This is a genomic window from Maridesulfovibrio sp. (assembly GCF_963666665.1).
Classification (GTDB): domain Bacteria; phylum Desulfobacterota; class Desulfovibrionia; order Desulfovibrionales; family Desulfovibrionaceae; genus Maridesulfovibrio.
The window spans coordinates 3,550,687-3,666,029 of the sequence record NZ_OY762999.1 but is presented as its reverse complement, the minus strand read 5'-3'; the positions used below and the strand labels follow the sequence as shown (position 1 = coordinate 3,666,029).

Sequence of the window (115,343 nt, the reverse complement as noted above, 5' to 3'; positions counted from 1 at the left end):
CGCCTCAGGGCCTGCGATACCTTCCTGCTGCAGATTGAAAAAGAGAAGCTCGGAATCGGAAAGGGACTGAGCGGAAAAGCCCTCCCCTCCTATAAATGAAACCGGCCATGCCGGGCGAAATTCACGGTCTCCGTACCAGCGTTCGTATTTTGCAGCCACACCCTCAGCCTCGGCACAATCGCGGGCCGGAATCCTTCCCACCGGAAGCATATTCTCCGGAGCAGAGTCCGAGCCTCCGAAACCGTAATCGGAAAGATGAACTTTAGCCCCGTTACCGTCACTGAAACCGGCTGTCGGAACGATGTTCCGGTTACCGAGGATGAGCACGGACATAATCTTGCCGTCTTTATTTAACTGGGCCACCTGATCCTGAATACCGGAAACGACCTTATCCGCAGACTCGGCAGTTCCATTAGTCGAAGGCACCTTGACGATAACCGACTTCACCCCTTCAAATTCACGATGCAAATAGGAAAAATAACGGGCCGCACGCATGAAGTCAGCCGTGCAGACAATCACGTTCTGCTTTTCTTCAGTGTAAGGAGCAGAAGAAACCCTGATCGGATCGGGAGACGGCACGACCACAAGTTCTGGCGCATTACCCAAACCTTTAATCTTACACCCTGAAATCAGAACCATGCTCAGCAAAACCAGCAGGGGGATAAAAATTTTCTTCAGCTTATCCATTTTCCTTCTCCCTGCCTTTTGCGACTTTCCGTGAAATTTCATCCCAAACCATCTTAACCGTAATATCTGTCATACATTTATGATGCTTTTCCGGGCAGCTTTTACCGCCGTGAAGTCCGCAGGGCCTGCATTTCAAATTATCAGGACTTTCCAGCACAGTAGAGTCAACGCCGCGCGGAAAAAAACCAAACCTGCGCACGGTCGGCCCGAACATAGCCACGACCGGGACCTTCTGAATCCATGCAATATGCATGGGACCGGAATCGTTGCTCAGGTAGACATCCAACTGCCGAATATGCGCAGCCAACTGCTGCAAGCTAAGTTTACCGGACAGATCTATAACCTTCCCGGTCTGCTCAACATGCGCAAGAACTGAACGACAGAGTTCCTTTTCGTCAGGGCCGCCAAAAAGAATTACTTTGAAACCTTCATGAATACACTTATCGATCACCCGGGCAAAATTCTGCTCCGGCCACTTCTTGGTTTCCCAAGTTGAACCTGGGTGAACGCCGACTACCGGACCATCTCCCAAACCCCTGAAAAATTCTTCGGCTTCACTGATCTTGGCAGCGGGGAGCTCAAGCATTACATCGGGGGCAGCACCTGAAATCCCCAAAGGCTCACCTAGAGCGAGCAATCTTTCCACCTCTGCCAACTCATCAAAACGCCTCTTCACAGTCTTGGAATAAACAAAACGGTTATACCAAGGAGCATCATATCCGATACGATCCTTGATCCCGGTGGACATGGAAACCACAGCAGAGCGCATACTGGTGTGTGCGGAAATCAAGAGGTCAAAGCCCTGTTCTCCAAGATCTGCACCAAAAGAACGGGCCGCATCCATGCCCTTCTGTGCACCGCGTTTATCAAAACCGTACACCCCGGTAAGTTCCGGCTGGCCTTCAAATAATGGTTCAACACCCTTACGCACAAAAAGATGAATTTCAGCGTCAGGAAAACGCAAGGCAAGAGCCTTGATAAAGGGCAGGGTCAGCACTGCATCGCCAAGGAAAGCAGTCTGCCAAAGGGCTATTTTTTTATAGTTATTTTTCATGGTTGATGCGCTTCGCGCTTTAATTATCTTATTTTGCCTCCGGCGGCTTAAGACCTTTTTGAAAATGTCTTAAGAATCCCAAAAACTTTTATCGTGGCTTCTCCGCCTAGGCATAAAATTTTATGTAATTAGAAAAATATCTTTCCAGCTATGGAGCTGACAATCAGGATTACTCCCACTGCCACGGTGACCAGCATTTCAGGATACGGAGTAGTCCAACGGACTCTGGCTCCGAGAGTCTTTTCAAAGCGGTAAAACCGGAAGGCTGCACTGGTTAGAATCACCATTCCCGAAATAATGATAAAAATGCCGAGGAAGTTCATTTCCTTGAGCATTATCTCCGGAGTTCCGGGCAACATTTTCGCCATATACAATCTGGCCTTCTCAATCACAAAACCGAATCCGAACAACCCCAACGCGGTCCGGCACCAAGCCAGAAAAGTCCGTTCATTAGCCAGCAATGTGCGCATTCTGGCTAGTTCGTTGTTGTCCAGCAATTCCCTGTCATGTCCAGCCATTTGCCAACTCCGGATTTTCTGGTCTACACTTCTTGATCTTGAATATATATGCCTATAATCTGTAATGAGAATGCGGGCAACATTGTTCGCGAACTGGAACAACTTCCGGCCCCCAGCCGATTTCGGCAGGCCGCATCATAAAGGATCGAAAATGAAATACATCATGTTTGAGGATTTTTCAGGCGACCCGCTGCCCATACTCATCCCCAACCGTATCGGATACCTCGAATTCAGGGAACAGATCCCCTACACTAAAGTACTTTCCGCCGGATATGTGCAACTGCGCCCCACCGGAATTACCTGTCACGGCGAAGCCAAAGAACTCAACGCAGCAGCCCGCGAAGAAGATGCAAAAATCATCTCGGATAAGCTGGAGGCACCGGAGTATTAATCTACTCCCAATACGCAGACTAAAAATGGGCGGTTCCAACTTGATTGTCGGAACCGCCCATTTTTTTGATTCTTCTAGTATTCGTACTAGTCGTACTTAACCGCACTGATCTTCATCAGCTTGTCCCATGTGTGGACTGCTTCGATGTGACGTACGGTCCCGGTCTTGCCGCGCATGACCAGAGAGGTGGTTTCTGCGCCGTAGCCGAGGTAGCGTACACCGCGCAGAAAAGTACCGCCGGAAATACCGGTGGCTGAGAAGAAAATATCATCACTCTTGACCAAATCATTAACGGTCATGACATTACGCAGATCGTAGCCCTGTTCTTCCAGCGCATTCTTTTCAGATTCGGACTGGGGATCAAATCTGGCGAACATTTCACCGCCCATGATGCGGATGGCGCAAGCGGAGAGAACACCTTCAGGAGTTCCGCCGGTACCGATCATAACATCGACCGGGCTGCGCGGATCTACAACCATGAGTGCACCGGCAACGTCACCGTCAGTGTGCAGCTGGATACGTGCCCCTGCATCACGAATTTCCTGAATCAGGCCGTGGTGACGGGGTTTTTCCAGAACAAATACAACGAGGTCGTCAACGTCCTTATTCAGGGCCTTGGCGATTTTGACCAGGTTGTCTTTAACCGGAGCGTTGATGTCGACCATATTCCTTGCGGCAGTGGGAACAACCAGCTTCTGCATGTAATAGCTGGGGCCCGGATCAAGCATCATTCCGGTAGGAGCAACGCCGACAACAGAGATAGCGTTAGGGCGTCCGTATGCCAGCAGGTTGGTGCCTTCAACGGGGTCAACGGCAACATCCATACCGGAACCTTCGCCAACGCCAAGCTTCTCGCCGTTGTAGAGCATGGGTGCATGGTCTTTCTCGCCTTCACCGATAACAACTGTACCGCTGATTTCAAGGCTGTTAAAACTCAAACGCATAGCATCGACTGCTGCCTGATCACCTGCGTTTTTATCACCCCGGCCCAGCCATCTGGCGGAAGCCAGTGCTGCTGCCTCGGTTACCCTGACAAGGTCAAGAGCCAAATTTCTCTGGGGAGCTTCCATTTATCTGTCTCCAAATGAGTGAAGTAAATTGTTTAAATTCCGAGTAACAATGCATATGCCCATTACATAAAAAGGAGCGCCAGTCCAGCTTTCATATACTGATCCAGCGCCCAAGAATACCAGACGGACGACAAAGTTCCAACTGCAAGATACAGAAAAAACACTGTCGCAATGCATAGTTAGAAGAGAGATGATTTCAATGTTTTCCGCAATGATGTAACAGATGGAGCTTTCGAGACAGTCTAGAGTTGATTTTTTGGGCATGCGAGCTTATTAAAGAAAACATCTAAACTTTTTTTAGAGCAATTGCCTGTATCTTTACTGCTATCACTTTGGGCAAAAACATTAAATATAAAGAACTTCGACCTGAAAAAATGCGCAAATTTTTTATTCCAAACCTGATTATGGCACTATTCCTTGCAGGACTGCTTGTTTCTGTTATCCCTGCCAGTGCATTCGGAGCCAGCATCAAGGATGATTTCACCATTGCCTGGAAGCAGTTCCATGCTCTTTCAAAAAACCAGAAAAAAGCCCAATACCGCTCTGAGTGGGAAAAAGTCGGCAAAAATTTTCGCAATGTATTCAAACGGTCCACCCGCGGCCAATACGCTCCCAAATCGCTCTATTACCTCGGCCGCACATACGAAGAGCTTGGCAACCGCAGCGGTATAAAAAAAGATTTCCGCACTGCTGTTGATTACTACGGCCGCATGATTTCAAATTTTCCTTCCCACCAGTGGACGGATGACAGTATTTTCCGCAGGGCTGAAATCAGGCTGCGAAAACTGAATGAAAAAGATCTCGCCTACTCAGACTACCTGACCATCGTACACAGATACGCCAAGTCAGACATGTATTCCATGGCCCGCAAGCGTCTGGACTCCATGGACCGTAAAGGTGTTACAGGTAAAAAGACCACGCACAAGAAGCCCTCGGGAACCATCATCCCGGCTAAAAGCGATTCTCCAAAAAGCGATACAAAATCTACAAGTAAGGCCAAGCTGCTTTCCGTTCGTTACACCAGCAGTGAAAGCTACACCCGCGTGGTTCTCGATCTCGATGAAGAGGTCCGCTACCGTTATCAGATCCTGAATCCGAACCAGAGCGTGAATCGCCCGCACAGGCTGTACATCGACCTTGAAAACACCGTTCTGGGCAACGGAGTGCACAAGGCGACACACGTTGCCGACGGAATCCTTAAGGATATCCGCTCCGGCCAGCGCGACCCGCGGACTACACGCGTAGTTCTGGATTTCAATTCCATGCAGGATTACAAAATCTTTCCGCTGGAGAACCCTTTCCGACTGGTCGTCGACGTTCAGGCACCGGAAGAAGGAAAGGTCGTGGAGAACAAGAGTCCGGTTCATTCTTCCGCACCCAAAGAATCCAAGCCCCAAAAATACACCCCTCCGGCAAACAGCAAAAAAATGGCCGGAGATCTACTGGAACAACTGGGGCTGACCTTCAAGACAATCATGCTTGATGCCGGTCACGGCGGTAAGGACCCCGGTGCATCCGCCAACGGACTCAAAGAAAAGGATATCAACCTGCGTTTTGCCAAGATTCTGGCTGCCAAACTTAAAAAAGCCGGATTTTCGGTGCTGTACACCAGAAGTACAGATGTATTCATCCCTCTTGAAGAACGGACCGCCATGGCCAACATCAAGAAGGCTGACATGTTTATTTCCATCCACTGCAACGCGCACCGCAGCGCCAAGATCAACGGTATTGAAACATACACCTTGAACCTTGCCCGCAACCGCAATGCAGTCCGTGTTGCTGCACGGGAAAACGCCGTTTCCGCCAAGAGGATCAGCGACCTGCAGGTTATCCTGACCGACCTGATGCTCAATTCAAAAATGAAGGAAAGCAAGGATCTGGCGAATAACATTCACTCCGGATCACTCCAAAGCATTCGCAAGAAATGGTCGGTACACGATCAAGGTGTGCGCGAAGCACCATTCTACGTACTCATGGGTGCGAAGATGCCCTCAGTGCTTATTGAACTGGGTTATCTGACCAACCGCACCGAAGCCAAGCGACTTAAAACTGACAGCTACCTTTCTTATATTGCCGACGGCATCGTAAAAGGTGTATTAGAATACAAAAAGCAGATTGAAAGGTATGCCAGCCTTTAGCATGACCAACCGCTAATACCAGTTGCAGGAAGAATCATGATAAATCTTGATATCCCGGGATTTGCAAAGCTCGAGATTGAGCACATTGTTCTGGACTACAACGGCACCCTCGCCCTTGACGGCAACCTGCTCCCCGGAGTCGGCAAGCTGATCATGGAATTATCCGAGGATGTGCAGGTGCATGTGCTCACAGCAGACACCCTCGGACAGTGTGAAGAGGAACTTTCCGGCCTGCCTGTAAAAATCCACATCATCAACGGCAGCCCAGAAGACCAAGCCAAACTTGACTATGTAAACACCCTTGATCCGGCCAAATGCGCCTGCATCGGCAATGGAAGGAACGATATGCTCATGCTCAAGGAAGCAGCCCTGAGCATCATCATCTCCGGGGCCGAATGCATGTCCATGAAAGCCGCCCGCGCCGCCGATCTCGTAGCAACAGACATCTCCAACGCACTGGGCGTTTTTACCCACCCTGTGCGCTTGCTGACTACTTTAAGAAATTAAGAAAGCCTCCGGCGGCTAAAACCCTTTGAAAAGGGTTTAGAATCCCAAACTTTTTTAATATGGCTTCGCCGCTTCGTTCTGAAATTAGTATTAAATAAAGCCCGCAATCTCTTGAGAGGTTGCGGGCTTTTGATTTTTAATCTCAGCAAATTGACCATACAACCTCTCACTGATAAGCATTAGCGGCCAAATAAGGTTAGGGGGTCTAAATTTGTGAAGAATGAGGTTTGTATGACAAAATGGATATTGAAAGTGATGATGTTGGTGATGATGGTGTGTATGTTACCGTCTTGTATGAAATATAAGCCCTGCCCGGACCCATTACCACTAGACATTCAAAAGCACAGCCGTAAAATGAACGGCGCGATACGGCATGTCATAGCAGCTTACGCTCCGGAAGAAGCTCAGGTAGGGAATAAAGTTGAGTTCAAATATGAAGACCCGAAAAATTATAGAGACAGGGTGTCTTACGGGATAACTTTCAAAAAGACATGGGAGAATCTGGCCATTCATGCTGTTATAAAGTCCGGGGCATTTGATCAGTCCTCAGATAATGACCTTATGCTGGAGATTGAAATTAAAGAATTATACGCCCCTGAAGTTAACGACTACATACTATATAATACAGCAAATTATGACGCCCACGTCACCGCACGCTATACAGTAAAAAACGAAATCAATGGTGAAGTAATTTTTAGTAAGGATTATTCGGCAATAGGGTCATGCGACAAATATGACTCTGGAGACCTATGGGAGTGTGCAGCCAATCCCAACATTATGGTAGCTCTGGATAGAGCCATCGTAAAAGTGAACAACCAATTTGCCAGTGATATGCTGAATGTCAAAGTTCCTGCAACTCAGCAAGCCAAATCCGTAGAAGGTAAAGCACGCTTTCTGGCCGGAACCAGTGCTATCTCCGCAGAATTCTCCAAACGCATAGCCGAAGCGAGGTATTCAAGGTATTATACTGATAATTTTGACCGTTCCCTTGCTTTGTCAGAATTCGAAAAAATGCTGAAGCTTCGGGTAGTCGGTTCCGGGTTGTACATGGACAAAGAACCACAAGGACACAAGATTTCAGCAGTTATCATGGATAAAGGCTTCCAGGAAAAAACACTGTTCGGAGATGATCCATATACTGAAATAACAGTAAAATACACTGTTATTTCTTCAAAGAAGAAACAAGATGAAAAGATAGTATACAATAAAACAATTACCAAAAGAATTGAGAAAACCATTGGCGACACCGACAATGAAATCCCAAGTTTATGCCACTGTTTTGGGCTGAGCTTAGATGAGTTCATGGAAGACATGCGCGAATTAGCCAAGAAAAATCCGGGAATATAATGTCCAATCTTTTCGCAAGAAAAGCTTTAAAATAAAGCCCGTAATCTTTCACAGATTACGGGCTCTTAAATTTCACATACGCAACTTAATCACTTATTCGTCTTCGTCCCCGAATAAGTAAAAGCTTTCTTATCCATGGTCCAGTAAGTCCCACGGTCAATTCCGAACGCGTTACCGCAGGGGCAGTAGACCTTACCGTCACGCTCTTCAGCATTCCAGATCTTCTTAATCCGTTCCTTATGGCAGCGATGGACCTCGCCCTGACCTATCTTATAGTATTTCCAGAGCTTACGCCTGCAGGATGCACATTTCATAACTAACATGAAAAAAGCATAGCGGATGAACTGCAGCGAGTAAACAAGCAACAAAAAGCCTGCAATATCGCGATCGATACTGCAGGCCTAATTTCAATATACTTTTAAAGACTAAGCAAAACTAAAAGCGTTCACACCCTTGGACTGAATATCCTTCAAGACAATTGCCGCCTTTGACAGCACATCATCAAAAGATCCGTTCTCACCATTACTGATGGTAAAAGAAGCACTGACCATGAACCTGTTCCCAGCTGAAACAATCTCCGAGCTGGCAAGGGCAGCCTTAACCGAACTCAGATCGCGCTTTAAGGCATCAAGGTCATCGGCGAGAATATAAAACCCGTTATCACTGCGAGAAGTCAGCAACCAGCCGAGAGACTGCTGATCAAGCAGGGAAGAAGCCTTTTTCATGGCTGCAAAACCGCCATCCCAGCCGAACTGGCTATTGATAGCCAACATGTTGTCAACGTTGAAAGCAGCCACAACCGGGATTTTACCCTCTTTCTTTGCGCCTTCAAAAATGTCACGTCCCTTATCAATGAAAAAGCTGAGATTGAAAAATCCGGTCAGGGGATCGCGGCTGTAAGCATCCTTAATGGAACGAATACGCTCAAGTTCATTGAGATTGTTGGTTACACGCCATGAGAACTCTTCCACTTCAAAAGGCTTCTTGAGAAAGTCATTTGCCCCGCGCTTAAGAAATTTAGCGGTGATTGCCCCGGAATCATGGGCAGAGACACCAAGGATTGCCATCTGGTCACGGCTATGGGTCTTACGTACTTCGCTGACCAGTTCAAAACCGTCCAGATTTGGCATTTCGTAATCAGTGAGCAGCAGCTGCACATCAGGGTTGTTCCTGATCAATTCAAGGGCCTCAGCTCCATCTTCTCCGGCCAGTACGGTAAAATTAAGGCGCTCCAGCAGACGCTGCATGATTTTACGGGCAGTGGAGTTGTCTTCGGCAATAACAACCTTGATCTCATGGTTGGAATGAATACGGCGGATGAGGTCGACCATTTCTTCCAGATCTTCACGTCTGGATTTATTAAAGTAGTCCAGCACGCTCTTCTCAATAAAGCGGTTACGAATTTCCTCATCAAAAGTAGAAGTAAGAACAATGCAGGGGATCTTGCGGGAAAGGACGTAATCCACCGCCTCACCGTCGGGAGCACCTTTAATATTCAAGTTCAACACCGCGATGAATACATCATCACCATTATCAGCGAGCCTGCTTTCAAGCTCGTCCATGGAATTGACAACAATGGTGTCAAAAGGTGTTATGGATTCTATATGTTCAGTAATAATTCTTGCCTGAGTGTTGCTGTTTTCAACAACAAGAACACTATTCTTCACTGTCTGGCCGGACATGCTGCCCCCTTTAATTTCATTTTATAGATAGACGAATAGAAGAAAGATACACTTTGGTAAAAGATTTAGGCAAGTCAAATCATTGAGAGTGCATTATAAAAATGTAAAATCATGTCACATTCAGAGAACTACTTCTCCATAATCGGAGTTGAGTAAGATTCAATAAGTTCATCAGTGTCAATTGGCTCAGGCGGGAATTCACTGCTACGAGATATGGCTTCATCCTCTTTCCGCTTCTGCTCAAGATGCTCATCAAGATCCCTGGTTGCATTGCGGGGGACTTGAGATTCTTGATATTCGTTCACATTTGCCCCTAGGACAGCCACCCCGACCACAGCCGCAGTTCCCCAAATGCACCCGGAACAGAGCAAGGGTAAAAATAATAAATAAATAAAAGCGAGCCTGATTCTAAGCAAAATATTTATCTCTTTATCTCCGAAAAAACAGTCAGGTAAATCAAGGAGAATTCTTAATATTAATTAATCTCCGTACAGCGGTACACCTGCAATGCAAAGACCGCAAACATTTAAATTCATCATGTGTGTAAGTGCTTATGGGTAATTCTGCGCATTACTGGAAACAATATTATAAATAAAAATTTTTGCAAAATAACGTTCGGTATTTTTTTCATTTTTCGAAATTTATCTGTTTTGAACATGCTTTTTCAATGTAAAATACTCAACCGGATAATAATTTAATACTACCACTCATGTATCTTTCATTATTATATAAAAATCCTCATAAGATTCTCTTTAATGTATTTGACAGCTACTACAAAGTACTTTATCCCTATTTCTTCCAACGCCAAGTTAGTTAAAAAATAATCCTCAAAGGAGATTCCAAGTGGAAGATTATCTGAAAGAAGCTTTGGAAATAGTCAAAGCACAAGCAAGCGTAAGAACCATGAGTGAAGAAGAGATGACTTCCATGGTCCGCAAACTCTCTGCCGGCATTCAGGCCATTGCTGAAAACACCATCCCCGCGCAGGAAGAAGCTCCCGCATGCGAGCCCAAAAAATCCATTAAGGAAAAATCCATTGTTTGCTGTGAATGCGGAAAATCCTTTAAGATCATTACCAAGAAGCACCTTGCTTCCCACGGTCTTACCTCTGATGAATACCGTGAAAAATACGGCCTCAAGAAAAAAACTCCTCTGGTCTGCAAATCTCTGCAGCGTGAACGCCGTAAAAAGATGAAGGAAATGAAACTCTGGACCAAACGCGGTAAATAGAGTTTTTAAAGCACATTTCCATTGGTAGAAAAGCGCGGTAAGTCTTAAGGCTTTCCGCGCTTTATTTATACATCCCGCAACCCTTCATCCATCCCTTTTCACAACTTGATTTCTGTTTTATATAAAAAGACGAACCTGATGTTATCAACATGATCCGGGCAGACACATCCATATGAACAGAAGAACATTCCTGAAATCCATATTCTCGATATCCGCCGGCGCAGGGCTGTGCGGATTTTCCAGCTTTGCCGGAGCGCAGGAAATAACCCGCGCAGTGGAAGAAAAAGACCTGAAGGATTACCTGCACCGCATGGCCAACTTCGATACCCCCCAGCCCGGTGACATCATCCTCAAGGATAAAGACTTGAAGCTGCTTAAATCTTCCTTGAGCAGGCTGCGGAAAGTGCAACGCACTGTCGGATTCGGTAATTTTTGTGTACTGGACTTTGATGACACATTGAAATTAGGTCGTGACTATTCTTCTATCGGTTCATTCAACAAGAAGGAACTGGAATTCCTAGATAAGACATTTCATTTCGACGCTCATAATTACGGATTTTTCGGCGAAAAGCCTGTGGATAAACTGACTGCATCCATCTCCCGCAAGGAGTTGGTTAAAGTTCCACGCACCGGTAATTTTCTCTACCGTGGTGAACCGTACAATAAATATCTCAAAATCCGTAAGGAACTGGGCAACAATGTGTACCTTACTTCCGGGGTACGCGGAGTGGCCAAACAGTTCATTCTCTTTCTTGCCAAAGCCGAAGCAAACGGGGGCAACCTTTCACTGGCATCCCGTTCACTGGCTCCTCCGGGCTACTCCTACCATGGAGTGGGTGATTTTGATGTCGGGGAAAAAGGACTTGGAGCAGCCAACTTCAGTGCGCTTTTTGCTGAGACAGGAACCTGCATCAAACTGCGTGAACACGGCTATCTGCAACTGCGCTACCCCGAAAACAACCTGCTCGGAGTGCGCTTTGAACCATGGCATATTAAGGTTTAACTAAAGGTTTTTATTTTTTAGGACGATACAGAAAATACATGTATAGCTGGCGCGTTTACTTTGTGCTCAAAAATGGCTAATTGTAATTCATTGATGGGTCACATGAACGATAACTGAGACGGGTTTAATCAGCATGAGTAAAATTCTGCAGCAGGACGAGGTTGATGCTCTATTAAGGGGCCTTTCCGGTGGAGAGGTTGAAGCGGAGCAGGACATACCGGATGATGATTCCGGTGTTGTCTCCTTTGACCTTGCCAACCAGGACCGCATTATCCGCGGTCGTATGCCTGTTCTTGAAATCGTTAACGACCGTTTCGCACGTCTGGCAACCAACAACCTTGCCAACACCATGCGCAAAAGGGTCGACATCAACCCTATTTCCATCGACATGTCCAAGTTCGGGGACTTCATGCGTTCCCTGCCCGTTCCGACATCTCTTTCAATCTTCAAGATGGATCCCCTGCGCGGTAATGCCATCCTCGTTGTTGACTCCCGTCTGGTATTCGCGCTGGTGGAAAGCTTTTTCGGCGGTTCCGGTTCTCAACCCAAGGTAGAAGGTCGCGACTTTACGCCTATTGAGCAGGCCATTGTAGACCGGGTGGTAAAAATCGCCCTGTCCAACCTTGAAGACTCATGGCGTCCAGTACATGAAGTTCACCTCGAACTGGTTCGTTCCGAGGTCAACCCGCAGTTTGCGGCTATTGTTCCTCCTTCGGACGTTGTTGTGGTCATCACCTTTGAAGTTGAACTGGAAAACGCCATCGGTTCACTCATCGTCTGCCTGCCTTACTCCACTCTGGAACCCATCCGTTCCAAACTGCACGCATCATTCCAGTCCGAACGTCTGGAAATCGACCATGTCTGGGTCAGCCGTTTCAAAGAAAGACTTCTGGAAACACCGGTAGATCTGCTGGTCCGCCTCGGCAAGACCAAAATAACCGGTCGCCAGTTGCTCAACCTTGAAGAAGGCGACCTTTTGCTGCTCGATACTGACGAAGAAGACCTTCTCGAATGTGAAGTGGGCGGAGTCCTCAAATATCTCGGTTCCCCCGGACGGGTTAAGGCCAACCGCGCCTTCCAGATTGCCCAAGCCATCGAACCGAAGATGACATAGGCGCACAGCGCATCAACAAATCTGAACTTTCTTGACTCACGCCGTGGGCCTGCCTACAATCCATAGGTTGACCTGATGTATTTCTTTATTCTCTTGAAAATAAAAGGCGCCAATGACCCAAATAACCGGACTAGTACTTACATATAACGGCGAAAGGCTGCTGGATGAATGTCTACAAAGCCTCTCTTTCTGTGATGAAATACTGATCATCGACTCCGGATCAACGGACTCAACCCTTGAAATCGGGCACAAACACAATGCCCGCATTGTCCACAACGACTGGAACGGAGCTATTGAACAGCATAAATTCGCACTTACCCAAATCACGACACCGTGGGTAGTGACCATAGATCAGGACGAAATAATATCACCGGAACTGCGCGACTCCATAACCGCCAAGCTGCAGAATCCTGATGATGTGGACGGCTATTACTGCCCGCGCCGCTCATGGTATCTGGACCGTTTCATCATGCACAGCGGCTGGTACCCGGATAAACTTTTCCGTCTCTACAAAAAAGACTGCATCACCATCGGCGGCATCAGGCCCCACGAAGAATTACGCCCCAAGAACAGGTCCGGTGAAATTACAGGGGACATCATCCACTACCCGTATGATAATTTTTTCCAGCATCTGGACAAAATCAACAGCTACACTCAGGATGCTGCAGAAGACCTTTATTCACGGGGCAAACGCAGCTCCCTCGGATCAGCACTGGGGCACGGATTTGGCAAATTTTTCAAACAGTATATACTCAAGGCAGGCTTCCTTGACGGACGGGCCGGATTCATAGTCGCACTGCACGGCTTTTTCTATACTTTTCAGAAGTATATCCGACTGGTTGAACTGGAAATGAAGGACAAGAAATGATTAAAGAAGACAAACCGCAAATTATTGAACTGCCCAAGATTCTGGATAACAGAGGCAACCTTACTTTTATTGAAAACAGCCGCCATATTCCTTTTGATATCAAAAGGGTGTACTATCTATACGACGTTCCCGGCGGTGAAACCCGCGGAGGTCACGCCCACAAGCAGCTCAGGCAGTATATTATCGCTGCTTCCGGCAGCTTTGACGTGGTTCTGGATGATGGCAAAACCAAGACCAAGTTCTCCTTGAACAGATCATACTACGGCCTGTACATCCCGACCATGACCTGGCGTGAACTCGAAAACTTCTCCTCCGGTTCCGTATGTCTGGTGCTGGCCTCGGAATACTACGATCCGAGCGACTATTACTACAGCTATGATGAATTCATAAAGGCGGTTAAAGAAAATGAAGCAAATCAGATTTCTTGATGTAGGCTGGACTTACCAGGCACTGGCCCCGAAAATGGACGCTGCAGCAAAGCGGGTTCTTGAATCGGGCTGGTTTATTCATGGCGACGAAGTAAAAGCTTTTGAAAAGGAATTCGCCCTCTACACCGGAGCAAAGCACTGCATCGGCTGCGGTAATGGCCTTGAGGCAATTGAACTGGTCCTGCGCGCTGCCGGAGTAGGTCCCGGCGACGATGTTCTGGTGCCTTCCAACACCTTTATCGCCACATGGCTGGCGGTAACCCGTACCGGAGCCAACATTGTTCCGGTTGAACCATTGGAAGCAACATACAACATGGACCCGGCCAAGCTCGAAGAAGCTTTGACTCCGGCAACCAAAGCCATAATCCCGGTCCACCTCTACGGCCAACCAGCAGACATGGACCCGATCATGGAATTTGCGGAAAAGCACAGCCTGTTTGTAGTCACTGACGCAGCACAGGCCCATGGCGCGGTTTACAAAGGCCGTATGTCCGGCACACTGGGCCACGCAGCGGCATTCAGCTTCTACCCCGGTAAGAACCTCGGTGCTTTCGGTGACGGCGGGGCCGTTACCACCATGGACGACAAGATTGCCGAACGGGTACGTAAGCTTGCCAACTACGGCTCAACTGAAAAATATGTCCATGAATGCAAGGGCTTCAACAGTAGACTCGATGAAATGCAGGCCGCGTTCCTGCGCGTCAAGCTTGATAAGCTGGACAACTGGAACTGGACCCGCAAGACTGTAGCCAGCATATACCTTGAAGGACTCAAGGACACCCCGCTTATGCTCCCGGTCGTCGGAGAACAAATCCAGTCTGTCTGGCATCTCTTTGTAGTTCGCTGCAAGGACCGCGACGGACTGATCAAGCATCTTGCTGAAAACAAGATTGAAGCCTCCATTCATTACCCTACTCCCCCTCACAAGCAGGGAGCTTACAAGGAAATGGAGAATCTTTCCCTGCCCATCAGTGAGGCAATCCACAGCGAAGTGCTTTCCCTGCCCATGGGACCGCACATGACTGAGGAAGACGCCCAAAGGGTTGTGGAAGTTGTGAAGGCCTTTTTTTAGCAGCCCCAATTATTAAAAATTAAAGGCGGAGAACCATGACCGGTCCTCCGCCTTTTTCTTTCATAGCTTAAGAGTCTTACATATCAAGAATCTTTTTGGCTGTTTCATCCATAACGTCGATGATAAACTTGATCCCGGTTACCGCACTTTCGGAGTAAAGGACGCCCTCAATGCTTGCACCAAGGTAGCCGAGGATCATCATAGCTCGCCCCGTGAAGATCCTCTTGGCGTATGGAGTGCCGATAGCAAGGGCCTTGAAGATATTGCTGCCCGTGGCGAATCCGCCGGCAAACGAAAGATCAGTAAATTCAAGGCGGCTGTGACGGGCGAAGCTGTGAACAGCTCCGCGTTTGAAACCTTCCTGAACTTCCGGCTTTTCAGAATCAGGGTCAACAATCACAAATCTGGTAATATTTAAATCTTAGTCACAAACAACATGCGTATGGGATAACCGGGCTTGTTTATCATTTCGCTCTGGATAACCCGATAGGCGTGATAATCAAGTGCGTTACAGTACTCCCGCACAGCTATGTCTTCCTCATCTCCGCCGGGGTGTCCGGCATAAATAGCAATACAGAGCATACCGCCCTTGGCAAGAAGCTCTAAAGAGGATTTAATTGCCGCCAGTGTAGTCTCGGACTTGGTGATTACGGTCTTGTCACTACCGGGCAGAAAACCGAGATTAAACATTACAGCATTTATACGGCCGTGAAACTCTGCAGGAATAAGCTCAAGCATATGCTCATGACCGGAATGAAAAATAGTCCAGTTTTCGGGAAGACACTCTTCATTTAAACGCTGTTCGGTTTGCTTAACCGCATCTTCCTGAATATCAAATCCGAATACATAACCATTCGGACCTGCTTTTTCTGACAAAAAAACAGTATCATAACCGTTGCCCACAGTAGCATCGACTACTATACACCCCGGCTGCAGCACTTCACACAGTACTGATTTAGCAAAAGATAGAATATTATTGGAAATCATTTAGCTTCAACCCGCACAAAAGAATTACGGTCCATCCCGCAACAAGAATAACCGAACACATGTTGAAAATCACGCAGTAAAACTAGAACTTGAGATACTTATCAAGCTTACCGGACTTAGAGAACTGCCGTTCGGTGGTCCCGAAGGTAGTGGTACCGCTTATAGCGTATGATGAATTTGGAAGCCTTTTCCAATCCAAAGTAGCACTACCCTTTGCTGTTACCGGGATAGGCTGTCCGCAACTGAAAGAATTGAGCTGAAGCTGCTTTCCGGCCAGGACTGCGTTCACGTTGACATCCTCGGCAACAAGTCCGCCAGGAATCTCAACCGCATCGGAACGAACCACAAGGCTGCCGGTATGTGGCGGAGCACCCCATTCAGGAAAGCCGACATCGGAAGTAATACGCACCTTACCACCCAAACCATCCATCTGGATGAGTTTAGCCAAATCAACCCCGCCGCCAATGGTCAAAGACTTGGTTTGAAATAATCTTGCAGTCAAAGTCGGCCCGGTCTTTACCCGAACCTCCAAAAGAGGAGAGAAGCCTAAGGACACGCCAAGTTGCGGCACGGTAACGGTCAGACCTTTATTCGTGGTCACGTACACATCAGTCACTTCGAAAGATAACGGCCCGGCACTGACAAAATCACCCCACTGAATTGTAGCTTTGGAAATTTTTGCATCTGCCAGCTTGAAGACCTGAGACCATGCAACTTCCCAAGGCATAAACAGGAAAGCACCTAGAAGTAGCCCAGCCAGAAAAAGGAAAAACTTTTTGAAAATCTTCCTGAAAGAAAAATTAAAAGAAATATTTGGAATGAATTTCATCCGGCCGACCTACCTGAAAAGAATAATTTGCACATCTGCCAGCTCAGGAGAGTCCAGCCTGTGGTTAATATTAAAATTTGTAACCTTCAAAGCTCCGCGCACATTAAAATCGCGCATCAGAGCGATCAGTTCAGGTAAATTCAAAGATTCGAGCAAAACCTGGACACCCTGTCCGGAATCTCCCCCGCCCTGCAATGGACGAAGAGAAGTCAGCCTTGTGTCCAGACCAAGGTCACGGATAACCTGCTGAGCGGCAGTCATGGGTTCCCGGTCAACCAGCGCACCACGGGAAGATTCACCGGCCTTGAGCTGTTCAACCAATGGTACTATCTTGGCGTATTGCTGCTTACTGGCAAGAGTGACTCTCTCAGCCTTGGACTGGGACTCAGCAAGTCCGGACCAGACCAGAAAAAGAACCAGCGCCCAACCAGCAACAAGCGCAGTAAAAAAAAGCTTCTGTTTATCTGCAGGCCAGTCCTGCCAAATGTAAAATCTTTCCAGATCCATCACACTACCTGACATTAGCGGTTATACTCAGCACGCAGGCTGATACTTATGCCGCCTTCAATGTTGGTGGCCTGTTCAAGAACAAAATTAAACTGGCTATTGGCGGACAGCTTTTCCATCATACCGTCAAGATCTTCATAGCTGCTGACCTTGCCCCGGATGTTTCCGGAATCAGCACCAAGGGAAAATCCTTCAATCTCAATACCCACCGGAGCGCTGTCACTTAACACGGCAAGCAGTCCAAGCACATCAACCCCGCCGCTCTCACCACCGCTTTTAAGCTGATCCAGCTTATAAAGAATCTTTCCATAAGGGTCAGAACCCGGATTAGGTCCGAGAGCGCTCACATAAACTTCCTTAAGCTTAGTGCGCCACTCCTTAGCCTGTACCTGACTTTGCTGCCACCGGTAATATTGCCCCGAAATAAAAAGTAACCCGATCAACGAAACCAATACAGCTGCAACAGCATAAGGCTTATAGTCAATGGTCACGGACTTGTCGGAACCGGAACGCTTACCGGTAACCAGATTCAGTCTGGCCCAACGAATCTTCTTTTTAGCAAAAACATCACATGCTTTGCCCAGATCCATGAGTTCAGGCTCACCATCCAGACCCAGACGCTCAAACCGACTATTGAACTCCTCGTCACGACCACGGAAATAGGTCAATTCATCCGCGCAGGCGAGAATGCGCATTCCCTGACCTTTCCAACTCCAGACAGACAGTCCCTCAGCAACCGCAGCCCTCCAACAAACAGCAAAAGCCGTAGTCAGAACAGTAGCTTTGGCAAGCACCTCACGATGCCGTTCCAGAAAACGATCAAGCAGATCATGCCCGGTATAACCCAGCACAGCATCTCCGGATGGACGCAGAACCTTGAATTCTCCACCCTGCACCGGGAAGGAGTAATTCATCTGCATCATAGTCGCGGACTTTGCATGACGGGGCTTAATTGCCCCGCGGGGTTTGAAAAAAAAGAAGAGGGGATCAGGCAAAAGGGCAACGACCGGATGTTTGTTTTTATCAGCAGGACCGTCCGATTCGATAAGGTCACGTCCGTCAAACACCATCCACTCGTATTCATTCCCCTTGAATGAAAGAATATATACTAATTTTTTAAAGGCCATCTATGGCTTTGTCCTATACCTGTTAGCAGTGTGTTTGTCCATTTACTGATCATTTTGCAAAGGTAACCGAAATATCGTTCTGGAAAACCAATTCCGGATCTCCTATTTCGAGAGCACTCTGCCTGCGAATGATGTATCTTTTCACCACCGTACACCCACCCACAGACGCAGTGACCCGAGCTTCATAATAGTCTGACTTAACGACCAATTCATTAGTCATATTTTTATATAGGGAAGAATCAGACTGTATACCGATAACCGAAAGCACCTGACTTAAGTCTGTAAAACCCCTCGTTCTGGCCCAATGCATAATTCTGTCAACGCCTTTCCCCAGTTCAGGAAAATATGCCAGCAATACATCACGTGAAATAAAATTTATATTGAGACGGCCCGCTCCCCAGACAGTAAGCATTTCATCCACCCAGCCTTGATCTAACTCTTCCCATCCCCGAACGAGTAAAATTTCTTCCGGGATTTTCAATTCCCCTCCACGCGGAGTATACGAAGGAGAATGTGAGGAATAAAAGAAATTATCTATTTTTTCCAGCTTAGGATCCGCGTTAATTCCTGTCCAGACTCCAAGACTTCCCGCCATAGTTCTAACATCTCCCCCCGTAGGAAGAAGGCTGCTAAATATTTGGAGTGTCCTTTTTCTGTCGCGACCTTTAATCAACTGGTTGATATTAATTTTGGCGTTACAGGGAGTAATTACAATTTCAAGTCCATCATCACTCCACTTCTTGGCCCATTCTTCACGCGCTGTGTCAGAAAATGGCGTTTTGTCATCTTTAAGTAAATCATAGATCATATAGAGAGCTTCTTCAGCCATAAATCCGGCTTCATACTCACTACGCATCCGGCTGGCTTCCACCGCTCCACGTGAACTGATTTCAATGGTCATAAGAGTTAAACCAGACAAAGCCATAAATAACACCAGTACAATGACCAACACCACCCCACGTGAATATCTGTCTGGATTATCCCCTAACATATGGAATCCTCTCGACAATCATCACATCTTGGCCGTCTTCAAATTTCAACGTCAGCCTGAATGCCTTAATCACGGATTTACCGCTCATAGCTCTAGCAGCCAACTGGGAACGCGAAATCCAGGCATTTTTATTTGCATCAAGAAATTCAATCCCCCATGACTTAAGGCCACGCATCAGAAAAAAAGAATTCTCAAATTCAAGACTGGAAGATTTCTCACTCCTACGAACCATATTCGAAGAAAAGTCCCAATTAATAAGAATTGGCCCCGCCCCCTTCAACATGACGTTGTGTGTAGATTCAAGACTGAATCCATTACCCTCAACACCTAAAGGTCTTCCGGGGATTATATTCTGCAGATCGCGATGCAAAATGCGACGCAAAGTAAACATGCGTGAAGAAAGTCCGGCACTAGATCGGACAACCTCGTTATTGGTGACCGACTGTCCCAGAACCATAGCAACCATACTCATCAATAAACCAGACAAAACCAATCCGATAAGTACTTCAATAAGCGAAAAACCCTTCTGGGATTCAGGAGAGGTATGATTACGTTGAAAATATATCATTAAAACAGCTTCTTCTTGTGGGATACCCGATAAATCTTCCACTCAAGAGTATAGTCATCACTGCGGGTTTCAAGAGTATAAAACCCTTTTCCGGTAGATGAAACGGTCTCAAGTCCAACCCTGAAACTGCCTTCAGGAGGTCCCGGCCATGAAACCCAACCGGTGGATACAACATTCAACCTGTCCGGATACTTATGCCCCAAAACATCCTGTGATAAATTCAGAACATTCCATGAATCTTTTGATGACTGGGCCATAAGTGCGCTCTGCCTCTGCACTCCCAAAAAGCTCATAGACAACGTAGCGGCAATGGTCAAAGCCACAATGATCTCAATAAGTGAAAAACCGTTCTTGCACGCCACAGCTAGATCTCCACAAAACGAACCGACAGTGGGTCCAGAGCAACGGTCAAACCATCCACAAAGACCAAACGCACCTCGTCACTAAAACCTTCAGGGTAAATAACAAACTCAATCCCACTGTCATCAACTGGATATTCATTAAAATGTCCGCTGGACACCTCTGAAGGCAGAGCAACCTCCTCGCCATTCCATTTGAGCAATCCATTTTCAAAATCGATATACACGTACTGCCGGGAGTCTTTTTCCACTGCTTCCGTCTTTGCCTCATAAATCAAAGCATTAATAGAGCTCAAGCTGTCATCGCCCCGGTCTCCTGCAAGATCAAGATTGGGCATGAGCGTAAACCAGCCCATGCCCACTATAAATAGAACTATTAAGAGTTCTATGAAAGTCAGTCCGCCTGAGAAACGACGGGCAGCATGCATATCCATAAGACTTCTATTATACCTGTTTATTCCCAGCTCTTAATATCGGCGTCGTAATCTTCTCCGCCTTCCATACCGTCAGCACCAAGCGAAATCAGCTCATAAGGACGTCCTTCCTCTCCGGGACTTCTATATATATAATCATAACCCCAAGGATCAACAGGAGCAGTGGTAGAATCCAGATACCCACCTTTACGATAGTTACGTGGAACAGGACGAGTTTCCGGCTTGGTAATCAAAGCCTGCAGTCCCTGCTCAGTAGTCGGATAACGTCCGGTATCCAACTTATATAGCTTCAAAGCCGAATCAAGGGCTTTCATATCCATCTTAGCCTTAGTCACTCTTGCTTCGTTGGGGCGGTCCATAATTTTAGGAACCAACATTGAAGCCAACAGACCGAGGATAACAATTACAATCATCAACTCGATAAGACTGAAACCACGCTGCCCCTTTTTAAGGGCTGCAATACGAACTCTTTTTTCCTGCATAATATCCTCTACTTAATTATTATCATTTCAGGGATTAATCCCTGATATCAATACGTTTTCTCTCCAACGGTTCCCACTCAAGCGGAGTTTCAACAGAAATTCCCGAGCGACGAGGAAGCATTCCGCGTGACTTAAAATAGTCGTCCGGACGGGCCACTTTTTTCCACCAGAGGTAATACCCTTTACTTGGTATATACCTGCAATACAACCTTTGAAATTCTCGCTGTGCAATGGGAACTGCTAGCGAGAACTCTCGGCCTCGCTCGGCAAAACAATAATCGCGTTCTATCTTAACTTCCTTCCAGTCGGCAAAATCATACTCCCCCTTGAGAGGACTGCCATCCAGCGAAGAGTAGTATCTTATCGCTCCATCCACATCGCTGACCCGGTAGACCTTGCCTGACGGAGAGCGTTCCACGCTAAAAGAAACCGGCTTAAATTGAATTTTTCTGGAAAAGCGTTTGCGCGGGGACTTGTAAAACAAAACCCCGTTCTTGAGAAAAAAACCATCTTCCTGCTCAAAGAAAGGAGACTTTACCCTCTTACTGACATCCCACTGAAAACGCTGATCCTTCTCTGTAACAATATTGAGATGGGGGCCATAAGCTTTAACCGATTTAAAAGGCCCGCCTTTAATCTTCTGATCAAAAATTCGAGTCAATTTAAGCGGACTCCACATGACCATTTTCCCGGTAGTATCCACACCCATGAGGATACCTTCTTCATTGGAAAAGGTCAGGGAAAGAGGCTGATAGGTAAAACGATCGATCTTGCGCAATTTTCCATTAGGCGGGCCGACCCATAACCTGCGGGCCTCATCAATCAAAGCCAGCCAGCTTCCCCGGGGAGAAACAGCGAACATATCTACAGTGCTGTTCACGTCATGAATACGCACCCGTGCACATTCCTTAACATTAAATATTTCGACAACCTTACCCTGACCGGATGAAACAGCCAAATAGGGAGAATCAGGAAACCATGCTACGGAATTAACCGGATTTGAAGCGGCCTGGACAGCAGCACACCCCTGCCCCCCGTACAAACGGACAACTCCATTTTTGCCGCCTGAAGCAAGAACACTGCCTTCATGTATAAAGGTAGAAACATCCTCATCCAGATTCACAATTTCGTTGCTTTTGCTGAGTTGCACAATATAATTTCCGGCCATATCTTCCGGGGGACGATTGTAAATGCTGTCCAACGAAGAATATTGCTGAGAAGCTGCATACTCAACATAACCGGCAAGACTGAGTGGAGTTTTACCCACAAGCTTCGACACATCAAAGCTGCCATCAGTAACAATCGTAGGTTCATCCGTCTCCGGAGAAGGCTGCTTTGCACATCCGGAAACAATCACGATAAGAGCTGTCAGGGCTATAATGATTGATTTTTTATTCATAGTTCCTTCATCTTCAGGAAGAAGTTTTGAAAAGACCTTAAAACAGGGTTATGGGCAATGCAATCGCACTTTATAACAGGTTGTGTTAAAGCAGAGCGTGTAAAAGTCAAGCACAGCCACAAATCTATCCTTGCCCAGAACCTAGTATTGCGGCACAAGAAGCCAACAGCGACCAACCTTTCAAGGGCAAACCGAAATGAAAAAGAAAGATAAAAGCATAGTGGATTACTTGTCAGGATATAACGGGAAAAAATCAAGGTCCAAATTAAATAATACAAGCTGGCGGCTTCCCATACTGGCAAGCTTCTATGTACTCGCCTACGTTCTCTTCGACCTTATAACTGACAGCATTGCAAGACATTATATTTTTTGCATTTTTTTGGTAGTTTCCAGTCTTTATTTTTCCTGGAGGATCGGGGGGCGTGAAACCATGACCTATGTCGGATTCTTCAATATTTTCTTTGCCTTCATTTTTTCAAGATTGCTGCATATGACCGGTAACTTCTCTTCCAAGCTTTTCCTAAGCCGGTCATTTATGACCCTCTATGTGGTTGCAATCGTTTTTATGTTTATAATGACCAAACGCAAATCTCCAGCAGACCGGGAAAAAGTGGAACGGGAAAAATCCATCCGCGATGAACGCCAAAGACGCAGACAACTGGAACTCATGGTCGCCACGGAAAAACTTACTGACGACATGATTACTCAGGCAAATATGGTTAAGGATGAACTTATGGTGCTCCAAAATTCTTGGAAATCCCAGATTCATACCATTGTCAACGATCTGCCCAAGGTTAAAGAAAGGGAATTGTACAACCAGATAGTAACCCCTTTTGAAGAAAGTATTATCGAACACCTCCGCGATTTGGAGAAAAGACTTTCTTTTAAACCGCAGTTGATAGGTCTTGACGAACTGGCAGCAAAACTTACAGATAGGCTCGAAAAAGACCGGAAATACTCTCGGGCAAGGTTGGACCTGCAATTTGATTTTAAAAAATGGATGATCAGGGAAGAAGAAGTTCTGGTTGACCAATACAAAACATGGGAAATCCTGCTCAACTTGATAAGAAACAGCCAGACCGCCATGGAGCTCAGGCAAATAGAACTGCTCCGCCAAGGCAGCGCTGAATTCAAAATATTCAAACCCCGCCTGTCTATAACAGCCGATGTAAAAGGTAATTACGCTCGCTTGCTAGTAACTGATACGGGCGGTGGAGTCTCTGAGGACAAATTACAGGACCTTTTCAAAAGAGCCGTACCTTCCGCCAAACGCAATGGCAATGCAATGGGACAGGGAACTGTCTTTGTAAAATTTTTCGGAGACAATATGGGCTTTGACATATCAGCAGAAAACACTGAAACTTTAGGTTCCAAAGGCCTTGAAGTGACCATACTCATACCCTTGGGGACATTCGGTCCCGCAGGGGCTATTCCAGCAGCAGGAGATAAATAATGACCCCGGAACAGGACCCGTATTTTTTTGTTTTGGCAGACGATGACCCGCGTTTGCACGAATACACTGTTTCCATCCTCCGCGATGCGGGAATCCTTGAGAAACATGAATCTTTCTACGACCCTGTCTCTTTTCTGGCATTCCTGAAGGAATCCGAGGAAGAACCGGATGTTATCCTGCTTGATGTACACTTCGAAGGCTCCGGACTTAGTGGCGTTGATATCCTTCCTTATATTCGTGAAGAATATCCATATATTCCTGTCATCCTGCTGACAGGAATGGATGCTGAGGCCACAGACGAAGCCCAATCCGATGTATTTACCTACTTCATCCCCAAGCCGGTAACCGAAGACCACCTACTGCGTATGCTCCATTTCTATCTTGGGAAAAGCAAGAAAACTGCTGAGCAGGTCAATACTCTTATGGCCCAAATGGAAGAGGTTAAGGGTTACCACCAGTTGCTGGAAGAAGAAGTGGAACAGCTTCAGGATGAACAACGAAGACTGGAAGAACAAAGCAGAACCGAGAAGGGTACCGGATCCGAGAAAGGATTTGAAAAAGTAACTGAAATACTTGAATCCCTGCTCACAAAAAGTGAAGCCCTGCCTAGCTTCATTGCTGATCTTGAAAAAGTCTACTCCACCCAGTTCAAGCTGTTTAAAAAGGTCATTGAAACCCTGATCCGCTTTGACGTGCAGGATACCGGAACACCGGGCATGAACATCCACAAGGTTAAAGGAACCCAGAACGTTTTCAGCGCCCGACTATCCAGAAAGGTAAGGCTCTTTTATTACAGCTCAGCTAAGACTGTCAGAAAAAGGCTTCTAAGATTGGACATTTACCACGACACCAAGGGTATGGACAAGTGGATTAAAAACAACTACCATTCTTACGCTGAAATAGAAGAATAGTAATTTTAAATTTTCCAACGCTGTGATGCCTCTGGAAAACTTTTTAGGATATATTTTTATATGGAGTTGAAAGCCACCAAATTTCCGGCATGGCTGTGGCCGCTCGCTTTCGGGCTGGCTACGGCTTACCTTGTGTCGTCCTTTATCCCGCTGCCCAAACCGACGGCCCCTATCCTCGGACAATCATTTTCCTCTGACGCAGCCAGTAAGATTGAAAAAGATTCCAAGTTGATTCTGGAAAAAAATATCCTTGGACTCGACAACCCTGCCGAAATCCAGAAAAAAGCCACGGTAACCCCATCTACATGGATATTGGTCGGCATTCTCACTGGAGAGACAGATATGGCCGTTTTCAGAATCAAAAATGAAACCGTCATCTTGCGCGAAGGAGAGGAACACGAAGGCTGGACTCTTGCTGAAATCAAACCCCAGTATGTTATCTGGAAATATGGCCGCGAGCAGAAAAAAGTAGCTATGTGGGATCAGGTCCAGAGCCTGAAGCTTGTACGCGGCAAAACCAACAAAATTTCTGTCAACAAAGCTGAGACCAAAGAAATTCTTGACGACCCCAATGCGTTCCTCAAACAAGCCTTATTCAAGCCCAACTCAAAAGGTGGCAAAACTCAGGGATTCAGAGTCACCAACATAAGAACTAACTCCCTGCTCAAAAAGCTTGGTCTTGAAAATGGTGACGTACTCATGCGTATTAACGGAGAAATGATCACCGGACCGACCAAGTTGCTGCAGGTATACAGTTCTCTCGGTGGTGCTTCCGCTATATCCATTGATGTTGAACGCAATGGACAGATGCTCTCCCTTATCGTTGAGCTTAAGTAGGAATGTGATTAGAAATGCCCACCTATCAGTATCGCGCCGTCACCAAGGAAGGAAAAAAGAAAAAAGGTTTTGTTGAAGCCTCTTCCCAGTCCAAAGCTTTTGCCACTCTTCAAAGCAAAGGCCTCATGCCCTTGCGCCTTGAGCAGGTAAAGTCAGGACAAAAAGAAAAGAGTTCCACCAAAAACCTGACTTCTTCCATCTCCATGAGCGGAAAGATCAGGCTGGGAGAATCCTTCTACTATCTCGGCATCCTGCTCCAAAGCGGAACCGCACTGGCCCAGTCTCTGGATATGATGGCCCGCATGAGCGGCGGTAAAGCAAGTCATACATGGATGGAAATCCGCGATGCAGTCCAGTCAGGTGAAAGCTTTTCATCATGCCTTGCCAAATATCCTAAAATTTTCCCGCAGGTTTACGTCGGTATGGTTCAGGTTGCTGAATCAGTGGGTAAGCTTGGAGACGTACTTGAAAACATTGCAAAATACGAAGAAGAACGCGCAGAAGTAAGTGGACGCCTCATGACCGCCATGGTTTATCCTGTGGTTATCCTGCTCATCGGTATGGGCGCGGTCTACTTCCTGCTTTCTGAAGTTCTGCCCAAGATTACCGGCATATTCAAAGCCGCTAAAGGAGAACTTCCCACTTCCACAAAAATTGTTGTGGCACTAGGAAATACTCTGGAAAACCTTGGTCCCTTGGCCCTGATCATCCCCTTGTGCTTGATTTTCGCCTTTGTCAGCGCCTACAAATCCGTGCCTAAATTCCGGGAAAAGATCGACGGCCTGCTTTGGAAACTGCCGCTGGTCCAGAAATCCACCCTTGCCCGCTTTTCGGGCATTCTCGGTTTCCAGATTGACGCCGGTATTCCCCTTGTGCAGGGCATGGAAAGCTCCGCCAACGCGGTCAACTCAACATTTTTCAAAAAGAAAATGGCCGAAGCCCGTGAAGAGGTTGCCACCGGTCGATCCCTAAGCACAGTGCTTGCCGAGCAAAAAATTTATCCTGACATCTACATCCTAACCCTCACCGCCGGACAGAAATCCGGGGAACTGGGCAAATTTCTACAACGAATGGGCACCATCTTCGAAAGGGATGTGGACAACTTCATGAAACGTGTGGTCGCACTTGCTGAACCCATGCTGCTGCTTTTCATCGGCATGCTCATTGCTTTTATTGTTGTCGCCATCATGGGCCCGATATTCGACCTCACCTCGCTCGTAAAATAGGTAACAAATGACCGATAAACAACTTTCCGACTTCATTAAACGGGGCAAGGAAGTTCTTCAGATTGAAGAAAACGGCCTCGCCTCCATCCGCGAATCACTCGATTTGAACTTTGCCAAGGCAGTTGAAATGCTGGCCGGCTGCAAAGGAAGGGTAATTATCACCGGACTGGGCAAGTCCGGGCTGGTGGGACGCAAAATAGCCGCCACCATGTCCTCTACCGGAACGCCGTCCTTTTTCCTGCATCCTGTTGAAGGCGCGCACGGAGATCTCGGCATGGTCCGTGCTGAAGACGTTGTCATTTCCATCTCCAACAGCGGAGAAACTGATGAACTCAACGCCCTGCTTCCGGCAATCCGTTCTTTCGGCACCAAAATCATTTCCATTACTTCGGAAATTGAATCCACCATGGGACGCCTCTCGGACATCGTAATCAGGACCAAAGTCCCCTGCGAAGCCTGCTCCTACGGACTGGCACCAACTTCATCCACCACCGCAGCCCTTGCTATGGGTGATGCTCTGGCCGTCTGCCTCATGGACCACAAGGCCTTTGACAGTCAGGATTTCAAGAAATTTCATCCCGGAGGATCGCTGGGCCGCAGATTGACCCTGTGTATCAGTGAACTTATGCACACCGACAACATCCCCGCCGCTCCGCAGGACGGTCCCCTTTCCGAAGCACTGTCCGTGCTCGACAAAGGACGACTGGGACTGGTTGCCTTGACTGATGGAGAAAAACTTTCCGGTGTTATCACCGATGGAGATGTGCGCAGACTGGTCTGTTCCGGTAATTTCAATACGCAAATTTCCGCCCGCCAAGTCATGATTGAAAATCCCCTGCGTATCACGCCGGACATGTCCGCAGCGCAGGCGCTCGACATCATGGAATCCAAAGAGATCACCGTACTGCCCGTTGTAGATGAACAAGGCTCGATAACAGGTATGATCCATCTGCATGACTTGCTGGGCAAAGGCAGACTTAAGTTCGCGGATAACACACGCAATTAACAGTTTTTATATTCACGCGGCGAAACCTAACAAAAGGTTTTGGGATTCTTAAACCATTTTGCAAAAGGGTTTAAGCCGCCGGAGGCAAGTATGTGTGGAATCGCTGGTTTTATTGATCTTAGCCGTTCATCTGATGCAACTCGTCTGGAACGCATTGCCCGTAAAATGGGCGACGCCCAGAACATGCGCGGTCCGGACGGTTCCGGTCAATGGTCCGACCCTGAATGGGGTGTAGGACTTGATCACCGCCGCCTTGCCATTATTGACCTGACCGAAGAAGGGGTGCAGCCCATGCATTCCAAATCTGGACGCTACGTCACGGTCTACAACGGCGAAATCTACAATTACCGCGATTTGCGTGCCGAACTTGAACAAGTGGAAGGTTTTCCGGGCTGGCGCGGCCATTCCGATACCGAAGTAATGCTTGAGGCTGTTGAGCAATGGGGCTTTGAAGAAGCCTTGAAACGTTTCAGCGGTATGTTTGCCATTGCCATCTGGGACCGCAAAGAACACTGCCTGCTGCTTGCCCGTGACCGCATGGGCGAAAAACCACTCTACTACTCACTGCAGGGCGGAAATTTCCTTTTCGGCTCGGAGCTGAAAGCGCTCATGGGCTACAAAAAATATTTCAACCGCGAAGTAGACCGCGACTCGCTGGCCGCTTATCTGCGCTATTGTTATGTTCCCGGGCCGCGCACTATTTTCAAAGACACCTTTTCTCTGATGCCCGGTACATGGACCTGTTTACGTCCAGACGGGGAACTTATGGAACCCCGGCCTTACTGGTCCCTACTGAACTGCGCCCGCGAAGCTGAAAACAAAATTTTCACCGCCCCGGACGAAACGATCGTCGATACACTTGAAGACCTGCTGCTCAAGATAATTGAACGGGAAATGATTTCAGACGTGCCGCTAGGAGCATTCCTTTCAGGCGGTGTGGACTCGTCACTTATCGTATCCCTGATGCAGCAATGCGCACTGGCTCCGGTTAAGACTTTCACCATAGGCTTTGATGATGAAGCATACAACGAAGCAAACGACGCCAAGGCCGTAGCCAAGCATATCGGCACCGAACACACTGAGCTGTACGTTTCACCACAGGACGCTCTGGACATCATTCCCCAGATTCCGCAAATCTGGGACCAACCTTTTTCAGATTCTTCACAGATTCCTACCCACCTTGTCTCGCGGATGACCCGTGAACACGTAACCGTGGCCCTTTCCGGCGATGGTGGTGATGAACTTTTTGCGGGCTACAACCGTCATTTCAAAGGCTGCTCACTGTGGCGCAAGCTGGCAAATATTCCCGCTCCCCTGCGTAAAATGGGTGCAAGGATGATTTCCAACATTTCCCCGCAAAGCTGGAACAAAGTATTCAAGATGTACGGTCCGTTTCTGCCGCCCGCCTTGCAGATGCGCCTTCCCGGCCAGAAACTGCACAAGCTTGCCGATGTTATGGGCGCTGCATCCGCATCTGAATACTACCGTGACCTGACCTCCATCTGGCTCAATCCCGAGGCCGTAGTTCGCAATGCAACAGAATTCCGGGGCCCTTTCCAGCAGCCCAACTTACAGCCCCCGCAGGATAATCTAACTGCGTGGATGCAATTCATGGATGCAGCCAACTACATGGTCGATGACATCCTGACCAAAGTTGACCGGGCAGCCATGGGCATCAGCCTTGAAACCCGCGCACCGTTCCTCGATCATGAAATCGTGGAGTTTTCCCAGCGTCTGCCCATGCACCTGCGTATCAACAACGGACAGGGCAAACATATTTTACGCGAAATTTTATACAAGTACGTGCCACAAGAAATGATCGAACGCCCGAAAATGGGCTTCGGCGTCCCCATAGACAGCTGGTTGCGCGGACCGTTGCGCGGTTGGGCTGAAGAATTACTGGCTCCCGACAGATTGGACCGGGAAGGATATTTCAATACAAGTCAAGTGCGCCTTGCTTGGAATGAACACCTAACCGGCATTAAAGACAACCAGTACAAAATCTGGAGTGTGCTCATGTTTCAGAGTTGGTACGAGCATTGGGAGATTGGGCAGTGAAGATTGCTGTCATCGGCGGATACGGTCCGTCATTGATCAACTTTCGTGGCTCCATGTTGTGCGCCATGAAAGCTGCAGGGCACGAAGTCTATGGCATTGCACCTATGGACTCTCCCGAAGTGCCAGAAAAACTGGCTGCCATGGGAATTAAATATATTGAAGTTCCCATCCAACGCAAGGGCATGAATCCCATAAAAGATTTGACTGCTCTACTCTCTCTGATCAGAATCTTAAAAAAGATCAAACCGGACGCAATCCTTTCTTATACAATCAAGCCGGTAATATACGGTTCCGTTGCAGCAAAACTGGCCGGAATTAAAAATATTTACTCCATGATCACCGGGCTTGGTTATGCCTTCGGGCAGACTTCCGGCAAACGGGGACTACTCTTCAAACTGGTCAAAAACATGTATCGCGCCGGGCTGGCTTGTAACGACACCGTCATGTTCCAGAACCCGGATGACCGGGATTTGTTCAAAAAATTTAGCATCATCCCGCAAAGCAAGCCGACAGTCGTCACCAACGGTTCCGGCGTAGACTTAGAACACTATACCAGTTCGCTAGTTCCTGCCGGTAGTCCCGTATTTCTTTGCGTCTCCCGTTTGCTAAAAGAAAAAGGCGTGCGTGAATTCGGAGAATCTTCCCTGCTGCTCAAAAAGAAATACCCGCAGTGCCAATTCAGACTGGTAGGCCCACATGACCACGGCCCGGATTCAATCAGTGACGATTTAATCACAAAATGGCAGGATAGCGGAGTTGAGTGTGCAGGTCCGGTTGACGATGTGCGTGCGGAACTAAAGAATTGTTCTGTCTACGTACTGCCATCCTATCGCGAAGGAACTCCACGCTCGGTACTGGAAGCCATGGCTACAGGGCGGCCCATCGTGACCACCGATACCACCGGATGCCGGGAGACTGTGCGCGAAGGACAAAACGGTTTCATGGTCCCGGTCAAAGATATCTCCGCACTGGAAAAGGCCATGGAAAAATTCATTCTCCAGCCTGAACTTTTGCAAAAAATGGGTGATGCTTCGCTGGAATATGTTGCTGAAAAATTCGATGTTAACAAGGTCAATGCGACCATTCTGAAAGCCATGAGACTTTAATTATGACCGTGAAAAGATGTTTTGACCTTGTTGTATCCATCAGCGCACTGATCATTTTTTTTCCCGTATTGCTCGGAGTAGCCATTGCCATTCATAAAAAAATGGGCGGTGGTATATTCTTTATCCAACGCAGACCTGGACTGCGCGGCAAGCCTTTTAATATTATTAAATTTAAGACCATGACCGATGCCAGAGACGAACTCGGCAATCTACTCCCTGACTCAGAAAGGCTAAGCAGGTTCGGAAAAATTCTACGTTCCTCATCCCTTGACGAACTGCCGGAACTGGTCAATGTCATTTTTGGAGACATGTCTCTGGTGGGTCCGCGCCCCTTACTCATGCAATACCTCGAACGCTACAGCCCGGAACAGGCTCGCCGCCATGACGTACTGCCCGGTATCACCGGATGGGCACAGGTCAACGGACGCAACGCAATTTCATGGGAAGACAAATTTAAGCTTGATGTCTGGTATGTGGATAACCATAACCTGCTGCTGGATGTTAAAATTCTTTACCTTACTGTTGCCCGAGTTTTCAAACGTGAAGGAATCTCCCAACCAGGGCAGGCCACTGCTCAAGAATTTATGGGTAGTAAAGAAGGAAAAATAAGATGAAAAAAATCATCGTAATGGGAGCTGGGGGCCATGGACAGGTAGTTGCCGATGCTCTTTTACAAATGCAGGAAGCTGAACCTGTTGCTTTCGTGGATGAAAACCATGAAATACACGGTAAAAACATTATGGGCATTCCTGTTGCCGGGGGCAATACCGCAATTTGTCAGCTTGAACATGACGGTATCGTTATCGCCGTTGGCAACAATAGCCTCCGCAAGCGCATTTTCAATGACCTAATCGAATCCGGGGAACATCTTTTCTCAGTAATCCATCCCTCAGCCATAATCGCACCCAATGTTGAAATTGGCGACGGTTGCATGATTATGGCAGGGGCGGTCATCAACACTGGTGCCAGAATTAAGGATAACACCATAATAAACACCAACTCAACAGTTGAACATCATAACGAAATCGGCCCCCATGCGCATATTGCGCCCGGCTCAACTTTAGGCGGTGAAGTCCTTGTCGGAGAAGAGGCGATGGTCGGCATTGGAGCCACCGTTTTGCCCCGGATAAAAATCGGCAATAGAGCCATTCTTGGTGGCGGTTCAACAGCGATTAAAAATATTCCGAGCGGATCTACGGCAGCAGGAATACCTGCCAGCATTAAATCCTGACCTCGCGCTCATTGCTATAAAAACAATCATTACAACCGCTTTTGTATGAATTAGTTCAGAACTGTACTAAAATCTCAAAATATAATATCAGACCCGTTGTTGCTAATAATACAAGCCTTAAAGGAAATCCTGCAAGTGTCCGCAAACAAAAATAACCGAATCTATCTTTCCCCTCCGCATATGGGAGGCAATGAACAGGAATATGTCCGTCAGGCTTTTGAAAGCAATTTCATTGCTCCTTTGGGCCCTATGGTTAACGGATTCGAACAGGATTTCTCAAAGCTTACCGGCTTTGCTCACTGTGCTGCTCTTTCCAGCGGAACTGCGGCTCTGCACCTTGCCCTGCGCATAATCGGTGTCGAACCGGGAGATGTGGTAATCGCATCCTCGCTCACCTTTATCGGCAGCGTCAGCGCTGTAACATTTCTTGGCGCCGAACCGGTATTCATCGACAGCGACTACAAATCATGGAACATGGACCCGGACCTGCTGGCCGAAGCCATAGACCACTATATTTCTATTGGGCGCAAACCCAAAGCGGTTGTTCCCACGGACCTTTACGGACAGTGTGCTGATTATGACCGTATACTTGAAATTCTCAAACCGCACGGAATCCCCTTAATTGTTGACTCTGCTGAATCCGTAGGCGCCACATACAAAGGACGTCATGCAGGCAAAGGGGCGCTTATGGCTGCCTATTCATTTAACGGCAACAAAATAATCACCACCTCCGGCGGCGGGCTTCTGGCCTCTGATAACGAAGACATGATCAGCAGGGCCCGCTGGCTCTCCCAGCAGGCCAAGGAACCGGAACCGTATTATGAGCACAAGGAAATCGGCTACAACTATCGCATGTCCAACCTTGTGGCAGCTGTAGGCCGAGGACAGGTTGAAGTCATCCCCGACAGAGTTAAGCGCAAAAGAGAAATTTTTGATTATTACGAGCAGGAGCTCGGCGCATGCCCCGGCATATCTTTTATGCCTGAAGCAGATTATGGAAAGTGTAACCGCTGGCTTTCTGTGATGTTGGTAGATAAGGAAAAATTCGGAGCTTCACCGGATGAAATCCGGATTGCACTGGAAGAAAAAAACATCGAATCCCGTCCAGTCTGGAAACCCATGCATCAGCAGCCTGTGTTCAAAGATAATATGGTTTTCGGAGGAAAGGTCAGTGACGACCTTTTTGCACGCGGACTATGCCTGCCCTCCGGCACAGCCATGGCAGCTGAAGATATGAAAAGAATTGTAGACCTGATTAAAAGCTGCGGAAAATAGGATATGATCAACAACCTGCGCAACGCAAATTTCTACCTTATGGTCCTGCTGGATCTACTCATCTTCGCCGGGGCTTTCTATGGAGCATACCTGTTCCGTTTTGATTTCAGCCTACCCGAATTTGCGTCCGTCCAATGTATTGAACTGCTAAAATACACTATTATTATCAAATTTTCAGTTTTCCTCGGGCTGGGACTTTATCGCGGTATGTGGCGCTATACCAGCCTGAGAGATCTCTGGCATATACTTGAAGCCACCTTCCTGCAGTCTCTGATTCTGGTTACTGTAGTTCTTTATAAATTCGGCTTCGGTGGTTTTTCCCGCGGGGTATTCATCATCGACTGGATGCTGACCGTATTCATGTGCGGCGGTATTCGGATTATGATCCGTTCCTTTTACGCCTTCAAGGACGGGAATTCTATTCAATTTTCACCGGAAGCATGTCCTGTTGACGGCAACAATGCCTTGATTATCGGAGCTGGGCGGGCTGGAGAAAAAGTTGTCCGTGAAATCAGAAGCAGCGGGCAACTTAAATATTTACCCGTAGGCTTTCTTGATAATGACAAAAGCAAACGGGGAAGAACAATCCATGGTGTTCCCGTACTCGGCCCTCTCTCTGATATACAAGAATTAGTTAAAAACAAGTGTGTTAATGAAATACTCATCGCCGTAGCTGAAGCTTCGGGAGCACAGATGCGCGAAATCATCGACGCTTGTAAAGAAACCGGACTGCCATATAAAATACTGCCCGGAATGGATGAAATCATCAACGGTAAGGTTGGGATCAAGGCATTACGAGATGTCAGCTATCAGGATTTGCTGGGCCGTGCACCAGTCCAGCTGGATACAACTGCCATCAGCGACTATCTCTCCGGAAAAATTGTACTGGTGACCGGATGCGGAGGTTCCATCGGTTCCGAACTGGTCCGGCAGGTAGTTCGCTTCAATCCGGTAAAAATCATCCTTGTAGACGCCAGTGAAGCCAACCTTTACGGCATTCAGATGGAATTGCACCATGAGTTAAAATACCATGATTATGTCACCGTTCTAGGTTGTGTACAGGATGTACAGCTCATGGATGAAACATTCGGTAAATACAAACCGCATACCGTATTCCACGCCGCAGCTTACAAGCACGTTCCCATGATGGAACGCAACCCCTGGCAGGCTGTGCACAACAACATCTGTGGAACCAAGAATGTTATGACCGCTGCGGATAAGCACGGAGTTTCCCGTTTTGTCACTGTATCCACAGATAAAGCCGTGCGCCCCACCAACATCATGGGCGCCTCAAAACGCGTCACCGAACTGCTCATGAGGCTGTTCCATAATTCCGAAACAACTTTCATGGCAGTACGTTTCGGAAACGTGGTCGGCTCGTCTGGGTCTGTTGTTCCCCTGTTCCGACGCCAGATCGAAAAAGGCGGTCCGGTCACCGTCACCCATAAAGACGTGACGCGCTACTTCATGTCCATATCCGAGGCTGCCCAGCTCATCCTGCAAGCCGGGGTAATGGCTGACGGCGGTGAAATTTTCATCCTCGAAATGGGTGAACCCGTTAAAATCGCCGACATGGCCCGCGACTTGATCAGACTCTCCGGCAAGGAACCGGACAAAGATATCGAAATAATCTTCACCGGTTTACGCGAAGGTGAAAAACTCTATGAAGAGCTCATCACCGAAGGGGAAGGCATAGTCCGCACCGAACATGACAAAATCATGGTTCTCAAAGGAATTGAAAACGACCTCGACGCCTACTGCACCCAATTCAAAAAACAACTTGCTGAAATGAAAGATGCGGCTGACAAATTTCATGCGGACGGAGTCAGAGCTAAGCTGCATGACGTGGTCCCTGAGTTTGATGAGGAAGGGTAAAAAAAACTTCTCAACAAAAACTCTACCCCCCTCAATGGATATTATCATTATTAGGCACCTTCCGGTTTGACAGTTTGTTCAGAATAACCTAACAAACTCACATCATGCTCAAAGAATTATTCACATCCAAGACCAGAATAAAACTACTTCTGAAGCTTTTTCTTAACCCTGATGTTTCTTCATACCTCAGGGAACTAGCTGCAGAATTCGATGTTTCACCAAACGCCATGAAAGAAGAATTGGATGGCTTGAGTGAGGCAGGATACCTGAACAAAAAAAAGGAAGGGCGTTACATTTTCTACAACGCCAATTCCTCTCACCCCTTTTTTCCCGAAATCAGTTCCATTGTCCGTAAATACATCGGAATCGACCAGATCCTCGAATACATCCTATCCACCATCGGTGATGTGGACTCTGTCTACATTCTTGATGATTATGCCAAGGGAATAGATTCAGGAATAATTGACGTTCTCATCATAGGCGATGAAACTAACTCTGAACGTATCGGCGACCTTTGCACAAAAGCCGAAGAGGCTATCAAACGCAAAATAAGACTTATGGTCCTCAATACTGAAGAATTTGACAAAACAAGTGAAATTTATTTGAGGCGACCCAATTGGAAGGTTGTCTAATCAATATAAAAACGCATTAAGCATGGAGAAATAATCTCATGGGTATACCTTTTATCGATCTTAAAAAACAGTTTTCTCTTATTGAAGAGCAGGTTCGTTCCAATATGGATGCGGTACTCAATCACGGTGCCTACATCATGGGTCCTGAAATAACAGCCCTTGAAGAGCGTCTTGCCGAATACTGCGGCACCAAGCACGCCCTGGGCTGCGCATCCGGAACTGATGCTCTGACCCTTGCTCTCATGGCACTAGACATTAAGCCCGGAGATGCGGTTTTCACCACTCCGTTTACCTTTTTCGCTACCGCTGAAGCTGTCGCTGTTTTAGGTGCAGTTCCGGTCTACGTGGATATTGACCCAGTGACCTTCAACATTGATCCTGATAAACTCGAAAAGACCATAGAAGCACTTAAGGGTGCTGATAACGGTATGCCCCTGCCTAAGGTAGAAGGCCTTACCCCCAAAGGAATCATCACCGTAGATATCTTCGGCCAGCCCGCAGACTACGATTCAATCAAGGCTATTGCCGACAAACACGACCTGTTCATCATTGAAGATGCTGCACAGGGCTTCGGCGGTGAATATAAAGGCAAGCGCGCCTGTTCCCTCGGCGATATTACCTGCACCTCTTTCTTCCCTGCAAAGCCCCTTGGCTGCTACGGCGATGGCGGCATGTGCTTCACCGACGACGACGATCTGATCGAACGTTTGCGTTCCCACCGCGTGCATGGACAGGGTCCTGACAAATACGACAACGTGCGCCTCGGTATCAATGGCCGACTCGACACCCTGCAGGCAGCTATCTTGCAGGCAAAATTTGACATTTTCCCCAAAGAAGTAGATCTGCGCGACAAAGTTGCAGACACCTATGCGGAACTCCTCGCTGACGCTGAAGGACTGACTGTCCCCAGCGTTCCCGAAGGGTACCGTTCCGTATGGGCTCAGTACTGCCCGCTGGCCAAAGATGGCGACCACCGCGATCGTATTCAGGCTGCACTGAAAGAAAAAGGCGTACCTTCCCCCATCTACTATCCCATCCCTCTGCACCTGCAGACCGCATTTAAGGATCTCGGATACAAAGAAGGAGACTGCCCGATCAGTGAAGACGCAGCGAAACGCATTTTCGCAATTCCCATGCATCCCTACCTTGAAAGGGAACAGCAGGAACTGATCGCTGACGCAATCAAAAACGCATAAGGGAGATTCCCATGAGCGAGCTTAAAGTTGCTGTAGTCGGTTCCGGTTACTGGGGCAAAAACCTTGTCCGTAACTATGACCGTACCGGTGCGCTGAAAATGATCTGCGACACTAACGCAGAAACACTGGCCAGCTTCAAGGAGCAATACCCTGAAGTTGAAACTGTGCTTTCCTATGCAGATGTGCTTTCCAACGACGAAATCGGCGGAATCATCATCGCTACCCCAGCGGAAACCCACTTCAACCTTGCCAAGGAAGCCCTGCTTTCCGGCAAGCATGTTTATGTGGAAAAACCGCTGGTGCTTGATGAAAAAGAAGCTGAAGATCTGATCAAGATAGCCAAGGATAAAGACCTTATCCTCATGGTAGGTCATTTGCTGCAGTACCACCCCATCTTCGTGAAATTGCGCGAACTGGTGGAATCCGGCGAACTAGGCCGCATCAACTACATATACTCCAACAGGCTGAACCTAGGTAAAATTCGCCGCGAAGAAAACATCCTCTGGTCATTCGCACCCCATGACATTTCCATGATTCTCTCCCTTACCGGAGAAGAGCCTGAAAAAGTCATTGCCACAGGCGGAAACTACTTGCATCAGCACATTGCTGACGTCACCACGACCCACCTTGAGTTCCCCAGTGGAACCAAGGCTCACATTTTTGTTTCCTGGCTGCACCCCTTCAAAGAACAGAAGCTGGTTGTGGTCGGTGATGAAAAGATGGCGGTGTTTGACGACACCCAGCCTTGGGAAGACAAGCTCCTGCTCTACCCCCACAAAGTGGAATGGGAAAACAACATTCCCGTACCCAATAAAGCAGACGCTGAACGGGTTGAAGTCCCTCAGGATGAGCCCCTGTTCCTCGAATGCAAACATTTCCTCGATTGCATTGAATCAAAAGTTCTCCCCAGAACCGATGCAGAGGAAGGATTGAGAGTCCTTAAAGTACTCAATGCTGCTCAGAAATCCATGAACAACAAGGGCTGCGAAGTCCTGATGGATTGTGAAGATAAAGCAGCTTCTGCGCAGGTACACGAGACCGCTGTGGTTGATGCTGGCGCGGTTATCGGTGCAGGAACCAAAATCTGGCATTTCTCCCATGTGATGAAGAACACCACCATCGGTGAGAACTGCAACCTAGGTCAGAACGTTGTTGCAGGACCGGATGTAACCATCGGCAACGGCTGCAAAATCCAGAATAACGTTTCCGTCTACAAGGGCGTAACCCTTGAAGATGACGTATTCTGCGGACCTTCCATGGTCTTCACCAACGTGTTCAACCCCCGCGCTCATGTGAACCGCATGAATGAAGTGCGCGAAACCCTGATTAAAAAGGGTGCCTCCCTTGGTGCAAACAGCACCATCGTCTGCGGCAACACTGTAGGCAGCTATGCCTTCATCGGAGCTGGAGCGGTTGTGACCAGAGATGTACCTGATTACGCACTCATGGTCGGCACCCCCGCCAAAAGAATCGGCTGGGTTTGCGAATGCGGTGAAATACTTCCGCAATCCCTTGAATGCGTAAGTTGTAATAATAAATACGAAGAAGAAGGCTCAAACAGCCTGACTCTTAAGAAATAAAGAGCTGACAGAATGGGCAAAACCCTCCTGAATATCATCACTGACCCCCTTTCACACCTTGAAGAAAAGGGGGAGATAACCTCTCGCTATTACAATCCGGGGGAGGTCTTCGATGATGTACACATCCTGATGACCAACGGAGACAAGCCCAATGCTGAAGCTCTGCAGAAAATGGCCGGGAAGGCAAGATTGCACTTCCACAACCTTCCGGCCGACAAAACACTGCTACTTAAATCCCTCTTCTGGCGGCCCGCCCTGCTCAAAGGGTGGGCTGCCGAAGGGGTTAAGCTCGCGAAAGAAATAAAACCGGACCTTATTCGCAGCTACGGCAACTACATTAACGGCTTTGTTGCCTCTGAAATCAAAAAAGAATTGGGAATTCCCTATGTGGTTTCCCTGCATACTCATCCGGATGAAAACCGCCGTGATATCAGCTTCGGCTGGAAAAATTTCCTTTACTACCACTTCTCTGCAGCAGTGGAGAACGTGACTCTGAAAAACGCCGATTCCGTAGTAGTCGTTTACCGCTCTATTCTTTCTTACGTAGAAAAAAGAAAGACCGGCAAAATCAGAACCATATACAATGCGGTAAACCCTGACAAAATCATAGCCAAAGAGAGTTATGATGCTGACGGACCTCTAAAAATTTTCTCTGTTGGACGGCTCATTCCCGGTAAAAACCCAGACAAACTCATCGAAGCCGCCATAAAAACCGGTGCCCGGCTTACTGTTGTGGGAGACGGCCCATTACGCACCGGACTGATGGAGCAGGCAAAGGGAATTGAAGGCCCCGGTCAGGTTGATTTCATCAGACGCATGGCTAATGACGAAGTCTGTGAGCAAAGCAGCTCATACGATGTTTTTGCCATTCACAGCGACTACGATGGAATACCGAAAACCATACTCGAAGCTTCCTTGAGCGGCTTACCAATCATTGTAAACAAACGGGACAACAAAAATCAGGTCCCGGAATTCGAAGACGGCTGGATGGAGCTTGTTGAAAATTCCGCATCAGGATATTCCGATGCACTGCAGAGAATGGCTGCTACCGACCACCGTGAACAAATGGGTAGAAAAGCCCGGGAATATGCTGAAAGCCATTGGCATCCCCAGCAGACAGAAGCCCGCTATGCGGACCTTTACAGAGAATTTTTATAAACTCAGCGTAGCAAGATGAAAAAATCAATCCTGTTCATAACATACGATTTTCCACCGATCCTCTCGCCGGAATCCATTCAGGTCCAGCGACGCGCCCTGACTCTGGCCCAGAACGGGCACCGGGTTCATGTGCTGACCTGCTGTGATAATCCCGACTTTGAATTTCTGGACCAGAAACTGCTCCGAGATCATGAAAATCTAACCATTCACCGAGTGAACAGACTTCCCGGTGAAAAATGGCTGCATTACCTTTGCGGCGGACTGGAAATTACCGACCGCAAATTCTGGTGGAAATTTCCTGCAGCCAAAGCAGCTATCAAGCTGATCAAAGAATTTCAGATTGATGGTCTATATACCCACTCAACCCCGCTGGTGAACCACCTTGCCGGGCTGGCTGTAAAGGAAACCGACCGCAACCTGCATTGGACCGCTCACTTTTCCGATCCGTGGACCCTGAATCCGTACCTTTCATACCGCACAGGAATCCAACGCAAGATTAACGAATTATACGAAAAAACAGTGATATCAAGAGCGGACACAATCACTGTAACCTCAGAAAAGACCAAAGATCTATTCGTAAAAGGACTTAATGCTGACATCAACAAGATCAAAGTCCTGCCTCATGTATTTGATCCGGACCTATACTCACGCCGACAAACAGAACCATCCAAGAAGATCATTGCCCATACAGGTAATATCTACGGCTTACGTTCAGCTGCGCCGCTCATTGATGCTGTTCACAAAGTCAAGCCACAAAATCTCGAATTTCACTTCTACGGACGGATGAAGGAAGAAGAGCGTCAGTTGGCAGAAAAAAAATGCCCGGAGCTGATCAGATTCTTTGATCCGGTTCCCTATCTGGATTCAATAGAAATCCTTTCCGAAGCGGATATCCTGCTGGTCATCGATGCCCCGCTTAAGGATTCCCCGTTCTTTCCTTCCAAGCTCGCCGACTACATCGGTGCGGGCAAACCCGTGGTGGCCCTGAGCCCTCTCTCATCCACCACCACCCAAATAGTGCGTGACATCCAGAAAGAGCTGCTGGTGGCTGACAGTGCCGATGTTCCTTCTATTGCCGCACTTGTGCGCAGACTGGATTCAACTGATCTGGCTGAATTGCACAAAGAAGGAAAAGACCACTACGACATGAACAACAGCTACGAAAACATTCGTGAGGCCCTTTTTGATGAATAATGCCAAAGTACTTGTAACCGGCGGCGCCGGTGCCATCGGACTGAATCTTATTGAAAGACTGCTTAAAGCCGGAGCCGGATCGGTGATGGTTCTTGATGACCTGTCCTCTGGATATAAGAATTACCTTCCGGAAGATGAGCGGATCACTTTCATTAAAGCCGATATCGGGCAGATCGACTCCTACCGCGAGCAAATGGATGCGTTCAAGCCAAACTATGTTTTCCATCTGGCAGCTCATTTCGCCAACCAGAACTCCGTTGATCATCCTTTCAAGGATGTGCAGGCCAACATCATCGGCACCATGAACCTGCTTGAGATCTGCAAAGAAAATACAGAGCTTAAGAAATTTGTCTACACTTCTTCTTCATGCGTTTACGGCAACGCTGCCATGATGAACGAGAGAGACTATATTTATCCCCACGAAACCCCGTATGCCATCAACAAATATACAGCTGAACTGTATGTGAAATACTACGCTTCCATGTTTAAAATCCCGGCGGTTTCTATCAGGGTTTTCAATACCTACGGCCCTTATGAACCGCACGGTGCATACCGCAATGTCATCCCCAACTTTATTGTACGTGCCATCAAGGGCGACCCGCTTTTCATCACCGGCGACGGCACCGAGACCCGCGATTTCACTTTTGTGGGTAACACCGCCCAGTTATTGACTCTCGCCGCCCTTTCCGAAGTAAAAGATGGTGATATCTTCAACGGCGGCACCGGAAAACCGACCCAGATCATTGATCTTGCCAAAATGATCATTGAATACACCGGCTCATCCTCTAAAATCGTATTCAAAGAGAGACGTAACTGGGATGCGGTAAAAGACCGCCTTTCCGACATTTCCAAATCATGGAAAGTGCTCGGTTACGAACCGGAAGTTCCTCTTGAGGTAGGTCTGAAAAAGACTGTGGACTGGTACATGAATGACTATGAGATTGAAGATTAAGGAAAGGATTTAACCTCTATCATGATCAAAAAGATCTCCGGACTCTTAAATACAACCCAGAAACAAAGTATTTTCGGGTTAGTCGTGCTGTCCATCCTTATCTCTGGAATCGAGACTGTAGGCATTTCGGCTATTTTACCATTTATTTCCGTTGCAAGTGACTTTTCGCTGGTTACGAATAATAAGTATTACAATTTTGCCTACAGCCTGCTCGGATTCAGTGATGTTCAATCATTTGTCGTGACCTTCGGATTCGTGCTCATTGGCTTTTATGTATCCAGAGGTATATTCAATCTCTGTTACATGTATTTAATTCAGAAATATTCACAGGGAATTTTTCTTTCTCTGGCCACTAGAATATTCTCCAACTACGTTCATATCAAATATCAAGATATGACCACCCGGAACAGTTCCGATCTCTCGAAAAAACTCATTACCGAGACAACTAACGCAGCCATGTTTTTTTATTCCTTGCTACTGTTAATCTCGGAGCTTTTCGTTTCTTCCTTTCTTTATACCGCCCTTCTGGTGGTCAATTGGAAGGTTACACTGATCCTAACTGGATTTCTCGGCTTGATGGTCTTATTACTTGTCAACGTCATTTCCCGATTGATTAAAAAGGAAGGGCTCAAACGTAATCACTTTCAGGAAATATATTATCGTACGATAAGCGAAACACTGAACAACCTTAAATTTATCAAACTAATGGCTGGCGAAGAAACAGCGGTCAAAGCCCTGTACAAATCCGGACAGGGATACGTTAACGCCATGGTTATGAACAACACATATAACACCGTGCCGCGACTTTCGCTGGAGAGTATCGGTTTCTCCCTGCTCATCGCTGCACTTATATACGCACTTATGCATGGTCACAATGTGACAACTATCATCCCGATTGTTTCACTATTTGCATTGGCCATGTACCGCATGCTGCCCTCAGTAAACAGAATATTAAGTAGTTACAATAACATGCTCTACTACACCAAGAGCATCGAACTTCTCCATGATGATCTAAACATTGAGACCCACAAACTGGGCAATGCCCCACTTGAATTTAATGAACAGATCGATATTAGGAAAATGAGCTTTGGTTACACTGAAGATCTGGTGCTGGAAAACATTTCCATGAATATTAAAAAGGGCGAAAAAATTGCCCTGATCGGAGAGAGCGGAGCGGGGAAAAGTACCCTTGCGGACATTATAATTGGAATGTACACCTCCTTCTCCGGTAAGATCACCGTTGACGGCAAAATACTTACCGAAAAAAACATGCTCACATGGCGTGAAAAAATTGGCTATATTCCGCAATCAATATACCTTTTCGACTCAACAGTGGCCGAAAATGTCACTTTTGGGCGAAAACGGGATGAACAGCAAATAAAAAAGGCTCTAGATAAAGCTGAACTAACCCCTTTCCTTGAACAGAATGAAGGGATTGAAACACCGGTAGGTGAAGACGGTTCTCAACTGTCCGGGGGACAGAAGCAGCGAATAGCCATTGCCAGAGCGTTGTACGGTAATCCGGACCTTCTGGTTCTTGATGAAGCAACCTCGGCTCTGGACAGCCAGACTGAAAAACGGATTATGGATCACATTTTTAAAGTCAGCGAAGGCAAGACACTGATTATTATCGCGCACAGACTCTCAACCATTGAGCAGTGCGACAAAGTATACAGAATTGAAGACAAAGGCATCCGCCTTATTGAAGATAAAAACACCCTCAAGGGTTAAGAGGAGAATATAATGTTTAACGGAAAAAGTATTCTGATCACCGGCGGAACAGGCTCTTTCGGGCATAAATGTGTTAAAATGATCTTGGAAAAATACTCTCCCAAAAGATTAATCATATACAGCCGTGACGAATTCAAACAGTACGAAATGTCGCGTAAATTCTCCGACACAGAATTTCCCTGCATGCGTTACTTCATCGGCGACGTCCGTGATAAAGAAAGGCTCTACCGTGCTTTCAGAGGAGTAGACTACGTAATCCATGCAGCTGCCATGAAACAGGTTCCCGCTTCTGAGTACAATCCCTTTGAAGCAATTAAGACCAACATCATCGGTGCCCAGAATATCATCAACACCGCCATTGATCTGGGTGTAGAAAAAGTGGTTGCCTTGAGCACAGACAAGGCAGTAAGCCCGGTCAACCTATACGGTGCCACCAAACTTTGCTCCGACAAACTTTTTGTGGCCGGCAACCTCTATGCTGCATCGGGAGATACTAAATTCAGTGTTGTCCGCTACGGTAACGTTGTGGGAAGCCGAGGCAGTGTCATTCCCCTTTTTCAGAAACAGAAAGAAACCGGGATCCTGACCATCACTGATCCGCGCATGACCAGATTCTGGACCACTCTCGAAGACGCAGTCCAATTTGTTCTGGACGGTTTTGAAAAAATGGTCGGCGGTGAAATTTTCGTCCAGAAAATTCCTAGTATGAAAATTACCGATCTGGCTAAAGCCATGGGCCCGGACTGCGAACAGAAGATCATCGGCATCCGCCCCGGCGAAAAACTGCATGAAATGATGATTTCTGTAGATGATGCCCGCAACACTGCTGAATTTGATGAATACTACGTAATCAAGCCCGACTCCCAGTTCATGGCTAAACATGCTGAAATGATCGGTGGCGCACCTGTTGCTGAAGGATTTGAATACACATCCGACAGCAACGTGGACTGGGTTGATGAGGAAGGTCTCATCAAAATGGTTTCAACCCTGAAAATCGACAAGTAGGCATCCTCAGATGGGCATATCCAAGAATATTCCTTACGGTCGACAGTCAATAGACGAACAGGACCTCAAGGCCGTCACAGACGCCCTGACTTCCGGCTGGTTGACCACCGGACCAAAAGTTGCGGAATTCGAACAAGCTGTGGCGGAGATATCCGGTGTAGCCCATGGCGTTGCAGTTAACAGCGGAACAGCTGCTCTGCACGCCGCAATGTATGCTTTTGACGTTAAAGAAGGCGACGAGGTCATTGTTCCGCCAATGACCTTTGCCGCTTCTGCCAACTGCGTAGCATACATGAAGGCAATTCCGGTTTTTGCCGACGTTGACCCGAAAACATTGCTTATTGATCCTGCTGAAGTGGAGAAAAAGATTACTCCCAAAACCAAGGGAATCATTGCCGTCGATTATACTGGCCAGCCCTGCGACTATGAAGCTCTGCGCAAGATCGCTGACAAACACGGCCTTTTCCTTGCCGCAGATGGCTGCCACTCCATCGGCGGCAGCCTTAACGGGAAAAAAGTCGGATCTCTGGCAGACATAACCCTGTACAGCTTTCATCCGGTCAAGCACATGACCACCGGAGAAGGCGGTATGGCTGTGACTGACAATGCCGAATACGACAAACGCATGCGCATTTTCAGAAACCACGGTATTACCGCTGATTTCAGACAACGAGACGGTTGGTTCTACGAAATGCAGGACCTCGGCTTCAACTACCGAATCACCGATTTTCAGTGTGCGCTCGGCTTAAGCCAGCTCTCCAGACTCCCAGAGTGGATTAAGAGAAGACGCGAAATTGCAGCAATGTATGACGAAAAATTTGCTGCTATGGATGGACTGACTCCGCTTGGTAAGCTGGAAGGGTCCGAACATGCCTACCATCTTTACGTGATCAATCTGGAAGGAAAAAACCGCAGCGAAAAACGAAAAGAAGTTTTCGACTACCTGCGCGCACACGGTCTTGGTGTGCAGGTTCATTACATCCCGGTTCATCTGCATCCATACTACAAAGACAACTTCGGCACCCATGAAGGTATGTGCCCGGTTGCCGAAGAAGCATATGATGGTTTGATTTCCCTGCCTATGTTCCCATTGATGGAAGATGAAGATGTAAATCATGTTGTGGTAACTGTTAAAGCAGCCTTGGCAGAAGTGAGCGATAAGTAGATGCCCGAGATAGATATGTCCCGGCTAGTGTTGGGAACAGCCCAGCTCGGCATGAGCTACGGCATAGCCAATCAAGCCGGGCAACCGGATCAACAACTTGCCGACGAAATTGTAGCTGCGTCATGGGAAAACGGAGGTCGTGAATTCGATACCGCCCAAGCTTATGGCGAAAGCGAGAACGTCCTCGGAAAAAGCCTGCGTAATCTGGACCTTGAGAACAAGGCCAAAATTATCAGCAAACCACACCCACAACTTGATCTGCTACACCCCGGAAGCATGGGAAAAGCAATCCGCAAGTCGCTGGACAATCTGGGCATTGAAAAATTCTACGGCTACATGATCCACAAAGAAGATTTCCTGCCTATGTGGGACAAGGGAATCAAAGAGCAGACCAAGGAAATACGTAAGCAGGGACTGGCGGATAAAATCGGCATTTCGGTTTATACACCGGAAATGGCCGTCCGCGCCGTTGAGACAGACGGAATTGACCTTATTCAACTGCCCTCAAATCTTTTTGACCGCCGTTTTGAAGACTCCGGTGTCTTTGAGAAAGCAATTGAGTCCGGCAAGACCATTTACGTGCGCAGCGTTTTCTTGCAAGGGCTGATGTTCATGGATTCCACAAATCTCCCGGAACACATGAAATTCGCAGCTCCTTTCATTAAAAGATTGAATGCGTTAGTTAAAGCATCCGGTCTTTCCATTCAAAATCTGGCCTTGGGATATGCAGCAAAGGCTTATCCACAAGCAAAGATTCTGGTGGGAGCCGAACTGCCGGAGCAGATGCTGGAAAACATCGAATCATTCAGCTGCAAACTGCCCAATGGTCTTGTCGAGGAAGTCAAAACAATTTTTAACAAGGTACCGGAGAAATTACTTAATCCGGTATTGTGGAAATAGCCATGGACGGCTTGGATAAACCTGAAAATCTGATTGTAAACGGTAAAAATGTTTACTTGCGCCCGATCAGCTTGGACGATGTCTCGGAGAGCTACGTCAACTGGATGAATGATCCGCAGATTAATCAATATCTGGAATCACGGTTTACCACCCAGACTTTGAATTCGGTAAAAGACTTCGTAAAAGCGATGATTGAGTCCCCGGACAATATCCTTTTTGCCATCTGCGAAAAGGACAGTGGCCGCCATGTGGGTAATATAAAAATGGGGCCTCTGAACACCGCACACTCCCATGCCGAGATAGGACTACTGATTGGAGAAAAGGAATGCTGGGGTAAAGGATACGGTTCCGAGGCCATCGGGCTGGTGATCGAGTACGCTTTTAAGACCCTGAATATCCACCGCTTAACAGCCGGGGCCTATGCAAACAACATCGGCTCTGTAAAAGCCTTTGAAAAAAACGGTTTTACCGTCGAAGGCATATATAAAAAACATTTCTTACATAACGGCGTTTTCATTGACGCCACAAGAATGGGTATTATCAACCCGGACTATAGACATGAACAGTAAATTTTCTAAATCACTCTCAGCTCAGGAAGAAGCCAAAAAACGCATTCCCGGAATGTGCCAACTGCTTTCCAAACGCCCGGATATGTTTTCCCAAGGCGTCTGGCCTGCATATTACAGCAAGGCTTCCGGTTCCAAAGTTTGGGACCTCGACGGCAACGAATACACCGACATGAGCATCTCCGGCATCGGGGCCTGCGTTCTCGGCTACAATGATCCCGATGTTGACGGGGCGGTAATCAATGCTATCAAAAACGGTGTTGCATCTTCTCTTAACTGCTATGAAGAGATAGAGTTGGCCGAACTGTTCTGCGAAATCCACCCTTGGGCGGATATGGTCCGTTACGCTCGCACAGGCGGTGAATCCATGACTGTTGCAGTGCGAATCGCAAGAGCTGCGACAGGACGCGATAAGATTGCCTTCTGCGGCTACCACGGCTGGCATGACTGGTATCTGGCTGCAAACGTCGGAACCGACAATGCCTTGGGCGAACACCTTATCCCCGGCCTTGAGCCTGCAGGTGTGCCCAGTCAGCTTTCTGGAACAGCACTGCCCTTCGGCTACAACAAGCCAGAAGAACTTGAAAAGATCTTAGCTGAAAACAAAGGCGAAATTGCCGCAATCGTCATGGAACCCATCCGCAACATCGACCCGGAACCGGGTTTCCTTGAAAAAGTAAAGCAGATGGCCCACGAAGCAGGTGCTGTTCTCGTTTATGATGAAATTTCAGCAGGCTTCAGAATTTGTGTTGGCGGTAGCCACCTTAAACTCGGCTGTGAACCGGATATCGCTGTTTTCTCTAAAGCCATTGGTAACGGCTACCCCATCGGGGTGATCATGGGACGTCAGTCCGTAATGGAAGCTGCGCAGAAAACCTTTATCAGCAGCACCAACTGGACAGAAAGGTCCGGCCCCACGGCTGCGCTGGCAACCATTAAAAAATATCGGGACAACAATGTCCATGAACACCTGCTATCCATGGGTAAAGCAGTTCAGCAAGGCTGGGAAAAGGCAGCAGAAAATCAGGGCCTCAAGGTTCACTCAGGAGGAATCTATCCTCTGAGCCACTTTGCATTTGAAATGGATGAACCGCTCGCACTCAAGGCTCTTTTTGTCCAGTTCATGCGTGATCGCGGTTTTCTGGCCTCCAATATATACTACCCCATGTTTGCCCACACAGAAGATGACGTAGAGCGTTATCTGGCTGCAACAGAAGAATGCTTCGGACTGATCGCTGAAGCCATCAAAGCCGGTAAGGTCCATGATCTCATGGAAGGAAAGGCTTCCGGTTCCGGCTTCAAAAGAATCACATAGGACTGCGGCAATGAAAGTTACAGCTATTATTCAAGCCCGCATGACTTCATCGCGTTTGCCGGGAAAAATCCTGATGGAGGTTCTCGGCAAACCTCTTCTGCAACTCATGATTGAAAGAGTGCAGCAAGCCAAGAGCATCGATTCCGTTGTGCTGGCAACAACAACCAATAAAGAGGACGATCCCACAGTAAAGCTGGGAGAATCTCTTGGCATAGAGGTTTTCAGGGGCTCTGAAGACGATGTACTTGATCGGTTCTACAATGCTGCGGATAAATTCGGTGGCGAGCACATAATGCGTCTCACCGGGGACTGCCCACTGATCGACCCGGAGTTTCTGGATAAGCTGGCCTCCTTCTATTTTGAAGGTGGATATGATTACGCAGCAAACTGCGTTGACCCAACCCTCCCAGACGGTCTTGATGCTGAAATCATCAGCATGGAATCGTTGGTGGAAACTCACCAAAAGGCAACCCGTGATCCCCATAGAGAACACGTAACTCTTTATGTGCGCGATAACGCTGAGGACTTCAAAATAGGCTCATGGAAACATGATACGGACTACTCTCAGCTGCGCTGGACCGTTGATAGCCGGGAAGATTTCGAGTTGGTCAAAGATATTATTGAAGGTGTGGCACCGGAAAAACAGAATTTCAGGATGAAGGACATCATTGAATTTCTGAAAACACATCCCGAAATAGCCGAAATCAACTCTCACATAAAACGCAACGAAGGGCTTGATAAGTCACTGGCCGAAGAGGCTGAAAATGAACATGAAAAGTCTTCTGACCAAGGGTAAGACCCTCATCATAAGAGCTGACGCCAATTCCAGAATTGGAATTGGACATGTTATGCGGTGCATAGCCCTAGCCCAAGAATGGACAAAAAGGAACGGACAGACTGTTCTTGTTGGCAATATAACAGCTGAGGCTATGCGCGTCACCCTCAAACGTTTCGAAATCAGCCATGTACCCTTGGAGCAATCTTATCCTAACTCCGCTGAGGACATGAAAATTCTGCTCGCCGAAGCCCACAAGGCTTCAGCGGGCAGCTGGATTGCTTTAGACGGATATTTTTTAGACACAGCGTACCAGAAAGCAATCAGATCAGAATTTAAAAATACACTTGTGGTAGATGACTATCACCACCTTTATAGCTATGAATGCTCTGTACTGCTTAATCAAAATCTTGATGCAGAAAACATCTCCTACCGAATAAACAGTGACGCCACAATTCTGGCCGGCGCAAAATATGCGATGCTCAGGAATGAATTCAGAACCGCCCGTGCAACAACTAGAAAACGGAACAGTAAAGGCAAAACCAAAATCTTGCTCAGCATGGGTGGAGCTGACCCGCACAATACTTCACTGAAAGTTCTTGAAGCATTAGTTCCTCTTTCAGATCAAATCAGCTGCACACTGGTTGTCGGACCTGCAAATCCCTACATGGATCAACTCGATAATTTTCGCCAAAGATCAAACATGGATCTGGAGATACTTACCAACGTGGAAAAAATGTCCGATTTGATCGCCGGACATGATCTGCTTCTGGGCGCAGGCGGGTCATCATGCTGGGAATCCTGCTGTATCGGAACGCCGCTGGCTATAATTACCACTGCTGAAAACCAGCTTGAAATTGCCCGGGCACTCGACAGAAAAGGAGCAGCTCTTTATTTGGGAGATGCCGCAACCATCGAGAACAACGAAATCTTAACTGCCATCCAAGAATTAATTTCCAACCGAACTCTCCTCGACTCACTGGCGGAGAAAGCGGCTGAAACTATTGATGGGAAAGGGGTTTCCAAAATTGTGGATACTCTTATGGGCATTGAATAGGGTTGCTTTCAGTGAAAAATTACGAAAAAAAAATACTATTCCTCGGCTATAACGAGGAGGTAACTTCCCTCATCAAAATACTCAAAGAGTATGGCTGTCATGTGGAGCAACGATCAGAAAAGCTTGAATGGGATAATGATTTCAACGAATTCGACCTGATCGTTTCATTTGGCTATCGCCACATCATCCCCGGAAGATTTCTGGAACGCCACCAAGGCAAGGTAATCAACCTCCATATTTCATACCTACCCTATAACAAAGGTGCGCACCCGAATTTCTGGGCTTTCTACGATGGGACACCCCACGGTGTGACCATACATTTCATTGATGAAGGACTGGATACAGGAGACATCCTCTTTCAGAAAGAGATTAGTTTTAAGAACACCAACACATTTGCACAAACATATTCAATTCTTATATCTGAAATTGAACATTTGTTCGTCGAAAATATTGAGAAAATACTTAACAGGGATTTCAAACCGGAAAAGCAGCAAGGAAAAGGCACTTGCCACAAATCCTCCGACTTGCCATACTTCCCCGGCGGCTGGGATGCGGAGATAATTCCGACCATTTCTGCCCTCAAAAAACAAACAACGTAAAAGAAATAAAACAGGACCACCATGTCGGAAATGCTAATTAACAGTCGCCCAGTAGGTGACGGTCATCCTGCATATATAATCGCTGAAATGTCAGCAAACCATAATCAGAGCTTTGACGCTGCTGTTGAATTGATTCATATAGCTAAGGACTGTGGTGTTGATGCTATTAAAATTCAAACTTACACTCCGGACACCATCACCCTTAACTGTGACAATGAACATTTTAAAATAGGTAAAGGAACTGTCTGGGAGGGCAAGACCTTATATTCCCTTTACGGGGAAGCATACACACCATGGGAATGGCAGCCGAAGCTGAAAGAAATAGCCAATGATTTAGGTTTGGATCTGTTTTCAACTCCATTTGATTTTACTGCTGTGGACTTTCTGGAAGATATGGATGTTCCGGTGCACAAAATCGCTTCTTTTGAACTTGTGGATATCCCACTGATCAAAAAAGTAGCTGCAACAAGAAAACCGGTCATCATGTCCACAGGCATGGGAACTCTTTCTGAAATAGATGAGGCTGTAACAGCATTCAAAGAGGCAGGCGGCAAGGATCTGATCCTCTTGAAATGCACCAGCGCCTACCCTGCCCCCCCTGAATCAATGAATCTCAGGACAATAATAAATATGCGCGAGACCTTTGGTGTCCCATGCGGGCTTTCCGACCATTCTCTCGGCATAGAAATCCCCATTGCAGCAGTTGCACTGGGGGCTTGTGTTATTGAAAAACATTTCACCAAATCGCGTGCGGATGGCGGCCCGGACAGCTCCTTCTCCCTTGAAGCCCATGAACTTAAGGAAATGGTGAAGGCAGTACGAAATGCTGAGAAAGCTCTCGGCAAAGTACAGTATGCAATTACTGAAAAAGAACAGGCCGGAAGAATCTTTCGGAAATCAATTTTCGTAAGTGAAGACATTCCAGCCGGAGCAACTTTTACAAAGGAAAACGTAAGATGCGTTCGTCCCGGAAACGGAATGCATACCCGCCACTACGAAGAAATTTTAGGCAAAAAATCAACCGAAGAGATTAAAGCCGGAACCCCGCTGGGCTGGCAGCATATTTCTTAGCGATTCACTGTCACTAATTATCGGAGAAAGAAAATGAGCGAACTTAAACGCTGTTCCCAATGCGTACTTCCTGAAACACACGAAACCATCCACTTTGATGACGAAGGTGTGTGTAATATCTGCCGCCAGCAGGAATTCAAAGCAGACAAAATTGACTGGGAAGCCAGAAAAAAAGATTTAGATGAGCTGATAGCCAAATACAAAGGACAGGGAGACTATGACTGTCTAGTTCCTTTCAGCGGCGGAAAAGACTCAACTTATACCCTTTACTACCTTGTTAAGGAATACGGACTCAAGCCGCTGGTCGTGCGTTTTGACCATGGCTTCCTTCGTCCCAACCTGCATAACAACGTTATGAAAACTGCCCGTGAGCTTGGAGTTGATGTTTTAAGTTTCACTCCGAACTGGCGGGTCGTACAAAAACTGATGCTCCAGACCTTTTTCGATAAGGGTGACTTTTGCTGGCACTGCCACACAGGAATCTTTGCCTACCCTATGCATATCGCCATTGAGAAAAAAATCCCTCTAATCTTCTGGGGTGAGCCTTCTGCTGAATACACTGCCTATTATAGCTATGATCAAGCAGAAGAAGTGGACGAAAAAAGATTCAACCGCTTTGTTAACCTAGGGATTTCAGCAGACGATATGTATGTGCGCTTGAACGGGGCAGTAAATAAACGGGACCTTAAACCCTTCACCTATCCTGCATTAAAGGACCTCCGTAAACTGAAATACCGTTCCGTTTGCCTCGGTTCCTATATTCCTTGGGATGTAAAGGCCAACTCCAAACTCATTACTGAAAAATTGGGATGGCAGGGGGATGAAGTTGAAAACGTACCTCCGGGATACGGATATGAAAAAATCGAATGCTACCTGCAGGGTGTGCGCGATTACATCAAATACATCAAACGCGGCTATACCCGCCCCTCCCACCTTGCTACTTTGGATATTCGCAACAACCGGATTTCAAGAGAAGAGGCCATGGAGATTGTGCGTAAATACGAGGGTTACAAACCGCCGAGTCTCGAACTCTTTCTCAAACACATCGGCTTAACCGAAGAAGAATTCTATGAAGTAGCACTCAGCCATGGAGTTTCGCCGTATAAACACGATCCGGCAAATGATAAACCCGGCAAGAAAACCGATGATTTTGAGACATGGTCACCTGCCGGAGAAATGGACCGCGAATACGCAGAAGAACAGATGAAACTCTGGCGATCGCGCCATACTCAGGATTAACAATGATCGGAATCGTAGACTACAGAATGGGCAACCTGCTCTCTGTGTTCAACGCAGTCGAGATGTGCGGAGAGGATGCAATTATCTGCGAATCCCCGGACATGCTCGCCGATGTAGACAGAGTGATCCTGCCCGGTGTGGGAGCCTTCGGGGACATGATGGACAACCTTAAAAAATATGGTTTTCTGTCTGTCCTTGAAGAGGCTGTCTTCAATGACCATAAGCCCTTTCTGGGCATATGCCTCGGCATGCAGGCTTTAGCCCGTTCCAGCGAAGAACATGGCTATCACAAGGGGCTGGGTTGGATCGATGCGGACATTGTACGCCTTAACCCTGAAGACAAAAGTTTGCGTATTCCGCATGTGGGTTGGAACAATCTCATATACCGCAAAGAAAGCCCCCTGTTTGAGGGTCTTCCTGAAAACCCGGACTTCTACTTCGTGCATTCATTTTTCATGAAATGTGACAATGAAGCGGACATGGATGCTTATTGCGAATATGGCGGAAAAGTTACTGCAGCTGTAAGAAAGGACAATATATTCGCCACCCAGTTCCATCCGGAAAAAAGTCAGGAATACGGGCTGCGGATACTGGAAAACTTTCTTGAATGGGATCCGGAAATATAATGCTTAAAAAAAGACTGATTCCCAAACTGCAAATGATGCCCGGATCTTTTGACCCGGAACAGATGGTGTTGGTAATAACATCCGGTTTCGGCAAAACAACCGAGATCGGCGATCCTGTTTCGCAGGCCAAAATTTACGAAGCTCAGGCTGCCGACGAACTCATCTTCATGGACATCAGGGCAGGCAAGAATGGCATCAAACGGCTGGCCGATGTGGCCTGTAGAGCTGCAGAGGAAATCTTCATGCCCTTCACCCTTGGCGGCGGAGTAACAACTCTTGAAGATTTTCGGATATTACTGTCAAACGGTGCGGATAAAATTTCAATTAATACTGCGGCAGTTGAGCATCCTAAACTTATCGAGGAAGCAGCTTCGATGTTTGGGGATCAGTGTGTAGTTCTTAGTATTGACGCCAAACTCAATACGGAAGGTAAATATACTGTCTGGACACGTAGCGGTAGCAAGGACACCGGTCTCGACCCGGTAGAATGGGCACGACAAGGCCAAGAACAGGGGGCAGGAGAAATCCTGATTACCTCCATTGACCGTGATGGAACCCGCAAAGGTCTCGATATTGCGCTAACCAAAGCAGTGTCAGACGCCGTATCCATTCCAGTTATTACGGCCGGAGGTTGCGGCCTTGCCGAACACTTTGTGGATGGATTCATCGAAGGTGGAGCTTCTGCTGTGTCTGCCGGAACATACTTCTGTATGAAAGATGAAAACCCCATGCAGACAAGATCACAAATAAAAAATGCCGGATTGCCGATCCGGATTTTGACATAAATACTAGGACAAATTGGATGGATAAGCCGACTATTCTTTTTCTTGGACGTGGACGCCGCGATGTTATGTTTATCGAAACTATCGAGGGTCTTAAAGACAAATACAATATTGTGGTTCTCGCTCCAGATGAATCCCGGGAAAAATATAAATCTGTTTCCGGGATTACTGTTGAAGAATACCTGAGCCAGCAGGAACTTGAAGAGGCCTGTGCGAATGTAACCGACGCCCAACTCGAATCCGTCTATAAAATCGAAAAAGAGCTTGGGGTTAACTGTTACGAATTTAACATCAACTACATGCTCTACAGGAAATTCGTCAGTAGATATGGCGCCCCCAATCTGCACCATTTTTTGAATAACAGCGTTCCCCAGCGGCTTGTCCTTTTTTATGACCGACTCACAGAGATTATAGATAAGTATGGAGTCAGTTACGTTTTCTATGAAACCATCGACATGGTCGACTCCATGATTCTCAACGCTATGGCCAGCAAAGGACGGATCAAAGCCGCTTTTGAACATAGTGTGGAATCATTGGGAGGAGAACTTCGTCTCAGACTTGCAACAGGGCAGCACCGCAGAAGTAAAAAAATAGACTATGTTTTTAACTCCTGCGAAATCAGCGAAGGATCCGAAAGCTGGGCACGCCAAGCAACGGCTCTCTATGATAAACAGAAACCGGACACAAAATATGATGCCTACCACGCCAAAATGGGCAGCATCATACCCAAATTTTCTTTTCAACAACTGTTAGACAAGGGAAAAAGAGTATTAAACGGCGAAACATTTCTTCCTGCGTTACTCAAAACATATAATAGAATCTGCTCAAATAAATACTTTTCACGTTCACTGCCGGAAGAAAAGATTTTATCATACTTTCTCCAACTAACCCCTGAAGCCAGCATGTGCTCTCAGGTGCCTGAATTCGCTGATCAAGAATATCTTATCGAACAGATCGCGATTCACGGTAAATATGGCTATACCATCGCAGTTAAGGAACACCCTGCATGCTTTGGAAACAGGCTTCCGCGTTTCTACCAAGAACTCAGCCTGCTGCCCAATGTTGTGCTGCTTCCTCCGTCCTTTCCTACCAGAGATTTAATACTGAAAAGCGAGGCAATCATAGTCGCATCCGGAACGACTCCGGGACTGGAAAGCATCGCAACCGGTGTTCCTGTTATTTGTTTAGGAAACCCCTATTTTAATATTAGTAAGAATACCGTCAGTTGTGAAAAGCCAGAAGAAGTATGGAAGGCTCTGGAAACTATAGAATATCGCGAAGAAGAGCGGCACAAATTTATTGCCGCAATGCATCAGGCCACATATGAACACCCCCAATTTGATACTCCCGAAGATTTTGAACTGGGACTAGGTATCGGAAAAGTCATGAGCAAAGCTTTGGATGACGAAATAACCCTCTACGAATCAGGAGTTCTGAAGTGATCTTGAATCCCCTGCTTCAACCTGTCAAAAACAGGTACATGGCCTACTTTGCCCGCAAGGTGATTCATGCAACATGTCCTGAAAGATATTTCATCCAGTACATGCAAAAACAACAGAATCCTTTTGGGAAAGCGACCTATTCGCTGACCTTTGATTTTGATTTTGAAAAGGATATTGAGGCTTTTCCATACGTACTGGATTTGCTTAAAAAGCATGATATCAAAGCGGGCTTTGCAGTAATCGGAAAGTTTGTTGAAGAATATCCGGATATACATTTACGGGCTGTGGATGAGGGACATGAAATTATAAACCATACCTACACCCATCCAGATAATCCCCACTGGGCCCCGGACAGATATTTCAATAAGCTTACATATAACGAGCAGAAAGAAGAAATTGAACGGGCGCATGAAGTATTCAAAAAAAATCTGGGGATAGAGTGTATTGGTTTTAGAACTCCCCACTATGGCAATCTGCACACCGAAAGTGTTTACCCGATTCTTGCCGAATTGGGCTATAAATACAGCAGCTCTACTGCAGCCTGCGGTTACAAAGGATATGGAGCCCCTTCCGAGCACTCACACGGAATCATCGAAATTCCAACTGGCTGCAGCGTCCACTTTCCTTTTGCAATCTTTGATTCGTGGAATATGTTGCGCAAAAAGACCCCCTTTCTCGGCGACGACAAACTGTTTGTCAAAGAGTTTGCAGATACGATGAAAATCATTGCTGAGCACAATCTTTTTTTGACTCACTACTTTGATCCCTACGACATAACAGAGAATGGTAAACTCTCTAATATCCTGGATATTATCAAAAAAAACAAAATCAACACAGCCCTATACAGAGATTTACACTTCTAAAATCAGGCTATTTTCGTTGACACTTTGTTCAGTTTTTCCTAACAAACAATGAAACAAAGGGGAAAATATGACCAGATTTGCTAGAGAACTGCCGGCCTCAGGAATTCGCAAATTTTTTGACCTTGCAAATGTAATCCAATCACAGGGGCACACTGTTCACCGTCTTGATATTGGGCGCCCGGTCTGGAACGTTCCGAAAGGAGCGATACAACTTCTTTCTGAAGCCATGCAAAACGGTCACTACCACTACATTGCAAATCGGGGTAATAGTCACCTGCGTACAGTTCTTTCCGAAGACCTGTTCAAAAAAACAGGCAAAAAATTCGACACTGAAAACGAATTCATAATCACCACTGGAGCCAGCGAAGGCTTGGCCATGTGCTCTTTGGCTCTGCTCAAGGAAGGGGATGAAATGATTATCCCTGAACCTGCATGGCCGCATTATAAAGCAACAGCAATTCTTGCGGGAGCCACCCCAGTCACCATCGACCTTTCCCCTGCAAATGATTTTCAACTGAACCCTGAGCTTGTTGAAAAACACATAACTCCCAAAACTAAAATTTTAGTCCTCACCAACCCCAGTAACCCCACCGGTGCTGTTCAGAAACGATCAGTATTGGAAGCACTTGCTGCCTTGGCTGAAAAACACGGTTTCTACATTCTCGCAGACGAGGTGTACGATCACTTTGTGTATGATGAAACTGAATTCTCCTCCATGGCTGAAATTATGAAAGACAGCGACAAGCTTATTTATTTAAACAGCTTGTCCAAGACCTACAGCATGACCGGCTGGAGAATCGGATACATATGCTCCGATGCTCAGGTTTCAGATGCCATGAACCGGGTTCACCAGTATCTAACCGTTTGCGGTGTTTCCACAGTTCAGTTCGCCGCAGCACATCTGCTGGAAAATATTGATGAATCAAATTACGTTGCAGACATGTTAGGTGAATTCTCCAAACGCAGGGCAGTCTGGATATCAGACAGCGATAAATCAAACAATTTTGCCTATTCAAGCCCGCAAGGGGCATTTTATTTTTTCCCAGAGTTTGATTTTAAGGGTATGGATTCACACAAATTTTGTGAATATATGCTGAAAGAATACCATGTCTCCATGGTTCCCGGAGAAGTTTTCGGTGAAAGTTTCAAAAACCATGTACGAATTTCATTCAGCGGAAGTGTTGATACACAGGAACAAGCAAAGTCGATAATCATGTCTACTCTTGCCAAAAGTGAGGTGTCATAATGAGCAAATCTAAAGATGTTGAAATTTTGGAATGTACGCTTCGTGACGGAAGCTATGCTATTGATTTTAAATTCACCTCCTCCGATACCGCGCTTTTAACTAAGCAAATATCAAAAGCGGGATTCAACTGGATTGAAATCGGGCATGGGCTGGGCATCGGTGCTGCTGAATCAGGTAAAGGCAAAATGCCTCACAATGATTTGCAACTTCTCAGAGCCGCCAAAGAATCAACTGACGCAAAAATCGGGATGTTTTATATTCCAACGATATCATCGCGCGATAACCTGAAGGAAGCAGTCGATAACGGTCTTGATTTTGTACGTATCGGCGCAAATGCCACCGAAGCATCAGAAGCATTTCCTGAAATTGAATACGCCAAGAGCCTCGGGCTTACAGCCGGCATGAACTTCATGAAGAGCTACTCTGTTTCTGCCGATGAATTCGGCAACCTTGGCAAAGGCGCGGTAGAACACGGCGCGGACATGGTTTATCTGGTTGATTCCGTTGGTGGGATGAATCCTCAGGAAGTTGAAAGCTACCTGAACGCTGTAAGGAAAAAATGTGATTGCGACCTTGGCTATCACGGTCACGACAACCTGAAAATGGCCGTAGCCAATACCTTGAAAGCATACGAATGCGGAGCCAGATTCCTCGATGCAACCATCATGGGTATCGGTCGCGGAGCTGGTAACGCCGCTTCTGAAGCTCTGGTCTGCCTACTTGAGGATCTCGGGGTTAAGACCGGCATTGATATCGGTTTACTGCTCAATATCGCCGACACATACGTCTGGCCCCTCATCAGAAACCTTTCTATGTACGACACCAAAGAAGTCGCCATGGGCTTCGGTAAAATGCATTCCAGCCATATGCCTAAAATTAGAGCGGCGAGCCAGAAATACCGGGTTGATGAAAAAGAACTCATCATGCGTATGGGGAGAATTGACCCCGTGCATATTGATGACAAAACCCTTGAAGATGTTTCCAAAGAGTTGCGCGACACCGTAAACAATGAGGAATCGCTTGAACTTATTTCGTATCCGGGCTTGGACGACAACCAGGATTCGATTGAGCTCAGTCCTGACAATCTGGATGAGTTCATCAAAGGCGTGTCAGTCACTGTCGCTAAACGCACGGCAGCAATTCCGGTTATCGAGATCATCTACACAGGCAATGAACAACAGGATTTCATTTCCGCTGAATGTTTGTGGTCTAGTGACAGGATTGTTTTTAGTCGCCTTTTTGCCGGCAACTACCAACTTCTCATGGAAACAGTAGAAAAGTTCAAAGATGTTAATTTCAAGTTTCTCATTGATCCCAAAAAACTTGATCTGGATGAGCAGACTCTCCTGCAACTGATCAACGCTCTGGGCATAGAAAGAACTTACACGATAGATTCCAAACGATTGAAAGCTGCTTTCGCGTCCAATCTTTTAAGTCATCTCGGCATCTATTCCAAAAACAAATCTCTTTTGATCTTTGGTGACGATAAAGAACTCAGCGAACACATTCTCTCATACTCTTCCTTTGATCAAATTTTTATTGTCGACCCGGAAATGCAGAAACGGGAAGGGGCTATTTTTATCCGAGACATCAACGACTGGACCCAACTCAACATAAAGGTAGACCTGATTTATCTGGCATACTCTCCCAATATCCAGACAATGGAAAAGCTGACAAAAATAATCTCTGAAGAGGGATTCATCCTTACGCCCCATAAACAATATTCCTTGAGTGGTTCAAAGCTCAAGCCTCTAAACCTTAACGCTGCATATGAGGGCGTCATTCACCAGATTCAGTTTCTGGAATCAACTTTTTAGGAGTACGGAAAATATGAATGCAATACAAACTTTACTCCAGACCTGTGCCGGGATCAAAGAAGGTGAACGGCTACTTTTAATTACCGATCCTTCTACAAAAAAAGTAGGTCAACTGATTTCCGCAGAAGCATCAAAAACCGCGCAAGCTCAATGCATCTGTATTGACGCACTGGAGGTTCATGGACAAGAACCTTCTCCAGAAGCAGCGGCCTTGATGCTGGAAAACGATGTTGTCTTCGGACTGACAAAGAAATCCCTTGCCCACACCCAGGCAAGATTTAATTTCTCTCAACAGGGTGGCCGCTACTTAAGCCTTCCAGACTATTCTCTGGAACTTCTGGAACATAAATCCCTTTGCTTTGACTTCGGCAGTCTGGCTAACGAATCCCAAAAAATTGCGGATGCTTTAGACCAAGGCTCCTATGTATCGATCAAAACCCCGTTGGGCACAGATTTCACCTGCAGCCTCAAAGGCAGGGCTGCAACTGCCTGCCCCGGAACAGCATTAGCGAAAGGAGAACTGGCTTCCCCTCCGGACGCAGAAACAAATATTGCACCTATTGAACACGAATCCCGTGGAGTCATCGTTGTTGATGCCAGTATCCCATGTGATGAACTTGGAGTACTGAAATCACCGATCACCCTGACCGTAACCGACGGTGCAATTGTTGACATTAAGGGAGAACAAGCTGAGATTCTGGAAAATCTCCTTGCGACAAAAGGCAATGCCAAATCCAGAATACTTGGAGAACTGGGCATTGGACTAAATCCTGAAGCTGAAATTTGCGGAATAATGCTTGTTGATGAAGGATGCCGGGGAACAGTCCATTTTGGATTCGGTTCAAACTCGACAATCGGCGGAACCAATGCCGCACCAACCCACATTGATATGATCGTAACTAACCCCACTGTTACAGTGGACGGTAAAAATATTATCCTCGACGGACAAATTACTATTTAAAGGAGAGTCGGAGCATGAACGCCATTTCCAAAATTAAAAATATTATTAAAAAAAACTCAGATAAGACTTTCCTGATTGATGTTTCTTCCGGTGAAGAATTCACTTATGGGGATATTCATAAGCGGGCCATATCGTTAGCTGCCGCCCTTGAAAAATCCGGACTGCAAAAGGGCTGTCCTGTTGCAGTAATGCTCCCCAACTCAATAGAACATGCTGTGCTGCTCTTTGCCTGTTTATACAAGGGCATCACTACTGTTCCCATTAACCAGACCCTGACAGCCAAAGAAATTGACACCATCCTCGCTGAGGGCAAAATCTCCGAATTTATCTATGATGCAAGTACAAATGATAAAGTAGCATCCCTTTCAGCACCGATTGAAAGGCATATACTTTTCAAAGAGCTCCTGCAGATGAATGCAGACAACTTTTCTGAAAAGGAACTTAGTTGGCTTGATGATGTTAGTGAGGATGACATCCTGACCATTATTTTCACTTCCGGAACAACAGGGACCCCTAAGGGGGTAGTTCACCGCATCAGAAACCTGATCAACAATGCGGATCTTTTTTGCAAATCTGTCGGCATTAATGGCGAAAACAGATTCTATAACAACTTGGCCATGTCTTACCTTGGCGGATATTACAACCTGCTCCTGCTTCCTTTTGTAGCCGGGTCTTCAGTTGTAGTAACAGCTCCATTTGATGCTGCCGCAGCCATGGATTTCTGGACCCCGGTTATTAAGAACAAGGTCAACACCCTCTGGCTTGTTCCTTCCATCATATCCATCATCCTTGAATTTGACAGGGCTGAGGCAGGTGCCGCTTACGCCAAAGAGAATATCATCCTCACCCTTGCAGGCACAGCTCCGCTGCTTGAAACTGTCAAGGAATCATTTGAACGCAAGTACTCCGTGGAACTTGTCCAGAACTATGGTCTTTCCGAAACCCTTTTTATCACCACCCAACTTCCCGGTGAAGCAGGAAAAAATGGTGTAGGAAAGACACTTAATGGAATTGAAATTTCCATCGAATCAGACCTCGGGGATCGCAACGGCGGCGAAATACTGGTCAGCACCCCGTACAGAATGGTTGAGTACATTAACTACAAAGAAGAAAAATCCTATGACTCCTTCTTCAGAACAGGCGATCTTGGCTATGTCAAAAACGGGGAACTGTTTATCACCGGGCGTAAGAAAGATCTGATCATCAGGTCTGGACTTAACATCAGCCCTCTGGCAATCGAAAACATCATACAACAACATGAAAAAGTTACTAAATGCGCGGTTGTCGGTATCCCGCACAGGATTAACGGCGAAGAAATAGTTGCCGTTGTCTCCTTAGAACAGGGAGCCCAGCTTAAAGATGTTGAAGCAGAATTATCCGCACTTTGCTCAGAGAATTTATCTTCTTCCAAGATTCCTTCATTTTTCTTCCAGATAGACACTTTCCCCATGAGTTCCAGCGGAAAGATAAAGAAAAATGTTTTGAAAGAAGTCGTAAACATGAAACTTAATGACTCCACTCCGACCCGTTTCATTGAAATGAAACAAAAAGAAAAGAAATATTCCTTAGGTTGCCGAGTCAGAAAGAATATTATAAGGCCTAAAAAAAAGCTCATTGATGAATTTTCAAAAATTCCGACAACAATTATCTCCGATGCCCTTAACAGACTCGGATCGGTTGAAAATTCAATTAAACCAATATCCAAAAAATCTTCATTTTGCGGACCGGCAGTAACTGCAGAGGAAGCAGAAGGAAGCAACCTGATGAACCACATCGCCCTTGACCTGCTCAAAGAAGGCGATGTTCTGGCCATCAATGGCAAGAGCGTGCAGACAAGATCATGCTGGGGCGGTTTGCAGACTCTCCGGGCAAAAGCAACTGGAGCGGCGGCTGTAATCATTGACGGCCTTGTGCGTGATGCTGAAGAGATTCAAGACTCCGAAGTTGCAATTTTTGCAAAAGGAGTTTGTCCCGGAGGCCCCACCAAAGAGCCGTTCGGACGTATTAATTACCCCATCGCATTTGGTGGCGTGGTTATCTCTCCCGGAGATATTGTACGTGGTGATTTGGACGGCATTGTCGTTATTCCCGCAAACCTTGCGGAAGAGATACTCCCGCTCTGCAAAAATATTCTTGAGCGGGAAGAAGGCTGGTTCAAGGAAGTAGCCGCAGGAAAATCCACTCTGGATGTTGTTGGAATGCGTAGCTATACCAGCAAACTGGAATTTGAATAAGATGCTATTGTCAGTATACAAAAAATATCGCGCCTACCGCTTAAAAAAAGAAGAGGTCAGGCTTAACAATAAAGCAGAAAGGTTTTCAGGCCTATTCGACCCCACGGCTCCATTCTCTTTTGCGGAATTTGCCGAATGTATCGAATCCATGGGTGTTCAGCCGTCTGATAACATTCTGCTCAGGCTTTCATCTCAGGCTATCCCATACCTGAGTGAGGGACTGATAGATTTCTACAAAAAAAGCTTCGACTATGTAGATGCCGGAGGTGGGCATATAATGAGTCTTTCGTACTCATTTGACCGCAGCCCGCTTATGTATCTTGCTCTGGACAAGGTTTTCGACCCGAAAAGTACCCCGACAACTGTCGGCCTCTGCAATGAGATTTTCAGAAGAATGGATGGGACGACGCGAAGTGCCCATCCCACTCATTCAGTTTCGGTATACGGCAAAAGAAGTAAGGAAATCACTGCAGAACACCACCTAAACCCGCATACGTATTCACTACAATCTCCTTTTTCACACCTATATAAATATGGAAAAGGGAAAGAAATAATTATCGGGCTGAACCATTCATCCACGGCACAGCACTTTATTGAAGATAAGTTCTCAATAACAGGCAAAATATCACGTCCCATAATCAACAGGATGAAAATAGACGGCAACACCGAAAATCATCTTTTTTATGCGGACAACCCTTTTGTCAAATATACAGGGTATTATAAAACAGATGATTTCCGCTCCCTGCTCATGGAAAGGGGAATGCTGAAGCAATCAGTCCTCAACGGTATTTCTGTCTATGTTTACGATTGCCCCAAACAGCACACTGATCTGCCTTCTATTTACCAGTCAGACCAGGCTCCTTTTAAACGGAAATACGCTAAAACATTTCTGCTAAACCAAATTGCAAGACCAATTGTCTTAAACATGTTTTTCAAAAATGAATCCGGACACCTAGTTCCCAAAGGCAACGTTCCGGAAAAATAAAGGTGAATATCATGGAAAAAAAGATCATGGACATTCTTAAAAAATATGGAACCGTAGGCAGCGACCATACAATAACTACTCCCTACACAGAGGTGCAGGGCTGGGATTCGATGAAACATGTCCAGTTCATTCTTGACGTTGAAGCTGAATTCAACATTAAGATGAAGCCGGAACAGCTTGTATTGGCTACCAATATCGAAAGAACAATTCGCGCAATTGAAGAATGTTAAAGGAACTGAGGCCGCCCTCAATATCCTTGATATTATTTTAGACTCCTTATACATTCTTTTTTTTAACACATTCCGGCTGCGAACTATCTTAATAAACATAAGTGAATTCGATTCAACCGCCATGTTAAAACAAATTACCCTCACAAATAATGAGTAATAACAACCAAAACACAAACGGTTTCTTCCCTGCTAAAATTTCCACCAAGGAAGCATCCGATACCGGCATGGCTATGACCCTCATCGCGCTGATTGCCGGTCTGATCATTTCTGATAGAATTTATTTTCAGGGGGCAGTTGTATTACTGCTGATAACCATGACAGTTCCCAAGATTTATAAACCAATCGCATTTTTATGGCTTGGTTTTTCAAATCTTCTAGGAACCGTGATGTCCAAGATCATACTTACTGCTACTTTTTTTCTAGTGGTAACCCCGCTTGCGTTATTCAGAAGACTCTTCAGACATGATCCAATGGCATCCCGCAAATGGAAAAAAGGTTCTGAATCAGTTTTTGTTGAACGTAACCACAAATATTCTGCTGCTGAACTTGAGCAGCCTTTTTAGGAGATATAAATGGATTTCTTAAAAGACCTCTGGGGCTTCCTTAGCGTGCGTAAAAAATTCTGGCTGCTTCCTGTTATAATCGTACTTCTCTTTTTCGGTATATTGATTGTCCTGACCAGCGGCACAGCTATTTCACCTTTTATTTACACTATCTTCTAATTAATTATGCCTGAAGCAATACTCGGAATATCAGCTTTCTACCATGACTCTGCTGCGGTACTGATCATGGATGGAGAAATCGTCGCGGCAGCACAGGAAGAGCGTTTTACCAGAATCAAGCACGACTCTGCTTTTCCGGTAAACGCAGCTAAATACGTTCTCGCTGAAGCAGGACTTACCCTGAAAGACATCACAGCTATTTCTTTCTATGATAAGCCCTATCTCAAATTTGAGCGTTTGCTTGAAACCTACAACGGTTTCGCTCCCAGCGGCGTTCAGAGCTTCCTTTCCTCCATTCCGGTCTGGATCAAGGAAAAGCTGTTTATGAGGAGAATGCTTAAAGATGAATTGGCTAAAATTGGTAAAGGAACTCCGCAGATTCTTTTCCCGGAGCACCACCTTTCCCATGCCGCCAGCGCTTTTTATCCCTCGCCTTTTGAAGATGCCGCAATCCTGACCGTTGACGGTGTCGGTGAATGGGCAACCACCACCATCTGCAAAGGAAAAGGAAAGGACATCACTGTTCTTAAAGAACTTCACTTTCCTCACTCGGTCGGGCTGCTTTACTCCGCATTTACAGCTTTCTGCGGCTTCCGGGTCAACTCCGGTGAATACAAACTCATGGGGCTAGCTCCTTACGGCAACCCTTCTGCAAAGCGTATTCAGAAGTGGAAAGAAAAGATTTACGATCAACTGATCGATGTCCGTGAAGACGGTTCCCTGCTGCTGAACATGGATTACTTCAACTATGCCACCGGCATGACCATGTTCAAAAAGGCACCATGGGAAAAACTATTCGAAATCCCGGCCAGAGAGCCTGAATCAGATATTCGTCAGGAATACATGGATCTTGCTTACACTATTCAGCAAGTCACTGAAGAACTCGTGTTCAAACTTGCAGAAACAGCTCGTGAGCTTACTGGATGCAAGAATCTGGTAATGGCCGGCGGGGTTGCACTGAACTGTGTTGCAAACGGTAAACTGCTCAGAAAGGCCACTTTTGACAACATCTGGATTCAGCCCGCTGCCGGTGACGCAGGCGGAGCTCTTGGAGCAGCTTTGGCGGCCCACCACATATGGAAAGGGCACGAACGCACTACGCACACCACAGACGCAATGAAAGGTGCATATCTTGGCCCTGAATTTTCCCGCAACGACACCCTGCGAACTGCGCGCAAGTACAATGCACCCTTCAAAGAATTTGATTCTTCCGAAGAGATGTATGCCCACGTTGCTGATCTTCTTGCTGAAGGAAATGTCGTGGGCTGGTTTCAAGGACGCATGGAATACGGTCCGCGCGCTCTGGGCGGACGTTCCATCCTAGGCGATCCACGCAATCCTGAGATGCAGAAAAAGCTCAATCTCAAGATTAAATACCGCGAAGGGTTCCGGCCTTTTGCTCCCTCGGTCAAAGAAGAAAAAATTGACAGCTGGTTTCAGCTGGACCGTCCCTCTCCATACATGCTGATTGTTGCTCCTGTAGCTAAACAGACACAGCACCCTCTGCCCGAGGGCTATGACCAGATGGAAATGTACGACCGTCTTTACGTGCAGCGTTCCACCATCCCGGCAATCACCCACGTGGACTATTCTGCGCGTATCCAGTCAGTCAGCAAAAGCACCAACCCCCGCTACTGGGGACTTATCGATACTTTCGGTAAGAATCACGGCTGTGACCTGGTTGTTAACACCAGCTTCAATGTTCGCGGAGAGCCAATTGTCTGTACACCTGAAGATGCATACACATGCTTCATGCGCACAGAGATGGACTATCTTGTCGTCGGCGACATTCTTTTCTGCAAAACAGAGCAGCCTAAATGGGATGATGACCGCGAATGGTTGAATCAGTTTGAACTTGATTAATCTCACTGCTACCAAGACAAGTTAACTTAATACGAGACGGCCGATGAAATCTTTCTTTAAGGCGCTTAAGTACCTGTTCATTTTTACTTTGATCATGGCAGTTTGCCTTGAATTGGCAAGCTATGCCTACATTCATATCCTCTCACCGAGAACCCAATTGCCTTCATATTCATGGGACAATGTAAAGGGGGCCTTCTGGCAGGATATAAACCATGAAATCGGTGTATGGCACAAGCCCAACTCAAAGTATGTACACAAAAAAACGTGCTCGGAAGTGCTGAATTCAGCCAACTCCTTTGGCATGCGCGACAAGGAAAGAAGCCTCTCTTCAAACTCAACCAGAGTGGCTGTTCTCGGCGACTCCTATATGGAAGGTTTCTATATTCCCGCCTCAAAACGGGTTTCAGATCTCCTGGAAAACAATCTTGGAATTGAATTTCTCAATTTCTCAGTAGCAGGGATAGGAACTCTTCAGGAATATCTGCTCTACAAATCCATGGTGACTAAGTTTGACCATAATGCCGTTCTGATTGGTATACTGCCGCAGAATGACCTTACGGACAATCTCAGCTCCAGCTACAGCCGTCCCTGCAGACGTCCATATCTTTCCGGGGAATATCCCAATTTTACCATTGAATATACCCAGGAGCAGCTCGGCAGCAAGGAACGCGATCCGAACAAGGAATTTTTATATGGTTTCCTGCGAGAATTCAGCTACACATATGTTGCCGCACGCAATTTTTACCATCTCTTAAAGCAAAAAAATGCAGTTCCTCAGACAGCAGCTTCGGACTTCACGCAGTCATTTTACTATGATTTTACCCAGAGACAATGGGACGGCCTGAAATTCAGTATTGAAAAACTCGCAGCTGCCGCAGACGGCAAGCCGGTACTTCTGTTCACTATCCCGAGCTACAACGACTTTCAGGCATACAAAGACGCCACTCCGCCCTTGTCTGAAAAGCTCAACAAGCTCGCCAAACAGCTTAATGTCGGATATGTGGATTTATTGCCGGAAATGGCTAACTCTGTTGAAGATCCCAGAAAGCTTTACCTTGAATGCGACTGGCACTTCAGCGAATACGGCAACTACGTGAGCACAACCATACTTGAGCCTGCAGTTCAAAACATGCTCAACAAGCTTTAAACACCCCTCAAATCATTTTTCCAACTTGAATTGGCCCGTTCTCTAGAAAACAGACGATTCGTTCTTAGAACCCTATTTCCCAATACAATTCTGATCGATGAATGATCTGAGACGTGCACCCCATTTCTTTGCAGCTTCCGGGGTCGGGTGGGCTGAATCAACGTAGTCAGCCTTGTCGGTCAGATCCTGCATATTCAAATAGCTAGTTCCGGGCAGTGAAAGAATCAGATTTATCCACTTCTTCTTTCTTTCCTGATAATCAACCCAGAAAGGTGATTTTTCGCTATGCCATTTAGGCAGGGGTAAATCAACCAGCACAAATTGCGCCCCATCTGCAGACGCCTTGTTTGCAATCCCGTAAAGCTTCTCAAACTGTTCTTCTGCTAGATCACCACCATCACGCCCAATAATTTTGGTCCAATACTCCATGGCGGCTTTCTGATACTTCTCGTTGATTAGGCCCGGCTTTAATTTCATGCCCTTGATTTTAAAATAGACCGTCTGCATCAAGGTAGAAACGTGAGATTTGAATGTATCAATCCCGGTACTGATCATGAAAAAAGGGCGCAGCATAGTTATAAGCAATTTACGAGTCGAAGCGGAATATTTTGAAATAGCAACGTCGTTTACAATCTCATAAAAGCCGAAACGCACTAGCTCATTATCAACATGAGTTAACCCTTCACCCCATGCCATTTTATCTTCGGCAAAGTTGGGGTAAACAACAGCCGTGGCAATAATAGAATTATCCAAAGACTGAGCATCCATTGCTTCTTTAGCAAGATCATATGTCCGAGACATTGCGGATATATTTGAGCCGCCCAGGCAAAGGCTGTGAACAATAATCCCATCATCCTTCGTCATCATTGCCGGCCGAAAACCGTCGCGGGCACTTGAAGAACCGATCAGCACAATATACTTTCCCGGCTGGGAAAGAGGAGCACGCCCCCAGCAGAGATTGGCCCTTGAGTTTCCGAACATGGAGTGACTGCTAACATCAAGATATGAACTGGTCGGATAGATGAAATACGACAGGCAGAATAAAAAAAGATAAATACCCGCACCGAAAAAGGCACTGATAAGAAATGCACGCAACACCCTGAACATATTAAAATGCCTCATAAACAAAAGTCGGAGCATTGTTACACTGGCTGATCACTGAATATACGAAAAAGAAAAACAATACCCCGGAGCCCAAATGCTTGAGAACAGACATGGAACAGCGTTCATTCAACATCAACTTACCAGCCACACGCATGCAAATATCCTCAGCGAGAGCATAGAAAGAAAAGCCCACTGCGATCAACACAAACGAAGCCGCAAATGCAAGCATAAAGAACTTACCGAAAATCAGAGGAGTAGCACTGCTGGGTACCCAGAGGAAAAATCCGGTCAAAGTAAAACTGGCAATAGTCAACCCGCGACACAAAGCAACATAAAACTGATTGGCCTTTAACTTTTTAACACGCTTTTTACCCAGTTTTTTGCGGGACAAATCCTGATAAAGCTTATTGATGCTGACTCCCAGACCGAGATATAAACCACAGTAGACAAAGATAATCGTGGAGCCATGCCACAGCCCAAGAACTACAAATGTTATGAAATAGGCCAGAATCCCCATCAGAATGGTGGTGCTAGGAGAACCGTATCGTGAGATCAGAAAATGCAGCAGGGGGTTAAAAATATACCTTTTAAGCCACAGTCCTAGGGTTATGTGCCATCTGGTCCAGAAGTCGATAAAATTAGTGGCCTTAAATGGCTTATTAAAGTTTTCCGGCATGCGGATGCCGCAAAGTCTGGCAAATGCGCAGACAATATCCATATACCCAGAAAAATTAAGATAAAGGTATACGATATAGACAAAAGAGGTAACCGAAAAAATAGCCACAAAAACAATAAAATTGTACCCATGCACACCCATCAATGAATTCAGGTTAAGATACCTTGATACACTGTCATAAAGTATGGGGGCAATGCCGTAGACCTTGATAAACCCTACAAATAAACGATTGAATGTGTCCCGAAGTTCCTCATCATCCAACCTGTAATTGCCTAGGTCACTAAAATCACGCTCGAAATCGGAATAATATTGAATCGGTCCGGAGACAAGCGCGGTAAAATTGGTCGTGTAGTTAAAATACGAACTAAGGGGAAGTGGCCGCTCTATTGTTCCATAATACCTTTCCATACAAAGATGCAGTATGCGCAGAACAACATAAGAAAGCCCCACGGCAGCATAGACAAAAGGAAGGGCTGGAATAAAGCTGACAAAAACGTATTTCTTAACATAACAGAAAAAAGTCAATATCGCTGCGATGGCAAATAAATACAGAGAATAGGACTTTCCTGATATGCATCTTTGGACAAAAAAACCACCAGCAAAAAGCATTGTCCAGGGGACAATGCTTTCGAATGAATCAAAAAAACTGGCTAAAAACAAGATGTTTGCAGATGTCCACAGAAGTTGTCTGTAATAATTACTCTTTGAAGCATGGAACAGCAGAATAAAAACAGTAATAAAACAGAGAAACCCAAGTGACAAAAATTGCAAAACTCGGACCCCCGTTAAGCTTCAATCTTTTCCATGATAATGCCGACCATCTCGCCTACGTTGGCCAGCTTCTCAATTTCAGAAGATTTCCATTTAAATGCAAATTCCTTCTCAATGGAAACAAGCAGGGTAATGTGCATCAGAGAATCCCACTCATCGATGTCATCAGCAACAGTTTCGGGGGTAACAGTGATCTCGTCATCATCGAAAACCTGCTGGAAGATATCATTAATTTTCTGATAAATTTCTTGTTCAGTCATTTTAAAAAAAACTCCGTTTTTAATATTCAGCTACACTTTGAATAAAAGTATCAAATGGCTTTGCAGCTTCAGCATCAAGATTGAAGCGAACTTCCTCATCTGAATCACTTAACAATTCAAATCCCAATTTAGGATACAGATCCTTGACGATTATATTTTTCCGTGTGGGCCTGTAACAGCCTATAATATTGGGACGGGAAAACTTCTTACAAGTCTCAAGCATGTCATTAAAAACAAACTGCTCCATTCCCCGCGAAAGCACTCTACAACTCATAACAAAAGTGTCAACAATAAATGATTTCTCCCCGTCTTTCTTAAGTATGTAGAAAGAGATCAAACCATTATCGCTGAACTTATCCCTCATCTTAAAGCAACGGCAGACATAATCATCGCTCTCGGACATTGAGGTAACTTCCGGCTCTGAATAGCGGGTTGTCGTCAGGTGAAACTGGTTACTCTTATTCACGAGCTGTGAAATTCGAGGGATAGTAAATTTATCGAAATCACTTGAGACAGCTTGCATCTCCAATGACTTCAAAAAATCATCCACATTGGAAGGAGAGGTTTTCTCAATAGTTTTCAACTGAGCATTTGCTTTATACTGATTGGCTCTGTTGACATCTTCATTGGAAAACAAGGTTGTTTCAAACAAAGACATTTCGTCCAGAGTCCGGATATACAGGGAGGGGTCTTCAGGCAATTCAGGCACAGTAACTTCAGGAATGCGCTGGCGAACGATTTCCCGCTCCGCGGGGTTGTCGTCAACAAATACCATTGAATCAAGACCGATGTTCAAGACATCTGCAATTGCCTCAATATTGCTGGCCTTATTCTCCCAATTGGCAACAAATACTGCAATATCATTCAACTTCAGCTGCATATCAGGGTGTTTCTCAAACGGAAGCTTAGCGGCAGTCTCTTCGTTTTTACTACAAACAGCCAGTATTATTCCCCGCTCTTTAAGGGAAAGAATGTACTTCTGAAAATCAACATAAGCTTCACCTTCATTGCCCATACCCAGGCGGATTCCGGAAACTCCATCGTCACCGATAACTCCGCCCCACAAGGTATTGTCCAAATCCAGCACAACACACTTCTTCGCAGCACCCCTAAGGCTGGCAATCAACTTTGCGCCTTTATCGGCAACATGGGGCAACAGTTCGAAAGAAAAAGGAAACTTTGAATGATACCACAACCTTTCGTCAAACCATTCTCGCTTGCCAAAATATGAAGAGAGATAGTCTAAATCAAAAAGAGTCATACCATCTTGCAATGCCTCAGCAAGTGCGACGTTGAAAGCCCGGAGAAAATTCTGATCCGACCACTCAACACAACCTTCGTAGTTTCCGAAAGTTCTCGGAAGCGGGGTATCAGCGTTGTTCTGGATGATATAAGCGCTGGAATTTGCCTTGATTGCCGCCCAAAGGTCTGAATACCTTGCAACAGCATTTTCAACCCTACCGACAGCACAAGCTTTGTCACTGCAAACGCTATCATAGAAAAACGCATCTTTATAATTGGAAAAAATCCAAACGATATCAGGATTGAACTTATAAAGCTCATCTTCTGGATTAAGCAGGGTCTGCTGTACGGTATTGAATTCCGCAAGATAAATCTCGGAATTAAAGCCATTCAAACCGAGCTGAAATTTTAAATGGTCAGTGAAAAAATCAATTGTGGAAGTCGAAACCAACGCAATCTTGATCTTCGGGAGTTCTTGATTTGCAGAGTATAACGAGTTGCCCAATTTGGTCAGGCGATTTATCTGCACAAAACTGAGCTTCTGGTCAGCAATTTTCTTCATCTCTGCATGTGCCAGATTAAAATCATCTGCACTAACAGCGTTTTTAATGATTTTAAAAGATTCCTTAAAATCAATAGATCCCATTTTCACTCCCGCGCTTCATCTTCAAAAGATGCGACAAAACAGCCCTCATAGGGCGAACTAATTAACCTTATAGACGATGCAGATATAGTAAAATTTCATCTGCAAAGCAAGAATTCACGCCCGTGTACGCGTAAGTAAAAACAGTAAGCTATTTAGTAAGTAAAGCCGCGTAATTGACCAGTTCTTTTCTGGACTTCCACTCTTCTTCAGGCCTGTCGCTCAAAGCAAGAGCCAAATCATCCACAATGCGAAAACCGCAGCTCTCAAGCTGATCCCTGATAGCGGCAACTCCATCATAAAGATACACATGATCAATTGCCGGACAGTTGGCACAGGTAGTCACAAACAAATAGCCGTCATCAATTAGTACTGAATGCAATTTTTTTAAAATATGACTTGGATCATCTACATGCTCAAGCACTTCGCCCATAACAATAAAATCATAGGAACTATCTGCCATTTCATGAACATCTTTACACTCAAGCCTATACTTTGCCTGATCACCGTAAAATGAGTCTAAGACATCGCGAGTAATTTTAATTGAGGCAGGGCTTATATCAACTGCAGTAATATCTGCATTGGGCATTTTCTCAATACTGTGCGCTAAATACAAACCATGCCCTGGACCGATCTCCAAGTATCTGGATATTGAATTTTTAATTTTATCACATTGCTTGAGATAAAAGGAAAACATCTCATAATGGTTTGGCCAAAGAAACTGAGACAAAGCCAACCCATAGATATAACCGGCCATCTTTTGATCTTGGCTGTATACATTTTTAAAAGCCTCGGCAGAGCTGTATGAGCTGTATGAGCCTGTCCTTATAAAATTGATTGTCTCCATTCGGATATCGTCACAGACAGACAGGTACGAATCAACAGCGTGCCCAATATCCTTGTTTTCTTTGCGCAATGCATTCTGCAAGGCAGAAAGAAATGTTTCAGCCCTTTCCCAATATTGGTCGTCCTGCTCATCAAGAAATTTGAGAGCCTTGCTCTGAAAGGGACTTTTTTCCCTAACCTGATCAACTACCGTGCAAAAAAGAGACATAATGACTCCAATGGACCATATATTTAAATCATGAACAGCAACACTTATGCATCAAAGACAAAATCAACTTTTAGATAACTTTGAGGTAAAACCAACCTGAATCAAAGCCCTGCAATAAATATTGCTCTCGGAGTCCTGCGCCGTGCCTTTCAAAACAATCGTTTTAGTTGCAGCAGAAACAGTCGTTACTACAATATTAAAATTTATATCTGCAGGAGGATACACTGGAGACAGAAAACTTAACTTGACAGATTGCAAAAGAGCATTTTCTCCGGGAATCAGCATACCTACCGCTCTAGAAAAAAAGAGCATGAAAATACCGCCATGGGCTACCCTGCCCTCAAATCCCCTTTCTTGCGCGAACTCAGAACTCATATGCAATGGAGAAAAATCTCCGCTATACTCTGCGAAAAAATCCACCAACTGCTCAGTTATACATGCGCTGAAATTAAACTCATCGTCTTCAGAAATATCGTCCACAGTCAGTTTTGCTGCATAAATATCAGACATGCTGCCTCTCTTGTATTAATCAAGTATGCCTACTGAGCACTCATACCGCCATCAATGACCAAATCTGTTCCCGTAATTTTAGATGCTGCATCGGAAAGCAGAAAAGCACACCCCGAAGAAATATCATCGGCTGAAAGCATGCCAAGAGGATAAGCGGCCTCATTTTCAGTAATCCAAGCCTCAGGCATAGCTTTAAGCATTTCCTGAGTCATAGGTGTATCCTTAACCATGCCCGGAGAAATGGTATTAACCCTTATTTTATTCGGAGCAAGTTCCATGGCAAGGGACTTTGCACCGGAATGAACCGCGCCCTTTGAAGCTGCATAAGCGACCTGACCACGGACTCCGCAATGACTAACTACAGATGAAATAAAAACAAAGCTCGCACTTGCCTTATTGATATACTTTTTCTTTGAAATGACTCTCGCAGCTTCAAACCCATACAATGCGTTTACTTCAAAATTCTCTTTGAAAAAATCGGCATCGCTCATGCGAAAAGCTAGCAGTTTACTGATTCCAGCGGAATGGATAAATCCGTCAATACGACCTGAACTCTCAACGGCAGCTTTCACAGCCTCTTCGAGCTTTTCCACCTCTTCATTGCTGTGGTCAAAACAAAGATGCCCCTCACCTGCAAGGCTAGATGCTGTTACTTCCAGCTCATATCTATTCCGGCCAAAAAGAGTAAGTGTTGCCCCAAGATTGGCACACATGACGGCACAAGATCTTCCAATCCCTGAAGAAGCACCAGTTATAACTACATGCTTACCACCTAAAGAATAAAGGCTCTCAATGTCATGACGCATGATTAAATCCTGCACATTTGTAAAAAGTTCAAACAGCTATATACAAATTAGTCTCATGGTCACCCGTGGCAAAATTCCCAATGCCTTGAAGGGTGTCCACAAGACTGATATTTTGACTTACTTATGTAAGAATTTCTTAGATCTTTGCACACCTGCAACCATGCTTGCCTTCGACAATTTCAAGAGCAAGTCGCAGTGATTCGAGACCATCTTCGCCAGTAACAAGCGGAGTTGAGTTATCTTCACAACATTTTATGAAAGACTCAATTTCAACGCGCAGAGGCTCTCTCTTTTCAACACGGAATCGAGTAAAATCACCTTCTGCAACTCCGAATTTAGCCTTGAACCAATCACTTTGGTTCTCATTCTGCTCAGCTGCATAGTTAGAGTTAAAAGTCAGGTTCTGGTTCAGATAATCAACGGTAAACATACCGTTTTCACCAGTGACTGAAATTTCACGAATTTTGGTCGGGGTAACCCAGTTTACATCAAGGATACCAAGAATCTCATTATCAAACCTCAAAAGACCGAATACGATATCTTCGTTAGCAGTATTCATAACTCTTGAAATCTCGGCTGTCATAGAGTGAACTTCTGCCTGAGCAATATAGCGCATCATATCAAGTTCGTGGGTGGCGAGATCACTTGCCACACCTACATCTGTGATACGTCCTGGATAAGGAGACTGGCGTCTTGAATGGATAGTAAAAATGCGTCCCAGTTGACCATCAGCAAGTCTCTGTTTTAGCTGAGTCACAGCAGGGTTAAAACGTTCGATGTGTCCTACTTTCAGAACACAGCCGACTTCCTTGGCCTTAGCAATCATCTCTCTAGCCTGTTCTACAGTCTTTGCGATCGGTTTCTCGACCATAACGTGAATACCGGCATCAAGACAATCCATGGTTGCCTGATGGTGAAAAGAAGTAGGAAGAGCGATTGTTACAGCCTCAGGCTTTTCTTTTTCAATCATTTCTCTGTAGTCAGTATATGCACGGCCTCCGTAAAGAGCACAGAGACGATCAGTCTGAGCGGTATCATGGTCAACCACTCCTACAAGTTCAGAATTATTGATATCTGAATAAAGCCTAACGTGATGCTGACCCATTGCGCCAGTACCGATAACTGCTGTTTTCATTTGTATTTCCTTATTTTCAAATTTAAATTAGATCTTTGTTTAATTTGGTTGATCTGTAAAATATCATTTCAGTAAGTATTTATATACAAAAGAGACTTACCAAGTGACATAAATTCGAACAATACAATTGCTTGTAAATGTCAACCTTGCCTTCGAAGGCAGGAATTCGGTAAACTTTTCAAAAGTCCATAAATCAGAAATTTAAGATGAGCAACTTTAATTAATACTCCAAACTTCGCAGCAGTCATACGTTTTAAATTCAGCAAAAATACAGTCGTAAATAAAAAAGGGAGCCAACTCTTTGAGTCGGCTCCCAATATTTCGCTATTTAGATCTTTAGATCTAAAGAACTAATACTTACTTCTTGAAACGGCTACGTACAACAGCAACCAGAGGAGCAAGCATAAGGAGCAGCCATTCCAGACCGAAGCCAGCTGCGGGGTTGAATACACAACCGGAAGAGCTGGAGCTGGAATCCATAACACCCAGAACGATGGGGTCACCGAATTCACGAGTCTGAGAACGGTAGTCGTAGTCACCGTTATCTTTGATTACGTAGTTGATGTAGTAATCAGTTGCGGGAACCAGGTAAGAATCAGAAGCAAGGTAACCATCACCAACTGCGGTAGAAATCCACCATGCACCGTCAGTGCTCATGGTAGGCTCGGAAGCGTAGTTGAAGGTTCTTACAGTCTTATCAACGGTGGGGAAGATCTTGTACAGAGCAAGAGTGTCAATTCTGTTACCCACGCCGGAGAAAGGAGCCTGGAAGGTGTAGTAGATGTCACCTTTCTGAGCGCCCATACCATTCCAAGTAGCGTTGAAACCAATAGCGCCGGTCAGGGGAATGAAGTTAGAAGGCACGCTGGTGAATGCAGTTCTAAGAGCCTGGCCAGTGTAATCGGTGTTGTTACGTGCGATGTTAGTCCAAGCAGCGATAGTTGCGTTGTTCTGGTATGCAGCGTTAGCACCCTGAATGTTAGCAACTACAGCAGAGTTGGGGATCATTACAGCGATGTTGTAAGATGCCTTTTCACTATCCCAAGCGCTCTGGTAGATACCAACAGCGTAAGACTTGTCAGCGGACTGCTTGCCATAGAAGTTACCAGCAAGAGCAGAAGCAGCGGAAGTCAGAGTCATGTTGGACTGAGTCAGTTTGAAGTGGTTGGTATCAGGAGTATCTGCAACAGCAACGGTGTAGCCGTTCAGGCTGTCAGTGCGCTGTTTGAAAACAAGACCGGTAGCGGAAACGGAGTTACCAGTGATAGCCATGGAGTTGTCAAACTGCATATCCATGATACCCATGGTTGCGTTACCAGCAGCTTTATCAATACCGAGACCTGCGTAAACAGTTTTGAAACCACGGTTATTGAGGTCGCCAGTGGAGATGCCAACACCATTCTTGATCATGATAACAAAATGCTTGTAGGAAGGCTCTACAGCGTAACCAGAGATCAGGTTACGATCGTAGTTGATAGTAGCATTCTCAACCAGGTCAAGATAACCTTTGTACTTAAGGGACATCTCGAGGTTGTTGTTATCGGTAGTAGCGTTGTAAGTGATCCAGGAAGAAGTCTGGTCGGTCAGAGTACCGGCAGAATCGTACTTAGCGTACTTAACCTGAGCGTTGTCAGTACCGGGAGCTGAGTTAAGTTTAACCTGACCTACCATGTAGTAAGGTCTGTTAGTGCCAAACTCAACACCAACTGCGTAGAGGTCCCAAGTGTTGTCAGAAGAGAACACGTTAGTACCTTCAAAGGAACCGTTTACGAAACCGAGTGCGAAGTTAGCACCAACGATATCGTCGTTTGCTGTCTGAGTACCAGTACCCCAAGTGGAGTTGCTGATACCTGCCATCAAGCCGTTGGACGGAGTGGTGGCGAAGTAGTAAGGATTGGGAAGGAATTCAGCTTTGGTAGAAGTTGAGGAAGAACCGTTAACCTGACCAATCTGAGTCAGACCGTTGATGCTCTGGTAGGCAACGTTGTAGTTGATCTGAGTGGTGTTACCATCGGTGGTGTTACTCTGAGTGTAAGCTGCAATAGTACCATCAGTGTCGTTGTTTACGCCAAATTCACCCCAAAGGGATGCGTTACCGTCAATCTTAGCGTCACCACCTTTGACGGTGTATGCCTGCACGTGTGTGGTGTTGAAGGTTACGAAAGTAGAGTTGTGGGAGTCGCCGCCGATAGCAGAGATACTTGCGTTGACGTTGAATCCTGTAAAGAATCTTGCGTTGGAGCCGTTCAGGCTAGCAGGAAAGATTCCGTCTACAGCCCATGCGCTGGAAGCAGCCAGCATCATCAATACTGTAAAGAGAACTGTAATTTTTTTCATTTGAAAAAATCTCCTTAAAATAAACTGTTAAATGGCAAGGAAGCAAAAAACCCTGTGTTTTCCGCAATTTGCCACATTATTGTGAAAGAATATACACGTTGAAAGCCAAGAACTCAACCACTTTTTTATTTTAATTACAAAACTTCGTAGATGCGTACATTTGGGAATCCTTCATAAACCAGCTTAAAATTACCGGCGATCGCGGGATCTTTTGGGTCTGTAAGCAGCAACCGAATAAGCATACTCTGGTAAGCAAACGAATCTACGAAAAACCCCTGACTGACAGGATGGTTATACAATAAGGCTGGGCCAATATTTCCAGGATAGCCTTGAGCCTTCATCCCTTGATAATCAAGAATATTATATGCTGAGACCTTAAGTGGACGCTGATTTTTAACAGTTACCACACCCTTAACATAGTCAATGTCAAAAGCATTATTTATTGTCAGCACCTCGGGATGAACCCCACTTCCATTAACTATATTCCACGACCCATAGTACAGGATCCAGTATGCCAATCTTATATTTTCCCAGCTGGCAACAATATACTGTTTAGGAGCTTTAGCTAATTCGTACTTATGGGTTCCTAAAGACTTAAGAAACCCATACACCTCCAAAGCAGATTTATCCTTCCAGACAAGACTGGGATTATTGCCATTTAAAGCAGAATATTTCATCAGCTGATTTGCCTGAAAAGGCGAGGAAGTAGTATATGCAAGAGCTAACGGTAGCAGCACATTGCCTGCATGATTCCCGCCATCAGCAAATGAATGCTTGCCGGTATAGTATTTTGTTGCATACCCCCAATCCCACCAGGTCCAGACCGTAGCGTCTTCCGGCATAATTGGCCCTGTCTTGATTAAAGCCTGAGCATGATACTTACCCATGATAGGCGTGACGGGAACACCGTTATAAAGGGGAGTCACATGCCACACCAAGGTTCCAGCAAAAAGGACACAAACACAGGCTTTCACAAGCTCATGGCTAGATTTCAGATTAATCTTATCGATAATCAGACAAGAGACATACCCCATGGCAAGACCAAGGGGGGCTCCGGAGAACATTGTGAAACGGCCGCCGATTTTTACAGCAGCAAACATAAGAAGATAAAAAGGGAAAAGATAAATTGCTTCAGGACGTAAAAGAAAAAGGAATAGGCCAGCTATCGTAGCAAACCACCAAAGAACCTCACTGCCTGTGGCCGTATCAATGATAGTTTGTAAAGGTACGTTCTGAGCCTCAATGACACTTTGGGCGATACCAGGATAAATTGGCCCCTGAATGGCACCAGCGTTATCTGCTGCAGGCTTAAGATAGGCTACAACTTTACTTGAAATAAAACTGAAAATAAAAGCCCAAATACCACTTAATGCAAATATCGCAACGATCGCAGCAAGATTAATCCATAAATTGCTTATATACTTTTTATTATCTGTCGTACTTATTTGATAGAAGACAAAGGCCATCACCACTGACAGCAAAACCCCCGTATACCCTAAAAATGCTGCCAAAGAGAATAATACTATTCCATTCAACAAAATTCCCTGATTCTTCCTTTTTGCACACAGCAAAACCAAGAAAACTGAAACGAAGAGTGTGAAGACACTAAATGTTTGAACATCGGAATGCCAAAACTTACCCCATGTTCCAAGCGCTCCAGCGACCACCGGAAAAAAATAGTCGAGCAGAGTAGGAACAAATTCCTTTTCTTCGCCAGCTAAAGGAATCCATCTTTTCCGAATCCCTTGCTTAATCCAACAGACGATAAGCAATGAAATCAAGAGCGGAAAAAAAAGAGTTATAATATCAGTATCATAATATGAAAGCCGCGTTCTCAAATAGTAGGCAGGTATTGAAGTAGCATATACTGCCCCTAAAAGACCGACCCATCTACCTCCGAGGAGCATTCCCCAGCCAAAAGCTGCTATTGCGCAGAAACCCGAAAAAACAGCCGGCAGCCAAAAAGCAATGTTCCCGATTTGAATTCCAGTTACAGTATTCAATACACGCAACATTCCCGACATAGGATTATTGGCAGCAGAGCCAACCCCTTTGGCCCCAGCCATCCACGAATAAGCATCATGAGTACCCATGATATATTCGCCATTGACCATGTATGCAGGATTGTCCCACTTTGGCAGCTCAATGGCCCGCAAACCAAAAGCGATACTAAAACAAATCAAAGCAAAAAGGAGAAAAATCTTCCAATTAGAGAACCATTCCGGCTTACGGAAATACTCACGCGTATTCATATTTATGTCCTGTAAAATTTAATTCGGCAGTAATAGAAGCCAGCCGACCTAAAGCTTGGTAACCCTGACAACTTCTTCAAGGGTCGTCACCCCCTCTCTGACAAGTCGGATACCATGGTCGACCATAGTTTCACGGCCCATTTCCTTAGCGTAAGCCTTTATCTGGTCTGAAGAGGCAACTTCCATAATCAGACCGCGCATATCTTCCGTGACAGGAATAAGCTCATAAACACCGCGTCTTCCATTGAAACCTGTGAAATTGCAATGCTCACAACCTGCTCCAGCTGTCTGTATAGAAGGCAAAGCTTCAATTTCCTCAAATAGCTTCTGGGTATTCTCGGAGACCTCAACAGTTCTAGAGCAATGCTTACAATTAACGCGAACCAAACGCTGTCCAAGCACAAGAGAGAGTGAAGATGCCAGCAGAAAAGGTTCTATACCCATATCAAGCATCCTGGTGACTGCTGTTGCAGCATCGTTAGTATGCAGAGTGGAAAGAACAAGGTGACCGGTAAGTGAAGCCTGAACCGCTGTACTTGCAGTTTCCTGATCTCGTATTTCACCGACAAGGATAATATCTGGATCCTGCCTGAGGAAGGAACGGATAGTGGTGGCAAAAGTCATGCCGGCAGCCTTGTTGACCTGAACCTGATTGACCCCTGAAAGCTGGTATTCAACAGGATCTTCAACGGTGACAATGTTCTTATCATCACGAGGGAGTTCACTTAATCCTGCATAGAGACTGGTAGTTTTACCGGAACCGGTAGGACCGGTAACAAGTACGATACCATGGGGCTGGGCGAGAACCTTCCGAAAAAGTTCAAGGTCAGGTCCTTTAAGACCTAACTCTTCGAGATTAAGGATATTTTTAGAACGGTCCAAAACACGCAAAACTGCTTTTTCACCGCTCATGGTAGGAATAGTAGAAACACGGACATCAACTTCTTTCTGTCCGAGCTTAAGAAAAATACGGCCATCCTGAGGCTTGCGACTTTCAGCAACATCCATCTCACCCATAACTTTGATACGGGCGATGACCGTAGGCTGTAGTCCTTTATCAAGACGTTTTACTGCTTTCAACACACCATCCTGCCGATAGCGGACGACAAAACCGTTACCCTGTCCTTCGAAATGAATATCACTGGCTCCGGTAGAAATAGCCTGATGCAAGGTCTTGTTCACCAACCGGACAATAGGAGCATCATCATGCGACCATCCCAACAGATCCTGACCATCTTCACCGCCAGCATCATCAGAGTCAGATTCAATGGCACTCTCTTCTTCCCAGACAGTCAGTGCCTGCTCGAGCAGTGGGAAAAATTCTTCTTCAGACACAATCTCTGAAACAATATTCTTACCCAACTTCCAGGCCAAAAAATCTGCCATAGGCAGAGATGCTTCATTCTGAAGGAGCACCTTTATTTGCTTATCCCGGACTTCAACAGGTATAAACTCATTCCGCTGAGGAAAGGTCAAAAAGATATCCACAACTTCACGTGGAACTAAATTGAGATCATATATATTACTCAAGGATACGCCCTATAAGCCGTCTGACAGGGAAGAAGTTGCATCGCCGCTTTTTTTAGAATCACTTCCGATGGTATTAAATTCTTCATCAATGAAATTACTAACTCGATTACGTTGATTTCTGTACTTGTCCATCTTGGCTTTACTTAAGGCTTCAAGCCCTTCGGTTGTCTGAATAATACGTGCTGAAAGAAAAACCATCAGAGTATTCTTGGTGCCACTGTTGCTGGTTGTCTTGAAAAGCCAACCCAACAAAGGCAAATCTGAAAGATAGGGAACACCTGCTTCAGTGCGGGTATGGTCAGCTCTGATCAAGCCACCGATAACCATTGTCGAACCATCAGCCAGAAGCACTGTAGTATCGGTCTTACGATCGTTAGTAATCGGAAGTTCTGTCGTACTGGCTTCAGAAACAGTATTGTAAGTTTGGAATACCTTGAGCTTGACCAGCCCGTCTTCACGATTGATCCTCGGGGTAATCTTAAGCTTGATACCAACATCTTTATATTCGTAGGTAGAAACAACAGCATCACCGCTGGTTGTACTCTGACCGGTTTTATACGGTCTGTTCTGACCGACAAAGATCTCAGCTTCAGCATTGTCCAGAGTCATGATCTGGGGAGCGGATATGAGGTTAAAATCTGTGGCCGACTTGGTAAAGTTTACCAAGGCCCCGATAGTGGGAAAACTCTTACCTGCATAAGAAATAGTATCACCCAGCACCCCCATGGAATAGCCACCTGGGACACTGGAAGGGTTGGCAGCATAGGTGGAAAGGTTACTATCTTTTGTTTTAGTATACCCCAAAGTGGCGACACTGCCACCCAGGTCAATGCCACCCTGCCATTCAACTCCGAATTCCTTGGCATGATCCAAGGTGGTTTCAAGAACAAGGGCTTCAATATAAACCTGATCCTGAGCCTGATCCAACTGCTCAACAAAGTTATCAATCTGCGGCAATTGATCCGCACTAGCCATTACGATCAAAGTATTTGTTGTTTCATCTGCAGAGACTTGAATGTCGTCAGACCCACTGGAAGATGAAGTAGAGGACTTAGTAGACTTGGATGAATCACTGGTATCAGATTGAGAATTACTGCCCTCAGATTTACTGGAAGCGGGAATACCTCCCCCAGTAACAAGGCTTTTCAAAACATCACCGGCCACAACAGCTTCAATATTGTGGAGTCTGTAAATTTTCATCTTCGAATAGGCGTCGCTGCCCTTATCAAGCTTGGAAATAAGTCTTTTAATGGTTTTAATCTGATCGTTGCTTCCTGAAACAAGTAAACTATTAGCCCAGTCCAAAGATTCTATGACCGGGGGAGTTCCGGTTTTACCGGCTGTCGATAATTTTTTATAAAAAGAAGTCAGTTTAGTAGCCACAGTTTTAGCACTGGACTTATCCAACTCAATTAAAGCCAACTCCTGCTCAGCGCCCGCCCTTTTCAAAATACCAAGCAGTTTTTTCATTTTATTAACATTGCTCTGTAAATCCCGGACCATAACGGCATCAGCCATAGGAACAGGTGTTACCTGCCCGATACGAGAAGCCACCTGCGTCAGAACAGTTTGAACCTTAGCCGGATCCATTTTTCCTTCCAGCTGAAAAACAGAAGTGATTATCTCTTCACCATTTCCCTCTGAGGGTGAAGCCTTGATGTCTGGAGAAATAAGCTTTGCATCACGCATGGGCAAAACATAGGTCACGTTATCCCTGGTAACCGCATGAAACCCAGCCCCACTCAAAACTTCCTGAAAAACAGCCATCAGTTCAGGTTCAGTGAGAGACTGTCCAGCATAAATGCTGATATGGGAACCGGGCAAGGCTCCCTTCTGAAAAACAATATTTCTACCGGTGTAGCGACCGACAAATTTAATAAATTCTACCAGAGAGATACTTTCAAGGTTGGCATGGACTCCTTCGCCTCCTTCTGGCTGTGCCGTAGCGGCAGAAACCATAAGAACCATTGACAAAACAAGTCCCACAACAAATTTACATAATTTATTCAGCATATTCAACGCCATAAGCTCCGCCGGTTATCCGGTAAGAATCATTTTTTATCTGTATAGGATTCTCTGCTATCCAGCCGACAATCCTTAAATTCTAACAATTATAAAGTTCTATTCCAGCAAACATCCTACACTTGCAAAAGCCAGTCAAGTTTTCTCAGCTCCATCCAAGATTACATAAACTGATAAAACAAAAATGCATTGTAGGCAAAGTGGATAAGAGTCGCGGAAACCAAACTCCTATATCTCTGCCATATATAGCCGAAGACAAGTGACGGAAAAAAAGTCAGTAAAGCCCAATGGGGAGGCTGATGAATCAAGTGTACACACGCAAAAGTCAACGATGCCAGAAAGTTAGCAAGACTAAGCGGCCCCAATCTCCATTGATACTTTAACAGGCGATCAATTCCTTCCTGCAGCAAAAACCTGAAAAAAAACTCCTCAAATAAAGCTTTCAAGAACAACAGATTCAAAGAAAGTTGAAGATCCGGCTCAGGAACGTATAGGCCTACAAAACCGAAAGAAAGAAATAAATAGAAGACCGGATCAGTTAAGCTGACCGCCCCCCATTTGAACTGACACCAAATCCCTTTCAAAATTCTGTTTACGAAAAAATCATAAACCATACGCTTTGTTATCTACCCATTTATTCAATTATTAAAGCACTTGAAAAGGACTATACCGAACATCCCACTCAAGAGAATCCCCTTGTAGCAGGTTTACACTCTATCTAAAACCCTTAAAAGAACATCTTCCGGCATTACTTTAGTCAGACAGGCCAAATCACCGCGTTCACATTTCTCCCTACCGCAAGGCTCGCACTCAATACCAGCGACAACTTCCTCGTGTTCCGGTGAAGGGAAAACCCAACTTCCGGATGAACCGGGCATGACAATACTTTGTGTGCCGACGGCAACAGCAAAATGCCTCGGAGCAGAACAGTTCCCAATATGAAGAATAGCCCGTTCAATCAAAGCGGCCATAATTCTCAAAGAACCGGGTTTCTCAACCATGACACACTTATCGGCAACTCCGGACTCTTCCCTTACCTTAAGTGCTACATCTTTTTCGCCGGGCCCATAAAGCAGAAAAAATTTAAAATTAGGACGCTTCTCCGCAATTAAACGGATCAACTTTCCATAATACTCTTCCGGCCATTTACGGGTATGCCTTCTATGGGATGCATCAATTGTAATCAAAGGTTCATCATCGGCTACACCAAGGGAATCGAGACAGGCCTTTGCTTCGGCTCGTTCTTCATCAGAAACAAAAATCATCGGCCGCTCGGAATTCCAGTCAATACCAAGAGGCTTAAGCACTCCAGCCTTATACATGGCAGCGTATCCATCCGGGATAGATTGAGGCCAATTGGTATACAGCCAACGGTTATACCACGGCGGCATCTCGGCAAGTTTAACCGGAGCATCACTGAACAGAACAACCCACCGACAACGGGGAAGCTGCTGAAAATCGACAATAAGGTCATATCCGGCCCGCCCCACTTTCCAGTAAAATGCCAAGGCCTTTATTGGATTACGAAGTTTCTTTTTATCAATAGCCCAGACATGGCTGACTGCCGGATTATTATCAAATACTTGCGTACACTTGTCCTCTGTCAGGACATGAATTTCAGCATCAGGATATTTTTTATGGAGAAGTGAAACAGAAGGAGTAGCCAACACAACATCGCCAATCTGGCGCAACTGACAAACAAGTATTTTCTTAGGATTAATTGATGATATATCTTTCACTTTAAAAAGCTCACAAATCTTGTTTCAAACGATCATGACTGCCGAAAGGCACGGAAATAAAGCATACCCACCCTATAAAGTCCAGACTAAGTAAACAGAAAATAACGACCGCCCCCTAAATACTCACAGCCTGCCTGCAAGTAAACCAGCCCGCAGTCCCGGTCAAGTTCCAGCCTCAATACATGCCTTCTAAAATCAACTTTGACAAAAACAACACAGATCAATTAGATTGAAACTAAATATATTTTCACAACCATTACACTTAATAACACGGGAGAAATCATGAAAAGAAGAACTCTGTATCTAGCAACTCTGCTCTTAATAATTTTTGCTTTCCCCCAGACAGGTCTTTCCACAGATACAAAGATGAAAGACACTATACTTCAATTAGATTATACTCCGATCGACATTGATATCCCCCCATGTCCTGTAAAAATAGCGGTTGTTAAATTCACAGAAAGCAAGCCCATTAAAGAAATAGGTCAAAGCAAACTTTTCACCTACTACCCTTCAGTGGACATTGGAACCTGGATGGGGCAATCGCTCTACAAACAACTCAAGGCTGAAGGTCTTGATGTGGAATATTTCGAAACCATGGACGAAGCGGGAGACCTTTTTATCATTACCGGTATTGCCAACAAGGTATACATTAACCGGCCCGGCCAGCTTGAAATGAACTACAAGGTCCGTCTGGACGGTATGGTCACCAAAAGCAACAAGCTGCTTTTCGCCAAAAACTATATATCCAAGCAAAAAAAAGACATGACCAACACCGGCGATAATGCAGGCAAGCTTATGGCCGGACTTCATGACATTTTCACACTATTCCTTCCAACAGCAATTAAAACGGTCAACGAAAGCCAATAATCACCTGTATAACAAACACCGACCATACCTGTCCGGTGTATCTTTGATACGCCGGACATTTTATATACACCTAAGAAGGTATATTATTTTACCCTGCAAGCTTGCATAGCGCATAAAATCTCGCTATTAGAACCATCCCCGGACTATCACTTATCCGATACTACTTTATCCTTAACTACCTTCTTATGAAGACAACAAGCACTATGCAGTTGCAAGAGCAATGAACAGCTTTATCAATAATATAGACTACTATCTCCCTGAATATACCATAGACTGCCATGAGCTGGATGAAACCAAGCCTCACTGGCATGTAAGCAACTCACTGCCTAAGACAGGCGTTCGCTATCTGCACCACTCAGCAAAAGATGAAACCACCTTGCAGATGGCCTATAAAGCCGCGTCAAAAGTTCTGTCCGGACTATCTGCAGATGAATTACCGGACACGCTGATCGTCTGTACCCAGACTCCGGACCAACTCCTGCCCCATGTTTCCGCCTGCCTGCAACACGAACTTGGCCTTCCGTCTTCGACCAAATGTTTTGACGTAAGCCTCGGCTGCAGCGGGTATTGCTACGGTCTTTCCATTGCCTACGGCTACATGGCAGCCGGAATATCTAAACGGGTACTCTTTGTAACTGTCGATAACTACTCCAAAACTATAGATCCGGAAAACAAGACATCTTTCCTTATATTTTCAGATGGTGCGGCTGCGACAATTATCGATAAACCTGAAACAGCTCCCTCATTTCTCTTTGGAACAGACGGCAGCCGCAGTGAATCAATCCGTTGCCTCAATTCAGGAATCAGCGTTGTAACAGGAAAAGAAGACAACGCACCTATCGCCAAGCCGGACATGCAGATGGACGGATTCAAGGTCTTCCAGTTCACAGTAAAGACCATTCCGAATGAGATCAGAAAACTGGCTGAGCAAGCCGGAGTCGGCATGGATGGAATCGATCTTTTCGTCTTTCATCAGGCCAGTAATAAGGTTCTGGAGTCACTTGCCGAGAAGCTGAAGATCCCGGAAGAAAAAATGATCATCGACCTGTACGAAGTGGGCAACACGACTTCCTCTACCATCCCCATTGCCCTTAAGAGGGCGGAAAACAGGGGGGAACTCAAACGAGGAGACACTATCATGCTCTTCGGATTCGGAATCGGCCTCAGCTGGTCCGGCGCTGTACTTAAATACTAAAAGAACTCCCCGAAATCTCATTTCGGGGAGTTCTTTTTTTGGGCAATCTGTACAGCTTGAAAACCAACCTTCTCAAGAATGAAACCACTCACCTTTGCCACTGATTCCTCAAGCGTTTCCTTATCCGTATCAACAACCAGATCAGGAGCTTCCGGAGCCTCATATGAAGCTGAGATTCCGGTATAATTCTTGATTTTACCTTCACGAGCCAATTTGTAGTAGCCCTTTACATCCCGCTCTTCACAAACCTCAAGCGGACAGGTGATAAATATTTCATAAAAATCAGCGTCCCCTACAATCTCGCGAGCCATCTGGCGATACTTTTCAAGAGGAGAAATGAACGCGCACATGCAGATTGTCCCGTTCTCCGTAAACAATTTCGACACTTCTGCTATACGCCTGATGTTCTCTGTCCGGGCAGCCGGAGAAAAACTTAAGTCTCCGCATAATCCGTGGCGAACATTATCCCCGTCGAATACGTAAGCCCTCATGGACCGATCAAAAAGCTGCTTTTCAACCTCATGGGCAATAGTGGATTTTCCTGATCCGGAAAGGCCGGTGAACCAGAAAACCGCAGACCGGTGCCCATTGAGCACCTCCCTGTCTTCCCGGAAAACCTTTCCCCGATACTTCTGGATATTTCTTTCACTACTCATGATCTCAATCCTCCGCTTTATGCAAATATACATCCTGCTGGGGAAAGGGGATAACAATTCCTTCCGCATTGAAGCACTTATAAATATCACGACTGAGTTCATGAATCAGCCTGCCCCGGTCATGAGGACGAGCGGCCCAGCAGAGCAGTTCAAACTCAAGGGCTGAATCTCCAAACTTGCGGAAACGGACCCTGGGCGCAGGATCTTTGAGAGTCAGATAGTTGTTTTCCGCCAACTTCATCAGCAATTCTTCAACCTTATCGACATCACTGCCGTAAGCTACTCCGAGTTTGATACGCACCCTGAAATGCGGATGGGGGCGGCTTTGGTTTACAACCTTGCCATTGGTGATAACCGAGTTGGGAATGGTGATCATTATGTCATCACGGGTCTGAATCCGGGTACTGCGCATGCCGACAGCCTTGACCTCACCGCGGTCGCCGTTATCGAGCACAATATAATCGCCTGCCCTGAAAGGACGGTCCATAAAGATAGAGACTCCACCGAAAAAGTTGGCCAATGTTTCCCGGGCAGCCAAGGCAACAGCAACACCGGCAATACCGGCCGAAGCAAAAATAGCCGTGACCGGAATACCGAAATAGCTCCCGGCATTGTAGAAAAGCACAAAAACAAGGCCGAATGAAGCCATACGGCATCCAAGCCGGATAACATCCGCATCAAGAGCCTCTTCCTTGATCTTTGAAGTATAGATAATACCGCGCATAACCACATCGCCGCCTATGATGATAGCCACGCCCGCGAATATGGCAAAAAGGAATTTCAGCAGCATGGATATCCATGAAAGCACATCGCCTGTGATATTGATCTGATCATCAATAAGATACTCCATTACAATGCAGATCAACATGGCATAAAGCGGGAACAACAATCTTTCCCATCTCCAATTCCACTTGCGGATCCTGTATTTCTGCTTCTTATGCCAGAGCCAGACACCCCACATGCTGAGGTCTCCCAGAATCAGAATCATTACCATTGCTATCCATTGCCAGACGGCCTGCCCCAGATAGCCTTCCTTCATCCATTCAGGAAGCTTCTTTAAAAATCCATCCGGTATCATCCAGCCGGAAGAATAGATATACTGCTCATAAAAGCCGGTATAATTCTCGCCCTTATCACTACGGTAAGGAAGATGGCTCACTTCTTCATAATATTCTTCCAACCGCCGCACAGTTTCAGGTGTGAACAGATAAGACCCCATACGCGGGCCCTCCGGGCAACGTCCGATAGTGATTTCTGTATGAGGGATGCGCCAGAGCAGAATATTAAATTTTTTAACTTCGGATTTATCGGGAACGTCGGCAAGGTCCGGCAATTCGATACGATCCAGAATCTCCCGCAACCTGAGTACTGATTCGACACTCACATCACTGAGAAGCGTAGGCGGAACCATACTGAAATCAAAACACCGCTCAGCGCGTTGCATAAACTCTCTTGCTAAAAACAAATCTTCTTCCGCAGCCGTAGCCTCTTCATAAAGCTTATCTGTGTAGTGAATAAAACTCGAAAGGGTCGCCCGGGGGCTGGAAGTATCCGGTGGTTCAAGAGGGAAAATATTGGAGGCAAAAACCGATTTGCTAAGCAGAACCAAAAACATCAATGAAACAAAAACGCAACGAACACTGGATGGCATAATTATCCCCTTTTTCAATTTCTGCCGCACCTTAACACGAGCACCCATGATTTTTCCATTGTTTAAACAACGAAAAAACCCGCCCCTGAAGATCAGAAACGGGTTGTATTAATTCATTTACAGTCAAATAAGATCAGCCTAGAAAATCCAGCAGGATTTTCCAGATACGCTCAGAAGCATGACCATCCCAACCGTCAATCTTAGGAGCAGGGCTACCGGTCTTCTTCAATGCGTTTTCTGTTTCCCGCAGAATATTTTCACCGGAAATTCCGGCCAGAACATTGGTTCCTTTCTCAATTGTAACAGGACGTTCGGTATTCTCACGCACAGTCACGCAGGGCACTCCAAGCGCTGTTGTCTCTTCCTGCAATCCCCCGCTGTCGGTAATAACCACCTGCGCATCTTTCCACAGATACAATGATTCCCTGAAAGAAAGCGGAGGAAAAGTATGCACGTTTTCAGAAAAAGATATCCCGAACTGGGCCATCATTTTCTCGGTACGGGGATGGATAGGAAAAAGCAGGGGTAAATCTTCGGCAATCTTATTCAGAGCATCAACAATGCCCTCCAGAACCTCACGATTATCCACATTGGAAGGACGGTGCATAGTCATAAAACCATAGCGCCCGATCTTCTCCTTCAACTCGCGGCTCCGATAGTCAGCAACAACCTCAGGTCCCAACCGGTCCACATTGTGGAAAAGGTTGTCTATCATCACGTTACCGACATGAAAAATCGTATCCGCATCCTTACCTTCACGGAGCAGGTTTTCCCGGCCATGATCTTCAGTGGTAAAGAACAGGTTACTGATGGAATCGGTAACCATGCGGTTGATTTCCTCAGGCATGTCCATATCACCGCTGCGAAGACCGGCTTCAACATGAGCCACCGGAATATGCAGCTTACGCGCAGTCACAGAGCAGGCCAAGGTGGAGTTAACATCACCCACAACCACCACAAGGTCAGGTTTTTCATCCATGCACATTTTCTCGAAAGCGACCATAATAGCCCCGGTCTGCTCCGCATGGGTTCCGGTGGACTTGCCCATATTGAATTTAGGCTTGGGAATGTCCAGATCCTCAAAAAAGACCTGTGACATCTGACGGTCATAATGCTGTCCGGTATAGACCATCTGGCATTCAACGCCCTCAAGATCACGTGATGCCCGAAAGATCGGTGCAACTTTCATCAAATTGGGCCGTGCTCCGGCAACCAAAAAAACTTTTTTCATTAAATGCCTCCGGCGGCTTAAACCCTTTTGCAAAAGGGTTTAAGAATCCCAAAACCTTTTATTAAGCTTCGCTCTGTTGAGCAAAGATCGTCATATTTATAATTATTCAGGACCAAACAACTTTGCCTGCAACTCATCCAGAGTGCGGCAAGTCTCTGACTGAAAAATGGGTCCGTAACCCAGCCGCTGGGCCTGCTTGAGTCTTGTTTCCCCGCCTGATGCGGGCCGGATGCGCCCGTTTAAGTCCACCTCACCCCAAAAAACAGCTCCGGGCCGCAAGGGACGATCATAAAAAGAGGACAGCACCGCTGACACTACACCCAGATCAAGTCCGGGATCACGCATGGCCAAGCCGCCGCCGATCTTGGCATAAATATCCAGCTGACCCAAGTTCAAATTTAACCGTTTTTCCAGCACAGCCAAAATAAGGTTCAACCTGTTGGTATCAAAGCCTAATGCTGTCCGGCGCGGAATAGAAAGCACTGTACGGCTGGCAAGGGCCTGAACTTCCACGGCAAAGGGTTTATGCCCATCCATGGCCATGACCACTGCTGCCCCGGAACAGGAATCATCCCGGTCGCCGAGAAAAAGTGTCGAAGGATCTTCCACAATCTCCATACCGGACTGACGCATGGAAAAAACCACCAACTCATCACTGGGACCGAATCTGTTCTTGAGCACCCGCATGATACGCATCATGTGCTTGCGGTCCCCCTCAAGGTACAGCACCGTATCCACCATGTGTTCCAGCAGCTTCGGTCCGGCAATCTGCCCATCCTTTGTCACGTGCCCTACAATTACTAAAGTAGTGCTGGTCTTCTTGGCCGCTTCCACCAGCTCGGAGGAAACCGCCCGTACCTGACTGACGCTGCCGGGGATGCCCTCCGCCCTTGGAGAGGTCAAAGTCTGTACCGAGTCGATGATCATCAAATCAGGCTTTTCCGGAGCCTCCAGAATAGACAGAGCCTCTTCCGCATTGGTAGAAGCCACCGCCAGCAAACCGGATTGCAGCACGCCCAGACGGTCCGCCCTGCCCCGAATCTGCGCCAATGATTCTTCACCCGAAAAATAAACCGCTTTATTACCCATGCGGCACTGCTCTGCAGCCAGCTGCAGCAGCAAGGTAGACTTACCAATGCCCGGTTCTCCGCCCACCAGCACAGCACCGCCGGGGACAAAGCCCTTACCCAGCACAGTATCAAGAGGCTTGAATCCGGTTGAACGGGCTTCGGTATGCTCTACAGGGATATCAGCCAACGGCACAGCCAAAATGTTGGCAGGGGCATGGCTCACACCGCCCTTGCGACGAACAACAACCTTTTCCTGCAGAGTATTCCACTCGCCGCAACGAGGACATTGACCCTGCCATTTCAAGGCCTGCGCCCCGCAATTAGTACAAACAAAAACGTCTTTAGTTTTCATGGTGGAAACCCTAAATTAAATTCGCATAAAAAAAGGCGGGAGATTCAGCTTAAAGCCATATCTCCCGCCACTAATTAACTTCTAATCAGCACAATCTCACAAGCTATGCCCGGATAAAAACCCACTAAAAGTTTTTGGGATTCTTAAACCCTTTTGTAAAAGGGTTTAAGCCCCCGGAGGGCCGCCGGAGGCATGCCTCTACTTCTTAGGCGGATTCTTGGCGTCTACTACGTTAATGACATACTCTTTAACTGCAGGCGAGGGCTGGAAGAAAACAACCATAAAAGGCGTATCCATACCCGGCTTGAGCAGTGTGTTGTTGGAGAGTATGCCGACTTTGGAGCCAAGTCCGGCCTCGATTTCTTCTTTGGACTGCACTTCCAACTGGAACAGGGAAAGAGTATTTCCGCAAAGCAGTCTCTTGGAATCAAGAACCTGTCCCTTATCATCGAAAAGCTGTGCTTCAACTTCAATCAGCTCTTTGGGAGTGCTGAAATTGTTCACAACCTTACCTTCGATAATAAACAGCTGTCCGGCCTTGTCATTGTTGACATAGAACTGGCGCAAATCCTTGAATGAGAACTTGCTGAACCGCTTGGATGGCGGCTCGTTGGAATCTACAGTTCCGGCATCGTCAGAAGTAACGAAGGGGATGCTGAACGGCAGGCTTTCCCAAAGTTTGAGATACCATGCTGCTCCAGCGCCACCGGCAAAAAGGATCAGGATAATCAGGGTAATGATCAGCCCTTTTTTACCTTTCTTCTCTTTTTTCTTGGATGACGGAGCGTCGAGGTTATCATCGAGATCGAAACCAGTCGCTTCATCATCGAGGTCAAAACCGGCTATTTCGCCGTCATCAAGAGCGAGGCCGTCATCTTCTTCCACATCATCTTCGGATAAATCCTCTTCTGTAAAATCTTCACCGTCCTCGAAATCTTCCTCTGCGAAGGTGCCGTCATCTTCCTCAACCTCTTCATCATCATCGAAAAGATTATCCTCGGAAAGATCAGCGCCGTCATCCTCATCGCCGAAAAGGTCGTCATCATCAAAGAGGTCATCACTTTCCTCTTCGACTTCTGCGCCGCCGGCAGGAGCGGAAGCGGCTTCGACATCATCATCGCCACCGAACAGCTCGTCATCTATATCAAAATCATCCTCTTCTGCAGGAGCTTCCTCAGCATCGCTCTCTGCAAAAGGGTCATCATCGTCATCAAAAAGGTCGGCCCCGATTTCAGCATCATCGGAATTATCGTCAGAACCGAAAAGATCATCTTCAAAGTCGTCAGAATCATCCGCAGCAGTTTTCCCGGAATCATCAGTGCCGATATCTCCGAAGGGATCTTCTCCCAGCTCAGCACCCAATTCATCAACGGCCTCGTCAAAAAGGTCATCGTCAAAATCAGATTCCGGTTCGGGCTCTGGTTCAGGCTTGGGTTCCGGTTTCGGTTCCGGTGCAGGTTTCGGCTGCTCCTCTTCAAGCATGGACTCAACTTCATCCTCAGGCTCGGGAGCGGGAGGAGCTACCTTAAAAATATTTCCGCATTTGGAGCATTTAACCTTAGCTCCACCTGCCGGAATCTTACTTTCCGGTAAATTGAATTTGGTCTCGCAATTTGAACACGTAATAATCATGGACCACTATACCTGCCATTGAATAGGTTTAACCGACTCTATTTATTACAACTTTAAGAACAGAAAGCCTAAAATCTAGGCATTCTCAAGTTCATACACTGCACTTAAATACCTGTATTTTTCAGCATAGTCCATTCCGTATCCCACAAGAAAGCCGTGGTTGAGGACAAAACCGGGAAATTCAACTTCCAGATCAATCTCACGACGCTCTCTTTTATCAATCAGGGCGCAGGTTTTCACGCTCAGCGGGTTACGTTTTGAAAACACATGCTTAAGAAACTCCACAGAGTGTCCGGTATCAACGATATCTTCGATGATCAGCACATGCTTATCTGCAATGGATACTTCAAGGTCCTTGGAAAAATTCATGTTTCCGGTACGGCTGGTTCCTGCGCCGTAGCTGGAAAGACGCACGAAATCGATTTCAGGATCGGAAGACAGAGCGCGGGTGATGTCAGCGAAAAAGAGATAAGCGCCTTTAAGTACGCATACGCAGACCAGCGGTTCCTGACCGTATGTTTCGGAAATTTCTTTTCCTAAAACTTTAATTCTTTCAGCAATTATTTCTTTGGAATAAACTTCTTTAAGGCTATGGCCCATGATAGTTTTCCTTGTTTATTTCAGTTTCATGATCATTGGAACTTCGTCGCAATCCGGAAACTGGGGACAGTTAATACAATCGGCCCAGATTTTCTGGGGCAGAACATGCTTATCTGTTTCCACAAATCCCAGTTTTGCAAAGAACTTCTCAATATTAGTCAATACAAATACGTCGCAAACACCAAGCTCGCGCGCTTCCTGAAGACAAAATTCCACCATCTGTGCACCCAGATTGGAACCACGTGCTTCAGGCACAACAACCAAAGACCGCACTTCTGCCAGACAATCCCAGCTTATGGCAAGTGCACAACAGCCGATAATTTTGCCGTCTTCATCTTCGGCCACAAAAAAATCACGCAGATGTCCGTAAATGGAGTTCAAAGGCCGGGGCAGAACCATCGCATCTTTTGTCCGGTCCTTAATGATGGAATGGATATGCTTGGCATCTCCCATCAATGCTTTTCTAATCTTAAACATCCGCGTCTACCGATCCTTTAGCATCTTATTAATATATCTTTCAAACATGGCGCCGGGGTAACTTCCTTCCTTGTCGAAAACCCGCTGCCCTGCAGGATCATAAAGCATGGTTCTGGGAATGGACTGAATCCTGAATGAAGCGCCCACATCTTCAGCAGCAAAATAGACCGGATAATTAAACTTCTCGTTTTTAAGCATAAATTCATCCACTGCATCACTGTCCTGATCCACCGAAACGCCGATCATTACCAGATCATCATCAGAGAATTTCTTGCGCAGCTCAATAAGTTCAGGAATCTCAGCACGGCATGGAGGACACCAGGTAGCCCAGAAATTGACCAGCACTACCTTCCCCTTGCTCTTAGCGATAATCTCCTGAATCCCCTGAGCGTTGACAGTATCAACACCCTCAGCGGTCTCAGCCTTGTCACATCCGGCAACAAGCACGAGCAGCAGGGCAATCAATACGCTTAATTTATTGAACATCTTCATATAGTTCCTCAAACCGAACGTAAAGTTCAGCAAGTTATAAACAATCCACTAGCAGATTCCATTGAATAATTCAAAAATCCGCATCCTGCATTACTGCAGCAGGTTTTTGGCAACTTTTACCGCAGCGACAGCATCAGTAGACCAGCCGTCTGCACCAATGGAGTCACAGAATCCACCGGTAATAACCGCACCGCCGATCATAACCTTGATATCGAGATTACGTTCTTTGATCAGATTGATGGTGTCTTCCATGCGGACCATGGTAGTGGTCATCAATGCGGAAAGCCCGACGATCTTTGCTCCGTATTCTTCAGCAGCATTGACGATGGTTTCAGCGGGTACATCTTTGCCGAGATCAATCACGTTGTAGCCGTGGTTTTTGAGCATCAGGCAGACAATGTTTTTACCGATATCGTGAATATCGCCTTCAACGGTTGCCATGATGATGGTAGCTTTCTCCTCCACTTCTCCGGAAGCTTCGAGCAGCGGCTTGAGCTTTTCAAAACCCTTCTGCAGGGTTTCAGCGGACTGCAGAAGCTGGGGAAGGAAATATTCCTTACGCTCGTACTTTTCACCCACTTCCATGATTGCCGGGATGAGATCTTCATTGACCATTGCAAAAGGCGCACGTCCGCCTTCAAGGTCACGCTCTACGAGTGCGACGATGGAACCGCGGTCGCCTTTGACAACAGCATCAAAAAGGTTTTCAGCCCCGGACTTGTCAGCTTTATTACCGCCCGTTGCAGCACCGGACTGACCACCATCACCGGAAGGAGTCCAATTTGCATAACGCTCGATATACTGCTCGGCCTGCGGATCGCGGCAAAGCATAACTTCGTTGGCGTAGAGAGCTTCACGCAAACGCACTGAGTTGGGGTTGGAAATAAATGCAGCCATCCCCTGTCCCTGACAAAGGGTCAGGAAACTGGAGTTAAGCAGTTCACGGGCCGGAAGACCGAAAGAAATATTAGACAGGCCCAGCACGGTGGGCAGGTTCCACTCTTCGCGGCAATGCTTGATAAAATCAAGGCAATGACGGGCAGCCATAGGCTTGGAGGAAACTGTCAGGGCCAAAGCGTCGACCATGATCAGCCTGCGCGGGATGCCCAGATCGTCAGCCTGCTTGAGCAGCTCAGAGACAACCTCAACTTTCTCGGCGCAGGTAATGGGCAGCTTGCTGCCTACGATGGGCAGCAGGATGAACGGGGCACCAAACTTTTTGCACAGGGGGCCAAGACGCTCCATACGTCCGGGCTCACCGCTGATGGAGTTGACCAGCGCAGAGCCGGGGTATTCCCAGAGAGCCGCTTCAACAGCATCCGGGTTGGTGGAATCAATGGAAAGCGGTGCGGAATGCTGGGCGAAAATTTCTTTAACCAGCGCGGGCAATATTGCGACCTCATCAACCATAGGCGCACCGACGTTTACGTCCAGAACAGGTGCCCCGACAGCGATCTGCTCTTCGGCAAATTTCATGGCTTCGGTAAACTGGCCTTTCTGGAGTTCCGCGATGAGCTGCTTCTTGCCGGTGGGGTTGATGCGTTCACCGATGATAACGCCGCGTTGTTCAAAACCGATCTTTACAGACTGGGCGCGTGAGGTCAGCACCAGCTGGCAATCATCCTGCGGAACAGGACGCTTCCATTTGGCACCGTCTACTCGATTGCGCAGGGCACGGATATGATCCGGACCTGTTCCGCAGCAGCCGCCGATAAATTTAGCACCGACATCCACAAACTTGGCAGACTGCTCGGCAAAAGGTTCAGGCTGAAGGCGAAAAACAGTGTTGCGATTCTCATCCAGTTCGGGCAGTCCGGCATTAGCTTCCACCAGAAGAGGAGAAGAAAGACGGGGCTGCATATTTTCCAGCACTTTCAGAATCTGCTCCGGTCCGGCTGAACAGTTGGTACCCATAAGCTCAACACCCATGTTCTGCATGGTGTCGATAAAAGTTGCGGGAGAGGTTCCGGTCAAACAGGCTAACGGAGACTCAAAAGTCATGGATAAAGCTACGGGCAGGTCGCAGACTTCGCGGGCGGCAATTACCACGGCACGGGCTTCAGCGAGATCAAAATGAGTTTCACCGAGAATCAGATCAACTCTACCTTCTACAAGACCGGTGATCTGCTCCTTGTAGATTTCGACCATTTCCTTAAAGGTCATCTCGCCCAACGGCTGCACAAAATGTCCGGTGGGGCCGACACTACCGGCGATAAAGATATTATCACCGCCAACTGAGCGGGCGAGAAGGGCCATTTCCCGGTTCAAGCCGATTACGTCTACATCTGCGCCAAGCTTGGGCCTGCTGCCGCCGAAGGTGTTGGTGGTCAGCACGTTGGCCCCGGCATCAACGTAATCCTTGTGTACGGATTTAATTACCTCGGGACTCTGGAGTCCGAAAAGTTCTGGGGACATGCCTGCGGGAAGTCCACGGCTCTGCAAAAAGGTTCCGTAACCTCCGTCAAAGAAATATATCTTGTCGTCACTGAGGGCTTTGCGAAAATCAGGCATGTCGAACGCTCCACTTTTTTATTGAATTTTAATCTCAGCCAAAAGGCTGATCATCATTTTACTTTTTGATGAGTATAGTCCTGTAGAATAGTCACCGGTAGCAACATGTCCACTATAACTGGCATGAACAGGCTGTGCCGCTCTGACCTAGAATTAATTATTTTGAAAAAAGATACAAAAAACAGTTCCTGAGAACTCCAAAAGAAGGGCATAATGCGTTGAAAACGCTTCTACTTAAAAACATTGAAAAGGACAAATAAAAACTATACCCTTACAAGTTACAGATTAGAACTTTTGTTTACAATAAAATATTCAAATAATTTCAGTCGAACAGGAAAATATAAACTGGCCAATGTCATCAAAAGAAGAACCGTTAGAGCTTGAACCTGTTGAAAACGAAGAGGTCGAACTGCCGCCCAGGGACGATTTCCTGCCCACGCCCCGCGCCAAGGGAGAAGTCGCAACCAAGGACCCTCTTCACTTGTATTTACAGGAAATCAGCCGTTTTCCCCTGCTGGAGCCGGATGAAGAATTCCAGCTTGCCAAGCAGGTGCAGGAAAATGGAGACCAACAGGCGGCCTTCAGACTGGTGTCCTCGCATCTCAGACTGGTGGTCAAGATCGCCATGGACTTCCAGCGCCGCTGGATGCAGAATGTGCTTGACCTTATTCAGGAAGGCAACGTGGGCCTGATGAAAGCCGTCAATAAGTTTGATCCCGACAAAGGCATCAAGTTCTCATACTATGCTGCCTTCTGGATCAAGGCGTACATCCTTAAATACATCATGGATAACTGGCGCATGGTTAAAATCGGGACCACCCAGACCCAGCGCAAACTTTTTTATAATCTGAATAAAGAACGCCAGAGATTACAAGCTCTGGGCTTTGATCCAACTACCTCCGAGCTTTCAAAAAACCTGAATGTAAGCGAAGAGGAAATTACAGAGATGGACCTGCGTCTGGCCAAGAACGACCTTTCCCTGAACCTCAAGTTCGGAGAGGATTCCGAAGCCACACGTATGGATTTTCTACCCGATCTTGGTCCCGGAGTAGAAGAAACCCTTGCCAACAAGGAGATTTCCACATTACTGCTTGACCAGCTCAGGACAATTGTTCCAAATCTCAATGATAAGGAACAAGTAATCCTGAATGACCGCCTTCTCTCCGATTCCCCCAGAACACTGCGGGAAATCGGTGAAGAGTTCGGGGTAACGAGGGAAAGAGTTCGCCAGATTGAAGCAAGACTGCTGAAAAAATTGAGGGAACATCTGGCTGAATCAGTTAAAGACTTTTCACAGGACTGGATACCTGAAAATGAATAAGCTGCTTACCGATCTTAAAAAAGAAGCAAAGGCTATGGCCTCGGCCCTGCCTGTACCGGTTTTTTACCGCGATCTGGAAACCCAGATTGAATTTGCAAGGGATATGTTTTTCGATCATCCGCTGATCATCAGGCTGCAGGAAGACGTATTGCCCTTTCTTTATGATGAATATGCCCACGGCATCTACCATTCCAAAAAGGTAGCCATCGAAGCCGGAGCCATCATCCTTAAGGAAGGAGATGATATGGACGGAGACCGCGTCCGCGAGCTGGTTCTGCTGGCTCAGTTCGGCGGGCTGCTCCACGACTGCTGCCGCCTTGATGAAAATCACGCCGTCCGCGGTTCTGAAACATCAAAAGTAATTCTTAACAATTACCCCCTTTCCGAACGCAGCAAAGAACTCATTGCCGAGTCCATTGCCCGCCATGAAGCTTTCAAACCGGAAAAGCCCATTGATAACGATCCGGAGCTGACCCTTTTAAGCGGCGCCCTTTATGATGCTGACAAATTCCGCTGGGGACCGGACAACTTCTCCACCACTCTCTGGGAAATCTGCGATTACGAAGACTGGACAGTGGAAGAAATCATTAAAAAATTCCCCAAGGGACTCGAAATAATCAAATCCATTGAATCCACCTTCCGCACTAACACCGGAAAGGAATACGGACCGGAAATGATTGCACAGGGCATTACCATCGGCTCCGCAATCTACGAAAAACTGGTTGAATATTCCAAGGATCCCAAATACCTCCCGCAGGAAGAACCCGAAAGGCTTTTATGATACAAACTACCGGCTCATCACGCTGCCCGCTGAAGGTTGTTGCCGCAACAACCCTTCTGGTCCTGCTCATGCTGCAGGGCTGCGCAACCAAGAATACTGCCCGACCTGAATTTCAGCTCCCGCTGAGTCCTGAAGCGCAGTTAACATACGATTATCTGGTCTACATGGATTACCGCACCCGGCTGGGACAAGCCTATAGCGGACTGAAGACACCCCAGACAATCAATGAAGTTGCGAAGCTGCAAAAAGAAGCTTTGACCGTTTTAAACCGGATCATTGCCGCTGAGCCGCAGGAAAAGCTTTATCTGGATAAATTCGCATTATACTGGACTTCTCAGCAGATAGATGAAGCAAGAGCCACCCTTAAGGAGGCTCTTGCCAAATATCCCGACAGCCGGGACCTGAATATCAGCCTTGCCAACACCTATCTAGTGGACAACCGCAATGCTGATGCCGAAGCCGTACTCAAGGAATACCTGATCAAGAATCCTGAAGACCTCATAGTCACAGGACATCTGGCACGCATCTATCTGGAACAAAAAAAATTCGCGCAGGCGCTGGATATCCTCAAGGTCATCCCCAAGGAGAAACGGACCGCGCAAATCCATTATCTGCACGCCAAATCCAGCGCCGGACTCGGGCTGACCAGACAAGCCATCCGCAGCCTGAAGAAGGCGGTTGAAGTCAAACCTGATTTCATTGAAGCATGGGGCGAACTGGCCTACATGCATGAATTGGAAAAAGATTACGACTCCGCGGAACAAATCTACACCAAGATGCTTGAATTTCCGGATGTATCCAATCACATCCGGTTGCGTCTCATGGAACTCTGCCTCAAGCTGAACAATCCCGAACGGGCATTGAAGCTCGGAATTGAAGGCCCCCGCAACAAAGCATTCATGCTTGAAGCGGCCCAGTTATTCATCAGCGGCAAATTCTACGGACAGGCTTCTATCCTGCTGGACCTTTTCGCCCAGCAGAAAACAATCCCTGACTCCTACTATTTCTTCAAGGCATCCATTGCTTACGAAGGTGAGGACGACCCGGGCAAGGCGCTTGGCTACCTAAACAAAATTTCTCCGCAAAGCGAACATTATGATCGCAGCCTGCAATTCCGGGCTCACCTGCTCATGGACCTCAAGCGCAATAAAGAGGCCCTTGAGATCATCAGGAAAGGTGAAGAAAAGTTCACCGAAGAGGCCAATTTCTATCTGCTTGAAGCAGGACTCCATTCGGAAGCAGGCGACAGCAAGGCAGCCAAGGATGCTCTGCTACGCGGGAATGCCAATATTCCCGGTCATACGCAGATTCTTTTTCAGCTCGGCGTAATGGAAGAACAGGAAGACAATCTGGACCAGACCCTTAAATACATGGAACAGATCATCTCCGGATTCCCGGACCATGCTGATGCACTCAATTTCATCGGCTACATACTGGCTGACCGCAATGAACAGCTGGACCGGGCCATGGTCCTGATCAGCAGGGCCAACAGGCTGGAACCGGATAACGGCTACATCCTCGACTCTCTGGCTTGGGTCAATTACCGCATGGGCAAATATGAAGAGGCATGGGAAATAATCAAGCGGGCCATCTCGCTTAGACCCAAACAGCCTGAACTCTGGGATCATTACGGAGATATTGCCGCAGCGCTCGGCAAGAAGAAATCTGCTGCCAAAGGTTACCGTAAGGCTCTTGAATTTAAACCTAAAAACGCTGAGCAGATCCGCAAGAAACTGGAAGAATTATGATTTCCCGTTCATGCCGCACGGCTTTGATTCTGCTGCTCCTTTTGGTTGCAATCAGCGGATGTTCCACCCGTTCCTCGATCAATAATGATCCAGCAGATATCTATAATTCATTCCGCAATGAATACGGGAATTGCAACGCCACAGGCATAAGAGCCAAAGCCAGCCTCTACTACACATCAAAAGGATCAGGGCACCGCACGACAATGTCCCTGTGGGGTGACTATGCATCTCCCCTGCGTCTGGATGTACGTGCAGGCATTGGGGCCTACATTGCCCATATCCGCGAAGACAATTCAGGACTGACCGCGTTCTACCCCGACCAGAAAACAGCCTACTCGCACTCCTCACCGGTCCGCGCGGTCCAAATACTGGGCCTGCCGTTTCCATTCTCCCTGAAAGACCTTGCAGGACTTATCTCCGGCTGTTATCCCAACCTGATACCAAAATCATACGATACCGCAGTTCCAGAGAACGGAAATCTGCGTTTTACTTTTGACAACGGACCCGTCAGTTCAATCGTGCTGACGGAACAGGGAACACCGATAGAAATATCGGGACGTGGCGAAATTGCATGGCGCATGGAACTGTCCTCTTATGAAGAAGACAATTCAGGCAAACTGCTGCCGGAAAAAATCGCCGTATACACAGAACTGGGAGATAAAGCCCTTCTGCGTATAAAATCCCGGACCTTCACTGCAAAACCGTGGCAGGCAGAAGCTCTTGAGCTCAAGCTGCCCGAGGGTTCCGAGGAAATCCGTCTCGACCGGAACGGATATGTCAGAATCGATTAAAATGTTAGGCTTTTCATAACGGAGGGAAGTATGAGCGGGCAGGATTTTAATTCTAATGAAAAAAGTAGTGGACTTCTTGAAAACTTTAAACTAGGTCTCGATGTCTGGCTGGCAGAGATGAAAGGAATTGTTTCAAGACTGCTTGGAAATTTCGAAGTCTCACAGCTTGAAAAGCGTCTTGAGAAAGAATACGCGCTTCTTGGAAAACTCACTGTAGGTGATGTTGACGGAAACGCAGAACTGTGTAAAAAGCAGATCGAATTTTTCAAAGATGAAATCAGCAGGCTTGAAAAAGAGCAGGCTGCCAAGCGCGATGTTAAATATCGCGATAATGAACGTAAAATGGATATCTAACCGGTAACGGTTCATATAGAGTGGTGGGGTTCCCGAGTGGCCAAAGGGAACAGACTGTAAATCTGTCGGCAGCGCCTTCGGAGGTTCGAATCCTCCCCCCACCACCACCTTGAATCCTCGGTTGATTCCAAAAAAACCAAAAGTACAGGGTGTTACAAACAGAGTTGAGCACGGCCTGATCAATATAGTTCTGCGGGAAAGTTCTCGACAGAACTGTTTTTTTGTTGTGCTTCTGACCGTTTTTTACACATCCTGCGCGGGAGATCTGGATATGGCCGGTAAAGTTGTAATCGGTTCGGACCACGGGGGCTTCACCCTCAAAGCATTCGCCATCAAACTGCTCAGCGACATGGGTTATGATGTAATCGATGCCGGACCCGAAGAAGCTGTCAGCTGCGACTATCCTGTTTACGCCGAAAAAGTAGCCGAAATGGTTACCGGGGAAGATATTCCCGGAATCCTGATCTGCGGAACTGGACTGGGAATGTCCATGGCTGCTAATAAAATCAAGGGCATCCGTGCTGCCATGTGTACTAATGAGTACATGGCCAAGATGGCCCGTGCGCACAACAACGCAAACATCCTCTGTCTCGGTGAACGAGTGATCGGGCCCGGATTGGCGGAAGAAATCATCCGCGCCTTCATGACTTCCGAGTTTGAAGGTGATCGGCACCTGCGCAGAATCAATCTTTTCGATAAATAGTAGATATCCCGTCAGCATTATTGCCGGCGGGATTCTTTAATTTATAACATTAGACAGCATTCTCCAGGGAAGTGGAGCGGTTAGCCGCCAAGCTTGAATGCTGAATAAAATATCATCACTAATAGGGGACTCAAAAAATGAGTAACAACCAGTTGGACCAGAAAGCGGTCAACGTTGTAAAAGGTTTGATCATGGACTCCATCCGCAAGGCCAATTCCGGCCATCCCGGCGGTTCCATGTCTTCCGCGGACTTCGCCTACGTCCTGTACAAGGACTTCCTTAAATTCGATCCCAGCAATCCCGAGTGGGCTGACCGCGACCGTTTTGTAATGGCTGCAGGTCACGAATCCCCGCTGCTCTACTCCATCCTGCACCTCTGCGGATTCCTGACCATCGAAGACCTCAAGCAGTTCCGCCAGCTGGATTCCATCACCCCCGGCCACCCCGAACACGACATGACTCCCGGCGTTGAAGCCACTTCCGGCCCCCTCGGTCAGGGTTTCTGTGTCGGTGTAGGTATGGCTACCGCTGAGGCTTTCCTTAACGCCAATACCAACAATGACGTTGTAGACCACTACACCTATGTTCTCTCTTCCGACGGTGACTTTCAGGAGCCTGTAGCACTCGGTGCTGCAACCCTCGCCGGACTCTGGGGACTGGGCAAACTCATTGTTTACTACGATTCCAACGACATCCAGCTCGCAGGCCCCACCAGCAAGTGCGACTGCACCGACTTCAAAAAAGTTTTCGAAGCCATGTGCTGGCACGTTGTGGAAATCGACGGTCACGATCACGAAGCCATCCGCGCAGCTGTAAAAGCCGGTCAGGCTGAAACTTCCAAGCCGACCATCATCATCGGCAAAACCGTAATGGCGAAAGGTGCCGCTACCTGCGAAGGCAGCCACTCCACCCACGGTTCTCCTCTTTCTCACGAAGAAATCGAAGCAACCAAGAAATGCTTCGGTCTTCCCGAAAAAGAAACTTTCTACGTACCCGAGGATGTTGTTGAACATTTTCAGGCTCGTTTCCCCGATCTCAAAGCACTGGCAGCCCAGTGGAAAGAAAAATCCGACGCAGTGCTCGCTGCTGACGAAAAAATCGCTGCTTTCTGGGCACAGGCCAACACTCCCCGCGGCGAGATCAAACTCGAACTGCCTGAATTCGAAGCAGGTCAGTCCATTGCTACCCGTAAGGCCTGGGGCGCATGCCTCGACGCTATCACCGACGCTCTGCCCACTCTCGTGGGTGGTTCCGCGGACCTCGATCCCTCCAACCAGACTGCGAACTTCCGCAAAAAGGTTGGCGACTTCGCTATCGACGGCAAAACCGCACGCAACCTCGCTTTCGGTGTCCGTGAATTCCCCATGTCCGTTATCCTCAACGGTATGGCTCTCCACGGCGGCGTAATCCCCTTCGGTGCAACCTTCCTGACCTTCTCCGACTACTGCCGTAACGGTATGCGCATGTCTGCTCTGCAGCACCTGCCGGTCATCTACATCTACACCCACGATTCTTTCTACGTAGGTGAAGACGGCCCGACCCACCAGCCCATCGAGCACGTAGCATCCCTGCGTCTCATCCCGAACATGCTGGTGCTCCGCCCCGCAGATGCACGCGAAACCGCAGCATGCCTCGAAATCGCAATGGCACAGGAGAAACGTCCTTCCTCCCTCATGCTCACCCGTCAGGGACTTCCTGTCCTCGGCAAAGATGAATACCCGCAGGTAGAAGAAGGCGTTAAGCGCGGCGGTTACATCGTAAAAGATTGCGAAGGCACCCCGGACATGATCGCCATTGCCGCAGGTTCCGAAGTATCCATGGCTATCGAAGCCGCTTCCATGATCGAAGGCAAAAAGATCCGCGTGGTCTCCATGCCTTCCGTAGAACTCTTCGAAGAGCAGGATCAGGAATACAAGGATTCCGTACTTGATCCCAACGTACGCACCCGCATCGCCGCAGAAGCAGGCCGCCCCGAAGGCTGGTACAAATACGTCGGCATGGACGGCGCAGTACTCGGCATCGACCACTTCGGCGCATCCGCACCCGCAGCACAGCTCGCAGAGAAATACGGTTTCACCGCCGCCAACCTCGCCGAGATGATGAAGAAACAGTTCTAGTAGCTGATTCGACACATAAAAATTCAAAATCCCCCCGGAACGGTTGTTCCGGGGGATTTTTTTGATGAGAATTGCATTACTAAAATTTACTTAAAACATATTTCGATATGCTTGATAAATATGAGTTAAGTTATTGACTAAAATAATAATTTTACTTATCAGTAAACCACTACTCACTGTTAATATTAAGGCAATATAATGAATGTATTTGTAAGAACCGTCATTTGCACAGCTTTACTAGTCATATCCAAATGCGACTTGCTAAATGATCTGAACAATCTAGATATTATTACGATTCATTTTGCTGATCCAACGATAAAAACAGCTAACAATATTCTTTTCGTTGTGGGCACACTTCTTAGTGCAATATTATTAAGCTGGGAACTTCATATCCAAAAAGCAAACATAACCAAGTATAAACGCCAGCAAAAAAATCTGATTGGCAATTACAAAGCAACCCTACTCTCTGGCCTAAAACAGATATTAGGGATCAAACATTTTCCAGAAGTAAACATACGTATTTTTTTATACAATAAAAAAAAGCATAGCTTAGATATTATTAACATTGAAGGGCTTGCACAAGTTGGAACCACAGCAGGACTTTCATTCGATATCTCTAAAAATGAAGGTCTTGTAAGTGCCTGTTACCAAAGCAACAACTACATATACAACCCCGATCTTCACAACTCTGATAATACGACAATGCCTCTAAGTCATAGACAAAATAATCAAACAGCAAATCTAAGATTTTGCTTATGCATTCCTCTATTTGACAGTAAGGATAAAATCAATGCTATAGTAGCTCTCGACAGCACAGAAGCGTTAGAAATACCTAAAGACAAGGAACAAAAAATAGTAAAAACTATTACAACTTTTTGCGAAACTTTGAAAGATTTACTACCTGTAACCTTTAAGGAGTCTTAAAATGGCGGTAACAACAAAAGAACGCAAATCTGAAGAGATAAAATCTGAAAGCTATAAAGAAAAAATAAATTCAAAATTCAGAGAGAACCGCTTAAAACAACGAAAAATTAAAGCAAAACAAGAGTTAAGTGATTTACTAGGATACGTCACATATGTTTTACCGAACAAATAAAATTTAACTGACTATAAAGCCGCAAAAATCAATTTTTCACAGCCTTATAGTCATCGTGTTAACCTACCCCACAATCGCATCCGCCACAGCAACACAAACAGCCAATGCAGCATGATCGCTCTGTCCGGCAAACTCCTTGCCGTCTTTCTTGAGAGTCGCGCGCCAATCGGTTTCAGTCATGCTGCCACGACTTAAATCTTCGAGCTGAAATTTCCAGCCCTCTTCTTCCATCTTCTCGGTGATCTTCAACGCATCATGAATATCTTCCATGGCCCGTTCGGGCATGGCGTCGCCAAGTTTTTCCTTGAGCAGTGCTTCCAGACTTTCGTATGTATATTCAGCCATTATTATTTCCTCCAAATGGTTCGGTTATTCGAAAGCCTCAATGAAGCACTGAACCAGACGCAAGTCAATTTCCATACCCTGCATAAAAGAAAACCGCCGGACCAAACGGCACGGCGGTTTTCAAAGAATCATAATATATCTGCAGGCAAAGACTAATTATCCATAGCCTCGTTTGCTTTCTTTTTCAGATCATCAAATGCGCTTTTAGCATCATCGCCCATGTCATCCATCTTATCCTTAGCCTGATCCATGGCCTCATCAATCTTCTTTCCGGCCTTTTCCGCAGGTCCTTCCTCACCACAACCGGAGACAGCCCCCAAAAGAGCGACCAGACACAAAACATAAGCCATTTTTTTCAACCAACTCATAAGAACCTCACTTAAAACTATTCGGGATTCCAAAGGGACTTGTTCCTTTGGCCGCCGGAGGCGAAATCCGTTTATCAAAAAGCGCGTAGCGCATCCAAATTCTTACTGCAACCCAAGCTCAACACGCGGTCCGGCTCCCTTTCCGGTGGCAGACATTCCTTTGAGGAATACCCGTTCGGGGGCAATGCCGGACTTCTCTACCAAGAAGGTGCGCACCATCTCAGACCTGCGCCGCGCAAGGTCGGCCAGTTGCGTATCAGTGACCTTGATATGATCACGCAGGGCTTTTTCCATATCCGGTACGGGCTGGGCAACCACAATGCCTAGAAAGTTGGTCGGCCTTTCAAAAGTGGCATCCTTGTATGCCGTTTCCAGATATTCGGGATACTCTTCCTCAGTTACCACCACATCGTCAACAGACTTGGGCGCATTCTCATCGCCTTCAAGTTCAAGGAACTTGGGCATGGCAACCTGCCTGCGGAACTCGGCTTCTTCCATGGCCGGAATATCCTCCGGCGCGGTAAAGCCGCTGATCTCCAGCTTAAGACCCGGACGATCAGCCATGGCCTTGGCAACTGACTCAATTTTGGACTGCTCGCCTTCCTTAAAACCGGCCTTGCCGGCCTCAAAGGCCATGACATCCATATTCTCACCACCACCCACCAGTGCACCGATCAAGGCAAAAGGCGAAGTTACGGCCTTGACCAGCAGATTGACGATAGCCCGTGCTATGACTTTACCCAGCTTGAACTGAGGATCGGAAAGATCGCCCTCTACAGGGATATCGAGCCTGATATTGCCGCTGCTGTCCCTGAGCAAGGCCAGCCCCAGACCGATGGGGATGTTGGGCGCATCGGGATTATCCACCTTGTCGCCGACCTCAAACTGATAAATATCAAAAACATTATTCACAGCAATGAACTTGCCGCGCAACTTCACCCCAACATCTGAGCTGAGCATCCCGGTACTGACCGGATAGGCAATGAACTTCTCGGTGTATGGCGAAAGCTGGGTCATATCCAAATTTGCGACGGAAACATTGATATCAGTATCCGCACCTTCTGCCGTAGGTTGTAAATACCCTTCAGCCACCAGCGGGGATTGCCTATCAAGTGTGGCGTTGAATGAAATATCGGTACGCTCGCCATGGGGCAACTCAAGCCCTCGCACGGCTGAACGCATCTTGGTGATATCCAGCTCAAAAGCCGGAGAAACAGTGTAATCCTTGAAGGATACTGTGCCGTTGCTCATAAAAATTTCATCTATGGATACAACGTTACCCTGCTTCTCCTCTGCGGTGGGTTCTTTAAGTTCAGCAACCCCATCAGCCGGGGTAGCGCCTTCCGCCTGTGCAACCTCGGATTTTTCCGCTGCAAGCTCGGCCTGCTTTTCCAGAGCTTCTTCGTCCACAGGAACAGCCCGCTTTCCGGTCAGCATACGCGCAATATTTATTGTGCCGTCCTGCTCCCGCTCCAGATTAGCCTTGGGTGCCAGCACGGCAATAGAGCCGACCTTGACCCTAAGCGGCGCGGAACGAAAATCAATCTCGCGTACAGCTAAATCTTCCAGATGGAAAAATTGCTTATTTCCCTTGTTGTCGCGGATGAGCAAATCCTTAAGCTGAACCTTGCCGGTGTATCCTGCAACAGGTTCATTTGCCGCAGAGAAATCCCAATTACCGGTAACATCCACATGCCCGCGAGCAATATTCATCTGCATCTGCGGTGGCAGGTAGCCATTGAAATCCCTCAGGCGGAGCTTGCGAAGCTGCAAGCTGCCCTTTCCCTTGAGTGACTGCGGCCCGGCCTGCCCGTCTATCTTTATGGAACCGCGCTTGTTGATGAGAGCGGAAAGAGTCAGCTTAAGCGGATTCTCTTCCGGAAAAGTCAGCCCGTTAACTCCGATCTTGATATCACTGATGCTGGTGACTGTCTTTTGGGTGGCTGCCCGGTCAGTGAATTCAATCTCTGAATCAGCGAGCTGAAACCTGTTTAAGGCCACCCTCCATTGCTCTGCCTCCGCATCAGCAGGGTCCGCAGCTTCGTCCTGCTGTTTAGCAGGAACGCCGACATTTTTCGCATTCTTCTGGTGCTGTTCGATCTGCTTGATCAGGTCTATCCCCTTTTTATCGCGCATAAGCCGAATAAGGAGTTTCTTGAGGTCAATTGAATCTATGACCACGGACTTTTCCTGTAAATCAACAGTACCATTGCTCATGGCGAATCCACCGAGACCGATCAGTTTCTTGCCGCCGCCCTTAGGTTGAAGTTCAAGCCCATCAACATTGACCCTGATATTTTCCAACCGCACGGAAGTTCCGTTCTGCATGCCGAGCTGAAAATCACTGCCCAGCCCGACCTTGCCCTTGGCAACATCCAGAGGCAGGGGATCGTCCAGATAAACATGGTAATCAGGAATATCCAGATCCTCTACGGCCACAGAGCCGTTTACAGACAGGGGAATAACAGACAAACCGCCCTGACCGCTGATAACTTCAGTAGCATTCGAACCGATATGGAAATCCCAGCTCCCGGCTGCATTCTCTACAGTGCTCACATTCCCGGCATGGACCATGATCGGCCCGATTTTCTTGTTGAACCCTTTACCGAAAGCATTGTCAGTGAAATCCACCAGCCCGTTATCAAGCCTGAAATCCTTGACTAGTGCAGCCACGGCAGGACCGGATTCTTCCTTGCCACCGTCTTCGGTCATTTTTGATTTTTCCCCGGCTTCAATGGAGGGGGCAATATAATCAAGCAGGTCCGGACTACCGTCCTCCTTGAGTCCGACCTTAAGATACGGATCACTCAAACGGATTGATGAAACTTTCAGTATACGCTGCAGTATGCGAACTTCCTCCAGCTCCACATCAAGGTCTTTAAATTTGAGCAGGGAATGACCTTTTCTAGCTGCAAGATCAAAATTGGTGATATTGGCTTTACCGCTGATCTGCACCCTCGGCAGAATGGATTCTCCGCGCTCAAAAGACAGGACAAGATCAGAACTCAGGCTACCGCTCTTCAGCTCGGTAGTTTCGTAAATAGGCAGGTAAGGCCAGTACTCGGCCAGCTGCGCATCTTTAAGGGAAAAGTCAAATTGGGTCTTCAAGCTCTGGTTAAACGGCAGGGTATGCCCCTTCAGTACAAAAGGAGTGCCGTTGATGATCATATCAAGACTTGGCTGGACCTGCTTCTCATTGTCGCGAATAAGGGAAGATGTAAACGGCACAAACAAATCAAGGCTGGAAATTTCATGGTGCACATCACGCACCTTATCATAAACCTTGCAGGTACCGTTGCTTACAACCAGATCACGGATGATAAAGGGAAAAAGGCTTTTTTCTTCCTTGTCTTCCTCCGGCTGCTCCTCAACATCACCTTCCGGGATAAGATCGGAGACACTGCTGCCGCCCCTGAAAACAGCAAGATCAATCTGGGGGTCCACTATTTTGATTCTATCCAGAATAAGAGAAAGACGGAACAAGGAAAAAGAATCAAGATTCAAGTCAAAAAGCTTAAAAGAGAACAGATTTCCTTCACCCTCTTTCTTGGCGATCTCAAACCCATGAACGGTCAGCTGCAAGGTATAGGGGTTCAAATCAACCCGCTCAATACGCACTTCCCTGTTCAGTACAGAGGGAAGCTTGGAAAGAGCAACCTTCTTGATGGTAAATGGAATGAGGAAAAAACCGATGAGCGTATAAAGAATCAGCAGCCCGGCGACTATCAATCCAATCTTACCCGGACGATTCAACCTGTTCCAATGTGTGCGTATTTTTTTGAGCATCTGATTATGATACCTCCGCTATAGATCCGATCCTGCTTTTATATACCATTATGTCTTGAAAAGACAGTTTCATATCAAATGCCACACACTGCAATGATGGTGTTGAACAAATGGTTGGCGACTGATACGTTATGCCCGGAAAGGGAGGAAAATATTTCTAATGAAAGCAGAAACATCAATGATAAAAACGGCTCAGCAAATATGCCCACTCTCCAAAGGCTGGAGAGTCCTGCTCCTGTGGCTGGGCTTTTTCGTCCTTTTCCTCCCGTCTGCTGCACAGGCCAGCTCTCTGCAACTCAAAAACATGGTCCTTGATAATCAGGCCGGTTCCATCATGGCCAGATTCGGAATTGAGCTCACCGCCGATGCACAAGTGGAAGATGCCCTGCAGAACGGCATGAAGCTCAAACTTATCTGCGAGGCTTCCCTTTTTGAACATAAGAATGTCTGGCTGGACTCAAAAGTCGCAAGCAAAACATACAATGATAAGCTTTATTTCGACTCTCTCTCCAACCAGTTTGTGCTGGAAAAACCCGGAGCTAAAATATTAAAAAACAAAAGCCTGTCCATACTTTTACGCGAAGAATGGAAAAGCTTTGTCCTTGATTTAGGCCCATGGTCCACTCTCAAGCGCGGGGAACGATACAACCTGCGCCTGAACGTACGCCTCGACCGCACAGAAGTCCCGGCATGGCTCAAGAGCACTCTCTTTTTCTGGTCTTGGGACATAATCCCTGCCGCCACCTACCAGTTGGATTTCACCTACTGATTTTAGAATCGCCATGACTGAACAGAATATTAAAATCAGTGTACCCGACACCAAGGAACGCAAACGCAGGCAACGGGAATATTATCTTGCCTTTTTCTGCCTGCTTGTTTTCGTGGCACTGGGCTTTGTACAGCTCAAATACATCGGGGTGAACTCCTACCTTTTCGTAGGACTGTTCAACCTGAACTTCATCCTGCTGCTCATTGTCCTGTTCATCGTGGTCCGCAACGGAGTTAAGCTGCTCCTTGAACGACGGCGCAGAGTACTCGGTTCCAAGCTGCGAACGCGCATGGTCCTCTCCTTCATGTCCCTTTCCCTTGTGCCGACCCTGCTCATGTTTTTCATGGCTATGCAGTTTGTGCAGATTTCCGTGGATTACTGGTTCAAAAATCAGGTTGAAGAATCCATGGTCCAGTCACTTGAACTGGGAAGAGCCTTTTATGCCTCGGCACAGGAAGGTCTGGAAAGGCGCGGGAATAATATTCTCGGAACCATCAAGGAAAACCGCTATGCATGGGGCGGTAAATCCATGAAAATTTTTCTCGGTAAAAAACTTGGAGAATACGACCTCGGCCTGCTTGGGGTTGTCCGCCCGGACCGTAAGAAAATCAACTGGTACTCACAAGGATCATGGGACAAGGCCTGGTCGGAGATTAATGCCAAGGTTGATTGGGATGACATGCAAAAAAATCCCCGTTTCTGGTCCACCATCCACCCCATGCCCGGTAACGACATGGTTATCGGTATTCTGCCCGTAGATGAAGGCAAAACAGGATTTCTGATCATCGGGGAAAATATCGGGCAGGGCATGCTCTACAAACTGGACCGAATTGTACGCGGCCTTGATGAATACAAGCAGCTCAAAACGCTGAAATATCCGCTCAAGATGAGTCTCTATCTGACTCTGGGCGTTACCACCCTGCTGATTATCCTCGGGTCCATCTGGTTCGGATTCCGTCTTTCCAAAGAGCTTTCCGCGCCTATTCAGGCTCTGGCGGCTGGTTCACAACGCATTGCCCGAGGCGACCTTTCCGTTCGTCTTGAAGACCGTTCCGACGATGAGCTGGGCTTCATGGTTCAATCATTCAACCGCATGGCTGAAGACCTTGAAGACAGCCAGAAAAGCCTGAAAACCGCCAATGACAGGCTGGCACAGCAGAATCAGGAACTGGAACGCAGAGGCCGCTATATGGAAGCGGTGCTCAACAACATCACCGCCGGAGTCATCTCCCTCAACGAAGAGGGTAAAATCAGCACCGTCAACTCCGCCATTGAAGAGATGCTGGGTATCGAAGCGCGCTTTGTACACGGTAAAGATCCGCTGGCCCTTCTCCCGGAAGGAGATCTGGCCTCGCTTATTGCCGAAGCCCGCTCGCACATGGCAACCAGCCCCTTCTCACAGTGGCAAAGACAGCTTTCCCTCACCGTGGAAGGCAGGCATAGAAAATTTCTGGTCAACGTTGTGGCTCTCAAGGCCGGAGAATCCAGCACCGGTATCGTCGCCGTGTTCGAAGATATTACCGAGC

Annotated in this window: 108 protein-coding genes, 1 tRNA gene and 1 pseudogene (2 of these 110 only partly in view); 66 read left to right on the top strand and 44 right to left on the bottom strand. The window is 46.7% G+C overall.

Annotation, left to right across the window (positions count from 1 at the left end; translation table 11 throughout):
* The 3 genes from ACKU40_RS16875 to ACKU40_RS16865 all read right to left on the bottom strand — a co-directional run.
* Positions 1–687 carry the beginning of a C25 family cysteine peptidase gene (locus tag ACKU40_RS16875; RefSeq protein ID WP_320173952.1) on the bottom strand. It extends 1,158 nt beyond the left edge of the window, so 687 of the gene's 1,845 nt are visible here — the first part of the coding sequence; the start codon lies at positions 685–687; its stop codon lies beyond the left edge, outside the window.
* Positions 680–1,741, bottom strand: coding sequence for a glycosyltransferase family 9 protein (locus ACKU40_RS16870; protein ID WP_320173951.1), 1,062 nt, complete (start codon positions 1,739–1,741; stop codon positions 680–682). The genes ACKU40_RS16875 and ACKU40_RS16870 overlap by 8 nt, the downstream gene beginning before the upstream one ends.
* Positions 1,742–1,869: 128 nt before the next feature.
* Positions 1,870–2,259, bottom strand: a complete 390-nt coding sequence (locus ACKU40_RS16865; RefSeq protein ID WP_320173950.1) for a DUF202 domain-containing protein — start codon at positions 2,257–2,259, stop codon at positions 1,870–1,872.
* A gap of 151 nt (positions 2,260–2,410) precedes the next feature.
* Here ACKU40_RS16865 and ACKU40_RS16860 point away from each other — a divergent pair, with 151 nt between their 5' ends.
* Positions 2,411–2,650 carry a hypothetical protein gene (locus tag ACKU40_RS16860; protein WP_015853436.1) on the top strand — a complete coding sequence of 80 codons (240 nt, stop codon included), beginning with the start codon at positions 2,411–2,413 and terminating at the stop codon, positions 2,648–2,650.
* Between the two features lie 86 nt (positions 2,651–2,736).
* On the opposite strand, the gene glpX is transcribed toward ACKU40_RS16860, so the two are convergent.
* Positions 2,737–3,720 carry a class II fructose-bisphosphatase gene (glpX, locus tag ACKU40_RS16855; RefSeq protein ID WP_320173949.1) on the bottom strand — a complete coding sequence of 328 codons (984 nt, stop codon included), beginning with the start codon at positions 3,718–3,720 and terminating at the stop codon, positions 2,737–2,739.
* Between the two features lie 374 nt (positions 3,721–4,094).
* On the opposite strand from glpX, the gene ACKU40_RS16850 reads away from it, so the two are divergent.
* The 3 genes from ACKU40_RS16850 to ACKU40_RS16840 all read left to right on the top strand — a co-directional run bounded on the left by ACKU40_RS16850 (position 4,095) and on the right by ACKU40_RS16840 (position 7,712).
* Positions 4,095–5,858: an N-acetylmuramoyl-L-alanine amidase gene (locus tag ACKU40_RS16850; RefSeq protein ID WP_320173948.1), complete on the top strand. Its 1,764-nt coding sequence runs from the start codon at positions 4,095–4,097 to the stop codon at positions 5,856–5,858.
* A 36-nt stretch (positions 5,859–5,894) separates the two neighbouring features.
* Positions 5,895–6,365 (top strand): ATPase P, encoded by a 471-nt coding sequence (locus ACKU40_RS16845; protein WP_320173947.1) that lies wholly within the window; start codon positions 5,895–5,897, stop codon positions 6,363–6,365.
* A 231-nt stretch (positions 6,366–6,596) separates the two neighbouring features.
* Positions 6,597–7,712: a hypothetical protein gene (locus ACKU40_RS16840; protein WP_320173946.1), complete on the top strand. Its 1,116-nt coding sequence runs from the start codon at positions 6,597–6,599 to the stop codon at positions 7,710–7,712.
* 89 nt (positions 7,713–7,801) lie between these two features.
* Here the strand turns inward: ACKU40_RS16840 and ACKU40_RS16835 are convergent, their stop codons facing one another.
* The 3 genes from ACKU40_RS16835 to ACKU40_RS16825 form a co-directional block, all read right to left on the bottom strand.
* The gene (locus tag ACKU40_RS16835; RefSeq protein WP_320176393.1) at positions 7,802–8,035 is read right to left on the bottom strand and encodes a hypothetical protein; all 234 of its coding nucleotides are present in this window, start codon (positions 8,033–8,035) and stop codon (positions 7,802–7,804) included.
* A gap of 102 nt (positions 8,036–8,137) precedes the next feature.
* Positions 8,138–9,394, bottom strand: coding sequence for a response regulator (locus ACKU40_RS16830; protein ID WP_320173945.1), 1,257 nt, complete (start codon positions 9,392–9,394; stop codon positions 8,138–8,140).
* 128 nt (positions 9,395–9,522) lie between these two features.
* Positions 9,523–9,699, bottom strand: coding sequence for a hypothetical protein (locus tag ACKU40_RS16825; RefSeq protein WP_320173944.1), 177 nt, complete (start codon positions 9,697–9,699; stop codon positions 9,523–9,525).
* Positions 9,700–10,237: 538 nt separating this feature from the next.
* On the opposite strand from ACKU40_RS16825, the gene ACKU40_RS16820 reads away from it, so the two are divergent.
* From ACKU40_RS16820 to ACKU40_RS16795, 6 genes are all read left to right on the top strand, one after another.
* A complete protein-coding gene (locus ACKU40_RS16820; RefSeq protein ID WP_320173943.1) occupies positions 10,238–10,624 on the top strand; it encodes a MucR family transcriptional regulator in 387 nt (128 codons plus the stop codon).
* 172 nt (positions 10,625–10,796) lie between these two features.
* Positions 10,797–11,627, top strand: coding sequence for a M15 family metallopeptidase (locus tag ACKU40_RS16815; RefSeq protein ID WP_320173942.1), 831 nt, complete (start codon positions 10,797–10,799; stop codon positions 11,625–11,627).
* 133 nt (positions 11,628–11,760) lie between these two features.
* The gene (gene fliM, locus ACKU40_RS16810) at positions 11,761–12,741 is read left to right on the top strand and encodes a flagellar motor switch protein FliM (protein WP_320173941.1); all 981 of its coding nucleotides are present in this window, start codon (positions 11,761–11,763) and stop codon (positions 12,739–12,741) included.
* 112 nt (positions 12,742–12,853) lie between these two features.
* Positions 12,854–13,609 carry a glycosyltransferase family 2 protein gene (locus ACKU40_RS16805; RefSeq protein WP_320173940.1) on the top strand — a complete coding sequence of 252 codons (756 nt, stop codon included), beginning with the start codon at positions 12,854–12,856 and terminating at the stop codon, positions 13,607–13,609.
* Entirely contained in the window at positions 13,606–14,037 is a 432-nt protein-coding gene (locus tag ACKU40_RS16800) for an FdtA/QdtA family cupin domain-containing protein (RefSeq protein WP_320173939.1), read from the top strand. Before ACKU40_RS16805 ends, ACKU40_RS16800 begins: the two co-directional genes overlap by 4 nt.
* The gene (locus ACKU40_RS16795) at positions 14,015–15,109 is read left to right on the top strand and encodes a DegT/DnrJ/EryC1/StrS family aminotransferase (RefSeq protein WP_320173938.1); all 1,095 of its coding nucleotides are present in this window, start codon (positions 14,015–14,017) and stop codon (positions 15,107–15,109) included. Before ACKU40_RS16800 ends, ACKU40_RS16795 begins: the two co-directional genes overlap by 23 nt.
* 148 nt (positions 15,110–15,257) lie before the next feature.
* Here the strand turns inward: ACKU40_RS16795 and ACKU40_RS16790 are convergent.
* The 11 genes and pseudogenes from ACKU40_RS16790 to ACKU40_RS16740 all read right to left on the bottom strand — a co-directional run.
* Positions 15,258–15,515 (bottom strand): annotated as a pseudogene (locus tag ACKU40_RS16790) (hypothetical protein); the annotation flags it as partial.
* A gap of 8 nt (positions 15,516–15,523) precedes the next feature.
* Complete coding sequence (locus ACKU40_RS16785) at positions 15,524–16,096, bottom strand: class I SAM-dependent methyltransferase (RefSeq protein WP_320173937.1); 573 nt, start codon at positions 16,094–16,096, stop codon at positions 15,524–15,526.
* Positions 16,097–16,178: 82 nt separating this feature from the next.
* Positions 16,179–16,925, bottom strand: a complete 747-nt coding sequence (locus tag ACKU40_RS16780; RefSeq protein ID WP_320173936.1) for a hypothetical protein — start codon at positions 16,923–16,925, stop codon at positions 16,179–16,181.
* A 9-nt stretch (positions 16,926–16,934) separates the two neighbouring features.
* A complete protein-coding gene (gene gspM, locus ACKU40_RS16775; RefSeq protein ID WP_320173935.1) occupies positions 16,935–17,447 on the bottom strand; it encodes a type II secretion system protein GspM in 513 nt (170 codons plus the stop codon).
* On the bottom strand, positions 17,447–18,559 hold the full coding sequence (locus tag ACKU40_RS16770) for a hypothetical protein (RefSeq protein WP_320173934.1): 1,113 nt from the start codon (positions 18,557–18,559) through the stop codon (positions 17,447–17,449). The genes gspM and ACKU40_RS16770 overlap by 1 nt, the downstream gene beginning before the upstream one ends.
* A 49-nt stretch (positions 18,560–18,608) precedes the next feature.
* On the bottom strand, positions 18,609–19,550 hold the full coding sequence (locus ACKU40_RS16765; protein WP_320173933.1) for a type II secretion system protein GspK: 942 nt from the start codon (positions 19,548–19,550) through the stop codon (positions 18,609–18,611).
* Positions 19,537–20,118, bottom strand: coding sequence for a prepilin-type N-terminal cleavage/methylation domain-containing protein (locus ACKU40_RS16760; protein ID WP_320173932.1), 582 nt, complete (start codon positions 20,116–20,118; stop codon positions 19,537–19,539). Before ACKU40_RS16760 ends, ACKU40_RS16765 begins: the two co-directional genes overlap by 14 nt.
* Entirely contained in the window at positions 20,118–20,480 is a 363-nt protein-coding gene (locus ACKU40_RS16755; RefSeq protein WP_320173931.1) for a type II secretion system protein, read from the bottom strand. The genes ACKU40_RS16760 and ACKU40_RS16755 overlap by 1 nt, the downstream gene beginning before the upstream one ends.
* Positions 20,481–20,482: 2 nt before the next feature.
* Positions 20,483–20,911 (bottom strand): prepilin-type cleavage/methylation domain-containing protein, encoded by a 429-nt coding sequence (locus tag ACKU40_RS16750; protein ID WP_320173930.1) that lies wholly within the window; start codon positions 20,909–20,911, stop codon positions 20,483–20,485.
* A gap of 20 nt (positions 20,912–20,931) precedes the next feature.
* Positions 20,932–21,393: a type II secretion system major pseudopilin GspG gene (gene gspG, locus ACKU40_RS16745; RefSeq protein WP_320173929.1), complete on the bottom strand. Its 462-nt coding sequence runs from the start codon at positions 21,391–21,393 to the stop codon at positions 20,932–20,934.
* A 34-nt stretch (positions 21,394–21,427) separates the two neighbouring features.
* The gene (locus ACKU40_RS16740) at positions 21,428–22,792 is read right to left on the bottom strand and encodes a WD40 repeat domain-containing protein (protein WP_320173928.1); all 1,365 of its coding nucleotides are present in this window, start codon (positions 22,790–22,792) and stop codon (positions 21,428–21,430) included.
* 196 nt (positions 22,793–22,988) lie between these two features.
* Here ACKU40_RS16740 and ACKU40_RS16735 point away from each other — a divergent pair, with 196 nt between their 5' ends.
* The 42 genes from ACKU40_RS16735 (at position 22,989) to ACKU40_RS16530 (ending at position 68,823) form a co-directional block, all read left to right on the top strand.
* Positions 22,989–24,245: an ATP-binding protein gene (locus ACKU40_RS16735; protein WP_320173927.1), complete on the top strand. Its 1,257-nt coding sequence runs from the start codon at positions 22,989–22,991 to the stop codon at positions 24,243–24,245.
* On the top strand, positions 24,245–25,156 hold the full coding sequence (locus tag ACKU40_RS16730) for a response regulator (protein WP_320173926.1): 912 nt from the start codon (positions 24,245–24,247) through the stop codon (positions 25,154–25,156). Before ACKU40_RS16735 ends, ACKU40_RS16730 begins: the two co-directional genes overlap by 1 nt.
* Positions 25,157–25,216: 60 nt before the next feature.
* A complete protein-coding gene (locus tag ACKU40_RS16725) occupies positions 25,217–25,993 on the top strand; it encodes a PDZ domain-containing protein (protein ID WP_320173925.1) in 777 nt (258 codons plus the stop codon).
* 14 nt (positions 25,994–26,007) lie between these two features.
* A complete protein-coding gene (locus ACKU40_RS16720) occupies positions 26,008–27,219 on the top strand; it encodes a type II secretion system F family protein (RefSeq protein WP_320173924.1) in 1,212 nt (403 codons plus the stop codon).
* 7 nt (positions 27,220–27,226) lie between these two features.
* The gene (locus ACKU40_RS16715) at positions 27,227–28,225 is read left to right on the top strand and encodes a KpsF/GutQ family sugar-phosphate isomerase (protein ID WP_320173923.1); all 999 of its coding nucleotides are present in this window, start codon (positions 27,227–27,229) and stop codon (positions 28,223–28,225) included.
* A gap of 90 nt (positions 28,226–28,315) precedes the next feature.
* A complete protein-coding gene (gene asnB / locus ACKU40_RS16710) occupies positions 28,316–30,283 on the top strand; it encodes an asparagine synthase (glutamine-hydrolyzing) (protein ID WP_320173922.1) in 1,968 nt (655 codons plus the stop codon).
* Entirely contained in the window at positions 30,280–31,389 is a 1,110-nt protein-coding gene (locus tag ACKU40_RS16705) for a glycosyltransferase family 4 protein (RefSeq protein ID WP_320173921.1), read from the top strand. The genes asnB and ACKU40_RS16705 overlap by 4 nt, the downstream gene beginning before the upstream one ends.
* A gap of 2 nt (positions 31,390–31,391) precedes the next feature.
* Positions 31,392–32,003 (top strand): sugar transferase, encoded by a 612-nt coding sequence (locus tag ACKU40_RS16700; RefSeq protein ID WP_320173920.1) that lies wholly within the window; start codon positions 31,392–31,394, stop codon positions 32,001–32,003.
* The gene (locus ACKU40_RS16695; RefSeq protein WP_320173919.1) at positions 32,000–32,620 is read left to right on the top strand and encodes an acetyltransferase; all 621 of its coding nucleotides are present in this window, start codon (positions 32,000–32,002) and stop codon (positions 32,618–32,620) included. Before ACKU40_RS16700 ends, ACKU40_RS16695 begins: the two co-directional genes overlap by 4 nt.
* 135 nt (positions 32,621–32,755) lie before the next feature.
* Positions 32,756–33,895 (top strand): aminotransferase class I/II-fold pyridoxal phosphate-dependent enzyme, encoded by a 1,140-nt coding sequence (locus ACKU40_RS16690; RefSeq protein ID WP_320173918.1) that lies wholly within the window; start codon positions 32,756–32,758, stop codon positions 33,893–33,895.
* Positions 33,896–33,898: 3 nt separating this feature from the next.
* A complete protein-coding gene (locus ACKU40_RS16685) occupies positions 33,899–35,770 on the top strand; it encodes a nucleoside-diphosphate sugar epimerase/dehydratase (RefSeq protein WP_320173917.1) in 1,872 nt (623 codons plus the stop codon).
* Positions 35,771–35,874: 104 nt separating this feature from the next.
* Entirely contained in the window at positions 35,875–36,402 is a 528-nt protein-coding gene (locus ACKU40_RS16680; protein ID WP_320173916.1) for a helix-turn-helix domain-containing protein, read from the top strand.
* A gap of 38 nt (positions 36,403–36,440) precedes the next feature.
* Complete coding sequence (locus ACKU40_RS16675) at positions 36,441–37,598, top strand: DegT/DnrJ/EryC1/StrS family aminotransferase (protein ID WP_320173915.1); 1,158 nt, start codon at positions 36,441–36,443, stop codon at positions 37,596–37,598.
* 11 nt (positions 37,599–37,609) lie between these two features.
* A complete protein-coding gene (locus tag ACKU40_RS16670) occupies positions 37,610–39,178 on the top strand; it encodes a Gfo/Idh/MocA family oxidoreductase (RefSeq protein ID WP_320173914.1) in 1,569 nt (522 codons plus the stop codon).
* A gap of 12 nt (positions 39,179–39,190) precedes the next feature.
* Positions 39,191–40,336 carry a glycosyltransferase gene (locus ACKU40_RS16665; RefSeq protein ID WP_320173913.1) on the top strand — a complete coding sequence of 382 codons (1,146 nt, stop codon included), beginning with the start codon at positions 39,191–39,193 and terminating at the stop codon, positions 40,334–40,336.
* Positions 40,337–40,351: 15 nt separating this feature from the next.
* The gene (locus ACKU40_RS16660; protein ID WP_320173912.1) at positions 40,352–41,530 is read left to right on the top strand and encodes a glycosyltransferase family 4 protein; all 1,179 of its coding nucleotides are present in this window, start codon (positions 40,352–40,354) and stop codon (positions 41,528–41,530) included.
* Positions 41,523–42,482 carry an NAD-dependent epimerase/dehydratase family protein gene (locus ACKU40_RS16655; RefSeq protein WP_320173911.1) on the top strand — a complete coding sequence of 320 codons (960 nt, stop codon included), beginning with the start codon at positions 41,523–41,525 and terminating at the stop codon, positions 42,480–42,482. The genes ACKU40_RS16660 and ACKU40_RS16655 overlap by 8 nt, the downstream gene beginning before the upstream one ends.
* 21 nt (positions 42,483–42,503) lie before the next feature.
* Positions 42,504–44,213, top strand: coding sequence for an ABC transporter ATP-binding protein (locus ACKU40_RS16650; RefSeq protein ID WP_320173910.1), 1,710 nt, complete (start codon positions 42,504–42,506; stop codon positions 44,211–44,213).
* 12 nt (positions 44,214–44,225) lie between these two features.
* A complete protein-coding gene (gene pseB, locus ACKU40_RS16645) occupies positions 44,226–45,218 on the top strand; it encodes a UDP-N-acetylglucosamine 4,6-dehydratase (inverting) (protein WP_320173909.1) in 993 nt (330 codons plus the stop codon).
* Positions 45,219–45,228: 10 nt separating this feature from the next.
* Complete coding sequence (gene pseC / locus ACKU40_RS16640) at positions 45,229–46,383, top strand: UDP-4-amino-4,6-dideoxy-N-acetyl-beta-L-altrosamine transaminase (RefSeq protein WP_320173908.1); 1,155 nt, start codon at positions 45,229–45,231, stop codon at positions 46,381–46,383.
* 15 nt (positions 46,384–46,398) lie between these two features.
* Entirely contained in the window at positions 46,399–47,283 is an 885-nt protein-coding gene (locus tag ACKU40_RS16635) for an aldo/keto reductase (protein WP_320173907.1), read from the top strand.
* A 2-nt stretch (positions 47,284–47,285) separates the two neighbouring features.
* The gene (locus tag ACKU40_RS16630) at positions 47,286–47,852 is read left to right on the top strand and encodes a GNAT family protein (protein ID WP_320173906.1); all 567 of its coding nucleotides are present in this window, start codon (positions 47,286–47,288) and stop codon (positions 47,850–47,852) included.
* Entirely contained in the window at positions 47,842–49,164 is a 1,323-nt protein-coding gene (locus ACKU40_RS16625) for an aminotransferase class III-fold pyridoxal phosphate-dependent enzyme (RefSeq protein ID WP_320173905.1), read from the top strand. Before ACKU40_RS16630 ends, ACKU40_RS16625 begins: the two co-directional genes overlap by 11 nt.
* Before the next feature lie 10 nt (positions 49,165–49,174).
* A complete protein-coding gene (locus ACKU40_RS16620) occupies positions 49,175–49,960 on the top strand; it encodes a glycosyltransferase family protein (RefSeq protein ID WP_320173904.1) in 786 nt (261 codons plus the stop codon).
* Positions 49,929–50,996 (top strand): UDP-2,4-diacetamido-2,4,6-trideoxy-beta-L-altropyranose hydrolase, encoded by a 1,068-nt coding sequence (pseG, locus tag ACKU40_RS16615; RefSeq protein WP_320173903.1) that lies wholly within the window; start codon positions 49,929–49,931, stop codon positions 50,994–50,996. The genes ACKU40_RS16620 and pseG overlap by 32 nt, the downstream gene beginning before the upstream one ends.
* Before the next feature lie 11 nt (positions 50,997–51,007).
* Positions 51,008–51,595 carry a formyltransferase family protein gene (locus tag ACKU40_RS16610; protein WP_320173902.1) on the top strand — a complete coding sequence of 196 codons (588 nt, stop codon included), beginning with the start codon at positions 51,008–51,010 and terminating at the stop codon, positions 51,593–51,595.
* A 21-nt stretch (positions 51,596–51,616) separates the two neighbouring features.
* Positions 51,617–52,666: a pseudaminic acid synthase gene (gene pseI, locus ACKU40_RS16605; RefSeq protein ID WP_320173901.1), complete on the top strand. Its 1,050-nt coding sequence runs from the start codon at positions 51,617–51,619 to the stop codon at positions 52,664–52,666.
* A gap of 33 nt (positions 52,667–52,699) precedes the next feature.
* Positions 52,700–53,905 carry an N-acetyl sugar amidotransferase gene (locus ACKU40_RS16600; RefSeq protein WP_320173900.1) on the top strand — a complete coding sequence of 402 codons (1,206 nt, stop codon included), beginning with the start codon at positions 52,700–52,702 and terminating at the stop codon, positions 53,903–53,905.
* Positions 53,906–53,907: 2 nt separating this feature from the next.
* Positions 53,908–54,531, top strand: a complete 624-nt coding sequence (gene hisH / locus ACKU40_RS16595; RefSeq protein ID WP_320173899.1) for an imidazole glycerol phosphate synthase subunit HisH — start codon at positions 53,908–53,910, stop codon at positions 54,529–54,531.
* On the top strand, positions 54,531–55,316 hold the full coding sequence (locus ACKU40_RS16590) for an imidazole glycerol phosphate synthase cyclase subunit (protein WP_320173898.1): 786 nt from the start codon (positions 54,531–54,533) through the stop codon (positions 55,314–55,316). The genes hisH and ACKU40_RS16590 overlap by 1 nt, the downstream gene beginning before the upstream one ends.
* Before the next feature lie 17 nt (positions 55,317–55,333).
* Positions 55,334–56,755 carry a hypothetical protein gene (locus tag ACKU40_RS16585; protein WP_320173897.1) on the top strand — a complete coding sequence of 474 codons (1,422 nt, stop codon included), beginning with the start codon at positions 55,334–55,336 and terminating at the stop codon, positions 56,753–56,755.
* 38 nt (positions 56,756–56,793) lie between these two features.
* Positions 56,794–57,618, top strand: coding sequence for a polysaccharide deacetylase family protein (locus tag ACKU40_RS16580; RefSeq protein ID WP_320173896.1), 825 nt, complete (start codon positions 56,794–56,796; stop codon positions 57,616–57,618).
* A 67-nt stretch (positions 57,619–57,685) separates the two neighbouring features.
* Positions 57,686–58,864, top strand: coding sequence for a pyridoxal phosphate-dependent aminotransferase (locus ACKU40_RS16575; RefSeq protein ID WP_320173895.1), 1,179 nt, complete (start codon positions 57,686–57,688; stop codon positions 58,862–58,864).
* Complete coding sequence (locus ACKU40_RS16570; protein WP_320173894.1) at positions 58,864–60,681, top strand: hypothetical protein; 1,818 nt, start codon at positions 58,864–58,866, stop codon at positions 60,679–60,681. Before ACKU40_RS16575 ends, ACKU40_RS16570 begins: the two co-directional genes overlap by 1 nt.
* Positions 60,682–60,694: 13 nt before the next feature.
* Complete coding sequence (locus tag ACKU40_RS16565) at positions 60,695–61,642, top strand: aminopeptidase (RefSeq protein ID WP_320173893.1); 948 nt, start codon at positions 60,695–60,697, stop codon at positions 61,640–61,642.
* Positions 61,643–61,656: 14 nt separating this feature from the next.
* Positions 61,657–63,876, top strand: coding sequence for an AMP-binding protein (locus ACKU40_RS16560; RefSeq protein ID WP_320173892.1), 2,220 nt, complete (start codon positions 61,657–61,659; stop codon positions 63,874–63,876).
* Position 63,877: 1 nt separating this feature from the next.
* On the top strand, positions 63,878–64,861 hold the full coding sequence (locus ACKU40_RS16555) for an AAC(3) family N-acetyltransferase (protein ID WP_320173891.1): 984 nt from the start codon (positions 63,878–63,880) through the stop codon (positions 64,859–64,861).
* Between the two features lie 11 nt (positions 64,862–64,872).
* The gene (locus ACKU40_RS16550) at positions 64,873–65,091 is read left to right on the top strand and encodes an acyl carrier protein (protein WP_320173890.1); all 219 of its coding nucleotides are present in this window, start codon (positions 64,873–64,875) and stop codon (positions 65,089–65,091) included.
* Between the two features lie 149 nt (positions 65,092–65,240).
* The gene (locus ACKU40_RS16545) at positions 65,241–65,654 is read left to right on the top strand and encodes an SxtJ family membrane protein (RefSeq protein ID WP_320173889.1); all 414 of its coding nucleotides are present in this window, start codon (positions 65,241–65,243) and stop codon (positions 65,652–65,654) included.
* Between the two features lie 9 nt (positions 65,655–65,663).
* A complete protein-coding gene (locus tag ACKU40_RS16540) occupies positions 65,664–65,813 on the top strand; it encodes a DUF5989 family protein (protein WP_320173888.1) in 150 nt (49 codons plus the stop codon).
* 6 nt (positions 65,814–65,819) lie between these two features.
* The gene (locus ACKU40_RS16535) at positions 65,820–67,676 is read left to right on the top strand and encodes a carbamoyltransferase (RefSeq protein ID WP_320173887.1); all 1,857 of its coding nucleotides are present in this window, start codon (positions 65,820–65,822) and stop codon (positions 67,674–67,676) included.
* Between the two features lie 43 nt (positions 67,677–67,719).
* Positions 67,720–68,823 carry an SGNH/GDSL hydrolase family protein gene (locus tag ACKU40_RS16530; RefSeq protein WP_320173886.1) on the top strand — a complete coding sequence of 368 codons (1,104 nt, stop codon included), beginning with the start codon at positions 67,720–67,722 and terminating at the stop codon, positions 68,821–68,823.
* 72 nt (positions 68,824–68,895) lie between these two features.
* Here the strand turns inward: ACKU40_RS16530 and ACKU40_RS16525 are convergent, their stop codons facing one another.
* The 14 genes from ACKU40_RS16525 to ACKU40_RS16460 all read right to left on the bottom strand — a co-directional run bounded on the left by ACKU40_RS16525 (position 68,896) and on the right by ACKU40_RS16460 (position 86,904).
* Positions 68,896–69,930 (bottom strand): hypothetical protein, encoded by a 1,035-nt coding sequence (locus ACKU40_RS16525; RefSeq protein ID WP_320173885.1) that lies wholly within the window; start codon positions 69,928–69,930, stop codon positions 68,896–68,898.
* 1 nt (position 69,931) lies between these two features.
* Entirely contained in the window at positions 69,932–71,128 is a 1,197-nt protein-coding gene (locus ACKU40_RS16520) for an MBOAT family O-acyltransferase (protein WP_320173884.1), read from the bottom strand.
* 260 nt (positions 71,129–71,388) lie between these two features.
* Complete coding sequence (locus tag ACKU40_RS16515) at positions 71,389–71,634, bottom strand: acyl carrier protein (RefSeq protein WP_320173883.1); 246 nt, start codon at positions 71,632–71,634, stop codon at positions 71,389–71,391.
* Between the two features lie 19 nt (positions 71,635–71,653).
* Positions 71,654–73,522 (bottom strand): HAD-IIIC family phosphatase, encoded by a 1,869-nt coding sequence (locus ACKU40_RS16510; RefSeq protein ID WP_320173882.1) that lies wholly within the window; start codon positions 73,520–73,522, stop codon positions 71,654–71,656.
* A 148-nt stretch (positions 73,523–73,670) separates the two neighbouring features.
* Complete coding sequence (locus ACKU40_RS16505) at positions 73,671–74,366, bottom strand: class I SAM-dependent methyltransferase (RefSeq protein WP_320173881.1); 696 nt, start codon at positions 74,364–74,366, stop codon at positions 73,671–73,673.
* A 270-nt stretch (positions 74,367–74,636) separates the two neighbouring features.
* Positions 74,637–75,083, bottom strand: coding sequence for a MaoC/PaaZ C-terminal domain-containing protein (locus ACKU40_RS16500; RefSeq protein WP_320173880.1), 447 nt, complete (start codon positions 75,081–75,083; stop codon positions 74,637–74,639).
* A gap of 29 nt (positions 75,084–75,112) precedes the next feature.
* Positions 75,113–75,889, bottom strand: a complete 777-nt coding sequence (locus tag ACKU40_RS16495; protein ID WP_320173879.1) for an SDR family oxidoreductase — start codon at positions 75,887–75,889, stop codon at positions 75,113–75,115.
* A 136-nt stretch (positions 75,890–76,025) separates the two neighbouring features.
* On the bottom strand, positions 76,026–77,024 hold the full coding sequence (locus tag ACKU40_RS16490; RefSeq protein WP_320173878.1) for a Gfo/Idh/MocA family oxidoreductase: 999 nt from the start codon (positions 77,022–77,024) through the stop codon (positions 76,026–76,028).
* A gap of 357 nt (positions 77,025–77,381) precedes the next feature.
* Positions 77,382–79,361, bottom strand: coding sequence for a hypothetical protein (locus ACKU40_RS16485; protein ID WP_320173877.1), 1,980 nt, complete (start codon positions 79,359–79,361; stop codon positions 77,382–77,384).
* A gap of 134 nt (positions 79,362–79,495) precedes the next feature.
* Positions 79,496–81,613, bottom strand: coding sequence for an STT3 domain-containing protein (locus ACKU40_RS16480; RefSeq protein WP_320173876.1), 2,118 nt, complete (start codon positions 81,611–81,613; stop codon positions 79,496–79,498).
* Between the two features lie 48 nt (positions 81,614–81,661).
* On the bottom strand, positions 81,662–83,143 hold the full coding sequence (locus tag ACKU40_RS16475) for a GspE/PulE family protein (protein WP_320173875.1): 1,482 nt from the start codon (positions 83,141–83,143) through the stop codon (positions 81,662–81,664).
* Positions 83,144–83,152: 9 nt separating this feature from the next.
* A complete protein-coding gene (gspD, locus tag ACKU40_RS16470) occupies positions 83,153–85,168 on the bottom strand; it encodes a type II secretion system secretin GspD (RefSeq protein ID WP_320173874.1) in 2,016 nt (671 codons plus the stop codon).
* Positions 85,169–85,326: 158 nt separating this feature from the next.
* Positions 85,327–85,779, bottom strand: a complete 453-nt coding sequence (mrtJ, locus tag ACKU40_RS16465) for a JDVT-CTERM system glutamic-type intramembrane protease MrtJ (RefSeq protein ID WP_320173873.1) — start codon at positions 85,777–85,779, stop codon at positions 85,327–85,329.
* 93 nt (positions 85,780–85,872) lie between these two features.
* A complete protein-coding gene (locus tag ACKU40_RS16460) occupies positions 85,873–86,904 on the bottom strand; it encodes a glycosyltransferase family 9 protein (protein WP_320173872.1) in 1,032 nt (343 codons plus the stop codon).
* 282 nt (positions 86,905–87,186) lie between these two features.
* Between ACKU40_RS16460 and ACKU40_RS16455 the strand changes: the two genes are divergently transcribed.
* Together ACKU40_RS16455 and ACKU40_RS16450 are read left to right on the top strand one after the other, a co-directional pair.
* A complete protein-coding gene (locus ACKU40_RS16455) occupies positions 87,187–87,771 on the top strand; it encodes a hypothetical protein (protein WP_320173871.1) in 585 nt (194 codons plus the stop codon).
* Between the two features lie 220 nt (positions 87,772–87,991).
* Positions 87,992–88,966, top strand: a complete 975-nt coding sequence (locus ACKU40_RS16450) for a ketoacyl-ACP synthase III (protein WP_320173870.1) — start codon at positions 87,992–87,994, stop codon at positions 88,964–88,966.
* Between the two features lie 17 nt (positions 88,967–88,983).
* Here ACKU40_RS16450 and cysC read toward each other — a convergent pair whose 3' ends face one another.
* The 9 genes from cysC to ACKU40_RS16405 form a co-directional block, all read right to left on the bottom strand.
* Positions 88,984–89,622 (bottom strand): adenylyl-sulfate kinase, encoded by a 639-nt coding sequence (cysC, locus tag ACKU40_RS16445; RefSeq protein WP_320173869.1) that lies wholly within the window; start codon positions 89,620–89,622, stop codon positions 88,984–88,986.
* A 4-nt stretch (positions 89,623–89,626) separates the two neighbouring features.
* A complete protein-coding gene (locus ACKU40_RS16440) occupies positions 89,627–91,273 on the bottom strand; it encodes a mechanosensitive ion channel family protein (RefSeq protein WP_320173868.1) in 1,647 nt (548 codons plus the stop codon).
* 133 nt (positions 91,274–91,406) lie between these two features.
* Positions 91,407–92,504: a non-hydrolyzing UDP-N-acetylglucosamine 2-epimerase gene (gene wecB, locus ACKU40_RS16435; protein ID WP_320173867.1), complete on the bottom strand. Its 1,098-nt coding sequence runs from the start codon at positions 92,502–92,504 to the stop codon at positions 91,407–91,409.
* Positions 92,505–92,606: 102 nt separating this feature from the next.
* A complete protein-coding gene (gene radA / locus ACKU40_RS16430) occupies positions 92,607–93,926 on the bottom strand; it encodes a DNA repair protein RadA (RefSeq protein ID WP_320173866.1) in 1,320 nt (439 codons plus the stop codon).
* Between the two features lie 198 nt (positions 93,927–94,124).
* On the bottom strand, positions 94,125–95,558 hold the full coding sequence (locus ACKU40_RS16425; RefSeq protein WP_320173865.1) for a DUF3426 domain-containing protein: 1,434 nt from the start codon (positions 95,556–95,558) through the stop codon (positions 94,125–94,127).
* A 75-nt stretch (positions 95,559–95,633) separates the two neighbouring features.
* Positions 95,634–96,158: a hypoxanthine phosphoribosyltransferase gene (hpt, locus tag ACKU40_RS16420; RefSeq protein ID WP_320173864.1), complete on the bottom strand. Its 525-nt coding sequence runs from the start codon at positions 96,156–96,158 to the stop codon at positions 95,634–95,636.
* Positions 96,159–96,173: 15 nt separating this feature from the next.
* Positions 96,174–96,635 carry an N-acetyltransferase gene (locus tag ACKU40_RS16415; protein WP_320173863.1) on the bottom strand — a complete coding sequence of 154 codons (462 nt, stop codon included), beginning with the start codon at positions 96,633–96,635 and terminating at the stop codon, positions 96,174–96,176.
* Positions 96,636–96,641: 6 nt separating this feature from the next.
* Positions 96,642–97,127, bottom strand: a complete 486-nt coding sequence (locus tag ACKU40_RS16410; RefSeq protein WP_320173862.1) for a TlpA disulfide reductase family protein — start codon at positions 97,125–97,127, stop codon at positions 96,642–96,644.
* Between the two features lie 90 nt (positions 97,128–97,217).
* Positions 97,218–99,638: a homocysteine S-methyltransferase family protein gene (locus ACKU40_RS16405; protein ID WP_320173861.1), complete on the bottom strand. Its 2,421-nt coding sequence runs from the start codon at positions 99,636–99,638 to the stop codon at positions 97,218–97,220.
* Between the two features lie 352 nt (positions 99,639–99,990).
* Here ACKU40_RS16405 and ACKU40_RS16400 point away from each other — a divergent pair, with 352 nt between their 5' ends.
* The 10 genes from ACKU40_RS16400 to ACKU40_RS16355 all read left to right on the top strand — a co-directional run bounded on the left by ACKU40_RS16400 (position 99,991) and on the right by ACKU40_RS16355 (position 108,549).
* Positions 99,991–100,959: an RNA polymerase factor sigma-32 gene (locus tag ACKU40_RS16400; protein ID WP_320173860.1), complete on the top strand. Its 969-nt coding sequence runs from the start codon at positions 99,991–99,993 to the stop codon at positions 100,957–100,959.
* Complete coding sequence (locus ACKU40_RS16395; RefSeq protein WP_320173859.1) at positions 100,952–101,740, top strand: hypothetical protein; 789 nt, start codon at positions 100,952–100,954, stop codon at positions 101,738–101,740. Before ACKU40_RS16400 ends, ACKU40_RS16395 begins: the two co-directional genes overlap by 8 nt.
* The gene (locus ACKU40_RS16390; protein WP_320173858.1) at positions 101,737–103,488 is read left to right on the top strand and encodes a tetratricopeptide repeat protein; all 1,752 of its coding nucleotides are present in this window, start codon (positions 101,737–101,739) and stop codon (positions 103,486–103,488) included. Before ACKU40_RS16395 ends, ACKU40_RS16390 begins: the two co-directional genes overlap by 4 nt.
* A complete protein-coding gene (locus ACKU40_RS16385; RefSeq protein WP_320173857.1) occupies positions 103,485–104,279 on the top strand; it encodes a hypothetical protein in 795 nt (264 codons plus the stop codon). The genes ACKU40_RS16390 and ACKU40_RS16385 overlap by 4 nt, the downstream gene beginning before the upstream one ends.
* 30 nt (positions 104,280–104,309) lie before the next feature.
* Positions 104,310–104,633, top strand: a complete 324-nt coding sequence (locus tag ACKU40_RS16380; protein WP_320173856.1) for a hypothetical protein — start codon at positions 104,310–104,312, stop codon at positions 104,631–104,633.
* 22 nt (positions 104,634–104,655) lie between these two features.
* A tRNA-Tyr gene (locus tag ACKU40_RS16375) sits at positions 104,656–104,740 on the top strand.
* Positions 104,741–104,904: 164 nt separating this feature from the next.
* Positions 104,905–105,336, top strand: coding sequence for a ribose 5-phosphate isomerase B (gene rpiB, locus ACKU40_RS16370; RefSeq protein ID WP_015853529.1), 432 nt, complete (start codon positions 104,905–104,907; stop codon positions 105,334–105,336).
* Positions 105,337–105,473: 137 nt separating this feature from the next.
* On the top strand, positions 105,474–107,453 hold the full coding sequence (gene tkt / locus ACKU40_RS16365; protein ID WP_320173855.1) for a transketolase: 1,980 nt from the start codon (positions 105,474–105,476) through the stop codon (positions 107,451–107,453).
* A 198-nt stretch (positions 107,454–107,651) separates the two neighbouring features.
* A complete protein-coding gene (locus tag ACKU40_RS16360) occupies positions 107,652–108,377 on the top strand; it encodes a hypothetical protein (RefSeq protein WP_320173854.1) in 726 nt (241 codons plus the stop codon).
* A 1-nt stretch (position 108,378) separates the two neighbouring features.
* Positions 108,379–108,549 carry a hypothetical protein gene (locus tag ACKU40_RS16355; RefSeq protein ID WP_320173853.1) on the top strand — a complete coding sequence of 57 codons (171 nt, stop codon included), beginning with the start codon at positions 108,379–108,381 and terminating at the stop codon, positions 108,547–108,549.
* A gap of 63 nt (positions 108,550–108,612) precedes the next feature.
* On the opposite strand, the gene ACKU40_RS16350 is transcribed toward ACKU40_RS16355, so the two are convergent.
* From ACKU40_RS16350 to ACKU40_RS16340, 3 genes are all read right to left on the bottom strand, one after another.
* Positions 108,613–108,894, bottom strand: a complete 282-nt coding sequence (locus ACKU40_RS16350) for a BC1872 family protein (protein ID WP_320173852.1) — start codon at positions 108,892–108,894, stop codon at positions 108,613–108,615.
* A 152-nt stretch (positions 108,895–109,046) separates the two neighbouring features.
* The gene (locus tag ACKU40_RS16345) at positions 109,047–109,262 is read right to left on the bottom strand and encodes a YtxH domain-containing protein (RefSeq protein ID WP_320173851.1); all 216 of its coding nucleotides are present in this window, start codon (positions 109,260–109,262) and stop codon (positions 109,047–109,049) included.
* A gap of 102 nt (positions 109,263–109,364) precedes the next feature.
* On the bottom strand, positions 109,365–113,048 hold the full coding sequence (locus tag ACKU40_RS16340) for a DUF748 domain-containing protein (RefSeq protein WP_320173850.1): 3,684 nt from the start codon (positions 113,046–113,048) through the stop codon (positions 109,365–109,367).
* Between the two features lie 160 nt (positions 113,049–113,208).
* On the opposite strand from ACKU40_RS16340, the gene ACKU40_RS16335 reads away from it, so the two are divergent.
* Together ACKU40_RS16335 and ACKU40_RS16330 are read left to right on the top strand one after the other, a co-directional pair.
* Entirely contained in the window at positions 113,209–113,817 is a 609-nt protein-coding gene (locus ACKU40_RS16335; RefSeq protein WP_320173849.1) for a DUF4390 domain-containing protein, read from the top strand.
* 13 nt (positions 113,818–113,830) lie between these two features.
* Positions 113,831–115,343, top strand: partial view of an ATP-binding protein gene (locus ACKU40_RS16330; protein ID WP_320173848.1) — the 5' portion only. It continues 680 nt past the right edge of the window; only the first 1,513 of its 2,193 coding nucleotides appear in the window; the start codon lies at positions 113,831–113,833; the stop codon falls past the right edge of the window.

Excerpts from the sequence above, each read along its gene's own strand:
- ACKU40_RS16500 (WP_320173880.1), bottom strand. The coding sequence starts at position 75,083 with ATGTCTGATATTTATGCAGCAAAACTGACTGTGGACGATATTTCTGAA.
- ACKU40_RS16510 (WP_320173882.1), bottom strand. The coding sequence starts at position 73,522 with ATGGGATCTATTGATTTTAAGGAATCTTTTAAAATCATTAAAAACGCT.
- ACKU40_RS16735 (WP_320173927.1), top strand. The coding sequence starts at position 22,989 with ATGAAAAAGAAAGATAAAAGCATAGTGGATTACTTGTCAGGATATAAC.
- ACKU40_RS16535 (WP_320173887.1), top strand. The coding sequence starts at position 65,820 with ATGCCTGAAGCAATACTCGGAATATCAGCTTTCTACCATGACTCTGCT.
- ACKU40_RS16550 (WP_320173890.1), top strand. The coding sequence starts at position 64,873 with ATGGAAAAAAAGATCATGGACATTCTTAAAAAATATGGAACCGTAGGC.
- ACKU40_RS16740 (WP_320173928.1), bottom strand. The coding sequence starts at position 22,792 with ATGAATAAAAAATCAATCATTATAGCCCTGACAGCTCTTATCGTGATT.
- ACKU40_RS16400 (WP_320173860.1), top strand. The coding sequence starts at position 99,991 with ATGTCATCAAAAGAAGAACCGTTAGAGCTTGAACCTGTTGAAAACGAA.
- ACKU40_RS16415 (WP_320173863.1), bottom strand. The coding sequence starts at position 96,635 with ATGTTTAAGATTAGAAAAGCATTGATGGGAGATGCCAAGCATATCCAT.
- ACKU40_RS16725 (WP_320173925.1), top strand. The coding sequence starts at position 25,217 with ATGGAGTTGAAAGCCACCAAATTTCCGGCATGGCTGTGGCCGCTCGCT.
- ACKU40_RS16340 (WP_320173850.1), bottom strand. The coding sequence starts at position 113,048 with ATGCTCAAAAAAATACGCACACATTGGAACAGGTTGAATCGTCCGGGT.
- ACKU40_RS16405 (WP_320173861.1), bottom strand. The coding sequence starts at position 99,638 with ATGCCTGATTTTCGCAAAGCCCTCAGTGACGACAAGATATATTTCTTT.
- ACKU40_RS16805 (WP_320173940.1), top strand. The coding sequence starts at position 12,854 with ATGACCCAAATAACCGGACTAGTACTTACATATAACGGCGAAAGGCTG.
- ACKU40_RS16675 (WP_320173915.1), top strand. The coding sequence starts at position 36,441 with ATGGGTATACCTTTTATCGATCTTAAAAAACAGTTTTCTCTTATTGAA.
- hisH (WP_320173899.1), top strand. The coding sequence starts at position 53,908 with ATGATCGGAATCGTAGACTACAGAATGGGCAACCTGCTCTCTGTGTTC.
- ACKU40_RS16545 (WP_320173889.1), top strand. The coding sequence starts at position 65,241 with ATGAGTAATAACAACCAAAACACAAACGGTTTCTTCCCTGCTAAAATT.
- ACKU40_RS16660 (WP_320173912.1), top strand. The coding sequence starts at position 40,352 with ATGAAAAAATCAATCCTGTTCATAACATACGATTTTCCACCGATCCTC.
- ACKU40_RS16485 (WP_320173877.1), bottom strand. The coding sequence starts at position 79,361 with ATGAAAAAAATTACAGTTCTCTTTACAGTATTGATGATGCTGGCTGCT.
- ACKU40_RS16555 (WP_320173891.1), top strand. The coding sequence starts at position 63,878 with ATGCTATTGTCAGTATACAAAAAATATCGCGCCTACCGCTTAAAAAAA.
- ACKU40_RS16440 (WP_320173868.1), bottom strand. The coding sequence starts at position 91,273 with ATGCCATCCAGTGTTCGTTGCGTTTTTGTTTCATTGATGTTTTTGGTT.
- mrtJ (WP_320173873.1), bottom strand. The coding sequence starts at position 85,779 with ATGGTTTATGATTTTTTCGTAAACAGAATTTTGAAAGGGATTTGGTGT.
- ACKU40_RS16680 (WP_320173916.1), top strand. The coding sequence starts at position 35,875 with ATGCTCAAAGAATTATTCACATCCAAGACCAGAATAAAACTACTTCTG.
- ACKU40_RS16560 (WP_320173892.1), top strand. The coding sequence starts at position 61,657 with ATGAACGCCATTTCCAAAATTAAAAATATTATTAAAAAAAACTCAGAT.
- ACKU40_RS16720 (WP_320173924.1), top strand. The coding sequence starts at position 26,008 with ATGCCCACCTATCAGTATCGCGCCGTCACCAAGGAAGGAAAAAAGAAA.
- ACKU40_RS16360 (WP_320173854.1), top strand. The coding sequence starts at position 107,652 with ATGAATGTATTTGTAAGAACCGTCATTTGCACAGCTTTACTAGTCATA.
- cysC (WP_320173869.1), bottom strand. The coding sequence starts at position 89,622 with ATGAGTAGTGAAAGAAATATCCAGAAGTATCGGGGAAAGGTTTTCCGG.
- ACKU40_RS16600 (WP_320173900.1), top strand. The coding sequence starts at position 52,700 with ATGAGCGAACTTAAACGCTGTTCCCAATGCGTACTTCCTGAAACACAC.
- tkt (WP_320173855.1), top strand. The coding sequence starts at position 105,474 with ATGAGTAACAACCAGTTGGACCAGAAAGCGGTCAACGTTGTAAAAGGT.
- ACKU40_RS16700 (WP_320173920.1), top strand. The coding sequence starts at position 31,392 with ATGACCGTGAAAAGATGTTTTGACCTTGTTGTATCCATCAGCGCACTG.
- ACKU40_RS16760 (WP_320173932.1), bottom strand. The coding sequence starts at position 20,118 with ATGATATATTTTCAACGTAATCATACCTCTCCTGAATCCCAGAAGGGT.
- ACKU40_RS16525 (WP_320173885.1), bottom strand. The coding sequence starts at position 69,930 with ATGTTCAGGGTGTTGCGTGCATTTCTTATCAGTGCCTTTTTCGGTGCG.
- ACKU40_RS16505 (WP_320173881.1), bottom strand. The coding sequence starts at position 74,366 with ATGGAGACAATCAATTTTATAAGGACAGGCTCATACAGCTCATACAGC.
- ACKU40_RS16785 (WP_320173937.1), bottom strand. The coding sequence starts at position 16,096 with ATGATTTCCAATAATATTCTATCTTTTGCTAAATCAGTACTGTGTGAA.
- ACKU40_RS16650 (WP_320173910.1), top strand. The coding sequence starts at position 42,504 with ATGATCAAAAAGATCTCCGGACTCTTAAATACAACCCAGAAACAAAGT.
- hpt (WP_320173864.1), bottom strand. The coding sequence starts at position 96,158 with ATGGGCCATAGCCTTAAAGAAGTTTATTCCAAAGAAATAATTGCTGAA.
- ACKU40_RS16390 (WP_320173858.1), top strand. The coding sequence starts at position 101,737 with ATGATACAAACTACCGGCTCATCACGCTGCCCGCTGAAGGTTGTTGCC.
- ACKU40_RS16585 (WP_320173897.1), top strand. The coding sequence starts at position 55,334 with ATGGATAAGCCGACTATTCTTTTTCTTGGACGTGGACGCCGCGATGTT.
- ACKU40_RS16850 (WP_320173948.1), top strand. The coding sequence starts at position 4,095 with ATGCGCAAATTTTTTATTCCAAACCTGATTATGGCACTATTCCTTGCA.
- ACKU40_RS16635 (WP_320173907.1), top strand. The coding sequence starts at position 46,399 with ATGTCCCGGCTAGTGTTGGGAACAGCCCAGCTCGGCATGAGCTACGGC.
- glpX (WP_320173949.1), bottom strand. The coding sequence starts at position 3,720 with ATGGAAGCTCCCCAGAGAAATTTGGCTCTTGACCTTGTCAGGGTAACC.
- ACKU40_RS16620 (WP_320173904.1), top strand. The coding sequence starts at position 49,175 with ATGAAAGTTACAGCTATTATTCAAGCCCGCATGACTTCATCGCGTTTG.
- asnB (WP_320173922.1), top strand. The coding sequence starts at position 28,316 with ATGTGTGGAATCGCTGGTTTTATTGATCTTAGCCGTTCATCTGATGCA.
- ACKU40_RS16830 (WP_320173945.1), bottom strand. The coding sequence starts at position 9,394 with ATGTCCGGCCAGACAGTGAAGAATAGTGTTCTTGTTGTTGAAAACAGC.
- ACKU40_RS16800 (WP_320173939.1), top strand. The coding sequence starts at position 13,606 with ATGATTAAAGAAGACAAACCGCAAATTATTGAACTGCCCAAGATTCTG.
- ACKU40_RS16575 (WP_320173895.1), top strand. The coding sequence starts at position 57,686 with ATGACCAGATTTGCTAGAGAACTGCCGGCCTCAGGAATTCGCAAATTT.
- pseB (WP_320173909.1), top strand. The coding sequence starts at position 44,226 with ATGTTTAACGGAAAAAGTATTCTGATCACCGGCGGAACAGGCTCTTTC.
- ACKU40_RS16530 (WP_320173886.1), top strand. The coding sequence starts at position 67,720 with ATGAAATCTTTCTTTAAGGCGCTTAAGTACCTGTTCATTTTTACTTTG.
- ACKU40_RS16715 (WP_320173923.1), top strand. The coding sequence starts at position 27,227 with ATGACCGATAAACAACTTTCCGACTTCATTAAACGGGGCAAGGAAGTT.
- pseG (WP_320173903.1), top strand. The coding sequence starts at position 49,929 with ATGAACATGAAAAGTCTTCTGACCAAGGGTAAGACCCTCATCATAAGA.
- ACKU40_RS16580 (WP_320173896.1), top strand. The coding sequence starts at position 56,794 with ATGGCCTACTTTGCCCGCAAGGTGATTCATGCAACATGTCCTGAAAGA.
- ACKU40_RS16630 (WP_320173906.1), top strand. The coding sequence starts at position 47,286 with ATGGACGGCTTGGATAAACCTGAAAATCTGATTGTAAACGGTAAAAAT.
- ACKU40_RS16565 (WP_320173893.1), top strand. The coding sequence starts at position 60,695 with ATGAATGCAATACAAACTTTACTCCAGACCTGTGCCGGGATCAAAGAA.
- ACKU40_RS16570 (WP_320173894.1), top strand. The coding sequence starts at position 58,864 with ATGAGCAAATCTAAAGATGTTGAAATTTTGGAATGTACGCTTCGTGAC.
- ACKU40_RS16695 (WP_320173919.1), top strand. The coding sequence starts at position 32,000 with ATGAAAAAAATCATCGTAATGGGAGCTGGGGGCCATGGACAGGTAGTT.
- ACKU40_RS16865 (WP_320173950.1), bottom strand. The coding sequence starts at position 2,259 with ATGGCTGGACATGACAGGGAATTGCTGGACAACAACGAACTAGCCAGA.
- ACKU40_RS16835 (WP_320176393.1), bottom strand. The coding sequence starts at position 8,035 with ATGTTAGTTATGAAATGTGCATCCTGCAGGCGTAAGCTCTGGAAATAC.
- ACKU40_RS16395 (WP_320173859.1), top strand. The coding sequence starts at position 100,952 with ATGAATAAGCTGCTTACCGATCTTAAAAAAGAAGCAAAGGCTATGGCC.
- ACKU40_RS16540 (WP_320173888.1), top strand. The coding sequence starts at position 65,664 with ATGGATTTCTTAAAAGACCTCTGGGGCTTCCTTAGCGTGCGTAAAAAA.
- fliM (WP_320173941.1), top strand. The coding sequence starts at position 11,761 with ATGAGTAAAATTCTGCAGCAGGACGAGGTTGATGCTCTATTAAGGGGC.
- ACKU40_RS16410 (WP_320173862.1), bottom strand. The coding sequence starts at position 97,127 with ATGAAGATGTTCAATAAATTAAGCGTATTGATTGCCCTGCTGCTCGTG.
- ACKU40_RS16355 (WP_320173853.1), top strand. The coding sequence starts at position 108,379 with ATGGCGGTAACAACAAAAGAACGCAAATCTGAAGAGATAAAATCTGAA.
- ACKU40_RS16860 (WP_015853436.1), top strand. The coding sequence starts at position 2,411 with ATGAAATACATCATGTTTGAGGATTTTTCAGGCGACCCGCTGCCCATA.
- ACKU40_RS16455 (WP_320173871.1), top strand. The coding sequence starts at position 87,187 with ATGAAAAGAAGAACTCTGTATCTAGCAACTCTGCTCTTAATAATTTTT.
- gspD (WP_320173874.1), bottom strand. The coding sequence starts at position 85,168 with ATGGCGTTGAATATGCTGAATAAATTATGTAAATTTGTTGTGGGACTT.
- ACKU40_RS16780 (WP_320173936.1), bottom strand. The coding sequence starts at position 16,925 with ATGAAATTCATTCCAAATATTTCTTTTAATTTTTCTTTCAGGAAGATT.
- ACKU40_RS16515 (WP_320173883.1), bottom strand. The coding sequence starts at position 71,634 with ATGACTGAACAAGAAATTTATCAGAAAATTAATGATATCTTCCAGCAG.
- gspG (WP_320173929.1), bottom strand. The coding sequence starts at position 21,393 with ATGCAGGAAAAAAGAGTTCGTATTGCAGCCCTTAAAAAGGGGCAGCGT.
- ACKU40_RS16625 (WP_320173905.1), top strand. The coding sequence starts at position 47,842 with ATGAACAGTAAATTTTCTAAATCACTCTCAGCTCAGGAAGAAGCCAAA.
- ACKU40_RS16590 (WP_320173898.1), top strand. The coding sequence starts at position 54,531 with ATGCTTAAAAAAAGACTGATTCCCAAACTGCAAATGATGCCCGGATCT.
- ACKU40_RS16350 (WP_320173852.1), bottom strand. The coding sequence starts at position 108,894 with ATGGCTGAATATACATACGAAAGTCTGGAAGCACTGCTCAAGGAAAAA.
- ACKU40_RS16670 (WP_320173914.1), top strand. The coding sequence starts at position 37,610 with ATGAGCGAGCTTAAAGTTGCTGTAGTCGGTTCCGGTTACTGGGGCAAA.
- ACKU40_RS16655 (WP_320173911.1), top strand. The coding sequence starts at position 41,523 with ATGAATAATGCCAAAGTACTTGTAACCGGCGGCGCCGGTGCCATCGGA.
- ACKU40_RS16380 (WP_320173856.1), top strand. The coding sequence starts at position 104,310 with ATGAGCGGGCAGGATTTTAATTCTAATGAAAAAAGTAGTGGACTTCTT.
- ACKU40_RS16665 (WP_320173913.1), top strand. The coding sequence starts at position 39,191 with ATGGGCAAAACCCTCCTGAATATCATCACTGACCCCCTTTCACACCTT.
- ACKU40_RS16870 (WP_320173951.1), bottom strand. The coding sequence starts at position 1,741 with ATGAAAAATAACTATAAAAAAATAGCCCTTTGGCAGACTGCTTTCCTT.
- ACKU40_RS16840 (WP_320173946.1), top strand. The coding sequence starts at position 6,597 with ATGACAAAATGGATATTGAAAGTGATGATGTTGGTGATGATGGTGTGT.
- ACKU40_RS16480 (WP_320173876.1), bottom strand. The coding sequence starts at position 81,613 with ATGAATACGCGTGAGTATTTCCGTAAGCCGGAATGGTTCTCTAATTGG.
- ACKU40_RS16450 (WP_320173870.1), top strand. The coding sequence starts at position 87,992 with ATGAACAGCTTTATCAATAATATAGACTACTATCTCCCTGAATATACC.
- ACKU40_RS16425 (WP_320173865.1), bottom strand. The coding sequence starts at position 95,558 with ATGATTATTACGTGTTCAAATTGCGAGACCAAATTCAATTTACCGGAA.
- rpiB (WP_015853529.1), top strand. The coding sequence starts at position 104,905 with ATGGCCGGTAAAGTTGTAATCGGTTCGGACCACGGGGGCTTCACCCTC.
- ACKU40_RS16385 (WP_320173857.1), top strand. The coding sequence starts at position 103,485 with ATGATTTCCCGTTCATGCCGCACGGCTTTGATTCTGCTGCTCCTTTTG.
- ACKU40_RS16345 (WP_320173851.1), bottom strand. The coding sequence starts at position 109,262 with ATGAGTTGGTTGAAAAAAATGGCTTATGTTTTGTGTCTGGTCGCTCTT.
- pseI (WP_320173901.1), top strand. The coding sequence starts at position 51,617 with ATGTCGGAAATGCTAATTAACAGTCGCCCAGTAGGTGACGGTCATCCT.
- ACKU40_RS16335 (WP_320173849.1), top strand. The coding sequence starts at position 113,209 with ATGAAAGCAGAAACATCAATGATAAAAACGGCTCAGCAAATATGCCCA.
- ACKU40_RS16845 (WP_320173947.1), top strand. The coding sequence starts at position 5,895 with ATGATAAATCTTGATATCCCGGGATTTGCAAAGCTCGAGATTGAGCAC.
- ACKU40_RS16815 (WP_320173942.1), top strand. The coding sequence starts at position 10,797 with ATGAACAGAAGAACATTCCTGAAATCCATATTCTCGATATCCGCCGGC.
- radA (WP_320173866.1), bottom strand. The coding sequence starts at position 93,926 with ATGAAAACTAAAGACGTTTTTGTTTGTACTAATTGCGGGGCGCAGGCC.
- ACKU40_RS16495 (WP_320173879.1), bottom strand. The coding sequence starts at position 75,889 with ATGCGTCATGACATTGAGAGCCTTTATTCTTTAGGTGGTAAGCATGTA.
- ACKU40_RS16685 (WP_320173917.1), top strand. The coding sequence starts at position 33,899 with ATGATCAACAACCTGCGCAACGCAAATTTCTACCTTATGGTCCTGCTG.
- ACKU40_RS16770 (WP_320173934.1), bottom strand. The coding sequence starts at position 18,559 with ATGGCCTTTAAAAAATTAGTATATATTCTTTCATTCAAGGGGAATGAA.
- ACKU40_RS16750 (WP_320173930.1), bottom strand. The coding sequence starts at position 20,911 with ATGGATATGCATGCTGCCCGTCGTTTCTCAGGCGGACTGACTTTCATA.
- ACKU40_RS16730 (WP_320173926.1), top strand. The coding sequence starts at position 24,245 with ATGACCCCGGAACAGGACCCGTATTTTTTTGTTTTGGCAGACGATGAC.
- ACKU40_RS16765 (WP_320173933.1), bottom strand. The coding sequence starts at position 19,550 with ATGTTAGGGGATAATCCAGACAGATATTCACGTGGGGTGGTGTTGGTC.
- gspM (WP_320173935.1), bottom strand. The coding sequence starts at position 17,447 with ATGTCAGGTAGTGTGATGGATCTGGAAAGATTTTACATTTGGCAGGAC.
- ACKU40_RS16795 (WP_320173938.1), top strand. The coding sequence starts at position 14,015 with ATGAAGCAAATCAGATTTCTTGATGTAGGCTGGACTTACCAGGCACTG.
- pseC (WP_320173908.1), top strand. The coding sequence starts at position 45,229 with ATGGGCATATCCAAGAATATTCCTTACGGTCGACAGTCAATAGACGAA.
- wecB (WP_320173867.1), bottom strand. The coding sequence starts at position 92,504 with ATGAAAAAAGTTTTTTTGGTTGCCGGAGCACGGCCCAATTTGATGAAA.
- ACKU40_RS16490 (WP_320173878.1), bottom strand. The coding sequence starts at position 77,024 with ATGAAAACAGCAGTTATCGGTACTGGCGCAATGGGTCAGCATCACGTT.